The organism is Streptomyces sp. NPDC036984, assembly GCF_055607665.1.
On sequence record NZ_JBVJRL010000003.1, the window covers coordinates 1 to 115,343 of the forward strand.

At 72.7% G+C, this 115,343-nt stretch carries 82 protein-coding genes, 1 tRNA gene and 1 rRNA gene (1 of these 84 running past the window's edge); 50 read left to right on the forward strand and 34 right to left on the reverse strand.

From position 1 onward, the window contains the following. The 3 genes from rrf to ACZ7DL_RS06915 all read left to right on the forward strand — a co-directional run. A 5S ribosomal RNA gene (rrf, locus tag ACZ7DL_RS06905) occupies nucleotides 1-93 on the forward strand; the annotation flags it as partial. Nucleotides 94-207: 114 nt separating this feature from the next. After that, nucleotides 208-870, forward strand: a complete 663-nt coding sequence (locus ACZ7DL_RS06910; protein WP_470772772.1) for a DegT/DnrJ/EryC1/StrS family aminotransferase — start codon at nucleotides 208-210, stop codon at nucleotides 868-870. A gap of 84 nt (nucleotides 871-954) precedes the next feature. Continuing rightward, nucleotides 955-1,027, forward strand: a tRNA-Thr gene (locus ACZ7DL_RS06915). A 48-nt stretch (nucleotides 1,028-1,075) separates the two neighbouring features. On the opposite strand, the gene ACZ7DL_RS06920 is transcribed toward ACZ7DL_RS06915, so the two are convergent. Continuing rightward, nucleotides 1,076-3,835, reverse strand: a complete 2,760-nt coding sequence (locus tag ACZ7DL_RS06920; RefSeq protein ID WP_470772016.1) for a SpoIIE family protein phosphatase — start codon at nucleotides 3,833-3,835, stop codon at nucleotides 1,076-1,078. A gap of 410 nt (nucleotides 3,836-4,245) precedes the next feature. On the opposite strand from ACZ7DL_RS06920, the gene ACZ7DL_RS06925 reads away from it, so the two are divergent. The 9 genes from ACZ7DL_RS06925 (at nucleotide 4,246) to ACZ7DL_RS06965 (ending at nucleotide 18,746) form a co-directional block, all read left to right on the forward strand. After that, entirely contained in the window at nucleotides 4,246-9,705 is a 5,460-nt protein-coding gene (locus tag ACZ7DL_RS06925; protein ID WP_470772017.1) for a HAMP domain-containing protein, read from the forward strand. 292 nt (nucleotides 9,706-9,997) lie between these two features. Continuing rightward, nucleotides 9,998-10,675, forward strand: a complete 678-nt coding sequence (locus tag ACZ7DL_RS06930) for a response regulator (protein WP_470772019.1) — start codon at nucleotides 9,998-10,000, stop codon at nucleotides 10,673-10,675. A 147-nt stretch (nucleotides 10,676-10,822) separates the two neighbouring features. Beyond that, nucleotides 10,823-13,585, forward strand: a complete 2,763-nt coding sequence (locus ACZ7DL_RS06935; protein WP_470772020.1) for a DNA translocase FtsK — start codon at nucleotides 10,823-10,825, stop codon at nucleotides 13,583-13,585. A 281-nt stretch (nucleotides 13,586-13,866) separates the two neighbouring features. Further along, nucleotides 13,867-14,709 carry a helix-turn-helix domain-containing protein gene (locus ACZ7DL_RS06940; RefSeq protein ID WP_470772022.1) on the forward strand — a complete coding sequence of 281 codons (843 nt, stop codon included), beginning with the start codon at nucleotides 13,867-13,869 and terminating at the stop codon, nucleotides 14,707-14,709. A 106-nt stretch (nucleotides 14,710-14,815) separates the two neighbouring features. Next, nucleotides 14,816-16,288: a 30S ribosomal protein S12 methylthiotransferase RimO gene (gene rimO, locus ACZ7DL_RS06945; RefSeq protein WP_470772024.1), complete on the forward strand. Its 1,473-nt coding sequence runs from the start codon at nucleotides 14,816-14,818 to the stop codon at nucleotides 16,286-16,288. Beyond that, on the forward strand, nucleotides 16,285-17,055 hold the full coding sequence (pgsA, locus tag ACZ7DL_RS06950) for a CDP-diacylglycerol--glycerol-3-phosphate 3-phosphatidyltransferase (RefSeq protein ID WP_470772025.1): 771 nt from the start codon (nucleotides 16,285-16,287) through the stop codon (nucleotides 17,053-17,055). The genes rimO and pgsA overlap by 4 nt, the downstream gene beginning before the upstream one ends. Next, on the forward strand, nucleotides 17,052-17,597 hold the full coding sequence (locus ACZ7DL_RS06955) for a CinA family protein (protein WP_470772027.1): 546 nt from the start codon (nucleotides 17,052-17,054) through the stop codon (nucleotides 17,595-17,597). The genes pgsA and ACZ7DL_RS06955 overlap by 4 nt, the downstream gene beginning before the upstream one ends. A gap of 109 nt (nucleotides 17,598-17,706) precedes the next feature. Continuing rightward, nucleotides 17,707-18,081, forward strand: coding sequence for a helix-turn-helix domain-containing protein (locus tag ACZ7DL_RS06960; protein ID WP_470772029.1), 375 nt, complete (start codon nucleotides 17,707-17,709; stop codon nucleotides 18,079-18,081). Nucleotides 18,082-18,275: 194 nt separating this feature from the next. Then, on the forward strand, nucleotides 18,276-18,746 hold the full coding sequence (locus ACZ7DL_RS06965; RefSeq protein ID WP_470772031.1) for a Dps family protein: 471 nt from the start codon (nucleotides 18,276-18,278) through the stop codon (nucleotides 18,744-18,746). A 331-nt stretch (nucleotides 18,747-19,077) separates the two neighbouring features. Here the strand turns inward: ACZ7DL_RS06965 and ACZ7DL_RS06970 are convergent, their stop codons facing one another. The 3 genes from ACZ7DL_RS06970 to ACZ7DL_RS06980 form a co-directional block, all read right to left on the reverse strand. Next, entirely contained in the window at nucleotides 19,078-19,842 is a 765-nt protein-coding gene (locus ACZ7DL_RS06970) for an SDR family NAD(P)-dependent oxidoreductase (RefSeq protein WP_470772033.1), read from the reverse strand. Nucleotides 19,843-19,907: 65 nt separating this feature from the next. Then, nucleotides 19,908-20,753, reverse strand: a complete 846-nt coding sequence (locus tag ACZ7DL_RS06975) for an Fpg/Nei family DNA glycosylase (protein ID WP_470772035.1) — start codon at nucleotides 20,751-20,753, stop codon at nucleotides 19,908-19,910. Nucleotides 20,754-20,810: 57 nt separating this feature from the next. Further along, nucleotides 20,811-25,886, reverse strand: a complete 5,076-nt coding sequence (locus ACZ7DL_RS06980; RefSeq protein ID WP_470772037.1) for an ATP-dependent helicase — start codon at nucleotides 25,884-25,886, stop codon at nucleotides 20,811-20,813. 468 nt (nucleotides 25,887-26,354) lie between these two features. Here ACZ7DL_RS06980 and ACZ7DL_RS06985 point away from each other — a divergent pair, with 468 nt between their 5' ends. From ACZ7DL_RS06985 to ACZ7DL_RS06995, 3 genes are read left to right on the forward strand one after another with little or no spacing between them, the layout of a single operon-like run. Next, complete coding sequence (locus ACZ7DL_RS06985) at nucleotides 26,355-27,212, forward strand: AraC family transcriptional regulator (RefSeq protein WP_470772039.1); 858 nt, start codon at nucleotides 26,355-26,357, stop codon at nucleotides 27,210-27,212. Between the two features lie 35 nt (nucleotides 27,213-27,247). After that, nucleotides 27,248-28,036 carry an AzlC family ABC transporter permease gene (locus tag ACZ7DL_RS06990; RefSeq protein ID WP_470772774.1) on the forward strand — a complete coding sequence of 263 codons (789 nt, stop codon included), beginning with the start codon at nucleotides 27,248-27,250 and terminating at the stop codon, nucleotides 28,034-28,036. Next, the gene (locus tag ACZ7DL_RS06995) at nucleotides 28,033-28,341 is read left to right on the forward strand and encodes an AzlD domain-containing protein (protein WP_470772041.1); all 309 of its coding nucleotides are present in this window, start codon (nucleotides 28,033-28,035) and stop codon (nucleotides 28,339-28,341) included. The genes ACZ7DL_RS06990 and ACZ7DL_RS06995 overlap by 4 nt, the downstream gene beginning before the upstream one ends. Nucleotides 28,342-28,412: 71 nt before the next feature. Here the strand turns inward: ACZ7DL_RS06995 and ACZ7DL_RS07000 are convergent, their stop codons facing one another. Beyond that, complete coding sequence (locus ACZ7DL_RS07000) at nucleotides 28,413-29,357, reverse strand: hypothetical protein (RefSeq protein WP_470772043.1); 945 nt, start codon at nucleotides 29,355-29,357, stop codon at nucleotides 28,413-28,415. Nucleotides 29,358-29,436: 79 nt separating this feature from the next. Here ACZ7DL_RS07000 and ACZ7DL_RS07005 point away from each other — a divergent pair, with 79 nt between their 5' ends. Next, on the forward strand, nucleotides 29,437-29,631 hold the full coding sequence (locus ACZ7DL_RS07005) for a DUF3046 domain-containing protein (protein ID WP_470772045.1): 195 nt from the start codon (nucleotides 29,437-29,439) through the stop codon (nucleotides 29,629-29,631). A gap of 248 nt (nucleotides 29,632-29,879) precedes the next feature. After that, on the forward strand, nucleotides 29,880-31,016 hold the full coding sequence (locus ACZ7DL_RS07010; RefSeq protein WP_470772776.1) for an AI-2E family transporter: 1,137 nt from the start codon (nucleotides 29,880-29,882) through the stop codon (nucleotides 31,014-31,016). A gap of 96 nt (nucleotides 31,017-31,112) precedes the next feature. Here the strand turns inward: ACZ7DL_RS07010 and ACZ7DL_RS07015 are convergent, their stop codons facing one another. Then, on the reverse strand, nucleotides 31,113-31,859 hold the full coding sequence (locus ACZ7DL_RS07015; protein WP_470772047.1) for a hypothetical protein: 747 nt from the start codon (nucleotides 31,857-31,859) through the stop codon (nucleotides 31,113-31,115). Nucleotides 31,860-31,974: 115 nt separating this feature from the next. Beyond that, complete coding sequence (locus ACZ7DL_RS07020; protein ID WP_470772049.1) at nucleotides 31,975-32,472, reverse strand: hypothetical protein; 498 nt, start codon at nucleotides 32,470-32,472, stop codon at nucleotides 31,975-31,977. A 280-nt stretch (nucleotides 32,473-32,752) separates the two neighbouring features. On the opposite strand from ACZ7DL_RS07020, the gene recA reads away from it, so the two are divergent. The 3 genes from recA (at nucleotide 32,753) to ACZ7DL_RS07035 (ending at nucleotide 37,624) form a co-directional block, all read left to right on the forward strand. Next, entirely contained in the window at nucleotides 32,753-33,880 is a 1,128-nt protein-coding gene (gene recA / locus ACZ7DL_RS07025) for a recombinase RecA (protein ID WP_470772051.1), read from the forward strand. Nucleotides 33,881-33,883: 3 nt separating this feature from the next. Further along, nucleotides 33,884-34,795, forward strand: coding sequence for a recombination regulator RecX (recX, locus tag ACZ7DL_RS07030; RefSeq protein WP_470772052.1), 912 nt, complete (start codon nucleotides 33,884-33,886; stop codon nucleotides 34,793-34,795). Nucleotides 34,796-35,095: 300 nt separating this feature from the next. Beyond that, complete coding sequence (locus ACZ7DL_RS07035; protein ID WP_470772054.1) at nucleotides 35,096-37,624, forward strand: FtsX-like permease family protein; 2,529 nt, start codon at nucleotides 35,096-35,098, stop codon at nucleotides 37,622-37,624. Nucleotides 37,625-37,847: 223 nt separating this feature from the next. Here ACZ7DL_RS07035 and ACZ7DL_RS07040 read toward each other — a convergent pair whose 3' ends face one another. The 8 genes from ACZ7DL_RS07040 to ACZ7DL_RS07075 form a co-directional block, all read right to left on the reverse strand. Further along, nucleotides 37,848-38,294 (reverse strand): rhodanese-like domain-containing protein, encoded by a 447-nt coding sequence (locus ACZ7DL_RS07040; RefSeq protein ID WP_470772777.1) that lies wholly within the window; start codon nucleotides 38,292-38,294, stop codon nucleotides 37,848-37,850. After that, the gene (locus ACZ7DL_RS07045; RefSeq protein WP_470772056.1) at nucleotides 38,285-38,833 is read right to left on the reverse strand and encodes a cupin domain-containing protein; all 549 of its coding nucleotides are present in this window, start codon (nucleotides 38,831-38,833) and stop codon (nucleotides 38,285-38,287) included. The genes ACZ7DL_RS07040 and ACZ7DL_RS07045 overlap by 10 nt, the downstream gene beginning before the upstream one ends. A 68-nt stretch (nucleotides 38,834-38,901) precedes the next feature. After that, a complete protein-coding gene (locus ACZ7DL_RS07050) occupies nucleotides 38,902-39,297 on the reverse strand; it encodes a putative leader peptide (protein ID WP_470772057.1) in 396 nt (131 codons plus the stop codon). Between the two features lie 2 nt (nucleotides 39,298-39,299). Further along, complete coding sequence (locus ACZ7DL_RS07055) at nucleotides 39,300-40,913, reverse strand: FAD-dependent monooxygenase (protein ID WP_470772058.1); 1,614 nt, start codon at nucleotides 40,911-40,913, stop codon at nucleotides 39,300-39,302. A gap of 177 nt (nucleotides 40,914-41,090) precedes the next feature. After that, nucleotides 41,091-41,987: an amino acid ABC transporter permease gene (locus tag ACZ7DL_RS07060; protein ID WP_470772059.1), complete on the reverse strand. Its 897-nt coding sequence runs from the start codon at nucleotides 41,985-41,987 to the stop codon at nucleotides 41,091-41,093. After that, on the reverse strand, nucleotides 41,984-42,652 hold the full coding sequence (locus ACZ7DL_RS07065) for an amino acid ABC transporter permease (RefSeq protein WP_470772061.1): 669 nt from the start codon (nucleotides 42,650-42,652) through the stop codon (nucleotides 41,984-41,986). The genes ACZ7DL_RS07060 and ACZ7DL_RS07065 overlap by 4 nt, the downstream gene beginning before the upstream one ends. Before the next feature lie 74 nt (nucleotides 42,653-42,726). Then, nucleotides 42,727-43,560, reverse strand: a complete 834-nt coding sequence (locus ACZ7DL_RS07070; protein ID WP_470772062.1) for a glutamate ABC transporter substrate-binding protein — start codon at nucleotides 43,558-43,560, stop codon at nucleotides 42,727-42,729. A gap of 66 nt (nucleotides 43,561-43,626) precedes the next feature. Beyond that, nucleotides 43,627-44,403, reverse strand: coding sequence for an amino acid ABC transporter ATP-binding protein (locus ACZ7DL_RS07075; protein WP_470772064.1), 777 nt, complete (start codon nucleotides 44,401-44,403; stop codon nucleotides 43,627-43,629). Nucleotides 44,404-44,699: 296 nt separating this feature from the next. Here ACZ7DL_RS07075 and ACZ7DL_RS07080 point away from each other — a divergent pair, with 296 nt between their 5' ends. After that, on the forward strand, nucleotides 44,700-45,386 hold the full coding sequence (locus ACZ7DL_RS07080; protein WP_470772778.1) for a response regulator transcription factor: 687 nt from the start codon (nucleotides 44,700-44,702) through the stop codon (nucleotides 45,384-45,386). 9 nt (nucleotides 45,387-45,395) lie between these two features. Beyond that, nucleotides 45,396-46,826 carry a sensor histidine kinase gene (locus tag ACZ7DL_RS07085; protein ID WP_470772065.1) on the forward strand — a complete coding sequence of 477 codons (1,431 nt, stop codon included), beginning with the start codon at nucleotides 45,396-45,398 and terminating at the stop codon, nucleotides 46,824-46,826. A 30-nt stretch (nucleotides 46,827-46,856) separates the two neighbouring features. Here the strand turns inward: ACZ7DL_RS07085 and ACZ7DL_RS07090 are convergent, their stop codons facing one another. Continuing rightward, nucleotides 46,857-47,855 (reverse strand): TAXI family TRAP transporter solute-binding subunit, encoded by a 999-nt coding sequence (locus ACZ7DL_RS07090; RefSeq protein ID WP_470772067.1) that lies wholly within the window; start codon nucleotides 47,853-47,855, stop codon nucleotides 46,857-46,859. 107 nt (nucleotides 47,856-47,962) lie between these two features. Here ACZ7DL_RS07090 and ACZ7DL_RS07095 point away from each other — a divergent pair, with 107 nt between their 5' ends. Continuing rightward, complete coding sequence (locus ACZ7DL_RS07095) at nucleotides 47,963-48,370, forward strand: pyrophosphohydrolase domain-containing protein (RefSeq protein ID WP_470772069.1); 408 nt, start codon at nucleotides 47,963-47,965, stop codon at nucleotides 48,368-48,370. 15 nt (nucleotides 48,371-48,385) lie between these two features. Here the strand turns inward: ACZ7DL_RS07095 and ACZ7DL_RS07100 are convergent, their stop codons facing one another. Beyond that, entirely contained in the window at nucleotides 48,386-49,804 is a 1,419-nt protein-coding gene (locus tag ACZ7DL_RS07100; RefSeq protein ID WP_470772070.1) for a hypothetical protein, read from the reverse strand. 732 nt (nucleotides 49,805-50,536) lie between these two features. Between ACZ7DL_RS07100 and ACZ7DL_RS07105 the strand changes: the two genes are divergently transcribed. The 4 genes from ACZ7DL_RS07105 (at nucleotide 50,537) to ACZ7DL_RS07120 (ending at nucleotide 53,184) form a co-directional block, all read left to right on the forward strand. Beyond that, nucleotides 50,537-51,079, forward strand: a complete 543-nt coding sequence (locus ACZ7DL_RS07105) for a hypothetical protein (RefSeq protein ID WP_470772071.1) — start codon at nucleotides 50,537-50,539, stop codon at nucleotides 51,077-51,079. 164 nt (nucleotides 51,080-51,243) lie between these two features. Continuing rightward, nucleotides 51,244-51,927 (forward strand): hypothetical protein, encoded by a 684-nt coding sequence (locus ACZ7DL_RS07110; RefSeq protein ID WP_470772073.1) that lies wholly within the window; start codon nucleotides 51,244-51,246, stop codon nucleotides 51,925-51,927. Next, on the forward strand, nucleotides 51,927-52,598 hold the full coding sequence (locus ACZ7DL_RS07115; protein ID WP_470772075.1) for an RES family NAD+ phosphorylase: 672 nt from the start codon (nucleotides 51,927-51,929) through the stop codon (nucleotides 52,596-52,598). The genes ACZ7DL_RS07110 and ACZ7DL_RS07115 overlap by 1 nt, the downstream gene beginning before the upstream one ends. Nucleotides 52,599-52,638: 40 nt before the next feature. Beyond that, nucleotides 52,639-53,184, forward strand: a complete 546-nt coding sequence (locus ACZ7DL_RS07120; RefSeq protein ID WP_470772077.1) for a DUF1697 domain-containing protein — start codon at nucleotides 52,639-52,641, stop codon at nucleotides 53,182-53,184. 154 nt (nucleotides 53,185-53,338) lie between these two features. Here ACZ7DL_RS07120 and ACZ7DL_RS07125 read toward each other — a convergent pair whose 3' ends face one another. Next, nucleotides 53,339-54,421 carry a lytic polysaccharide monooxygenase auxiliary activity family 9 protein gene (locus tag ACZ7DL_RS07125; RefSeq protein WP_470772079.1) on the reverse strand — a complete coding sequence of 361 codons (1,083 nt, stop codon included), beginning with the start codon at nucleotides 54,419-54,421 and terminating at the stop codon, nucleotides 53,339-53,341. 332 nt (nucleotides 54,422-54,753) lie between these two features. On the opposite strand from ACZ7DL_RS07125, the gene ACZ7DL_RS07130 reads away from it, so the two are divergent. The 4 genes from ACZ7DL_RS07130 (at nucleotide 54,754) to ACZ7DL_RS07145 (ending at nucleotide 59,021) form a co-directional block, all read left to right on the forward strand. Continuing rightward, on the forward strand, nucleotides 54,754-55,587 hold the full coding sequence (locus tag ACZ7DL_RS07130; RefSeq protein WP_470772081.1) for an SDR family NAD(P)-dependent oxidoreductase: 834 nt from the start codon (nucleotides 54,754-54,756) through the stop codon (nucleotides 55,585-55,587). Between the two features lie 287 nt (nucleotides 55,588-55,874). Then, nucleotides 55,875-56,624, forward strand: a complete 750-nt coding sequence (locus tag ACZ7DL_RS07135; protein WP_470772083.1) for a PP2C family protein-serine/threonine phosphatase — start codon at nucleotides 55,875-55,877, stop codon at nucleotides 56,622-56,624. Nucleotides 56,625-56,750: 126 nt separating this feature from the next. Further along, nucleotides 56,751-58,277: a tRNA (N6-isopentenyl adenosine(37)-C2)-methylthiotransferase MiaB gene (gene miaB, locus ACZ7DL_RS07140; RefSeq protein WP_470772085.1), complete on the forward strand. Its 1,527-nt coding sequence runs from the start codon at nucleotides 56,751-56,753 to the stop codon at nucleotides 58,275-58,277. Between the two features lie 30 nt (nucleotides 58,278-58,307). Beyond that, the gene (locus tag ACZ7DL_RS07145) at nucleotides 58,308-59,021 is read left to right on the forward strand and encodes a class III extradiol dioxygenase subunit B-like domain-containing protein (RefSeq protein WP_470772086.1); all 714 of its coding nucleotides are present in this window, start codon (nucleotides 58,308-58,310) and stop codon (nucleotides 59,019-59,021) included. Nucleotides 59,022-59,100: 79 nt separating this feature from the next. Here the strand turns inward: ACZ7DL_RS07145 and ACZ7DL_RS07150 are convergent, their stop codons facing one another. Then, nucleotides 59,101-59,379 carry an antitoxin gene (locus ACZ7DL_RS07150; protein ID WP_470772087.1) on the reverse strand — a complete coding sequence of 93 codons (279 nt, stop codon included), beginning with the start codon at nucleotides 59,377-59,379 and terminating at the stop codon, nucleotides 59,101-59,103. A gap of 24 nt (nucleotides 59,380-59,403) precedes the next feature. After that, a complete protein-coding gene (locus tag ACZ7DL_RS07155; protein WP_470772089.1) occupies nucleotides 59,404-59,679 on the reverse strand; it encodes a hypothetical protein in 276 nt (91 codons plus the stop codon). Nucleotides 59,680-59,863: 184 nt separating this feature from the next. On the opposite strand from ACZ7DL_RS07155, the gene miaA reads away from it, so the two are divergent. From miaA to hflX, 6 genes are all read left to right on the forward strand, one after another. After that, a complete protein-coding gene (gene miaA / locus ACZ7DL_RS07160) occupies nucleotides 59,864-60,802 on the forward strand; it encodes a tRNA (adenosine(37)-N6)-dimethylallyltransferase MiaA (protein WP_470772090.1) in 939 nt (312 codons plus the stop codon). Nucleotides 60,803-60,909: 107 nt separating this feature from the next. Beyond that, the gene (locus tag ACZ7DL_RS07165; RefSeq protein ID WP_470772779.1) at nucleotides 60,910-61,473 is read left to right on the forward strand and encodes a hypothetical protein; all 564 of its coding nucleotides are present in this window, start codon (nucleotides 60,910-60,912) and stop codon (nucleotides 61,471-61,473) included. A gap of 97 nt (nucleotides 61,474-61,570) precedes the next feature. Further along, complete coding sequence (gene dapF / locus ACZ7DL_RS07170) at nucleotides 61,571-62,440, forward strand: diaminopimelate epimerase (protein WP_470772091.1); 870 nt, start codon at nucleotides 61,571-61,573, stop codon at nucleotides 62,438-62,440. A gap of 187 nt (nucleotides 62,441-62,627) precedes the next feature. Further along, entirely contained in the window at nucleotides 62,628-64,967 is a 2,340-nt protein-coding gene (locus tag ACZ7DL_RS07175) for a RelA/SpoT family protein (RefSeq protein WP_470772092.1), read from the forward strand. An 87-nt stretch (nucleotides 64,968-65,054) separates the two neighbouring features. Beyond that, complete coding sequence (locus ACZ7DL_RS07180) at nucleotides 65,055-66,542, forward strand: M1 family metallopeptidase (RefSeq protein ID WP_470772093.1); 1,488 nt, start codon at nucleotides 65,055-65,057, stop codon at nucleotides 66,540-66,542. Between the two features lie 159 nt (nucleotides 66,543-66,701). After that, nucleotides 66,702-68,195: a GTPase HflX gene (gene hflX / locus ACZ7DL_RS07185; RefSeq protein ID WP_470772094.1), complete on the forward strand. Its 1,494-nt coding sequence runs from the start codon at nucleotides 66,702-66,704 to the stop codon at nucleotides 68,193-68,195. Nucleotides 68,196-68,250: 55 nt separating this feature from the next. Here the strand turns inward: hflX and ACZ7DL_RS07190 are convergent, their stop codons facing one another. Continuing rightward, nucleotides 68,251-69,474, reverse strand: a complete 1,224-nt coding sequence (locus ACZ7DL_RS07190; RefSeq protein WP_470772095.1) for a trypsin-like serine peptidase — start codon at nucleotides 69,472-69,474, stop codon at nucleotides 68,251-68,253. A gap of 209 nt (nucleotides 69,475-69,683) precedes the next feature. Continuing rightward, nucleotides 69,684-70,511: a phytanoyl-CoA dioxygenase family protein gene (locus ACZ7DL_RS07195; RefSeq protein ID WP_470772096.1), complete on the reverse strand. Its 828-nt coding sequence runs from the start codon at nucleotides 70,509-70,511 to the stop codon at nucleotides 69,684-69,686. Between the two features lie 168 nt (nucleotides 70,512-70,679). Here ACZ7DL_RS07195 and ACZ7DL_RS07200 point away from each other — a divergent pair, with 168 nt between their 5' ends. Beyond that, entirely contained in the window at nucleotides 70,680-72,062 is a 1,383-nt protein-coding gene (locus ACZ7DL_RS07200; protein WP_470772097.1) for a polysialyltransferase family glycosyltransferase, read from the forward strand. A 23-nt stretch (nucleotides 72,063-72,085) separates the two neighbouring features. Here the strand turns inward: ACZ7DL_RS07200 and ACZ7DL_RS07205 are convergent, their stop codons facing one another. The 5 genes from ACZ7DL_RS07205 to ACZ7DL_RS07225 form a co-directional block, all read right to left on the reverse strand. Then, nucleotides 72,086-72,703: a dTDP-4-dehydrorhamnose 3,5-epimerase family protein gene (locus ACZ7DL_RS07205; RefSeq protein WP_470772099.1), complete on the reverse strand. Its 618-nt coding sequence runs from the start codon at nucleotides 72,701-72,703 to the stop codon at nucleotides 72,086-72,088. Between the two features lie 2 nt (nucleotides 72,704-72,705). Continuing rightward, nucleotides 72,706-73,905: a glycosyltransferase gene (locus ACZ7DL_RS07210; RefSeq protein ID WP_470772100.1), complete on the reverse strand. Its 1,200-nt coding sequence runs from the start codon at nucleotides 73,903-73,905 to the stop codon at nucleotides 72,706-72,708. 56 nt (nucleotides 73,906-73,961) lie between these two features. Further along, nucleotides 73,962-75,371, reverse strand: a complete 1,410-nt coding sequence (locus tag ACZ7DL_RS07215; protein ID WP_470772102.1) for an NDP-hexose 2,3-dehydratase family protein — start codon at nucleotides 75,369-75,371, stop codon at nucleotides 73,962-73,964. A gap of 3 nt (nucleotides 75,372-75,374) precedes the next feature. Further along, nucleotides 75,375-76,484 carry a DegT/DnrJ/EryC1/StrS family aminotransferase gene (locus ACZ7DL_RS07220; RefSeq protein WP_470772103.1) on the reverse strand — a complete coding sequence of 370 codons (1,110 nt, stop codon included), beginning with the start codon at nucleotides 76,482-76,484 and terminating at the stop codon, nucleotides 75,375-75,377. Between the two features lie 65 nt (nucleotides 76,485-76,549). Further along, nucleotides 76,550-77,080 (reverse strand): GNAT family N-acetyltransferase, encoded by a 531-nt coding sequence (locus tag ACZ7DL_RS07225; RefSeq protein ID WP_470772105.1) that lies wholly within the window; start codon nucleotides 77,078-77,080, stop codon nucleotides 76,550-76,552. Between the two features lie 237 nt (nucleotides 77,081-77,317). On the opposite strand from ACZ7DL_RS07225, the gene ACZ7DL_RS07230 reads away from it, so the two are divergent. The 6 genes from ACZ7DL_RS07230 to ACZ7DL_RS07255 are packed head-to-tail and all read left to right on the forward strand — an operon-like array spanning nucleotide 77,318 to nucleotide 98,666. Next, complete coding sequence (locus tag ACZ7DL_RS07230) at nucleotides 77,318-77,626, forward strand: hypothetical protein (RefSeq protein ID WP_470772106.1); 309 nt, start codon at nucleotides 77,318-77,320, stop codon at nucleotides 77,624-77,626. 5 nt (nucleotides 77,627-77,631) lie between these two features. After that, nucleotides 77,632-78,609 carry a 2,3-diaminopropionate biosynthesis protein SbnA gene (gene sbnA / locus ACZ7DL_RS07235; protein WP_470772107.1) on the forward strand — a complete coding sequence of 326 codons (978 nt, stop codon included), beginning with the start codon at nucleotides 77,632-77,634 and terminating at the stop codon, nucleotides 78,607-78,609. A gap of 33 nt (nucleotides 78,610-78,642) precedes the next feature. Then, nucleotides 78,643-78,846 (forward strand): MbtH family protein, encoded by a 204-nt coding sequence (locus ACZ7DL_RS07240; RefSeq protein ID WP_470772109.1) that lies wholly within the window; start codon nucleotides 78,643-78,645, stop codon nucleotides 78,844-78,846. 27 nt (nucleotides 78,847-78,873) lie between these two features. After that, complete coding sequence (locus tag ACZ7DL_RS07245) at nucleotides 78,874-91,851, forward strand: non-ribosomal peptide synthetase (RefSeq protein ID WP_470772110.1); 12,978 nt, start codon at nucleotides 78,874-78,876, stop codon at nucleotides 91,849-91,851. Next, on the forward strand, nucleotides 91,844-97,723 hold the full coding sequence (locus ACZ7DL_RS07250; protein ID WP_470772112.1) for a thioesterase domain-containing protein: 5,880 nt from the start codon (nucleotides 91,844-91,846) through the stop codon (nucleotides 97,721-97,723). Before ACZ7DL_RS07245 ends, ACZ7DL_RS07250 begins: the two co-directional genes overlap by 8 nt. Nucleotide 97,724: 1 nt before the next feature. Further along, nucleotides 97,725-98,666, forward strand: a complete 942-nt coding sequence (locus tag ACZ7DL_RS07255) for an ornithine carbamoyltransferase (RefSeq protein ID WP_470772114.1) — start codon at nucleotides 97,725-97,727, stop codon at nucleotides 98,664-98,666. Between the two features lie 58 nt (nucleotides 98,667-98,724). On the opposite strand, the gene ACZ7DL_RS07260 is transcribed toward ACZ7DL_RS07255, so the two are convergent. The 3 genes from ACZ7DL_RS07260 to ACZ7DL_RS07270 all read right to left on the reverse strand — a co-directional run bounded on the left by ACZ7DL_RS07260 (nucleotide 98,725) and on the right by ACZ7DL_RS07270 (nucleotide 101,376). Beyond that, complete coding sequence (locus tag ACZ7DL_RS07260) at nucleotides 98,725-99,423, reverse strand: response regulator (RefSeq protein WP_470772116.1); 699 nt, start codon at nucleotides 99,421-99,423, stop codon at nucleotides 98,725-98,727. Beyond that, entirely contained in the window at nucleotides 99,411-100,529 is a 1,119-nt protein-coding gene (locus tag ACZ7DL_RS07265) for a sensor histidine kinase (RefSeq protein ID WP_470772117.1), read from the reverse strand. Before ACZ7DL_RS07265 ends, ACZ7DL_RS07260 begins: the two co-directional genes overlap by 13 nt. A gap of 118 nt (nucleotides 100,530-100,647) precedes the next feature. Beyond that, nucleotides 100,648-101,376, reverse strand: coding sequence for a YqeB family protein (locus ACZ7DL_RS07270; RefSeq protein ID WP_470772118.1), 729 nt, complete (start codon nucleotides 101,374-101,376; stop codon nucleotides 100,648-100,650). A 301-nt stretch (nucleotides 101,377-101,677) separates the two neighbouring features. Between ACZ7DL_RS07270 and rfbB the strand changes: the two genes are divergently transcribed. The 6 genes from rfbB to ACZ7DL_RS07300 all read left to right on the forward strand — a co-directional run bounded on the left by rfbB (nucleotide 101,678) and on the right by ACZ7DL_RS07300 (nucleotide 110,755). Further along, nucleotides 101,678-102,685 (forward strand): dTDP-glucose 4,6-dehydratase, encoded by a 1,008-nt coding sequence (rfbB, locus tag ACZ7DL_RS07275; protein WP_470772120.1) that lies wholly within the window; start codon nucleotides 101,678-101,680, stop codon nucleotides 102,683-102,685. 34 nt (nucleotides 102,686-102,719) lie between these two features. Continuing rightward, complete coding sequence (locus ACZ7DL_RS07280; protein ID WP_470772122.1) at nucleotides 102,720-103,970, forward strand: flavin-dependent oxidoreductase; 1,251 nt, start codon at nucleotides 102,720-102,722, stop codon at nucleotides 103,968-103,970. 106 nt (nucleotides 103,971-104,076) lie between these two features. Further along, on the forward strand, nucleotides 104,077-105,096 hold the full coding sequence (locus tag ACZ7DL_RS07285) for an NAD-dependent epimerase/dehydratase family protein (RefSeq protein ID WP_470772124.1): 1,020 nt from the start codon (nucleotides 104,077-104,079) through the stop codon (nucleotides 105,094-105,096). 207 nt (nucleotides 105,097-105,303) lie between these two features. Continuing rightward, a complete protein-coding gene (locus tag ACZ7DL_RS07290) occupies nucleotides 105,304-106,095 on the forward strand; it encodes an ABC transporter ATP-binding protein (RefSeq protein WP_470772126.1) in 792 nt (263 codons plus the stop codon). Continuing rightward, nucleotides 106,092-108,617 carry an FtsX-like permease family protein gene (locus ACZ7DL_RS07295; RefSeq protein ID WP_470772127.1) on the forward strand — a complete coding sequence of 842 codons (2,526 nt, stop codon included), beginning with the start codon at nucleotides 106,092-106,094 and terminating at the stop codon, nucleotides 108,615-108,617. Before ACZ7DL_RS07290 ends, ACZ7DL_RS07295 begins: the two co-directional genes overlap by 4 nt. Nucleotides 108,618-108,907: 290 nt before the next feature. Then, the gene (locus ACZ7DL_RS07300; RefSeq protein WP_470772129.1) at nucleotides 108,908-110,755 is read left to right on the forward strand and encodes an AfsR/SARP family transcriptional regulator; all 1,848 of its coding nucleotides are present in this window, start codon (nucleotides 108,908-108,910) and stop codon (nucleotides 110,753-110,755) included. A 63-nt stretch (nucleotides 110,756-110,818) separates the two neighbouring features. Here ACZ7DL_RS07300 and ACZ7DL_RS07305 read toward each other — a convergent pair whose 3' ends face one another. The 4 genes in view from ACZ7DL_RS07305 to ACZ7DL_RS07320 are tightly spaced (at most 44 nt apart) and all read right to left on the reverse strand, a layout consistent with a single transcriptional unit that may run on beyond the window. Continuing rightward, nucleotides 110,819-112,096: an activator-dependent family glycosyltransferase gene (locus ACZ7DL_RS07305; protein ID WP_470772131.1), complete on the reverse strand. Its 1,278-nt coding sequence runs from the start codon at nucleotides 112,094-112,096 to the stop codon at nucleotides 110,819-110,821. A 5-nt stretch (nucleotides 112,097-112,101) separates the two neighbouring features. Then, nucleotides 112,102-113,388 (reverse strand): activator-dependent family glycosyltransferase, encoded by a 1,287-nt coding sequence (locus tag ACZ7DL_RS07310; RefSeq protein ID WP_470772133.1) that lies wholly within the window; start codon nucleotides 113,386-113,388, stop codon nucleotides 112,102-112,104. 44 nt (nucleotides 113,389-113,432) lie between these two features. Then, nucleotides 113,433-114,713, reverse strand: a complete 1,281-nt coding sequence (locus ACZ7DL_RS07315; protein ID WP_470772134.1) for an activator-dependent family glycosyltransferase — start codon at nucleotides 114,711-114,713, stop codon at nucleotides 113,433-113,435. A gap of 19 nt (nucleotides 114,714-114,732) precedes the next feature. Beyond that, nucleotides 114,733-115,343 carry the final stretch of an activator-dependent family glycosyltransferase gene (locus ACZ7DL_RS07320; RefSeq protein ID WP_470772136.1) on the reverse strand. It continues 664 nt past the right edge of the window, so the window shows 611 of its 1,275 coding nt (coding positions 665-1,275); its start codon lies beyond the right edge, outside the window — the gene reads right to left on this strand; its stop codon occupies nucleotides 114,733-114,735.

Below are 115,343 nucleotides of genomic sequence, written 5' to 3' on the forward strand. Positions count from 1 at the left end.
ACGCCCGGTTACATACCGAACCCGGAAGCTAAGCCTCACAGCGCCGATGGTACTGCAGGGGGGACCCTGTGGGAGAGTAGGACGCCGCCGAACAAATTTTGATAAAGGTCGGATCCTGAACTTCGGTTCAGGGTCCGGCCTTTTTCTGTTGTGCGTAACGTGTCGTTCACGTTGCGAGCACAGCATCCAGACATGGGAACTGCAGCAATGCTCAGGGCCGCCGGCGTCGGAGTCGGTGACGAGGTCGTCGTGCCGGCCTTCGGGAACGTCGAAGTCGCGCAGGCCGTGACCCTGGCCGGTGCGCTCCCGGTGTTCGCCGACATAGACCCGGTGACCTACTGCCTCGGTCCGGACGGGGTCGAGACGGCCATAACCTCCCGCACGGCCGCCGTTGTTGTCGTGCACCGCTTCGGACGGCGGGCCGACATCAGGCGGTTGCACGAGCTCGGGCAGCGGCACGGGGTGCTGGTGCTGGAGCAGGGCGAGTCCGAGGCGCCGTACGACGAGATAGCCCAGCGCAGGGAGCGGGCCGCTTATCTCGACGCCAAGTTGAAGGGCGTTCGGACGCCGGACGGCGGTGACGGGCACACCTACCAGCAGTACGTCGTGCGCGTGCCCGGGAACGGCCGGCCGGACCGGGACGCCTTCGCCCGCGCCTTGCGCGCCAAGGGAGTCGAGTGCCGGGTGCCGGTGAAAACGCCCGTGCACCGGCTGCCGGAGTTCCGGCGGTGCGTGCCGTTGCCGGAGACCGAGGCGGCCGCCGACGTAACGCTCGCCCTGCCCGTGGACGCCGCGCTGACCAAGCGGGAGATGCAGCGCATCGTGTCCGCCTGCAACGCCCTCGGCGGTCTGCTTCAGCCCGCCTTCTGACCGGGCACCGAACGAATTTGGGAACTGAGGCCTGCTCGGGGTACAGTTTCTTCGTCGCCGCGAGGGAAACCTCGAAAACGACAGGCCCCTATAGCTCAGTCGGCAGAGCGTCTCCATGGTAAGGAGAAGGTCAACGGTTCGATTCCGTTTGGGGGCTCCGGTAAAAAGGCCCCACCCTTTCGGGTGGGGCCTTTTTCGTGCTTCCTCACACCTGCTGGTGGATTCCCTGGACCCGCATCGCCAGAATCGCCATGTCGTCCGACGGGGCGTCCGAGGCGAAGCGCTCCACCGCGCGCATGATGCGTGCCGCGACCGCGCCCGCCGTCAGACCCGTGCACGTGGTGAGGACGTCGGCGAGGCCGTCGTCGCCCAGCATGCGCGAGCCCTCCCGGCGTTCGGTCACGCCGTCCGTGACGCAGAGCAGCACGTCACCGGGGTCGAGGGTGACCGTCTCCTCGTACAGCTCCAGGTCCTCGATGACGCCGAGCAGCGGCTGCGGTTCGGCCGCCGCCACCACCGTGCCGTCCTGGCGCAGGCGCAGCGGCAGCGGGTGGCCGGCGCAGACCACCTTCAGCTCGGCGCTGCCGTCCTCCTGGGTGCGCAGCTCGCCGTAGAGGAGGGTCAAGAAGCGGCTGCGGTCCCCTTCGTCGAGGATCGCGGAGTTCAGGCGCTCCAGCACGGCCGGGCCGGACAGGCCCTCGCGGGCCAGCAGGCGCAGGGCGTGCCGGGCCAGGCCGGTGACCGCCGCCGCGTTGGGGCCCGTACCGCAGACGTCGCCGATGGCGAAGCCGTAGGCGCCGTTGCCGATCGGAAAGACGTCGTAGAAGTCGCCGCCGACCTCGTTGCCTTCGCCGGCCGCGCGGTAGATGACCTCGACCTCGACGCCGTTGATCTGCGGCAGGCCGGGCGGGAGCAGGCTGCGCTGGAGGGACTGGCTGATGGCCGTGCGCTCCGAGTACAGACGGGCGTTGTCCAGGGCGAGGGCAGCCCGGCGGCTCAGGTCCTCGGCGAGTTCCAGGATCTCCTGGCGGAAGTGCTCGTCGGTGGGCTTGCCGAGGGTCAGCATGCCGATGACGCGGTTGCGGGCGACGAGTGGCAGGACGACCGTCTCCCCGCCGACCGCGGAGGCCGTGGCGAGCGTCGGGCCGATGCCGGAGGCGACCTGGCGGGTGGGGCCCCCGGTCAGGCCCAGGCTCCGCATGGAGCTGCGCAGGGCAGCCTGGTGGGCGACCTCGCCCGGGGCCGTCCAGACGCGGGCGCCGGGCGTCGGCACCGGGTCCGGCGCTGGAACCTTCGACAGCAACGACTTGATGCCGTCGATGAGTTCCTCGTCCTCGTGCAGCACGTACGACAGGTACGGCTCGGACGCCTGGTCGGCGATGGTGTACACCGCGCACCAGGTGGCCAGGGTCGGGACCGTCATCTGGGCCATCAGAGCCAGGGTCTGGTCCCGGTCCAGGGTGCCGGCCAGCAGGTCGGACGCCTCGACCAGGAAGCTGAGGGAGCCGCGGCGCAGCCGTTCCAGTTCGCCGAGGCGGGCCGACTCGACGGCCAGGGCGATGCGGTCGGCGGCGAACTGGAGGCGCAGCGCCTCCTCGTTGGTGTAGCGGCCGGGCGCCTCGGCCGCGACGCCGAGGGAGCCGGTGAGGCGGCCCTCCACCTTCAGCGGGACGGTGACGACCGAGCGCATGCCGGTGCCGGCGAGCAGCGGTACGGCGCCGGGGACGGCGGCGAGGTCGTCGTGGACGGCGGGCATGCGGGCGGAGCCGTAGCGTCCGGGGCCCGCCTCTACGGGCACCCGCGCGAAGCGCTGCCGAGCGGAGGGCAGGCCGGTGGAGGCGCGCACCTCCAGTTCCGTCTCGTCGTCGGTGGCGAGCAGCAAGAAGGCGGAGTCGCCGTCGAGCATGTCCCGGGCCCGCTCCACCGTGCGCTGGAGCAGGCCGTCGAGGTCGTCCGGGGCGGGGGAGCCGATGAACACCTCGAAGGGGTCGGCGCTCTGTCCGTCGGAGGACGGGGGCTGGTCGCCGGCCGGGACGCGGGGCGGTGTCTGGAGGACGGCGCGTTCGTGGTCGCGGACCAGGAGACAGACGGTGGAGGGCTCGCCTCCGGTGTCGCGGACCCTCAGGTGGGAGGCGTACACGTGGGCCACGCGGCCGTCGGCGCCGCGGATGCCGTAGGTGCCCTCCCAGCGGGAGAGCTGGAAGGCCTCGGCGATGCCGGTGCCGGTGCCCGGGGTGTGCGGCCAGGCGGCCAGGTCGGTGAGAGGCTTGCCGATGACGTCGTTCGCCGGGTAGCCGAACAGTTCCTCCGCGTCCTCGTTCCAGGCGCTGATGGTGCCCTTCCGGTCGACTTGGAGGACGGCGACGCGGACCCGGCCGTCGGCGAGCGGGAGCAGGTCGGCCGGCAGGGCCGGGCCGGCTGCGCGCGTGCCGACCGGGCGTTCGGGGAGGTTGAGCTGGAACCAGACGTTCTTGTGCGTGGGCGTGTAGTCCACGCCCCAGCGGGTGGCCAGGGCCGCGCAGAGCTGGAGTCCGCGGCCGCCCTCTCGGTCGGGGCTGCCCATGGCGGCGGGGGAGCTCTGGAGGGGCACCTCGCGCTCCGGGTAGCGGTCGGAGACCTCGATGCGCACGCCGTCCTCGGTGCGCAGGCACAGCACGTCCGCGTGCGTGCCCGCGTGGACGACCGCGTTGGTCACCAGTTCGCTGGTGAGAACGACCGCGTCGTCCACGATGTCGGCGAAGCCCCAGCCCTGGAGGGTGTCGCGGACGAAGGAGCGGGCGGTCGCGACCGATCGTCCGACGGGCTCGAAACTGGCGGCCGCGCGCGCGGTGATCACAGAACTCCTCGGCCGGTTGTCGACGTGCTGGGCTGCCCGGGCGGGCGGCTCGCGCCGCTGCTGCGGCATCAGCTCGCCCGTCGGCTGTGGCTCCGGGGGCTGTCCCCCGGGGATCAGTCCGGTGGTCATGTGTCCGGCCGCCCCTCCGATGCCCGCTCGTACTCGTGCCACCGCCCAGGCCGGTCGGACCGGTGCGGCTGGACAGCCGCATGCAAGGTTACTTACCTTCGCCGTCCGAGCGGATGCCGGTCGCCGGTGTTTACGCCCCCAGGGTGTGCGGAGGGTGTGCGAAGCTGCCGAACTGTTATGGCCTGGTTCGGCCGGGGTGAAACACTGGGCAAGCTTCTGATGAAGGTCGGGTCGGGCTGCGTGTGTTCCGTGCGCGGCGGGCAGCAGCCCCTGGTGTGGCCGGATCTCGTCTGGCAGAAATACGCAGAAGTAACCGGTACGCGGAAGTAACCGGTATGCCGATGACCGGCACACCGGGGCCGAAGCGGCCGAGCACAGCAGTAACGGTCTACCCCTCCGGGAGGGACACAGTGGAGTCTGGCGCGGCGACGCGAGGCAGGAAGACGCGCGCGAAAGGCGAACCGTCCCTCGGCAGGAGCGGTGGGACCACCGAGGTGGACACGGCTGCCCTGAACCGGCTGCTGGTGGCGCTCGTGGCGATGCGCGACGGCAACTTCCGCAAGCGGCTCACGGTGTCCGGGGACGGCGTGATGTCGGAGATCGCGGCCGTCTTCAACGAGGTCGCGGACCGGAATCTGCATCTGACCGGTGAGCTGTCGCGGGTGCGGCGCATGGTGGGGCGTGAGGGAAAGCTCACGGAACGGCTGGAGACGGGGGCCTGCGAGGGCTCCTGGGCGACGGCCATCGACAATTCCAACGCGCTCGTGGACGATCTCGTCCGGCCCGTCTCCGAGGTCGGCCGGGTACTGACGGCGGTCGCCGAGGGCGATCTGTCGCCGCGCATGGAGCTGCGCACGCAGGCGCCGGACGGCGGCACCGGGCACCCGCTGCGGGGTGAGTTCCTCAAGGTCGGCCGTACCGTCAACAACCTGGTCGACCAGCTGTCGACGTTCACGGACGAGGTCACGCGCGTGGCCAGCGAGGTCGGCACCGAGGGCAAGCTCGGCGGCCAGGCCCGAGTGCGCGGTATGTCCGGTTCGTGGAAGGACCTGACCGAGTCCGTCAACACCATGGCGGACCGGCTGACGGCCCAGGTGCGGGACATCGCGCTGGTGACCACGGCGGTCGCCAAGGGTGATCTGTCCCGCAAGGTGACCGTCCATGTCGCCGGCGAGATGCTGGAGCTGAAGAACACCGTCAACACGATGGTGGACCAGCTGTCGGCCTTCTCCTCCGAGGTCACGCGGGTGGCCCGGGAGGTGGGCACCGAGGGCATCCTGGGCGGTCGCGCGCAGGTGCCCGAGGTGGCCGGTGTGTGGAAGGAGCTGACCGACTCCGTCAACACGATGGCGGGCAACCTGACCGCCCAGGTGCGGGGGATCTCACAGGTCACCACCGCGGTCGCCAACGGTGATCTGTCCCAGAAGGTGACCGTTCCGGCGCGTGGCGAGGTGGCGCAGCTCGCCGAGACGATCAACCAGATGACGGAGACGCTGCGGATCTTCGCCGACGAGGTCACGCGCGTGGCGAACGAGGTCGGCGCGGAGGGACGGCTCGGCGGGCAGGCGAACGTGCCGGGCGCCGCGGGTACGTGGAAGGACCTGACGGACTCCGTCAACACGGTGTTCCGGAACCTGACCACGCAGGTGCGGGACATCGCCGCCGTGACGACCGCGGTGGCCAGCGGTGACCTGTCGCAGAAGGTCACGGTGGACGTGGCCGGCGAGATGCTGGAGCTGAAGAACACCGTCAACGGCATGGTGGACCAGCTGTCGGCGTTCGGTGCCGAGGTGACGCGGGTCGCGCGGGAGATCGGTGTCGAGGGTGAGCTGGGCGGTCAGGCGCAGGTGCCGGGGGCGGCCGGTACGTGGAAGGACTTGACGGACTCCGTCAACACCGCGTTCCGCAACCTCACCGGGCAGGTCCGCAACATCGCCCAGGTGACCACGGCGGTGGCCAACGGTGACCTGTCGCAGAAGGTCACCGTGGACGTGTCCGGTGAGATGCTCCAGCTGAAGAACACCGTGAACACGATGGTGGACCAGCTGTCGAGTTTCGCCGACCAGGTCACGCGGATGGCCCGGGACGTGGGCACCGAGGGCCGGCTGGGCGGTCAGGCCCGGGTGGACGGCGTCTCCGGTACGTGGAAGGAGTTGACGGACTCCGTCAACTTCATGGCCGGCAACCTGACCTCCCAGGTACGGCAGATCGCCCAGGTGACGACGGCGGTGGCGCGCGGTGACCTGTCGCAGAAGATCGACGTCGACGCGCGCGGCGAGATCCTCGAGCTGAAGAACACGATCAACACGATGGTCGATCAGCTGTCCGCCTTCGCCGACCAGGTGACCCGGGTGGCGCGCGATGTGGGGACGGAGGGCCGCCTCGGCGGGCAGGCCCAGGTGCCCGGCGTCGCCGGTGTGTGGCGGGACCTGACCGACTCCGTGAACGGCATGGCCGGCAACCTCACGGCTCAGGTCCGCAACATCGCGCAGGTCGCCACGGCCGTGGCGCGCGGTGACCTCTCCCAGAAGATCACCGTGGACGCGCGCGGGGAGATCCTGGAGCTGAAGAACACCCTGAACACGATGGTCGACCAGCTGTCGTCGTTCGCCCAGGAGGTCACGCGCGTGGCCCGCGAGGTGGGTACGGAGGGCATGCTCGGCGGTCAGGCCGAGGTGCAGGGGGTCTCCGGTACCTGGAAGGACCTCACGCAGTCCGTGAACTTCATGGCGAACAACCTGACCATCCAGGTGCGCAACATCGCCGAGGTCACGACCGCGGTCGCCAAGGGCGACCTGTCGAAGAAGATCACTGTTGACGCGAAGGGCGAGATCCTTGAACTCGTCACGACGGTCAACACCATGGTCGATCAGCTCTCGAGCTTCGCCGAGCAGGTGACCCGGGTGGCCCGTGAGGTGGGTACCGAGGGCATCCTGGGCGGCCAGGCGCACGTACCGGGCGTGACCGGTATCTGGAAGGACCTCAGCAACAACGTCAACCTGATGGCCAACAACCTGACCATGCAGGTGCGGAACATCTCGCAGGTGGCCGCGGCCGTCGCCAACGGTGACCTGACCCGGCAGGTGACGATCGAGGCGCGCGGTGAGGTCGCGCAGCTCGCCGACACCATCAACACCATGGTGAAGACGCTCAGTTCGTTCGCCGACCAGGTCACCAAGGTGGCCCGCGAGGTGGGTACGGACGGCATCCTGGGCGGCCAGGCGCACGTACCGGGTGTGGCCGGCACCTGGAAGGACCTCACCGAGTCGGTGAACCAGATGGCGTCCAACCTGACCGGTCAGGTGCGCAACATCGCCATGGTCACCACGGCCATCGCCAAGGGTGACCTGACGAAGAAGATCGACATTGACGCTCGCGGTGAGATCCTCGAGCTCAAGACGACGATCAACACGATGGTCGACCAGCTGTCCAGCTTCGCCGAGGAGGTCACGCGTGTGGCCCGCGAGGTGGGTACGGAAGGGCAGCTGGGCGGTCAGGCACGCGTGCGTGACGTCGACGGCACCTGGCGCGACCTGACCGAGTCCGTGAACGAGATGGCCGGGAACCTGACCCGGCAGGTGCGTGCCATCGCGCGCGTGGCGACCGCGGTGACCCGCGGTGACCTGAACCTGAAGATCGACGTCGACGCCTCCGGCGAGATCCAGGAACTCCAGGACTACATCAACAAGATGATCGCCAACCTGCGCGACACCACGATCGCCAACAAGGAGCAGGACTGGCTCAAGGGCAACCTGGCCCGCATCTCCGCGCTCATGCAGGGCCGCCGGGACCTGGAGGACGTGGCGTCGCTGATCATGAGCGAGCTGACGCCGGTGGTGTCCGCGCAGCACGGCGCGTTCTTCCTGGCGCTGCCGCTCGCGGACGGCAAGGACGTAGGTGGCGGCCAGGACGGCTACGAGCTGCGGATGCTGGGCTCGTACGGCTACTCGATGGGCTCCATGCCGACGTCGTTCCGGCCCGGTGAGGCGCTGATCGGCACGGCTGCCCAGGAGAAGCGCACGATCCTCGTGGACAACGCGCCCAGCGGCTATCTGAAGATCTCCTCCGGGCTCGGCGAGGCCCCGCCCGCGCAGGTGATCGTGTTGCCGGTGCTGTTCGAGGGCAAGGTGCTCGGCGTGATCGAGCTGGCGTCCTTCACGCCGTTCACGCAGATCCAGAGGGATTTCCTCAGCCAGATCGCCGAGATGATCGCGACGAGCGTCAACACCATCTCGGTCAACACCAAGACCGAACAGCTGCTCAAGCAGTCGCAGGAGCTGACCGAGCAGCTGCGGGAGCGGTCGGCGGAGCTGGAGAACCGGCAGAAGGCGCTCCAGGCCTCCAACGCCGAACTGGAGGAGAAGGCCGAGCTGCTGGCCCGGCAGAACCGGGACATCGAGGTGAAGAACACCGAGATCGAGGAGGCCCGGCAGGTCCTGGAGGAGCGTGCCGAGCAGCTCGCGGTGTCGATGCGCTACAAGAGCGAGTTCCTCGCCAACATGTCGCACGAGCTGCGCACGCCGCTCAACTCGCTGCTGATCCTGGCGAAGCTGCTCGCCGACAACGCCGAGGGCAACCTGTCGCCGAAGCAGGTGGAGTTCGCCGAGACCATCCACGGTGCCGGCTCCGACCTGCTCCAGCTGATCAACGACATCCTCGACCTGTCGAAGGTCGAGGCGGGCAAGATGGACGTCTCCCCGACGCGGATCGCGCTGGTCCAGCTCGTGGACTACGTGGAGGCCACTTTCCGGCCGCTGACCGCGGAGAAGGGCCTGGATCTGTCCGTACGGGTCTCTCCGGAGCTGCCGGCGACCCTGCACACCGACGAGCAGCGGCTGCTTCAGGTGCTGCGCAACCTGCTGTCCAACGCGGTGAAGTTCACCGACTCCGGGTCGGTGGAGCTGGTGATCCGGCCCGCCGGTGCGGATGCGCCGCAGTCCATCCGGGAGCAGCTGCTGGAGGCCGGTTCGCTGGCCGACCCGAACGGCGACCTGATCGCGTTCTCGGTGACCGACACCGGCATCGGCATCGCGGCCAGCAAGATGCGGGTGATCTTCGAGGCGTTCAAGCAGGCGGACGGCACCACCAGCCGCAAGTACGGCGGCACCGGCCTCGGCCTGTCGATCTCGCGGGAGATCGCGCAGCTGCTCGGCGGTGAGATCCACGCGCAGAGCGAACCGGGCCGCGGTTCGACGTTCACGCTCTACCTGCCGCTGTACCCGAGCGAACTGCCGCCGCAGGGTTACCAGCAGTCGGTGCCCGCGCTGGAGGCCGGCGATCTGGTCGCCTCCGAGGCGCACCGGTCCTTGGAGCTGTCCGCGGTGGAGATCGAGACGCCGGCCGAGGTGAAGTCGTACCAGGAGACGCAGAACGGTGCCGCCGCGCTCTTCAGGCGCCGCAGGCGGAGCCTGCCCGAGGAGGTGCGGCGGTCCGAGCAGTGGGTGGGGGTCGCCGAGCAGGAGAGCGTGCCGCAGCACGCCCGCGCGGTGCGGTTCGGCGGCGAGAAGGTGCTGATCGTCGACGACGACATCCGCAACGTGTTCGCGCTCACCAGCGTCCTGGAGCAGCACGGCCTGTCGGTGCTGTACGCCGAGAACGGCCGTGAGGGCATCGAGGTGCTGGAGCAGCACGAGGATGTGGCCGTCGTACTGATGGACATCATGATGCCCGAGATGGACGGGTACGCGACGACCACGGCGATCCGCCGCATGCCGCAGTTCGCGGGGCTGCCGATCATCGCGCTCACCGCGAAGGCGATGAAGGGCGACCGGGAGAAGGCGATCGAGTCGGGTGCCTCCGACTATGTCACCAAGCCGGTCGACCCGGACCATCTGCTGTCCGTGATGCGTCAGTGGATGACCGAGGAGTGATCGCGGGGCGCGCGGCGGCGGGCGTGGCCGGATCGGACGCGCACGGTGGGGGAACCTCTGGCGTGCGCGAGGAGTTGCTGCATGATGAAGGCTGGCACCGTGTGGGAATCCCGGATTCCGGGAACCTTCCGGTGTCCGGCCGCGTTTCCGCTGTGTGCACAGTGACATCACGGTGACAGGGTGTGGCGACAAGCGGGGTGCGGCTACGATGACCGGCACAAGGACGGGCGGCGAAAGGGAGTCGTCCCCTGGGGCGGCGCCCGGTGTACCGCCGGGGCGAGGAGGGCGGGCCATGGTGCAGAAGGCCAAGATCCTCCTGGTCGATGACCGGCCGGAGAATCTGCTGGCGCTGGAGGCCATCCTCTCTGCGCTCGATCAGACGCTGGTGCGGGCATCGAGCGGGGAGGAAGCGCTCAAAGCACTGCTCACGGACGACTTCGCGGTCATTCTGCTGGACGTCCAGATGCCGGGCATGGATGGGTTCGAGACCGCCGCGCACATCAAACGGCGTGAGCGGACCCGGGACATCCCGATCATTTTCCTCACGGCGATCAACCACGGCCCGCACCACACCTTCCGGGGCTACGCGGCGGGTGCGGTGGACTACATCTCCAAGCCGTTCGACCCGTGGGTGCTGCGCGCGAAGGTTTCGGTTTTCGTCGAGCTGTACATGAAGAACTGTCAGCTGCGCGAACAGGCGGCGCTGCTGCGGCTTCAGCTGGAGGGCGGCGGCAAGGGCGGGGTCCCCGGCAAGGAGTCGGCCGGGCTGCTCGCCGAGCTGTCCGCGCGGCTCGCGGCCGTCGAGGAGCAGGCGGAGGCGCTGTCCAAGCAGCTGGACGACGACTCGGCGGACGCGGCGGCGGTGGCCACGGCAGCTCATCTGGAGCGCAAACTCACCGGATTGCGCCGGGCGCTCGACGCCCTGGAACCGGGCACGGGCGGCAGCGCCTCGGTGCCCTCGCAGAACTGACGTGGGCCGGCTCCCCAGTTGCCGATGAGCGCGCGTCACTTCCGGGGATGAGCGTGCGTCAGTTCCGTGCCCGTGCAAGCACGACACGAACGGGTGAAGCCGTGGGCACGCGTGTCCACTGTCGTCTCCCCCGGTAACCTCACACCCATGGCCTCACGTCCCTCCGCAGCCAAGAAGCAGCCCGCCAAGAAGGCGGCGGCTCCCGCGAAGGCTCCGGCGAAGAAGGCCGTCGCGAAGAAAGCCCCGGCCAAGAAGGCGCCCGCCAAGAAGGTGGCGGCCAGGAAGTCCGCGCCCCCGAAGCCGGCACCCAGCCCCACCGGGGGCGTGTACCGGCTCGTGCGCGCCCTCTGGCTCGGCCTCGCGCACGCCGTCGGCGCCGTATTCCGCGGCATAGGGCAGGGCGCGAAGAACCTCGATCCGGCCCACCGCAAGGACGGCGTCGCGCTGCTGCTGTTCGGCATCGCGCTGATCGTCGCGGCCGGGACCTGGGCGGACCTGCGAGGTCCCGTCGGCGACCTGGTGGAGATCCTCGTCACCGGCGCCTTCGGCCGGCTCGACCTGCTGGTGCCGATACTGCTCGCGGTGATCGGCGTACGGTTCGTCCGGCACCCGGAGAAGCCGGAGGCCAACGGGCGGATCGTGATCGGCCTGTCCGCACTCGTCGTCGGCGTGCTCGGCCAGGTCCACATCGCCTGCGGCTCGCCCGCGCGCAGCGCCGGCATGCAGGGCATAAGGGACGCCGGCGGCCTGATCGGCTGGGCGGCGGCCACCCCGCTGACGTACACGATGACCGACGTGCTCGCCGTACCGCTGCTGGTACTGCTGACGATCTTCGGACTGCTCGTGGTGACCGCCACCCCGGTCAACGCCATCCCGCAGCGGCTGCGGACGCTCGGCGTGCACCTGGGCGTGCTGCCCGACCACGACGACGACCAGCTCATCGCGGACGACGAGCACTACGACGAGCAGTGGCGCGAGGCGACGCCCGCGCGCCCGCGCAGGCGCTCCAGCGCCCCGCCGGTGTTCGACCCCGGCAGCGCCGAGGAGGAGGCCCTCGCACAGCGCCGCGGGCGCCCCAGGCGCTCCGCGGTGCCCCAGCCGGATCCCCAGCGCCAGCTGGACGCCGTGGACGTCGCCGCGGCCGCCGCGGCCGCGCTCGACGGCGCCGTCCTGCACGGCATGCCGCCGTCGCCGCTCGTCGCCGACCTCACCCAGGGGGTCGCCGCGGGCGAGCGCGAGGACACCACCCCGGTGCCCACGCCGACACCCGCGGCGGCGTCCACGCCGACGCCCGTCACCGCGCCGGTCCCGGCACCGGCAGCCCGCCCGAAGCAGGAGAAGGTCACGACCGGGTCCGTCCCGGACCTGACCAAGAAGGCCCCCGACGTGCCCCGGGAGCTGCCCGCGCGCGCGGAGCAGCTCCAGCTGTCCGGTGACATCACCTACGCGCTGCCCTCCCTGGACCTGCTCCGGCGCGGCGGCCCCGGCAAGGCGCGCAGCGCGGCCAACGACGCGGTCGTCGCCTCGCTCACCCAGGTGTTCACGGAATTCAAGGTCGACGCGGCCGTGACCGGCTTCACCCGCGGCCCGACGGTCACCCGCTACGAGGTCGAGCTCGGCCCCGCCGTGAAGGTCGAGCGGATCACCGCGCTGACCAAGAACATCGCGTACGCGGTGGCCAGCCCGGACGTGCGGATCATCAGCCCGATCCCGGGCAAGTCCGCGGTCGGCATCGAGATCCCGAACACCGACCGGGAGATGGTCAACCTCGGCGACGTGCTGCGCCTCGCGGAGTCCGCGGAGGACGACGACCCGATGCTGGTCGCCTTCGGCAAGGACGTCGAGGGCGGCTACGTCATGCACTCGCTGGCGAAGATGCCGCACATGCTGGTCGCCGGCGCCACCGGCTCCGGCAAGTCGTCCTGCATCAACTGCCTGATCACCTCGGTCATGATGCGGGCGACCCCGGAGGACGTCCGGATGATCCTGGTCGACCCCAAGCGCGTCGAGCTGACCGCCTACGAGGGCGTCCCGCACCTGATCACGCCGATCATCACCAACCCGAAGCGAGCCGCCGAGGCACTGCAGTGGGTGGTCCGCGAGATGGACCTCAGGTATGACGACCTGGCCGCCTATGGGTACCGGCACATCGACGACTTCAACCGCGCGGTGCGCGAGGGCAAGGTCAAGCCGCCCGAGGGCAGCGAACGGGAGCTCCAGCCGTACCCCTACCTGCTGGTGATCGTGGACGAGCTGGCCGACCTGATGATGGTCGCCCCCCGTGACGTCGAGGACGCGATCGTGCGCATCACCCAGCTCGCGCGCGCGGCCGGCATCCACCTGGTGCTCGCCACCCAGCGCCCGTCGGTCGACGTGGTCACCGGCCTGATCAAGGCCAACGTGCCCTCCCGGCTGGCCTTCGCCACCTCCTCGCTGGCCGACTCCCGGGTCATCCTCGACCAGCCCGGCGCCGAGAAGCTCATCGGCAAGGGCGACGGGCTGTTCCTGCCGATGGGCGCGAACAAGCCGACCCGTATGCAGGGCGCGTTCGTCACCGAGGAGGAGGTCGCGGCCGTCGTCCAGCACTGCAAGGACCAGATGGCGCCCGTCTTCCGGGACGACGTCACCGTGGGCACCAAGCAGAAGAAGGAGATCGACGAGGACATCGGCGACGACCTGGACCTGCTGTGCCAGGCGGCCGAGTTGGTCGTCTCCACCCAGTTCGGCTCGACGTCCATGCTCCAGCGCAAGCTGCGCGTCGGCTTCGCCAAGGCCGGCCGGCTCATGGACCTCATGGAGTCGCGCAACATCGTGGGACCGAGTGAGGGCTCCAAGGCACGTGACGTTCTCGTGAAGCCTGACGAGCTGGACGGCGTGCTCGCGATGATTCGTGGGGAGTCAGAGGGGTGAGGGACGAAGGGCCGTTCGACGGAAGTCGGTTACGCCGGGTGGCGGCATCACCGTGATGCACCCGTTAGAGACGGGTGAGCAACCCTTTCCCTTTGTCATACGTCCAGTTGAGCGAGAGGACAGGTAGGCATCTCATCCTGGGGTACCTGCCTGTCGTGTCATCGGAATGTCGGGCCATTCCGATGGCGTACAAAGTCCTACCGCCCGGTTGCCCCACCCTTTCGTACCCCCCCTAGACTGAGCTTCCAGCACAGGTGGCTACACGCTCGAAAGGCGCCCCCGTGTCCATCGGCAACTCCCCTGAAGACGAGCGTCCATTCCGAGACGAGTCCCAGGAAGCCCGACCTTCCGTGGGCCGCGCCCTCCAGCAGGCGCGGATCGCGGCCGGGCTCACCGTGGACGATGTCAGCAGCGCCACTCGTGTCCGTATCGCCATCGTGCACGCCATCGAGGCGGACGACTTCGCCCCCTGCGGCGGCGACGTCTACGCCCGGGGGCACATCCGTACGCTGGCCAGGGCCGTCCACCTCGATCCCGAGCCGCTGATCGCCCAGTACGACGCCGAGCACGGCGGCCGTCCCGCACCCACCCCCGCCGCACCCCTGTTCGAGGCGGAGCGGATCCGGCCCGAGCGGCGCGGCCCGAACTGGACCGCGGCGATGGTCGCCGCGATCGTCGTCGTGATCGGGTTCGTCGGGTTCACCGCCTTCAAGGGCGGCGGCGACTCCGGCGACTCGAAGTCGCAGGTCGCCGAGGGCGGCACGCCCGCCGTGAGCACGTCCGCCTCGCCGAAGCCCAAGAAGGAGAAGCCCGCCGAGCCGACCGGCGAGCCCTCCGACAGCGCCATCGCCGCCGCCCCCCAGGACAAGGTGACCGTCCAGGTCAGCGCGCCCAACGGACGCAGCTGGATCTCGGCCAAGGACCACAACGGCCGGATGCTCTTCGACGGGCTGCTCAAGAAGGGCCAGTCCAAGACCTTCCAGGACAGCTCCAAGATCAACCTGATCCTCGGCGACGCGGGCGCGATCGAGCTGTACGTCAACGGCAAGAAGATCGAGGACACCTTCCGGCCCGGCGCGGTGGAGCGCCTCACCTACACGAAGGGCGACCCGGTGGCGGGCTGACCGGCCGTGCCCGGCGGATGCGGGTGCGGGGGATGTGACGGAGTCGGCCAAGATCGGCCAACCCCGTCGACGTGGGCTGTCAGTGAGACAAAGTAGTCTTGAGCCCATGCCTGAACGCCGTACCGTCGCACTCGTCACTCTCGGCTGCGCTCGTAACGAGGTGGATTCCGAGGAGCTCGCAGGCCGTTTGGAGGCGGACGGCTGGCAGCTCGTCGAGGATGCCGCGGACGCCGACGTCGCCGTGGTCAACACCTGTGGCTTCGTGGAGGCCGCCAAGAAGGACTCCGTCGACGCCCTGCTGGAGGCCAACGATCTCAAGGGCCATGGGAGAACCCAGGCCGTCGTGGCGGTGGGCTGCATGGCCGAGCGGTACGGCAAGGAACTGGCCGAGGCGCTGCCCGAGGCCGACGGTGTCCTCGGCTTCGACGACTACACGAACATCTCCGACCGCCTCCAGACCATCCTGTCCGGCGGCGTCCACGCCTCGCACACCCCGCGCGACCGGCGCAAGCTGCTGCCGATCAGCCCGGCCGAGCGCCAGGAGTCGGCCGCGTCGGTGGCGCTGCCCGGCCACGGCCCGGCCGACCTCCCGGAGGGCGTCGCCCCCGCCTCCGGCCCGCGCGCGCCGCTGCGCCGCCGCCTGGACGGCTCCGCGGTCGCCTCGGTCAAGCTCGCCTCGGGCTGCGACCGGCGCTGCTCCTTCTGCGCCATCCCGTCCTTCCGCGGCTCCTTCATCTCCCGCCGCCCCAGCGACGTCCTCAACGAGACCCGCTGGCTGGCCGAGCAGGGCGTGAAGGAGATCATGCTGGTCTCCGAGAACAACACCTCCTACGGCAAGGACCTGGGCGACATCCGCCTGCTGGAGTCCCTGCTGCCGGAGCTGGCCGAGGTCGACGGCATCGAGCGGGTGCGGGTGAGCTACCTCCAGCCGGCCGAGATGCGCCCGGGCCTGATCGACGTCCTGACCTCGACGCCGAAGGTCGCCCCGTACTTCGACCTGTCCTTCCAGCACTCCGCGCCGGACGTGCTGCGCGCCATGCGCCGTTTCGGCGACACGGACCGCTTCCTGGAGCTGCTCGACACCATCCGGAACAAGGCGCCCGAGGCCGGCGTGCGCTCCAACTTCATCGTCGGCTTCCCCGGCGAGTCGGAGGCGGACCTGGCCGAGCTGGAGCGCTTCCTGAACGGCGCCCGGCTGGACGCCATCGGTGTCTTCGGCTACTCCGACGAGGAGGGCACGGAGGCGGCGACGTACGACAACAAGCTGGACGAGGACGTCGTCGCCGAGCGGCTGGCGCACATCTCCCGGCTCGCCGAGGAACTCGTCTCGCAGCGCGCCGAGGAGCGTGTCGGCGAGACCCTGCGGGTCCTGGTGGAGTCCGTGGACGAGGAGGAGGGCGTCTACGGCCGTGCCGCGCACCAGGCGCCGGAGACCGACGGCCAGGTGCTGCTCACGAGCGGCGCGGGCCTGAGCGTCGGACGTATGGTCGAGGCGAAGGTGGTCGGTACGGAAGGTGTCGACCTGGTGGCCGAGCCGCTGACCGGCTCGCTCGCGTGTAGTGAGGAGGCGGGCAGATGACCGGAGTCCCGGCATCCGCCGCGGGCGGCTCCTCCGGCGCGCACGGTGCCAGGGGTTCCGCCGCCGCTGCCGACGGTGCCCGGTCCGAGGACTCCGGTTCTGCTTCGGGTCCGGCCACGGCCCCCGAGGGCGGCGGCAAGTCCGCGCGCGGCGGGAAGATCGCGGCCGCTGCCGTCAACCAGGCCAGCGTCTGGAACGTCGCCAATCTGCTGACGATGCTCCGGCTGCTCCTCGTGCCCGGCTTCGTGGCGCTGATGCTGGCGGGCGGCGGCTACGACCCGGCCTGGCGCTCGCTGGCCTGGGCCGCCTTCGCCGTCGCGATGATCACCGATCTGTTCGACGGGCATCTGGCGCGCACCTACAACCTGGTCACGGACTTCGGGAAGATCGCCGACCCCATCGCCGACAAGGCGATCATGGGGGCGGCGCTCATCTGTCTGTCCGCCCTGGGCGATCTGCCGTGGTGGGTGACGGCCGTGATCCTGGGCCGTGAACTCGGCATCACGCTGCTGCGTTTTCTGGTCATTCGCTACGGCGTGATCCCCGCCAGCCGGGGCGGCAAGCTGAAGACGCTCACCCAGGGCGTGGCCGTCGGGATGTACGTCCTGGCGCTGACGGGGTGGCTGGCCACGATGCGGTTCTGGGTGATGGCCGTGGCGGTCGTCCTGACCGTCGTCACCGGCCTCGACTACGTAAGACAGGCCATTGTGCTGCGCCGTCGGGGAATCGCCGAGCGCGCGGCGGCGTTGGAGGAGAAGGAAGCGTGAGTTCCGGGGCCACCGAACTGGTGCGACTACTGACCGTGAGGGGCGAGACCCTTGCCGTCGCGGAGTCGTTGACCGGTGGCCTGGTAGCGGCGGAGATCACCGGCGTACCCGGAGCGTCCAAGGTGTTCCGGGGCTCGGTCACCGCCTACGCCACCGAGCTGAAGCACGAGCTGCTGGGTGTCGACGCCACCCTGCTGGCCCAGCGCGGAGCGGTGGATCCGCAGGTCGCGGGCCAGATGGCGGCCGGAGTCCGGAAGGCCCTGGGGGCCGACTGGGGCATCGCGACCACCGGGGTCGCCGGCCCCGATCCGCAGGACGGCAAGCCCGTCGGGACGGTCTTCGTGGCCGTCGACGGCCCCCTCACCGCCGGGATCGGTTCTGCCGGTGGCGGAAAAGTCGAGGCTCTGCGGTTGAACGGCAGCCGTGCGGAAATTCGTATGGAGAGTGTACGGAGCGTGCTCGCAGTGCTCCTGGAGCAGCTTGCGGGCGAACAGACTGGGAATGAGCGGGCACAGGATACGGAACGGAACGGGGGGTTTTGATGTTTGCAGCCCTGAGTGAACACGACATCGCTCCCCGCACGGCCGCGGCGCAAGGCGGTACGGTGGGGCGAGAAGGATGCGGCTACGCGGTCCGAGGAGGGAGCCACCGATGATTCTGCTCCGTCGCCTGCTGGGTGACGTGCTGCGTCGGCAGCGCCAACGCCAGGGCCGTACTCTGCGCGAAGTCTCCTCGTCCGCCCGAGTCTCACTCGGCTATCTCTCCGAGGTGGAGCGGGGGCAGAAGGAGGCTTCCTCCGAGCTGCTCGCCGCCATCTGCGACGCGCTGGACGTACGGATGTCGGAACTCATGCGAGAAGTGAGCGACGAGCTGGCTCTCGCCGAGCTGGCCCAGTCCGCCGCGGCCACCGAGCCCGTGCCCACGCCGGTCCGGCCGATGCTGGGTTCCGTGTCGGTGACCGGTGTGCCACCGGAACGGGTGACCATCAAGGCACCCGCGGAGGCGGTGGGCGTGGTCGCCGCGTGAGGTTCGCGCGCGTGGCCTGACAACCCGATACGAGTGAGGCCCCGGCCGGCTTTCCAGGGAGACCTGGATGAGCCCGGCCGGGGCTTCTTCCTTGCCGACGGCGCCCAGTGCCCGGTATGCGCCCGTTTGCCGGTGTCGGGCGGTGCGGTCATGGTGAGAGGGATGTGACGGCGCCGAACCACCGGAGGAAGCGGATGTACGTCGTGAAGAGCCCGTTGGCCGACGCCCACCTGAAGATCGTGTCCGAGGCGCTCCAGGGCGCCCTGGTCGACCTGGTGGACCTCTCCCTGGTCGCCAAGCAGATCCACTGGAACATCGTCGGCCCCCGTTTCCGCTCCATCCATCTCCAGCTGGACGAGGTCGTCGCCTCCGCCCGCACCCACTCCGACACGGTGGCCGAACGGGCCTCGGCGCTGGGTGTGCCGCCGGACGGGCGCGCCGCCACGGTTGCCTCCGGCAGCGGCATCAAGGCCGTGCCGGCCGGGTGGATCAGGGACGTGGACGCGGTCGGGGCGATGGTGGACGCGCTCGGCGCGGTGATCACCCGGATGCGGGAGCGCGTGGCCGCGACCGGGGAGCCGGAACCGGTGTCCCAGGACATCTTCATCGGGATCACCGCGGACCTGGAGAAGCATCACTGGATGTTCCAGGCGGAGAACGCGTAGCGGGCGCGGCGGGGGACTGGTTCGGCGGTGCATCGGTGAGCCCGCGGTGCGCCTCCCGTGCGGGACAGGCGACGGTCTAGCGTCCGGCTGGAGGTGATGGCGGGCATGGTGGGGCGGATAGTGCGCCGGGGGGTCGCGCTCGGGCTGGGCGCGGTGTGGTGGTGGGCCGTGCTGCGGCTGGTCGCGGGGGAGGACCCGGGCGTGGTGGAGGGAGCCGTCGTGGCAGGTGGCTGGGGGCTGAGCCTGCTGCCCGTGCACTGCGTACCCCAGGGGCGCGCGACCGGGGCCGTGCCGGCGGGGCGCTGGGTGGCCGCCTGGCGGGTGGGTGACGCTACCAGGGCATCGCCACACCCCCGTTCGGGCGAAGTATCTGGCCCGTCGTGAACGCCGACGCGTCCGACGCCAGATACAGCACGGCATGTGCGACGTCGTCCGGCTCGCCGACCCGGCCCAGTGGTGTCATCCGGGTCATCACCGCCTCGGTGTGCGCCTGTGCCTCGCGGTCGTGCCGGACGGTCATGGGGGTGCGGATCCAGCCCGGCGCGATCGCGTTGACCCGGATGCCGTGCGGGCCGATCTCGGTGGCCAGCGTCCTGGTCAGCTGCACCACGGCCGCCTTGGCCGCGCCGTAGCAGAGCAGCCCGGCCCCGCCGGTGTCCACCGCGCCGGAGGCCATGGTGACGATGCTGCCGCGGGTATCGCGGGCGATCATCAGCCGGGCCGCCTCCTGGCAGGCGTGGAGCACACCCTTGAAATTGACGTTCAGCACCCGGTCGAGATCCTCGTCCCGGGTCTCCAGGACCGGGCTGCTGTGCATGATCCCCGCGATCGCCGCCATCACGTCCAGCCGCTCGCAGGACCGGACCGCCTCACCGAGCCGGGCCCGGTCGGTGACGTCGAGGACGTGGACATGGGCCGCGCCGCCACGGTCCTTGATCAGCGCGGCCGTGCCGTCCAGGCCGGCCGCGTCCCGGTCGGCGCAGTGCACCGTCGCGCCCGCCTCGGCGAGCAGCACGGCGGAGGCCCGGCCGATACCGCCGGCGGCTCCGGTGACGAAGGCGGTGCGTCCGGCGAGGTCGTACGCGGTGAGACCCATGCAGCGACGGTACGAACGTTTCTGACGAGTCGTCAATCAGTGGGGCGGGCTTGAGGCGTGAATGGTCAGCCGGTGCGGCGGGGATAGCGGTCGCGCCACCGTTGCGCTGCGCCTGCCGCGGGCGCGGGACCCGTCTGGCAGGTGGGGCACCAGTACGTGGGACGCTCCTGGAAACCGTCGCCCTGGTCGGCCACCCGGACGGGGGTGTGGCAGCGCAGGCACGGGCGGGGTGCGCGGCCGTAGACGAACAGGTCGTACCGGTGCAGGCCGGTGGTCTGCCGGACCGGGCGGTCGCGGTTCGCCTCCAGGAGCCGCTTGGCCACGCCGGGCAGCTTCTCGGCGCGGTCCGCGGGGAGCGCGCCGGCCGGCAGCCAGGGCGTCACACCGAGCAGGAAGCACAGCTCGCTCTTGTAGACATTCCCGACCCCGGCCAGATTGCGCTGGTCGAGCAGGGCCTCGCCGAGCGGGCGGGCGGGGTCCGCGAGGACGTTGGCCAGGGCGCGCTCCGGATCCCAGTCGGGACCGAGAAGATCGGGGCCGAGATGGCCGACGATCCCCTCTTCCTCGGTCGTGCGCAGCAGCTCCAGCACCTGGAGGCGGTAGCCGACGGCCGCACGGTCGTCGGTGGCGAGGACCACCCGGATCTGGTGCGCCGGTCCGCCCCGCCAGCGCTCGCCCGTGCCGTACACCTTCCAGGTGCCCTCCATGCGCAGATGGGTGTGCAGGGTCAGACCGCCCTCGAAGCGGGTGAGCAGATGCTTGCCGCGCGGGATCGTGTTCAGCACCCTGCGGCCGGTCAGGTCGACCGTCGCGTACTTCGGTACGCGGAAGTCGCTCCGGGTCAGCGCCTTGCCCGCGAGAGCCTCGTGCAGCCGCCGCGCGGCCTGCCAGACCGTGTCACCTTCGGGCATGGGTCAAGGGTGCCACGGGGGGTGAGGCGGGTGCGGGGGTCCAGGGCCGGGCGCCGGTCACGCTCTCAGGCGGAGGCCGCGTGGTGTCGCCACGAAGCCCGCCGCCTCCAGGAGGGTGCCTATGGGGGAGGTCAGGGCCTGCGTGCCGTTGATCCGCTCGACCGTGACCGTGCCGAGCGAGCCCGCGCGGGCCGCCGCGGCCAGCGCCTCGGCGGCCGTACGCAGGCGGGAGTCGTCCGTCGCGGCGGTGTCCGGGGCGCTGGGCCAGGCCAGCAGTGTCTTGCCGCCGCGCTCCATGTACAGCGCCAGCTCGCCCTCCACCAGCACGACCAGCGAGCCCGCCTTGCGGCCCGGCTTGTGCCCGGCGCCGGTCGGCGGCTCCGGCCACGGGAGGGCGGAGCCGTAGGCGTTCGCGGGGTCGGCCGCGGCCAGGACCACGGCACGGGGGTCGGGGGCGGGGGAGCCCGTGCGGCCGTTGCCGTAGCCGCGGTGCCGGGCCGGGCCGTACGAGGCGCCCGAACCGTACGTGGCGCCCGAACCGTAGGCGGCGCCCGAACCGTAGGAGGCGGTGCCGCCTCCCCGGGGGCCGCCGTAGCCGGGGGAGGCGAACGGGCCGGCGAGGTCGCGGGGTGAGCCGCGGTCGCCGCCGGTGGCGGGGTGGTCCTCCGGCGGCCAGGTGAAGTCGCCGTCCAGGCCGGGGTGGGCGAAACCGCCGTCCGCCCCGTCGAACGCGTCCGGAGCGGTGTGGCCGTGCGGGGCGCCGTCGGAGCCGTCGAACGGGTTCGCGAACCCCTGCTCGGCGAAGCCGTCGGCGACACCGGCGCCGAATCCGTTCCCGGGACGCGCGGCGGCGAAGCCGTGCTGAACGGCCGAAGCCGGCAGGCCCTCGGTACGCTCGCGGGCGTTCGCCACCGCGCGAAGGCGGTCCACCGCGCCGTCCATCGCGAACTGGGCCGCACCCAGACCCTCGACCACATAACCGCGGCGGGCCTGACCGCTCTCCTCGAAGACCGACAGCACCCGGTACACCGCCGAGAAGCCGCCCTCGACGCCCTCCGCCGCGACCGCGCCACGGGTGACCACGCCGTGCCGGTCAAGGAGCGTGCGGGCCAGCGCGTGCGCGCGCACGGTGGTGTCCGGCTCGGCCGCGGGCAGCAGTGACCAGCGGCCGGCCACGGTCGGCGGGCCGGTGCGCGAAGCGGTGCGCGCGGCGGCCGTCAGCGAGCCGTAGCGCCCGCGCGGGACGGCACGCTTGGCGCGGTGGGCGGTCGATCCCGCCGTACGACCCGAGCCCAGCAGGGCGCGCATCGGCGCGAGCGTGTCGTTGGTGAGCCGGCCCGACCACGCCAGGTCCCACAGGGCGTCGGCCAGTTGGGACTCGGTGACGTCGGGGTGTGTGGTGGCGCGGATCTGGTCGGCGATCTGCCGGAAGAACAGGCCGTAGCCGCCGGAGAGGGCATCGAGGACGGACTGGTGGAGCGCGGTCAGCTCCAGCGGGTGCGGTGCCGGGAGCAGCACCGGGGCCGCGTCCGCCAGATAGAGCGATACCCAGCCGTCCTTGCCGGGCAGGGCGCCCGCGCCGGCCCACACCACCTCGCCCGCGGCGGTCAGTTCGTCGAGCATCGACGGCGTGTAGTTCGCCACGCGGGACGGCAGGACCAGCTTCTCCAGCGCCGACGCCGGCACCGAGGCACCTTGCAACTGCTCGACGGCACGCACCAGTCCGTCGACGGCCCGCAGTCCGTGGCCCTTGCCGATGTGCTGCCACTGCGGCAGGAACTGCGCGAGCGCGGCGGGCGGCACCGGCTCCAGCTCGTGCCGCAGGGCCGCCAGGGAGCGGCGGCGCAGCCGGCGCAGTACGGCAGCGTCACACCACTCCTGGCCGATGCCCGCCGGGTGGAACTCGCCCTGGACGACCCGGCCGGCCGCGGCCAGCCGCTGGAGGGCGCCCTCGGTGACCGCCACACCCAGGCCGAAGCGGGCCGCCGCGGTGGCCGAGGTGAACGGGCCGTGCGTACGGGCGTGCCGCGCGAGGAGGTCGCCCAGCGGGTCCTTGACCGGCTCCGTGAACGCCTCGGGGACGCCGACCGGCAGCGCAGTGCCGAGCGCGTCGCGCAGCCGGCCCGCGTCCTCGACGGCCGCCCAGTGGTCGGCGCCCGCGATCCGGACCCTGATGGCGCGGCGGGCCCCGGCCAGCGTCGGCGCCCACTGGGGGTCCGCGCCCCGCGCGACCAGCTCGGCGTCGGTCAGCGGGCCGAGCAGCCGGAGCACATCGGCAACGCCCTCCACGTCCTTGACCCGGCGGTCCTCGGTGAGCCACTGGAGTTCGCGCTCCAGCTCGGTCAGCACCTCTGCGTCGAGCAGTTCGCGCAGCTCCGCCTGGCCCAGCAGTTCGGCCAGCAGCCGTGAGTCCAGGGACAGCGCGGCGGCCCGGCGCTCGGCCAGCGGGGAGTCGCCCTCGTACAGGAACTGGGCGACGTACCCGAAGAGCAGGGAACGGGCGAACGGGGACGGCTCCGGGGTGGTGACCTCGACCAGGCGTACCTTGCGGGACTCGATGTCGCCCATCAGCTCGGTCAGCCCGGGGACGTCGAAGACGTCCTGGAGGCATTCGCGGACCGCCTCCAGGACGATCGGGAACGAGCCGAACTCGCTTGCCACCTGGAGCAGCTGGGCCGCCCGTTGCCGCTGCTGCCACAGTGGCGTGCGCTTGCCCGGGTTGCGGCGCGGCAGCAGCAGCGCGCGGGCGGCGCACTCGCGGAACCGGGAGGCGAACAGCGCCGAGCCGCCGACCTGGTCGGTGACGATCTGGTCCACCTCGCCCTTGTCGAACGCGACGTCCGCCGCGCCGACCGGGGCCTGCTCGCTGTCGTACGCCGTGCCCGCCTTCGTCGGCTCCTGGTCGAGCAGGTCCAGGCCCATCAGATCGGCGTCGGGCAGGCGCAGCACGATGCCGTCGTCGGCGTGCATGACCTGGGCGTCCATGCCGTACCGCTCGGACAGCCGGGCGCCGAGGGCGAGCGCCCAGGGGGCGTGGACCTGGGCGCCGAAGGGGGAGTGGACGACGACCCGCCAGTCGCCCAGCTCGTCACGGAAGCGCTCGACGACGATCGTGCGGTCGTCCGGGATGTGGCCGCACGCCTCGCGCTGCTCGTCCAGATACGACAGCACGTTGTCCGCCGCCCACGCGTCCAGGCCCGCCGCCAGCAGGCGCAGCCGGGCGTCGTCCCTGGGCAGTGAACCGACCTCGCGCAGGAACGCGCCCACCGCGCGGCCCAGCTCCAGCGGGCGGCCCAGCTGGTCGCCCTTCCAGAACGGCAGCCGGCCCGGCACGCCGGGGGCGGGGGAGACCAGGACGCGGTCGCGGGTGATGTCCTCGATGCGCCAGGAGCTCGTGCCCAGGGTGAAGACGTCGCCCACCCGGGACTCGTACACCATCTCCTCGTCCAGCTCGCCGACCCGGCCGCCGCCCTTCTTGGGGTCGGAACCGGCGAGAAAGACGCCGAACAGGCCGCGGTCCGGGATCGTGCCGCCGGAGGTGACAGCGAGCCGCTGGGCGCCCGGGCGGCCGGTGACGGTGCCGGCCACGCGGTCCCACACCACGCGCGGGCGCAGCTCCGCGAACGCGTCCGACGGATAGCGGCCCGCCAGCATGTCCAGGACCGCCGTGAACGCCGACTCGGGCAGCGAGGCGAACGGGGCCGCGCGGCGGACCACGGTCAGCAGGTCGTCGAACTGCCAGGTGTCCAGCGCCGTCATGGCGACCAGCTGCTGGGCGAGCACGTCCAGCGGGTTCGCGGGCACCTTCAGGGACTCGATCGAGCCCGAGCGCATCCGCTCGGTGACCACGGCCGCCTGGACCAGGTCGCCTCGGTACTTCGGGAAGACGACACCGGTGGAGACGGCGCCCACCTGGTGTCCCGCGCGGCCCACGCGCTGGAGACCGGAGGCGACCGAGGGCGGGGACTCGACCTGGACGACGAGATCCACGGCCCCCATGTCGATGCCCAGCTCCAGGCTGGAGGTGGCCACCACCGCGGGCAGCCGGCCGGCCTTCAGGTCCTCCTCCACCAGGGCGCGCTGCTCCTTGGAGACCGACCCGTGGTGCGCGCGGGCGATCACCGGGGGCGCGCCCTGGGCCGCGCCGGAGCCGCCCATCAGCTGGGCCGGGGAATGGTGCTGGTCCAGGGTCTCGCCGGTCGCCCGCTCGTACGCGATCTCGTTGAGCCGGTTGCACAGCCGCTCCGCCAGGCGGCGGGAGTTGGCGAACACGATCGTGGACCGGTGGGACTGCACCAGGTCCGCGATCCGCTCCTCCACATGCGGCCAGATGGACGGCCGCTCTGCGCCCTCGGCGGCGTCGGCGGCCGGGGAGCCGCCCAGCTCGCCCATGTCCTCGACCGGGACGACCACGGAGAGGTCGAACTCCTTGCCGGACTCCGGCTGGACGATCTCCACCTTGCGGCGCGGGGACAGATACCGGGCCACCTCGTCCACCGGGCGCACGGTCGCCGAAAGCCCGATCCGGCGGGCCGGCTTCGGCAGCAGCTCGTCCAGCCGCTCCAGGGACAGCGCGAGGTGCGCCCCGCGCTTGGTGCCCGCGACCGCGTGCACCTCGTCCAGGATCACCGTCTCCACGCCGGTGAGCGCGTCGCGCGTGGCCGACGTCAGCATCAGGAACAGCGACTCGGGGGTGGTGATCAGGATGTCCGGCGGCCGCGTGGACAGGGCGCGGCGCTCGGCGGCCGGGGTGTCGCCGGAGCGGATGCCGACCCTGACCTCGGGCTCGGGCAGGCCGAGACGCACGGACTCCTGGCGGATACCGGTCAGCGGGCTGCGCAGATTGCGCTCGACGTCGACCGCCAGGGCCTTCAGCGGGGACACGTACAGCACCCGGCAGCGCTTCTTCGGGTCGGCCGGGGGCGGAGTCGCGGCCAGCTGGTCCAGGGCGGCGAGGAACGCGGCGAGCGTCTTGCCCGAGCCGGTCGGGGCGACCACCAGCACGTCCGAGCCCTCCCCGATGGCCCTCCAGGCGCCCGCCTGGGCCGCGGTGGGCGCGGAGAACGCCCCCGTGAACCAGCCGCGGGTCGCGGGGGAGAAGCCGTCGAGGGCTCGATGTGCGGAGCTGACCATGCGTCCATCCTGCACCCGCCCACTGACAATCAGCCTGACCTGCGCGAACAGGGGGGCGTGCGGGCCCAGCGCCGGGGTGGGTCGGGGCGGGGGCGGTGACTGTGGCGGGATCTGTGGTGGGCCGGGACCGCGGCGGCGCCCGGCGGTGGGTGGCGGGGATCGCGGTGGTGTCTGGGCGGTGGGTGGCATGGCGGCGCCTGGCGGTGGGTGGCGGGGATCGCGGTGGTGTCTGGGCGGTGGGTGGCACGGCGGCGCCTGGCGGTGGGTGGCGGGGATCGCGGTGGTGTCTGGGCGGTGGGTGGCACGGCGGCGCCCGGCGGCGGGGGCAGGGATCGCGGCGGCGCCCGGGCGGGGGTGGCGGGGACCGCGGTGGTGTGGGTGGTGGATGCGCAGTGGCGGGTGGCGGTGTCCGCCCGGGTCGGGGTCTGCGGAGCCTTGGGCGTGGCGGGCAGGGCGGACAATGGGCGTATGGCGGGTTCTGGGGAGCGGGCGCGGCACTGGCGGTACGCGGAGCTGCCCGGCGTCGATCTGCTGCGGGCCCGGTACATCCGCAAGACCTTCGTCCGGCACACCCACGAGAACTTCGTCATCGCGGCCATCGCCGACGGCGTCGAGGTCTTCCACCATCGCGGCACGGACGTCTCCGCCGGCGCCGGAGCGCTCGCCCTGGTCAACCCGGACACCCCGCACACCGGCCGGGCCGGCGTGCCCGAGGGCTGGCGGTACGGCGCGGTCTACCCGTCGCCCGACGTGGTCGCCGCGATCGCCGCCGAGACCACCACCCTGCGGGGCACGCCCGGCTTCGTCAGCCCCGTCCTCGACGACCTCTACACGGTCCGCCTGGTCCACCAGGTGCTGCGCGCCGCCGACGAGGGCAACGCGCTGGCCGCCGACACGCTCCTGCGGGTCGCGGTGACCCGGCTGCTGCGGCTGAACGGCGGCCCGCTGCCCCAGCGGCGGACCCGGACGGCCGGCGCGCGGATCGCCGCACGCGCGCGTGCGGTGCTGGAGGAGCGGATGGCCGGGCCGCCGACCCTGGAACGGCTGGCAACGGACCTCGGGACCAGCCCGTTCGCCCTGCTGCGGGCGTTCCGCGACGCCTACGGCATGCCGCCGCACACCTGGCTGACCGACGCCCGCGTACGGCACGCGCGGCTGCTGCTGGACGCGGGCACGCCCCCCGCCGAGGCGGCCGTCGCCGTCGGCTTCACCGACCAGCCCCACCTCACCCGGCACTTCGCCCGGATCATCGGCGTACCCCCGGGCGCGTACCAGCGCGAGCGCAGGGGCCTGCCGGAGCGCAAGAACGTACAAGACCCGGGCTGACGGCCGCCCGTACCGTCCGTGGCGTGGCACAGTACATGACACTCACGGATCAGACCGCCGAAGAAGCGGACAAGCCGGACGCGGCTGTCGTACGGGACGCCCTCGGGGTCGGCGTCGCCGTGGGCCTGTCCGGGTTCGCCTTCGGGGTGACCTCGGCCGGCAGCGGACTCGGACTGCTCCAGACCTGCACGCTCAGCCTCCTGGTGTTCACCGGCGCCTCCCAGTTCGCCCTGGTCGGGGCGCTCGCCGCCGGAGGCAACCCGTTCACGGCCGCCGCCGGCGCCTTCTTCCTGGGCGTGCGCAACGCCTTCTACGGGCTGCGGCTGTCACAGCTGCTCGCCCTCCCGCGCGCGGTACGGCCGTTCGCCGCCCAGTGGGTGATCGACGAGACCACCGCGGTGACCCTGGCGCAGCCGACCCGGCGGGCCGCGCGGATCGGCTTCACCGTCACCGGGCTCAGCCTGTACGTGCTGTGGAACCTCACCACGCTGCTCGGCGCGCTGGGTGCCCGGGCGATCGGCGACACGCGCGCGTGGGGCCTGGACGCGGCGGGACCCGCGGTGTTCCTGGCCCTGCTCGCCCCCATGCTGAAGACGGCCACCGAGCGCGCGGTCGCGGGCCTCGCGATCCTGCTGGGCCTCGGTCTGCTGCCCGTCCTGCCGGCCGGCGTGCCGGTCCTTGCGGCGGCACTGGCGGCCCCGCTCGCCCTCTTCGTGGAGGGCCGGCGCGGGGGCCGGACCGGACGGCAGGCACCGGACGGGCCGGCGGGACCGGATCGCCGGAGCACGCCGGACGGGGCGAACGGGACGGAGGAGGACCGGTGAGCACCTGGATCGCGATCGGCGTGACCGTCCTCGGCTGTTACGCCGTCAAGCTCGCCGGTCTGCTCGTACCGGCGCACACCGTCGAGCGGCCGTACGTGCGGCGGCTCGCCGCCCTGCTGCCCGTCGCCCTCCTGGCCGCGCTCACCGCCCAGCAGACGTTCGCCGACGGGCACACGCTCGTGCTGGACGCCCGGGCGGCGGGGCTCGGCGCAGCGGCCGTGGCCCTGGTGCTGCGTGCGCCGTTTCTACTGGTCGTCGCGGCGGCCGTGGTGGTGACAGCGGGTCTAAGGGCCCTCGGATGGTGAGACGGGCCGGCCCGCCCGGTCCAGGGGAGAGGCTCGGGCCGGGGGCGGGCCCGGCCCCGTACGGCATGCGCTCAGCCGACGAAGCGGCCGTAGGCCCTCAGGGTGCGCAGCGCCTGGATCGTCACCACGGGGCGCGCCTCCAGCGCGGGCGCCGGTGCCCACTGGCGCCAGTTGACGGGCCAGCCGCCGTCCTCCTGCTGTCCGGCGGCCAGGTGGTCCAGTGAGCGTGCCATCTCGTCGTCCGTGAACCACGCGCGCGCGAGTGAGTCCGGACTCCTGGCGAAGTCGTACGGGAAGTGGTGCTCGCCCGGGGCGTAGCCGGGAGCGACCGGACAGGCGTCGAGGCGCTCCGGGTCCAGCGCCACGAGCCGCTGCTCGCGCACCAGGCGGCCCAGCCGGTCGGCGGTGGCCTCCGCGCGCGGGCGGTCGGGAACGGAGTCCAGAAACGTCACGGCGGCCTCCACCTCGTAGGGGTGGGACTTCTCCAGGGACTCCACGGCCTGCCAGCAGAAGTCGGTGGCCCGGAAGAGCCAGGCGTGCCACACCTCGTTGCGGTGCAGCAGCCCGACCACCGGCCCGGTCGCCAGCAGCGCGCTGGGCGGGTCGTCGACGACCGGGACGAACGGCGCCGTCGGATACCCGCGCTGACTGGGGTGGATCGCCGGCAGCGCGCCGTCCGCGGTGGAGACGGAGGTCAGATAGCGGCACACGCGCTCCACCCGCTGCCCGCCGCAGCGCCCGATGGCGTCCAGCACGCGCAGGGCGTGCGCGGTGTGCAGGGGCTGGCTGACCGGTCCGCGCAGATCGGGCTCCAGCGCGTGCCCGTATCCGCCGTCCTCGTTGCGGTAGGCGTCCAGCGCCGCTTCCACCGCCTCCGGGCTGCCGTGCAGGAAGTCGTACGCGAACAGACGCTGCTCCAGTACGCGCGCGGTGAGCCAGACGAACTGTTCGGCGCGGAAGAGCGGGGAGCGCGCCGGGGGCGTGCAGGGGAGTGGGGAAGCTCCTGTTTCGGCCATGCGTCAGACCGTAGGGCGGAAAGCGGTCTCGGCAGGCGCTCCCGGCGGGGCCCACCCCCGGGGGCGGGATACTGGAGGCATGCGGTTGACGGTCTTCTGGCAGCGGATGGCGGAACACTTCGGTCCGGGGTGCGCCGACACCTTCGCGCGCGATCACGTCATGTCGGAACTGGGCGGACGTACGGTGAACGAGGCGCTGGACGCCGGCTGGGCGGCCAAGGACGTGTGGCGGGTGGTCTGCGCGGTCATGAACGTGCCGGGCGAGAGGCGCTGAGGCACAGGTGAAATGCCGGGCTTGCCCGTGAACACAGCGGCCGTACGCCACTGATCTGTCACGAAGATCGCCGGCGGGCGCCGGTTGTCGGTGGCGTGGGCGAGACTGGGCGCGTGGCACCCACTGACGAGCATCCCCTGGCATCCACGGCCGAGGACGGCGAGCCGTCCGACCGGCCGGCAGCACCGGCCGCTACGACACCGCCCGGCCGGCCCCCGGTCTCCGGCGCCGCCGTGCCGGACGGCCGGATGCCGCGCTGGCTGCCGCGGGCCATGGTTCTCGCGCTCGCGCTGATCGCCGCGTTCCAGCTGGGCAGCTGGGCCTTCCACCAGCTGACCGCACTGTTGATCAACATATTGATCGCGTTCTTCCTGGCCCTCGCGATAGAGCCCGCGGTGAGCCGGATGGCGGCCCGCGGCATGCGCCGGGGGCTCGCCACCTTCCTGGTCTTCCTCGGCCTGACCGTCATCGCCGCCGGGTTCGTCACCCTCCTCGGGTCGATGCTGGCCGGACAGATCATCAAGATGATCGAGGGCTTCCCGGCCTACCTCGACGCGCTCATCCACTGGATCAACAAGACCTTCCACACGGAGCTGAGGCGGGTGGACATCCAGGAGGGCGTGCTCCACTCCGACTGGCTTCGCAAGTACGTGCAGAACAGCGCGGCGGGTGTCCTCGACGTGTCCGCGCAGGTGCTCGGGGGGCTCTTCCGGCTGCTCACGGTCGCCCTGTTCTCGTTCTACTTCGCCGCGGACGGCCCCAGGCTGCGCCGCGCCCTGTGCTCCGTCCTGCCGCCCGCGCGCCAGGCCGAGGTGCTGCGCGCCTGGGAGATCGCCGTCGACAAGACGGGCGGCTATCTGTACTCGCGCGGCCTCATGGCGCTCATCTCCGGGATCGCGCACTACATCCTGCTCGAGGCCATGGGGGTGCCGTACGCGCCCGTGCTCGGCGTCTGGGTGGGCCTGGTCTCGCAGTTCATCCCCACCATCGGGACGTACCTCGCGGGCGCGCTGCCGATGCTGATCGCGTTCACCGTCAACCCCTGGTACGCGGTGTGGGTGCTGGTCTTCGTCGTGATCTACCAGCAGTTCGAGAACTACATGCTCCAGCCGAAGCTGACCGCCAAGACGGTCGACATCCATCCGGCCGTCGCCTTCGGCTCGGTCGTCGCGGGCACGGCACTGCTCGGCGCGGTGGGCGCGCTGATCGCCATCCCCGCGGTGGCCACCCTGCAGGCGTTCCTGGGGGCGTACGTGAAGCGGTACGCCGTCACGGACGATCCCCGGGTGCACGGGCACCGGAGCAGAGGCTCGGGCGGTCCCGGGATGCGCACGCGCGCCAGGCGGCTGTGGGTCGGCCGCCCCGGCAGGCAGGAACGCCCCTAGAGCCACCGCAGGCCCCTCAGGGTGCGCCTTCGGCATGCCGGGGAGTGCTACCTGAGCGGGAGATCGGCACCGCTTCCCGAGCAGGTCGGTCCCGCTTCACCACGACAGCACCGCCCACCCGGCGGTCACGGCGACGGCCGCCGCGTAGCCGCCCGCGGCCGTGGCCACGATCCGCCGGCGTGCCCGGTCGCTCCACGGCGTGCGGGACAGCAGCCGGGCCAGCAGGGGCAGGACGAGCACGGCGTGCAGGCTGACGCCGTGCAGCGGCTTGAGCGGGGCCGTCGAGTGGTACGCGGCCTCCTGGTGGCCGGTGCGGGTCAGGACGACGCCGCGCGCGATCATCGCCGCACCGGAGGCCAGCGCCACCAGCAGGAGGGCGAAGCCGGAGCGCACGGCGAGGGGCATGCCGGCGGGGCCCGTCGGCCGGTGCCGGAAGGACGCGACGGCGAACAGGGTGAGCAGGACGACCAGGAGACCGCCGCCCACCGCGAGCGTCATGGACACCGCCGTGTCGAAGGGTGTCTCCATGTTCAGGTGGGAGGGCGCCCCGCGCCATGCCTGGAGGGTGATGCCGCCCACCTCCACCACGCAGTCCGCGGCGAACCCGAGCAGCAGCGCCGAGCGCAGCCGGTCACCGGTCCGCAGGTACGACGTGACCCAGGTGATCGCGATCAGTGTCACTCCGAACGAGAGGCCGAACGTGACGGCCTTGCGCCAGGAGACGGGACCTTTCCAGGGGCCGCCGTCCACCGCGAACACCAGCAGGTGGACGAGACCGGACAGGACGAGGATCAGGCCCGTCGTGTGACAGACGCGGTCGACGGCGGCTCGCGGATTCTTCATGGGCCCAAGGCTTCCGGGAGCGGCCCGCGTGGTCGTCGTCCGGCCGGAGACACCCGCGGTACGCCACCGGGAGCAGACGGCCGGCAGGTGACCGATGGTCACCGGCTCTCGGAGTTCACAGGTAGTCGAAGAATCGGGTCCACCAGCTCGTGTCCGCCTCGCCGGCGAGCCAGGTCACACCGTCGTAGGGCCGGTGGAGCAGCCGTAGGGGGACCAGCCGGTGGCCGAGGTCGGACAGGGCGCTCGTGATGCGGCCGCGGTCCGCCTCCGACAGCGCCCCGTAGCGCACGGCGTGGTCCAGGTCCTCGTGGCTGTCGGGCCGGGGAGTCGTGACCGCGGCCAGGCCGCCGTAGTTGCTCAGCCGTACGGCGAGAGGTGCTCCGGCCCCCGTCGCCTCGGCCGCGAGGTGGAGGGAGAAGTAGAAGCTCGCGTCCTGGTTGCCCTCGTCGAGCTGCCAGGGCCGTCCGAATTCCTCGGTCAGCCGGTCCCGCAGCCTGATCGCCCGGAGCCGGGCCCCGGTGTAGTCGAAGCCGTCGGGGTACTCCAGGTGGTGCGGCCCGGGCAGCCGGTCCAGGGCGTGGAACAGGGCCCGCAGCCGCTCGTCGTCGTGCATACCGCTCACCCTAGGGAAGCCCCGGACCCAAGCTTGGGCCCGGGCGGCGGGTGCGGGCTGCCCCCCAGCCGGCGTGCCGCGTGGTGCGCTTGACACCAAAATCGAACATCCATTCTTATGGGGGCTCAGGCGAGGCTTTCGGTTGGGGATTTCGCCCCAATTCGCGGGGAGATGTACCCCGGTTATCCACAGGCTGGGCCTGCGTCGGGGCGCATTGTCAGTGGCAGGCGTTAGCGTCTTTGACGTGAAGCGATCGACTCAAGCAAACCGGGTGGAACCCATGGCAGGAACCGACCGCGAGAAGGCGCTCGACGCCGCGCTCGCGCAGATTGAACGGCAATTCGGCAAGGGCGCGGTCATGCGCATGGGCGAGCGCTCGAAGGAGCCCATCGAGGTCATCCCGACCGGGTCGACCGCCCTCGACGTCGCCCTCGGCGTCGGCGGCCTGCCGCGCGGCCGTGTCGTGGAGATCTACGGACCGGAGTCCTCCGGTAAGACGACCCTGACCCTGCACGCCGTGGCGAACGCGCAGAAGGCCGGCGGCCAGGTCGCGTTCGTGGACGCCGAGCACGCCCTCGACCCCGAGTACGCGCGCAAGCTGGGCGTCGACATCGACAACCTCATCCTCTCCCAGCCCGACAACGGCGAGCAGGCCCTGGAGATCGTGGACATGCTGGTCCGCTCCGGCGCCCTCGATCTGATCGTCATCGACTCTGTCGCCGCGCTCGTCCCGCGCGCGGAGATCGAGGGCGAGATGGGCGACAGCCACGTGGGTCTGCAGGCCCGTCTGATGAGCCAGGCCCTGCGGAAGATCACCAGCGCGCTCAACCAGTCCAAGACCACCGCGATCTTCATCAACCAGCTCCGCGAGAAGATCGGCGTGATGTTCGGTTCCCCGGAGACCACGACCGGTGGCCGTGCCCTGAAGTTCTACGCCTCGGTGCGTATCGACATCCGCCGCATCGAGACCCTGAAGGACGGCACGGAGGCGGTCGGCAACCGCACCCGGTGCAAGGTCGTCAAGAACAAGGTCGCGCCGCCCTTCAAGCAGGCCGAGTTCGACATCCTCTACGGCCAGGGCATCAGCCGCGAGGGCGGTCTGATCGACATGGGCGTGGAGCACGGCTTCGTGCGCAAGGCCGGCGCCTGGTACACGTACGAGGGCGACCAGCTCGGCCAGGGCAAGGAGAACGCCCGCAACTTCCTCAAGGACAACCCCGACCTGGCCAACGAGATCGAGAAGAAGATCAAGGAGAAGCTGGGCGTGGGTGTCCGGCCGGAGGAGCCCGCCGCCGAGCCGGGTGCCGACGCGGCCGTCACCGGGGCGTCTGAGGACCCCGCCAAGTCGGTGCCCGCCCCGGCAGCCGCCAAGGCCACCAAGCCCAAGGCCGCCGCAGCCAAGAGCTGACCCGTGACACGACGAACCGACTGGGCCGAGTACGAGTACGCCACCCCCGGTGCCCCACGGGGGAGGGGCACCGGGGGCCACCCGGACTCCGCCCCGGACGGCGCCGGCGGATACCGGGACGACGGGCACGGCGAGCACAGCGGGCGTGACGTGTACGGCAGTCGTGACGAGTACGGCGGACACGACCCGTACCGCGGAAGCGAGGGCTACGAGGGCGGCGGCGGCGCGGAGCAGGGCCGCGCGGACGGTGACCCGTACGGCGACCCGTACGGGGACGGTTCGTCCGGCGGACGCGGCTCCGGGAAGCCAGGCGGCGCGCGGGGGCGCGGCCGGCGGCGGCGCGGCTTCGGGGACGCGCCCGGTGAGGACGAAGGCGCCCCTTCCTCGGCGAGGGACGAGCGGGGGGAGTCTTCAGGGGACCCGGCTGAGCGGGCCCGGGCGATCTGCCTGCGCCTGCTCACCGGGACCCCGCGCACGCGCAAGCAACTCGCGGACGCCCTGCGCAAGCGGGAGATCCCCGAGGAGGTGGCCGAGGAGGTGCTGTCGCGGTTCGAGGATGTGGGGCTGATCGACGACGGTGCCTTCGCGGACGCCTGGGTGGAGTCCCGGCACCACGGGCGGGGACTCGCCCGCCGCGCACTCGCCCGCGAACTGCGCACCAAGGGGGTCGACTCGGCACTGATCGAGGACGCCGTCGGGCAGCTCGACCCCGAGCAGGAGGAGGCGACCGCCCGCGAACTCGTCGCCCGCAAGCTGCGTGCCACCCGCGGCCTCGACCGCGACAAGCGGCTCCGCCGGCTCGCCGGCATGCTCGCCCGCAAGGGTTACCCCGAGGGCATGGCCCTCCGCGTGGTGCGCCAGGCCCTGGAGGAAGAGGGCGAGGACACGGAGTTCCTCGGGGACGGGGACTTCTGACGGCCGGGCGAGGCCGAGCCGCCCGGGCCGACGCCCATGCCGACGCCCAGGGCCACGCCGGCCGGGCGAGCACCACTCGATGTCATGGGTATGGGCATGGCCATGAAAGGTGAGGGGTGGGGTTAACCCGCCGGACACGGGTGGGACGCCCCCACCGCGAGACGCCAGACCACCGCAGTGCTCTCCCCTGTCCGCACGGGCGAGTCTGTACGCACGCCCGGCTCCACGGCACACCAGCCGAGGCCGGCCATCGCGTACGACAACCCGTGCACACAACAGAACAGAAGAGAGCCCGCCCCCATGATGCTGCGTTACGCCCTGAAGACGGTCCGCGCCCGTACGGCGGGATTTCTCGGAGCCTTCCTCGCCCTGATGTGCGCGGCGGCTCTGATCACCGCCTGCGGCACGCTCCTCGACACCGGCCTGCGCGGCACCATCCGTACCGAGCGCTACGCCGCCGCCCCGGTCGTGGTCTCCGCCGACCAGTACGTGCACCGGACCACCGTCAAGCACAAGAAGGGCAAGACCAAGGTCAAGCACAAGGCGAAACCCATCGCCGAGCGCGCCTGGCTTCCCGAGCGCATGCGCAGCACCCTCGCCCGCACCCCGGGCGTGGCCCGGGTGGTCCCGGAACTCACCTTTCCCGCCCAGCCGCTGACCCCGGCCGGCACCGGCGGCCGTACCGCCTACGGCCATGCCTGGGACTCCGCCGCGCTGACGCCGTACCGACTGACCGCGGGCCGTGCCCCCAAGGACGCCGTTGACCTCGTCATCGACGCCGACCTCGCCGCTCGGGCCCGGCTGCGGCCCGGCGATCGGCTCACCGTGCAGTCCACGCGGGCCCCGCGCGACTACCGGATCACCGGTATCGCCACCCCGGACACCACCGTGCGCCACCAGACGTCTCTGTTCTTCTCCGCCGCCGAGGCCCGCCGGCTGGCGGCGCACCCCGGGCAGGTCACCGCGTTCGGTGTGCTGCCGGCCAAGGGGGCGGACCCCGAGCGGGTGCGCCAAGCCGTGGCGCGGGCGCTGCACGGCACCACGGCCCAGGTCAGCACGGGCGATGCCCGGGGGCCCGTCGAGTTCCTGGACGCGGCGGCCGCCCGCACCCGGCTGGTCAGCATGGGCGGCGCCATGGGGGGCACCGCGCTGCTGGTTGCGGTGCTCGTGGTCGTCGGCACCTTCGCGCTCACCGTCCAGCAACGCCACCGCGAACTCGCCCTGCTCCGCGCCATCGCCGCCACACCCGGGCAGATCCGCAAGCTGCTCGGCCGGGAGGCGCTGATCGTCGGTGCGGCGGCGGGCACGGCCGGCGCGCTGCTCGGGCTGCCGCTGGGCAGTTGGCTGCACTCCCGGTTCGTCGCCCTCGGCGCCGTACCCGACACCCTGGAACACACCGCCGGTGTCTTCCCGCCGTTGGCCGCTCTCACCGCCACGCTGCTCGGCGCCTGGGCGGCGGCCCGGATCGCCTCCCGCAGGATCGCCCGCATCCGACCCGCCGAGGCCCTGGCCGAAGCCAGAGCCGAACGCACCCGGCCGGCCTGGGGCCGGATCGCCGCCGGGCTGCTGCTGCTGGCCGGCGGTGTCGTCCTCGTCGTCGTCCTCACCTCCCTGCGCACCGAAGCCGCCTCGACGCCCGTGACCTTCCTTGCCGTCGTCGTCCTGTCCACCTCCGTCGCCCTGCTCGGCCCCCTCCTCGTCAAGGCCGCCGCGCTGCTGCTCGCCGGCCCGCTCCGGCTCACCGGCCACGGCGGCAGGCTCGCCACCGCCAACCTGCGCGGCAACGCCGCCCGCATGGCCTCCGTGGTCACCCCTCTCGTCCTGCTCATCGGCATGACCTGCACCGTCCTGTTCGTCCAGACCACTCTCGGTGACGCCGCCCGCACCGAGGTCCGCGAGGGCGTCACGGCCGACTGGGTGGTCACCGCGCAGGGGCCGGGCGTCCCCGGCGGAGCCGCCGAGCGGCTGCGCACCGGGCACGACACCGTCACCGAGGTGGTCCGCACGACCGTCCGCGTGGGCCTCGACAAGTACCCGGCGCAGGGCGTCACTCCGCAAGGCCTGACCCGCACCTGGGACCCGGAGGTCACCGCCGGCTCCCTGGACCGGCTCGGCCCCGGCACCGTCGCCGTCAGTGAACTGGCCGCCGACCAGCAGCATCTGAGGCCGGGAAACACACTGAAACTCACCCTCGGCGACGGCACGCCCGCCACGCTCACCGTCGCCGCCGTCTACGCCCGGGGTCTCGGCTTCGGCGACCTCACCTTCGCCCACGACCTCGTGGCCCGCCACGTCGACAATCCGCTCGCCTCCTCCGTCCTCCTCGGCACCACCCGTACACAGAAACAACTCGCGACTACGCTCCGTGAGTTCCCGGGCATACGGATTCTTTCGCCGGCCGCTGCCGACGCCCTCCAGGCCGACCGTCAGCAGACGAACGCCGAGGTCAACTACCTGGCCATGGGGCTCGTCCTGGCCTTCACAGCGATCGCCGTCGTCAACACGGTCGCCATGTCGGTCGCCGAGCGTGTCCGGGAGTTCGCGCTGCTCCGCCTCGCCGGCGCGACCCGCCGGCAGGTGCTGCGGATGCTGCGCACCGAGGCGCTGTCCGTCCTCCTCCTCGCCACCGCGCTCGGCAGTGGTATCGCCCTCGCCGTGCTCACCGCGCTCAGCGTCGGCATGACCGGCCGGGCCACCCCGACGGTCATCCCGCTGCTCTACGTCGGCGTCGTCGCCGTCGCCGGCATCCTCGTGCTCGGGGCCGGCACCGTGCCGGGGCGCGCCGCGCTCCGGGTGAGGGCGGTGACGGTCGCCACGGCGAAGGAGTAGCGCGGGCGGGGGAGTGACACTCGTGGGGGGCGGCACGGTCGGGGCAGTGGCGTCGGCTGCCGGTGCCGGTGCCGGAGCCGGTGCCGGTGCCGGAGCCGCTGTCGGTGCCGGGGCGGGGGCGGGCGCACGCCGGCGCAGCAGCGCCTTTCGCGGGTGCTGTGACCGGGCCGCCGTCGACCCCCTGCTCGCCGCCGGGGGTCGACGGCTTTCCGGCAGGTGCCGCTCAGGCCGTCGTCGGCTCCACCGGCAGACCCTCCGCCCGCCACGCCTGGAAGCCGCCCACCAGGTCCGTCGCGCGGCGCAGGCCCAGTTGGTGGAGGGAGGCGGCGGCGAGGCTGGAGGCGTAGCCCTCGTTGCAGATCACCACGACACGCAGGTCGTGTCCGGTGGCCTCGGGAAGGCGGTGGCTGCCCTGGGGGTCGAGGCGCCACTCCAGTTCGTTGCGCTCGACCACGACGGCGCCGGGGATGAGTCCGTCCCGCTCGCGCAGGGCCGCGTACCGGATGTCGACCAGCAGCGCCTCACCGGACCGGGCCACCTCGTGCGCCTCCCGCGCCTCGACGCGTCGGTAGCCCGCCCGGACCCGCTCCAGCAACTCGTCGATGCCGAGCGGCCCTTCGCCCGGCGTCCCCGGCACCGCCGCCTGTTCGTTGCTGCCGCTCACTGCCAGTCCTCCGGGCGTTCGACGTGCTCCAGGCGCAGCACCTGGCCCGTGCGACTGTAGCGGCGGATCCGGGGCAGCGGCGGGTAGTAGGCGTGGACGGAGATCGCGTGCCGGTCGCGGGACTCGTTGAGCACCTCGTGCACATGGTGGTGGCCGAAGGCGCGGCCCCGGCCGGCGGGCAGCCGGCGTACGCGGTCCACGCCCTCGGCGAGTTCCAGTGTCCGCCAGCCGTCGGTGGGCAGCCGGGCGGCGAGGGAGTGCTCGGTGAGGTCGCCCGCGGCGGTGACGAAGGCGCCCACCGAGTCGGCGTGGTCGTGCCAGCCGGTGCCGGTGCCGGGCGGCCAGCCGATCAGCCAGGCCTCGCTGCCGCCGGGCCCCGCCAGCCGCACCCAGGTACGGCCCTCGGGATCGAGCGGCAGGGAGGCGATCAGTTCGGTGTCGGCCGCCGTACGCCGGACGAAGTCGAGGAGGTCCGCCTGGGTGGGCGCCGACCCGGCGGCGGGCACGGAAGAGGACAGGGAAGGGGAGGGGGGAGGGACAGACACGTGCACCGTCCTGAGGAGCGTTCGCGAAACGGGCGCGCGGCGGCGCCCGGAAAGGGAAGGAAGCGAATTCAGCAGGACGGGCGACACACGCAGCCCGCGTAGCGGACGAGGTCCATATGGACCCTCCGCCACAGGCGCACACAGGTGTCGGTCACGATCCGGAGTACAGCATGCAGCCGCACACCGGTCAACCGAGGGTCACCCCGTGGACGGAGAGCGAGGGGGCACACGGCCGGCGCGCGCCGTAGCAAGCCTGCCGGGCATACGGCCAAGGTCGGAGCGGACCTACCCGGCACACCGTCCGCGCCGGAGCGGATCCCCACTGCGCACGGTCGGCGCGCGCAGAACCGAGAGCGTCGCCGGCACCCGGCCAACGCCGATGCGAGCCTCCCCGGCACACGGCCGGCGCCCCAGGAGCGGCCCCCGGCACCCGGCCCGCGCCGGCGCGAGCCCCCGCTCCCCATCCTCAACGTGCGCCGGACCCCGCCTCCGCCGTCTGTTCCTCCCTCACCGCGCCGCCGCCCAGCGTGGCCTCCGCCGCCGCGTACAGGTCGGCCGGGCGGACGCCGCTCAGTGCGGTGACCAGGTGGCCGTCGGGGCGTACGAGCAGGACGCTGTGCGCCGGCGCACCCGGGTAGCTTTCGGCGACCAGCAGCTCGGCGGGGTGCGGCAGCGCGGTCACGGCTGCGGCGAGCCGGGGCATCACCCCGGCGGACACCCAGTGCTTGCGGTCCCAGACCCCGGTACCGGGCGCGATCAGGACCACCAGCAGCGCGCCGCGGCCGAGCCGGTCGCGCAGCTGGACGAAGGAGCCGTCCTCCGCCGTGACCCGGACGTCGGTCACCGGTGCGCCGGGCGGGGTGTCGACCGGGATCTCCCCCTCCAGATGCGGGGGCGCCAGGGGCGAGTCGGCGTACGTCCCGGGCGCGCCCAGCGGTCCGCGGCCCAGGTGACCGTCCGTCAGCAGTGCGTCATGGCCCCGGGCCGCGCCGGGGACGATGTGGCGCAGCCCGCCCCCGCCGCGCAGCACCGGCAGCACCTGGTCGGCGGCGCGCAGCCGGGCGGCGACCACCGCGCGCCGCTCGGTCTGGTAGCTGTCCAGCAAGGCGTCGTGCGAGCCGTGGTGCCAGGCCGTGGCCAGCTTCCAGGCGAGGTTGTCGGCGTCCCGGAGGCCCTCGTCGAGCCCCTGGGCGCCGAGCGCGCCCAGCAGATGGGCCGCGTCCCCGGCGAGGAAGACCCGGCCCGCGCGCCACCGGCGGGCCAGCCGGTGGTGCACGGTGTGGACACCGGTGTCGAGCAGCTCGTACACCGGTGTGGTGCTGTCCGTCCAGCCTGCGAGGGTCTCGCGGATCCGGGCCACCAGGATGTCGGGCGTGACCAGGTCCTTGCCCGGCGGCAGCAGCCAGTCCAGGCGCCACACGCCGTCCGGGAGGGGGCGGGCGGTCACCTCCCCGGTCGAGGGCCCGGACTGCCGCCACGGCGGGGTCCGATGGAGCAACGCGTGAGCCTCCCAGGGAAGTTCCGCGCGCAGCGCGGCGACCGCGTGCCGTTCCACCGCCGTACGGCCCGGGAAGCGGATGTCCTGGAGTTTGCGCACGGTCGAGCGGGGGCCGTCGCAGCCGACCAGGTAACTGCCCCGCCACCAGGTGCCCTTGGGGCCGCGGGTGTGTGCGCTGACGCCGGAACGCTCCTGCTCGATCGAGTCCAGGCGGCTGTCGACGGCCAGCCGCACCAGCGGCTCGTCGGTGAGGGCCGCACGCAGGGCGTTCGTCAGGACGTGCTGGGCGAGGTGAAGTGGGGCGGCGGGATCGTCCTCGTCGAAGGCGATCTCGCTCATCACCTGCCTGCGGCGCAGGGACCGCCATCCGGCCCAGCGCACGCCGTGCTCCGCGAGCGCGACCCCGGTCAGCCGCTCCAGCAGCGCGGCCGTGTCCTCGCGCAGGACGACCGTGCGCGCCGGGCGGGGTTCGTCCTTGCCGGGTCCCTCGTCCAGGACGACGGTCGGCACCTCCTGCCGGGCCAGGGCCAGCGCGAGCGTGAGTCCGACGGGCCCCGCTCCGACGATGATCACCGGGTCCATGGCGCGGCGCCCCCTGCCCGTGACGATGCCCTGACGGAGACAAGTGAACAGGAAGGTGGAGCGGGGTGCACGATCACACAACGTATGCAACCCATTGGCAGAGTTTGCGTCAAGCGACCGGAGGCAGTGGCGATCATGCCACTGCCTCCGGGGGGTGCATTCGGGTCTGACCTGGCGTCAGGCCGCGGTTCCCGTTCCCGCGTGGCCCGGGATGTCCACGGTCTCGTCGACACCGAGCACCGCGCCGGTCGACTTCTTGCGCCGCCGCAGCCGGCCCTCCAGCCAGCTCGCGAACGAGGTCAGCGAGAAGTTGATGACCACGTAGATCGCGGCCACCACCGTGAAGGACGCGATGGTGTTGGCGCCGTAGTAGCCGCTCATGGTGCTCGCCGAGGCGAGCAGTTCGGGGAAGGTGAGGACGGCGCCGCCGAGCGCGGTGTCCTTCACGATGACCACCAGCTGGCTGACGATCGCCGGGAGCATCGCGGTGACCGCCTGCGGCAGCAGGATGAGCCGCATCACCTGACCCTTGCGCAGACCGATCGCCATGGCCGCCTCGGCCTGGCCCCGCGGCAGGGCGAGGATGCCCGCGCGGACGATCTCGGCGAGCACCGACGCGTTGTACAGCACCAGACCGGTGACGACCGCGTAGAGCGGACGGTCGTCCGAGCCGACGTCGGTGTACTGGGCGTACAGCGCCAGCCCGAAGATCATCAGCACCAGCACCGGGATCGCGCGGAAGAACTCCACGACGACCGCAGCCGGTACCCGCACCCACACGTGGTCCGAGAGCCGGGCGATGCCGAGGACGGCACCCAGCGGCAGCGCGATGACCATCGACAGGGCCGCCGCCTTGAGGGTGTTCTCCAGGCCCGGCCATATGTACGTCGTGTACGCCTCGGTGCCGCCGCCGAGGTACGGCTTCCACAGCGCCCATTCCAGCTGGTTCTTCTCGTCCAGGGCCGTGTACACCCACCAGCCGACGGCCGCGAACGCAATGACGAAGAGCACCGTGTAGAGGATGTTGCGCTGTTTGGCGCGCGGCCCCTGGGCGTCGTACAGGACCGAGTTCATCGCTTCACCGCCACCTTCTTGCCCACCCAGCCGAGGATCAGGCCGGTCGGCAGGGTCAGGCAGCAGAAGCCGAACGCGATGATCGCGGAGATCAGCAGCAGCTGCGCTTCTTTCTCGACCATGTCCTTCATCAGCAGGGCCGCCTCGGCGACGCCGATCGCGGCCGCCACCGTCGTGTTCTTCGTCAACGCGATCAGGACGTTGGTCAGCGGGCCGACGGCAGCACGGAAGGCCTGCGGCAGGACGACCAGGAACAGCACCTGCGGGAAGCTCAGGCCGATCGCGCGAGCGGCCTCCGCCTGGCCCACGGGCACGGTGTTGATGCCGGCTCGGATCGCCTCGCACACGAAGGACGACGTGTAGACGATCAGCCCGAGCACCGCCAGCCGGAAGTTGGCCGTTTCGATGTTGTCGCTGGCACCCAGACTGATGCTCAGCGTGTCGTGCAGGCCGAGCGAGGCGAACAGGATGATCACCGTGAGCGGGATGTTCCGCACGATGTTCACGTAGGCGGTGCCGAAGCCGCGCATCAGCGGCACCGGACCCACCCGCATGGCGGCCAGCAGAGTGCCCCAGATCAGGGAGCCCACGGCGGACAGCAGTGTCAGCTGCACTGTCGTCCAGAAGGCGCCCAGTACGTCGTAACCGTCAAGAAAGTCGAACACGATCTCCCGCGCTTCCGCGTGTAGGGATGCCCGGATGTGCCGCCCTCACGGACGGCGCATCCCCGGGCGTTGCCTCAGCTCTTGATGTCGCCGATCTTCGGAGCGCGCTCGTTCTTGTAGCCGGCCGGACCGAAGTTCTTGTCCACGGCCTTCTGCCAGGAACCGTCGGACACCATCTCCTCGAGGGCCTTGTTGATCTTGGCCTTGAGGTCGCTGCCCTTCTTGACGCCGATGCCGTAGTTCTCGTTGGTCATCTTCAGGCCGCCCAGCTTGAACTTGCCCTTGAACTGGGCCTGGGAGGCGTAACCGGCGAGGATCGAGTCGTCCGTGGTGAGGGCGTCGATCGCCTTGTTCTGGAGACCGGTCAGGCACGCGGAGTACGTCGGGTACTTCTGGAGCTGCGCCTTGGGGGCCAGCTTGTCCTTGACGTTCTGCGCCGAGGTGGAGCCGGTGACGGAACACAGCTTCACCTTGTTCAGGTCCGCCGCGGTCTTGATGGAGTTGTCGTCCGCGCGGACCAGCACGTCCTGGTGGGCGAGCAGGTACGGGCCGGCGAAGTCGACGAGCTTCTGGCGCTCCGGCGTGATCGAGTAGGACGCGGCGATGAAGTCGACGTCACCGCGCTTGAGCATGGTCTCGCGGTCGGCGCTCTTCGACTCCTTCCACTCGATCTGGTCGGTGTTGTAACCGAGCTTCTTGGCGACATAGGTGGCGACGTCGACGTCGAAGCCCGCGTAGCCCTGCGGGGTCTTCTGGCCGATGCCCGGCTGGTCGAACTTGATGCCGATGGTGATCGTCTTGCCATCACCGGAGCCGCCTTCGTCCTTCTTGTCGCCGCCGCACGCGGTGGCGGTCACGGAGAGGGCGAGGAGGACGGCCGAGGCGGCGGTGACCTTGCGGAGCTTCATGGTGAACATCCTTTGAGTGGTGAGGAACGAGGTCCTGAGACGCGTGACGCGACCGGGGCCGTGCCGTCAGTGGTGCAGGATCTTGGACAGGAAATCCTTGGCGCGGTCGCTGCGCGGGTTGCTGAAGAACTGGTCGGGCGCGGCCTGTTCGACGATCCGGCCGTCCGCCATGAAGACCACGCGGTTTGCAGCCGATCGTGCGAAGCCCATCTCGTGCGTGACGACGATCATCGTCATGCCCTCACGGGCGAGCTGCTGCATGACCTCGAGGACCTCGTTGATCATCTCGGGGTCGAGGGCGGAGGTCGGCTCGTCGAAGAGCATGACCTTCGGGTCCATCGCCAGCGCCCGCGCGATCGCGACGCGCTGCTGCTGGCCGCCGGACAGCTGGGCGGGGTACTTGTCCGCCTGGGTGCCCACGCCGACCCGGTCCAGCAGGGCCCGCGCCTTCTCCTCCGCCTGCCTCTTGTCCGCTTTGCGGACCTTGAGCTGGCCCAGCATCACGTTCTCGAGCACGGTCTTGTGCGCGAACAGGTTGAACGACTGGAACACCATGCCGACGTCCGCCCGCAGCCGGGCCAGCTCGCGGCCCTCGTGCGGCAGGGGCTTGCCGTCGATCGTGATCGTGCCCGAGTCGATGGTCTCCAGGCGGTTGATGGTGCGGCACAGGGTCGACTTTCCGGACCCGGAGGGCCCGATGACCACGACGACCTCCCCGCGGGTGATCGTCAGGTCGATGTCCTGGAGCACGTGCAACGCGCCGAAGTGCTTGTTGACGCTCTTCAGGACGACCAGTTCGTCGGAGGTGGCCACATCTTCCTTGGCCACCGATACTTTGGTCATCGCTCTCGGGCTCCGTCCTCCTCGGTTTCCGAGGACAGTAGTGAGGGGCTGTGACCTGCGTCATCACATCTGAGGGAGATCTGAGCATCACGATCCGATAGCTATCGGACACGTGTCGTAGCACGTGCCCGCCTGTGTGCGTATCGGCCGGGTAACGGAAGCGCCGGGGAACCCCAGCCCTCTTGACGTCGTCCTAATCCATCGGCGTCACTGCCATGGTGCACGCGCGCGTGCGTGTGACCTACAAGTGCGACGGAAACCGAGACCGCATGACTGCTGAACCGGAGGGGGCCGGGATGAGGCTGCTCCTCGTCGAGGACGACAACCATGTCGCCGCGGCCCTGTCCGCCGTGCTCGCGCGGCACGGATTCCGTGTCACCCACGCGCGCAGCGGCGAGGAGGCTCTCCAGGCGCTCGTGCCCGAGGGAGCCGGTTTCGGTGTCGTCCTGCTCGACCTCGGCCTGCCCGGCCAGGACGGCTACGAGGTGTGCAGCAAGATCCGCAAACGCACCAACACCCCCGTGATCATGGTCACCGCGCGCTCCGACGTCCGTTCCCGCATCCACGGGCTCAACCTGGGGGCCGACGACTACGTGGTGAAGCCGTACGACACCGGAGAGCTGCTCGCCCGGATCCACGCGGTCAGCCGGCGCACCGCCCAGGAGGGCGCCGCGACCGGCGGCGAGAGCGCCCTGCTGCTCGGCCCCGTCCGCATCGAACTGCCCACCCGCCAGGTCAGCGTGGACGGCACGGTGGTCCAGCTGACCCGCAAGGAGTTCGATCTGCTCGCGCTGCTCGCCCAGCGGCCGGGCGTGGTGTTCCGGCGGGAGCAGATCATCAGCGAGGTCTGGCGCACCAGCTGGGAGGGCACCGGCCGCACCCTGGAGGTGCACGTCGCCTCCCTGCGGGCCAAGCTGCGCATGCCCGCGCTGATCGAGACCGTACGCGGCGTCGGCTACCGGCTCGTCGCCCCGGCCGCCTAGCGGGGACGGGTGCGCACACGCCTCCTGCCGCTGCTCATCGTCCTGCTGGCGGCCGTTCTGCTCGCGCTCGGCGTGCCGCTCGCCGTCAGCCTGGCCGCCGCCCGGCAGCAGCAGGTCGTCGTCGACCGGATCGACGACACGGCACGCTTCGCGGCGCTCGCCCAGTTCGTCACCGACGGGCCCAGCGGATCGCGCCGCACCACCACGGACGAGCGCGGGCAGGCCCTGCGCAACGAGCTGGAGAGCTACTACGGCGTCTACGGCATCCGCGCGGGTGTCTTCTACCGCAACGGCTCGGCGATGGCCGAAGCGCCCGGCGACTGGTTCGTACCGCGCACGGGGGAGGTGCGGGGGGCGTTCGACGAGGCGCTGCTCAGCCGGCGCAGCCACGATCCACCGCAGGTGTGGCCCTGGCAGCGCAGCCGGCTCGTCGTCGCCTCACCGGTGATCCGGGACGGGGACGTCGTCGCGGTCGTGGTCACCGACTCGCCCACGGGGCAGCTGCGGTCGCGGATTCTGCGCGGCTGGCTGTTCATCGGCGCCGGCGAGATCGCGGCGATGCTGCTCGCCGTCGGCGCGGCGCTGCGGCTGACCGGCTGGGTGCTCAGGCCGGTGCGGATCCTGGACGCCACCACCCACGACATCGCCACCGGGCGCCTGAAGTCCCGGGTCGCGGCCGCCGGCGGGCCGCCGGAACTCAGACGGCTGGCCCGCTCGTTCAACGAGATGGCGGACAACGTCGAGGCCGTGCTGGAGCAGCAGCGCGCCTTCGTCGCCGACGCCTCGCACCAGCTGCGCAACCCGCTCGCGGCGCTGCTGCTGCGCATCGAACTGCTCGCCCTGGAACTGCCTGAGGACAACGAGGAGATCGCCTCGGTCCGCACCGAGGGCAAGCGCCTCGCGCAGGTCCTGGACGATCTGCTCGACCTGGCGCTGGCCGAGCACGTCGAGGCCGACCTCCGGCTGACCGACATCGGCGCGCTGGCCGAGGAGCGGGTGGCCGCCTGGGCACCGGCCGCCCGGACCAAGGGCGTCCGGCTGACCGGCGACTGCCCGCCGACCACCGCCTGGGCCGACCCGATCGCCCTGTCCAGCGCCCTGGACGCGGTGATCGACAATGCCGTGAAGTTCACCCCCGAGGGCGGCACGGTGGAGGTGACCGTCTCCGCCGACGGCGACACCACCAGCGTCGTCGTCACGGACACCGGTCCCGGCCTCACCGACGAGGAACTCGCGCGCGTGGGCGACCGTTTCTGGCGCAGCGGCCGGCATCAGAACGTGAAGGGCTCGGGCCTCGGCCTGTCCATCACGCGTGCCCTGCTCGCGGCGGGCGGCGGCTCGATCGACTACGCCCATCACCAGCCGCGGGGGCTGCGGGTGACGGTCAGGGTGCCGCGGCACGCGTCGGAGACCGGCGAGGACTCCTCGGCCGCCTCCTGAGGCACCGGGGCCGCCGGATTTCCCGGTGGTCTACGGCTTCACCGAACGGTAGTAGCGCCGGGCGCCCTCCTGCAGGGGCAGCGGGTCGGTGTAGATCGCGGTGCGCAGATCGACGAGCTGGGCCGAGTGGACGTGGGCGCCGATGCCGTCCCGGCTCTTGATCACCGTACGGGTGACCCACTCCGTCAGCCGGGGGTCCACGTCCGTACGGGTGATCAGCACGTTGGACACGGCGATCGTCGGCACCTGCGAGCCCTGCTGCACGTTCGGGTAGGCCGACTCGGGGATGTTGGTGGCCCGGTAGTAGCGCGTGCCCTCGCCCTCGCTGTGCAGCCGGGTGATCAGCGCCTGGTCGATCGGGACGAACCGGAAGGCGCCCTTCTTCGCCAGCGTGAGCAGCCCCTTGGTGGGCAGGCCACCGGACCAGAAGAAGGCGTCGATCTTGCCCTGCCGGAGCCGGTCGGGCCCGGTGTCTATGCCGTCCGCCACCGGCGTGATGTCCTTCCGCGGGTCGATACCGGCGGCCCGCAGCACCCGGTCGGCGATCAGCCGCACCCCGGAATTGGGCAGTCCGGTCGCCACCCGCTTGTGCCGGAGGTCCGCCACGCTCCTGATGCCCGAGCCACGGGGCACGATGAGGTGCACATAGTCGTCGTAGAGCCGTGCCACACCGCGCAGCCGCCCGGCGCCGCTGCCCTGCCGCAGCTCGTACGTCGCCACCGCGTCGGCCGCCGCGATGGTGAAGTCGGCCTTCCCGGTCGCCACCCGCTCGACGTTCTCCTGGGAACCCGCGCTGTTGAGCAATTTCACCTCCAGGCCCGGCATGTCCTTGCCCAGCTCGGTGCGCAGCCGCTCGCCGTACTCCTGGTAGACGCCGCGGGGCGTCCCGGTGCTGAACACGATCGTCCCGGTGGGCGGCGTCTCGCCCAGGGGCAGCAGCCACCACAGCAGCAGCCCGAGGGCCACGACACCGACGGCCGCGCCCTGCCACGCTCGGCTTCTGCTGATCCGGGGGAACACCTTGGACATGCGGCGATCCTGCCAGGCGACGCACGACGCTGACCAGGGCCGGGGTCGTTCCGGTGGGCCGGCCTCGGGCGGACGGCGCTGTCAGTGGTGGCCGTTAGAGTCGCCGTATGCGCACTTCGCCCGCCGACCTCGTCCGTGAGTTCCACCGTGCCTTCGGCCTCGACGCCCGCAGTACGCCGACGGAGGTGGGCCCCGAACTCGCCGCCCACCGCGGAGAACTGCTCGCCGAGGAGGCCGCGGAGGTGGCCGAGGTCGCCGTGGAGGGACCGCTGGACCGGCTCGCGCACGAACTGGCCGACGTGGTGTACGTGGCCTACGGCACGGCTCTCGTGCACGGCATCGACCTGGACGAGGTGATCGCCGAGATCCACCGCGCCAACATGAGCAAGATCGGCCCGGACGGGCAGGTCGCCCGCCGGGCCGACGGCAAGGTCCTCAAGGGGGACCACTACCGGGCGCCGGACGTGTCCGCCGTACTGCGCCGCCAGGGCTGGATACCGGGCGGCGCGGCCTGACGCCGACGCCGGTGCCTACGACTTCAGGGAGCCGCCCGCCAGTTTCCACTCCCGGTGCAGGGCGCCCAGCGGGATGCTCCGCTGGATGACCGGCGTACCGAAGATGGACAGCTGGAGCCGCAGGGTGCCGGAGAGGTCCACGCCGCCGTAGACGCCCCAGGTGCCCTCCGCCTTCGGCTTGCTGCCGTCGGAGGCGGAGGTGATCGTGCCGGCGGCCTCGCCGCGCAGATAGGGGGCGAGGTCGGCGGTGACACCGACGGTGCCGTAGAGGCCGACGGTGGCCTCGGCGCCGAGTGCGGTGCGCACGGAGCCGGCGGTGGTGACGGAGGCCCGCACCGGGGTGCTGGTCATGTCGGAGGAGCTGACCGGAGTCCATCCCCGGGTGGGGCCGAAGGTGCCGCCCGCCTTGAAGTCGCCCTTGAGGCTCTGCTCGACGTCGACGGTGACCTGGCCGTCCGCGCTGATCTGGAAGTAGCAGGTCAGATCGAGGTTGACGACGACGGGGACCGGGCCGACCTGGAGGACCGGGTCGGCGTGCAGCTTGGCGAACGGGATCCGCAGCGGGGTGCCGGTGGCCGCCGCGGCCCGCCCCTTGACCGCCCAGCCGGAGGTCCAGTCGCCGGACACGCCGAGGTAGGCCGAGCCGGGCGGCGCGTCGGTTCCGGTGCCGCCGTAGGCGAAGTCGACCTGCGGGGCGACCTGCACGAAGCCGTGGACGGAGGCGGAGGCCGACACGGGGGCGTCCTTGGCGGTGGGTACCTCCGCGCTGACGTCGAGCCGGAGGCTGCCGAGCGGCACCGTCGCGCCCTTGGGGCCGGCGTGTACGTCACCGGTCTTCGCCCAGGACACCTTCACATCGGGCAGCAGCTTGTCGACGGCGAAGGACGACGGGTCGACCGGCACGTCACCCTTCGCCGTGTCGTCGCCCAGCAGCGCGTTGAGCGCGGCCGGTTCGGTCTGGACCTCCGTGCCGCCGTCCGTCTCGCCGATCACCTTGGTGACCTTGGCGAGCAGCCCGTGCGGTGCTCCCGGCGCGGGCGCGCTGGCGATCACGTCGCCCACGGCGGCCTTGTGCGCGGGGGCCGGTGCGGCCGGGGAGGAGGGCGAGCCGCTCGGAGTCCCCTTGTCCTTCGGCTTGTCGGTGATGACGGCCCGCCGGTTGTGGCTGTCGTACGAGCTGACGGCGAGCGTGGTTTTGTGGGCCCGCCGGTCCGGGCCGGCCGGACTCGCCGCGGCGGTCGCGGTGGCGGTCGGGGCGGCGGCGACGGTGAGCGAGTGGTCCGGGCCGTCGGCGGGCCGGTCGGCGGCCCGGGTCTGCCCGCCGTGTCCGGCGGCCGGCGGCTGCTCGGCCCCGGGCGCGGGCGAGGAGCAGGCGGCGGCGAGGAACAGCGTGGTCACGGCGAAGGCGGGCAGCAGGGCACGCCTGTGCCTCATGCGTCTGCGCAAGGTCGGTCCTGTGGGAAGTGGGGGGTGGCAGAGAGGAACCGGCACCGGTTCTCCTCATGGGCAGTACCGGTCGGTAACTCGTTGACGAGCCATGAGCATGCCACCCCTCGCGCACAGGTCGCGCACGATCCGGCCACAGATCAACGTGACCTGCACCACGCGCACTTGAGGCCCGGACGGCGTCAGCCCCCGACAGGCCGGTACCGCCGAGGCGGGTCAGCAGCTCCGCGAGGCGGGCGATGTCCGCCGGGGGCCACGCCGGGCCGGAGAACAGCTCGGCGGCGGTCTCCTCCGCCGTGGCACCGCATCTCCGCCAGCCGCCGCCGGCCCGTCCCGGTCACTGCCGCGTACGCCACACGGAACCGGGCTTCACCAACCGAGCGGCCCGCGGGCGCCACCGGCCGGGCGGTCTGCGGGCGTCGAGCCGGGCGCCACCGGCCGGGTGGCCGTGGGTGTCTCGCGGGGCGGCCCACGATCGAAGGGAGGGGTGCCCTCGATCGATGGGAAGGGCGCCCACGATCGACGGGAAGGGGTGGAAGGCGGCCGGTGTCGCGCCCGGGATCCGCCCGGCTGCCGCCCGCCGGGCCGGCCCGGCGGGCGGGTGCGGTCGCCTGCGGGCCGAACCCCGGGCGACGTCCGGGCCGGGTGTTCACCCGGCCCCGGGACGGCTGCTTCCCTGGCGGGAAGGACGGAACGACGGGGGACGGGGAGGGGGGCGGGGTGGACGTCGGGGGAGCGACCGCGCCGGTGGTCGCGGTCGTCGGAGTCGTCGGGACGCTGCTGTCCGCGCTGCTGACCCAGCGCGCGGCCGACCGCAGCCGCCGGCGCGAGCAGGAGCGCGCCGAGCAGGTACGGGAGCGGCGCCGGCAGGCCGACGAACTGCGCGCGTGCTACGTCGCCCTGAACACCTCCGCCCGGCACTATCTGGCCGCGCTCACCGACCAGGTGCACGCGCTGGGCCGCGACGAGGAACTGCGCACCGTACGGCAGCGGCTCACCGAGGCGCGCGACCAGTACCGGGACGTGTACGCCGAGGCCCAGCTGCGCATGCCGGAGCGGGTGCTCGACCTCGCGGGCGGCCTCACGCACGACCTCGGAGCGGTCTACGGCATGGTCCGGCGCCTGGACGACGGAGTCGCGCGCTCCGGGGACTCGCCGGACGCCGTGCGGGCGAGCATCGACGAACTGTGGGAGCGGCTGCGCCGGATGCGGCGCGAGATGCGCACCGAACCGGGTGCGTTCCGGGCGGATTCCGGGCGGTGAGGAGGCCGAGGGCGGCATCGTGTCGCCGGGCGCACCAGGGGTCGGCATAGTGGCAGGGGCCCCGGGGTCGCGCCGGTGCGGGCGTACGGCGCTCGTCGGCGAACTCGGCTGTCGGGGAAGGAAGTCCGGCACAGGCTTGCGCGGTACGCGGGAGGGAGGACGGCGTGAACGAGGAGGGTGCCGGGCCGGCGGAGCGGCTGCTCGCGCTGATCGGCGAGCACCGGGACAGCATCCGCCAGGCGCTGGACGACGAACGGTACGCGCAGCTGCTGACCAGGCTGACGGAACTCGCCGGCGCGCCACCGGACGACGGCAGGGCGGTCCGCAAGGCACTTCAGGGCGTCAAACTGGCCCTGCTCTCGCTGCCGTTCGGCCATCCGGTGCGCCGGGAACTGGACTCCACGCGGGGCGCCGTGATGCTGCCCGGGCCGGGGGCCGTGGCGGGTGCACAGGAGCTGACGGCCTGGTTCCGGCTGCCGTCCCCGACGCGCGAACCGGCGTACGGCAAGGACCCCGAGCAGGACCGGCTGCTGCGGGAACCGGCCCTTACGGCCGCCGAGGCGCGGAACCGCTGCGGCGGGGCGCCGCCCCCGGAACTGATCAGACTGCGCGATCCCCGAGACGGCGACCGCTACCCGGAGTTCCAGTTCGCCCCGGCCGGCGGCACCCCGCGCGACGTCGTCCTCGAGGTCAACCGGCTGCTGCTCGCGGACATCGACCCGTGGGGCGCCGCGGCCTGGTGGCTCAGCGGCAACACCTGGCTGGGCGGCACCCCCGCCGCGCTGCTCGGCCGGCTCCCCGACCACCGGCTGGTCGGCGCGGCCCTCGAACTGGCGGAGGGGGAGTGATGGGCGTCTTCTTCCCGATGATCGACCTGAAACTGCGCCCGAACCGCCGGGTGATCCCGGCGGGCACGGTGCTGTGGCGGGTCCATCAGTCCCGGTACGCGCCGGACGAGTTCAACCCGAGGCTCGCGGACATCCACTTCGAGGGCGGCCGTTTCGACGGCACCGTGCTGGACACGTACCACAGCCTGTACCTGGCGGACAGCGCGCTGACGGCGCTGGCGGAGAGCGTGCTGCGCTCCCGGCCCTTCGAGCCGCCCTTCGGTGAGCGCACGATCCCCTACCGCACGGTCTGGCAGCGGTCGCTGAGCTGTCTGCGCACCCGCTACGACTTGACCCTGGTCTCTTTGATCAGCGGCGCGGACCTGGCCGCCGTCTGCCAGGACGCCACGCTCCTGGAGGACGAGAGCAACTACGCCCGGGCCCGGCGCTGGTCGAGCGAGATCCGGGCGCAGGCGGCCGATGCCATGGGGCTGATCTGGGAGTCCCGGCGCAACCGGTCCGAGCACGCCCTGGTCCTCTTCCACGACCGCTGCACGGGCCCGGACGGCAGGCCGCTGGAGGTCCTGGCGGACCGCGGCATCGCCGACCTCGGCTCCGAGGAGGGCTGGGAGCGGGCCAACGCACTGCTCGCACCGCTGCGGGCGCAGATCGCGAAGCCCGAGTGGCCGTGACCGAGGTCGCGCGCGGCCGGCCGTGTGAGAGGTTGGTGCCATGACGAAGCACGTCGCTCTGCTGCGCGGGATCAACGTCGGCGGCCAGGCGAAGATCGCCATGAAGGATCTGCGCGACCTGTTCGCCGCCATGGGGTTCGACGCCGTCCGGACCTATCTCCAGAGCGGGAACGTGGTCTTCTCCGCCCCCGGCACACAGACCCCCGCGGAACTCGCCGCGAGGATCGAGAAGCGGATCGCCGACGATCTCGGGGTGTCCTCGAAGGTGCTGCTGCGCAGCGCCGACTCGCTGGCCCGCACCCTCGCCCGGAACCCGTACGCCGGGCAGGAGGACGACCCGGCCAAGCTGCACGTCACCTTCCTCGCCCAGGAGCCGACCGCAGAGCAGGCCGCCCGCCTGGCGGTGCCGGCCGGCGAGGCCGCCGCGTTCACCCTGGCCGGCGACGAGATCCACCTGCACGTGCCCGACGGGTACGGCAGGACCAAGCTCAACAACGCCTTCATCGAGCGCCGCCTCGGCATGCCGGCCACCACCCGCAACTGGAGGACGGTCAACGCCCTGTACGAGCTGGCCGGCCAGGACTGAGCCGCTGCGAGGACCGAACCGCTGAGAGGACTGAGCCGCTGGGGGGACCGAACCGCTGCGGGGACCGAGCCGCGGCCGGCCGGTGAGCACGATCGGCCTCGCCGTCTCCCCCGGGCGGGCCGGGGGAGACGGCGAGGGGCACGGGCCACGGTCCTCAGGAGGCGCCCTGCGCCGTGACGCAGCCGACCGAGCCGACCGGGACGTTGTTGCCGGTCGAGGTGGCGGTGAAGCCGAAGGTGACGCTGCCGTCGGCGGGCACGACCCGGTTGTGGTCCACGTTGCGGACCGTGACCTTGCCGCCGGTGCCGGTGGACTGCGTACCGTTCCAGATGCTGCTGATCTTCGTTCCGGTGCCGGGCTGCCAGCTCACGGCCCAGCCGTCGAGCGGGGCCGTGCCGTGATTCATGACCTCGACGGATGCCTGGAAGCCGCCGTTCCAGGAGTTCACCACGGAGTACGTGGCCATGCAGGAGCCGGAGGGCGGATCCGTGGGCGTCGGCGTCGGTGTCGGGGTCGTGCCGGAGTCGCCGATGCCCGTGACCTCGCCGTGGCCGCCGTCGAAGACGATGTCGGAGCAGGAGAAGAAGTTCTCCTGACTGTCCGAGCGGACCCACTGGATGAACAGCAGGGCATCACCGGAGCGCCCGGAGGGCAGCGGCAGATCCCAGTGGTAGTGGCCGCCTTCGGTACCCGGTGAGCCCGTCTGCGGCGGATTCGTGACCGTCTGGATCAGATCGAGGTCGGCCCAGCGCAGGGGCGAGGTGGGCGACCAGCCGGGCTTGGTGAGATAGACCCGGAAGTCACCCGGGTGCGCAGCCCAGTTGCTGTACTGCGCCTGGATCGTCGCCCCGCTGGTCAGATGGGTCCGCGGCCAGTCCGAGCGGGCCGCGTTGTAGGCGGAGAAGTCGTACGGCGACCGGTCGCCGGCGCTGCACAGGGTGCCGTCGGGGACGTAGCCCGCGCCGCGTCCGCCGGCGTTCGAGTCGAGTACGGCGAACCAGTTGTACAGCGCCGTCGCACCGCTCTCGGCCAGCGCGTTCCGGCAGGCCGGGTTGGTCGGGTCCAGCGCGCCGGTCGCCGTCCGGGCGTCCAGGTAACACAGGTAGGTACGGGATCCGGGCAGCATCGCCACCCCGTGCGCGTGTGCTCTGCCCTGCCCCAGGAGGGCCAGACCGAGCGCCGTCAGCAGGGTCGACAAGGCCGCCGCCACCGACAGCAGTCTGCCGCGTCGAGTCACGTTTCTCTCCTTCCGTCGGATCGGACGGGCGGTACGCCCCCGGAGGGCGCCGTACCGAGGTACGCGGGGACCACCGGGGCGTCGGTGCGGATGTGTGGTGGCACGAGAGGGTGATGCACCGCCCCAAGGGGTCTTCGGGACGGTGGCCTATGGGAGCGCTCCCACTCGCTCTGTCGGGGAGGAATGTAGGGAGACTTCATGCCCTTGACAAGGTGGTGCGCGCGGACCGTGACCCGGGCCTCGGCGAGCGGTGGCCGGAAGTCGCCATCGGCGGATCAGCGGGTTCTAAGCTCGGTGGCCGTTGATGATCTCGGCGAAGGGCCTGAACTGCGATGGAGGACAAGCGCGTTGTCGTCGTGACGGGCGGAGGGTCGGGCATCGGGGAGGCCACGGCCCGGCTGCTGCGCGAGAAGGGGCACCACGTGGTGGTCTCCGGCCGGCGGGCCGAGCCCCTGGAGCGCCTCGCGAAGGAGACGGGGGTGCTGGCGCACCCGTCCGATGCCGGGGACCCCGACGCGGTCGAGGGCCTCGTCCGCGCGGCCCTGGACGCACACGGACGGCTCGACGGGCTGGTGCTGAACGCGGGCATCGGACGCGGTGGCGCCGTGGGTGACATGTCGTTGCGGGACTGGGACGAGGTGATGCGCACCAACCTCACCGGCCCGCTCCTCCTGCTGCGCGCGGCGATTCCGCACCTGCTGGAGTCCAGGGGATCGGTGGTCGCCGTCGCCTCCGTCTCCGCCCTGCGCAACGGTACGAGCAACGCCCCGTACGCCACCTCCAAGGCGGCCCTGCTCCAGCTGTGCCGTTCCGTCGCCGTCGATTACGGCCGTCAGGGGGTGCGCGCCAACATCGTCTGCCCCGGCTGGGTCCGGACCGAGATGGCCGACCGGCGCATGGCGCGCTTCGCCGAGGAGGCCGGGCTGCCCGGTGGCGGGACCGAGGCCGCCTACGAGGCGGTGACGAGCCTGCTGCCCCAGGGCCGCCCGGGCGAGCCGCGCGAGGTCGCGGAGGCGATCGACTGGCTGCTCTCCCCGGCGGCGTCGTACGTCAACGGAGCGGTCCTCACCGTCGACGGCGGAACGACGGCCCTCGACCCCGGCACGCTCGCCTTCGACCACCACATCGCACCGCGGGAGGGCGTGGGCTTCACGGCCGGCCGGTGAGCCCGGAGGTGTCTGTGGGGCGCGGGCCGCACCGGCCGGTGGGCCACGGGTAGGTGACGTGACCGGCCTGTGTGTCCGCCCCTGGTCTCCGTGCGCTCCGGCCGTGGTCCATCTCGCGTCGGTCCGAGCCTCCGTAGGCGAAGAGCGGCAGCGCCCGGTCCGGACGCGCCGCCGTCGAAGCCGCGGAGCGCAGGGTGCTGCGCCGGGCACGGGAGGCGAGCGGCTGAGGACCCGGACGGCGTTGCCGGGGGCCCTTACCCTGAAAGCAGGGAAGGCGGTGGCGTTCCATGCGGTACGTGGCGGTGAGCGCGCTGAGTCACCCGGGGCTGCTCCGCGAACGCAACGAGGACAGTCTCGTGATCGGGCCGTGGACCCTGTGCGCCACGGTGACCGAGAGTCCGCAGGTCCTGGCCTTCCCGATCGGGACGCCGCTCGTCGTCGCCGTCGCCGACGGGCTCGGCGGGCATCCGGGCGGTGAAGTGGCCAGCGCCTTGGTCGTGCGCCGGCTCGCGTCGATCGGACCCGCCCTGAGCAGCGAGGACGCCGTCCGCGACGCTCTGGACGGATGCAATCGCGCCGTGTACGAGGCCGCCGGCGGCGACGCGGGAGGCGAGTTGGCGGCGATGGGGACGACGGTCGCCGGTGTCATCGTGCGGCCCGGCTCGCTGCTGGTGTTCAACGTGGGCGACAGCCGGGTCTTCGCGGCCTCCCGCGACGGGCTGCGCCAGATGAGCGTGGACGACAGCCCTCCGCTCGAGCCCGGGCGGCGCACCACGTCCCTCGTCACCCAGTGCCTGGGCGGCACCCGCATGTACCGGGCCGTCCGTCCGCACGTGACGGAGGAGCCCCTGGTGCCCGGTGGCCGCTACCTCATCTGCTCGGACGGTCTGACCGATCCGCTGCCGACGGAGGTGCTGGACCAGGTGATGCGGGAGCACGACGACGGCCGGGCGGCCTTCGCGCTGTGGGAAGCGGCCATCGCGGCGGGCGGCCCCGACAACATCACGGTGGCGGTCGTACGGGTCGCGGACGCGTAGGGGAAAGCACAGGCGGGAGATCAGGGATGGCCGGTGCCCGCTCGGGCGGGAGGGTGTGACCGGCCGGCCGCCCCTTTCGACGAGCGCCGGGTCGGGGTCTTCCGGGAAGCGCCTACCCTTGAAGCCATGACCAGCAGCAGCGACCGGAGCCCGGCAGTGGACGTTCCCGCCCCCAAGAGTTACGAGATCCGCACCTACGGGTGCCAGATGAACGTCCACGACTCCGAGCGATTGTCCGGGCTGCTCGAGGAGGCCGGGTATGTGCGGGCTCCCGAGGGGTCGGACGGGGACGCGGACGTCGTCGTCTTCAACACCTGCGCGGTCCGGGAGAACGCCGACAACCGGCTCTACGGCAACCTCGGCCGGCTCGCGCCGAGGAAGGCCGCGCGCCCCGGGATGCAGATCGCGGTGGGCGGCTGTCTCGCGCAGAAGGACCGCGACACCATCGTGAAGAAGGCGCCCTGGGTGGACGTCGTCTTCGGTACGCACAACATCGGCAAGCTGCCCGTCCTGCTGGAGCGCGCCCGCGTCCAGGAGGAGGCGCAGGTCGAGATCGCCGAGTCCCTGGAGGCATTCCCCTCCACGCTGCCGACCCGCCGCGAGAGCGCGTACGCGGCCTGGGTGTCGATCTCCGTCGGCTGCAACAACACCTGCACCTTCTGTATCGTCCCGGCCCTGCGCGGCAAGGAGAAGGACCGCCGGACCGGCGACATCCTCGCCGAGATCGAGGCCCTGGTCGCCGAGGGCGTCTCCGAGATCACGCTGCTCGGGCAGAACGTGAACGCGTACGGCTCCGACATCGGCGACCGTGAGGCCTTCAGCAAGCTGCTGCGCGCCTGCGGGACGATCGAGGGCCTGGAGCGTGTCCGCTTCACCTCCCCGCACCCGCGCGACTTCACCGACGACGTGATCGCCGCGATGGCCGAGACGCCGAACGTCATGCCGCAGCTGCACATGCCGCTCCAGTCCGGCTCGGACACGGTCCTCAAGGCGATGCGCCGCTCCTACCGCCAGGAGCGCTACCTGGGGATCATCGAGAAGGTCCGCGCCGCCATCCCGCACGCCGCGATCACCACCGACATCATCGTGGGCTTCCCCGGCGAGACCGAGGAGGACTTCGAGCAGACCCTGCACGTGGTCCGCGAGGCCCGCTTCGCGCAGGCCTTCACCTTCCAGTACTCCAAGCGCCCGGGCACCCCGGCCGCCACCATGGAGAACCAGATCCCCAAGGAGGTCGTCCAGGCGCGCTACGAGCGTCTCGTCGCCCTCCAGGAGGAGATCTCCTGGGAGGAGAACAAGAAGCAGGTCGGCCGCACGCTGGAGCTGATGGTCGCCGAGGGCGAGGGCCGCAAGGACGGCGCCACCCACCGCCTCTCCGGCCGCGCCCCCGACAACCGCCTCGTCCACTTCACCAAGCCGGACCAGGAAGTGCGCCCCGGCGACGTCGTCACCGTCGAGATCACGTACGCCGCCCCGCACCACCTCCTCGCCGAGGGTCCGGTCCTCGCCGTGCGCCGCACGCGCGCGGGAGACGCCTGGGAGAAGCGCAACGCCGCGGCGGCCGCCAAGCCGGCAGGCGTCATGCTCGGCCTGCCGAAGATCGGCGCCCCGGCCCCGCTGCCGGCGACCCCGACGGCCTGCGGCTGCGACTGACCACCCACCGGTGGCGTTACCCTGCCGATCATGCTTGTCGCCGCCGCTGTCTGTCCCTGCCCTCCACTGCTCGTGCCCGAGGTGGCCGCGGGTGCCGCACCCGAACTGGATGCCGCGCGCGCGGCCTGTGCCGACGCGCTCGGCGTGCTCGCCGCCGCCCGCCCCGACCTGCTGGTGGTCGTCGGCACCGCCGAGGAGGGCGGGCGCGGCTCCTTCCCGCAGGGCACCCCGGGCACTTTCCGCGGCTTCGGGGTCGGCGTGGACGTACGCCTGGGACCCGCCGCCCACCCGGTCCCGGAGCGGCCGCTGCCGACCTCGCTGGCCGTCGGCGCCTGGCTCCTGGAGAGAACCCGCTGGGCAGATGCCCCGATCGAGGGACTCGGCGTCGCGGAGACGCTGGCGCCGGAGCGGTGTGCCGAGACCGGGCGGGAGCTGGCCGGCCGGGCCGACCGGGTGGCGCTTCTCGTGATGGGCGACGGCAGTGCCTGCCGCACGCTCAAGGCACCGGGCTACCTGGACGAGCGCGCGGCTCCCTTCGACGCGGAGGCCGCGCGGGCGCTCGGCGCCGCCGATCTGGCGGCCCTGCAGGCCCTGGATCCGGAGCTCGCCCGCGAACTGAAGGCCGCCGGCCGCGCCCCCTGGCAGATCCTGGCCGGCGCGGCCGAGAGCACGAACCTCACCGGCACCCTGCTGTACGAGGACGCCCCGTACGGCGTGGGCTACCTGGTCGCGGCCTGGTCCTGACCGGCGACGGCAGGGCGGGGGTGCCCCGCACCCGGCGGGACACCCCCGCATGCCGTGGACGGCAGGACGCGCCGTCGGCTCAGGAAGCCGGTGGTGGGCCCTCCGGGCGGGTGGGGGTCATCGGGTCGGGAGCCGTCGCCTCCGGGCCGCTCTTGTGCGCGAGGCGGTCCATCGCGTTCTTGGCCTTGCCCGTGCCCGCCTGGATCTTGTCGCTGTACTTGTGCTTGGTCCGCTCGTCGACCGCCTTCGCGGCCCTGTCGATCCCGTGCTGCACCTTGTCCCCGTGCTGCCGCGCGAGGTCCGACACCTTGTCCTTGGCCGGACCGAGCTTGTGCTTCACGTTGTCCATCAGACCCATGGTCCACCTTCCCTCACGGGGCGGTTACCTGCGGGCGCCCTCGCCGGCCTCGTTGTCGGCGGACTCTTCCGCGGACTGCTGCTTCGGGATCCCGGTGCCGGCGTCCGAGTGCGCGGTCACGTCCGTGCACCCGTCCCCGGCCCCGTCCCCGGCCGCGTCCTTCGCCTCCGCCGGCCCCGCTCCCCCCGGCTCCGCCGCCTCCGCCTCCGCGGCCTCCGGCTCCACGTCGGCGGATGCCGCCGCGGCCGGCGCCTCCGGAGTCGCCTTCGACCTGCTGAGAAGCCGTGCAAACACGCCCATATCCACTCCATACGGTACTCGTGCGGGCGAAATCCCGCGTCGCCCGGTGCGTACGCTTGCGCCGGGCGCAGGCGCCGCCTCCGGTAGCTCGGCGGGCGGCACCTTGCCCCGGGCAACGACCCGGGATCCGCACCGTCACGTAACTCGTTCGAGACCTCGCCAGGAGGTTTGCGAGACTGGTGCCGTGAGCAGTGCACCCCCCGCCCCCCGCGTCATCGCCGTCGTCGGACCGACCGCGGCCGGAAAGTCCGATCTAGGAGTCTTTCTGGCCCGGCAGCTCGGCGGCGAGATCGTCAACGCCGACTCCATGCAGCTGTACCGAGGGATGGACATCGGTACCGCCAAGCTGACGCCCGAGGAGCGCGGCGGCATCCCGCACCACCTGCTGGACGTCTGGGACGTCACGGTCACCGCCTCGGTCGCCGAGTACCAGAAACTCGCCCGCGCGCGGATCGACGCATTGCTCGCCGAGGGCCGCTGGCCGATCCTGGTCGGCGGCTCCGGCCTGTACGTCCGCGGTGCCGTCGACAACCTGGAGTTCCCCGGCACCGACCCGGTGGTCCGGGCCCGCCTGGAGGAGGAGCTGGCGCTGCGCGGTCCGGGCGCGCTGCACGCCCGGCTGGCCGCCGCCGACCCCGACGCCGCCCGCGCGATCCTGCCGAGCAACGGCCGCCGAATCGTCCGGGCCCTGGAAGTGATCGAGATCACCGGCCAGCCCTTCACCGCCAACCTGCCCGGCCACGACTCCGTCTACGACACCGTCCAGATCGGCGTCGACGTGGCTCGTCCGGAACTGGACGACCGCATCGCGCAGCGCGTCGACCGCATGTGGGACGCGGGCCTGGTGGACGAGGTGCGCGCACTGGAGGCGCAGGGCCTGCGCGAGGGGCGCACGGCGTCACGCGCGCTCGGCTACCAGCAGGTGCTCGCGGCGCTCGCCGGGGAGTGCACCGAAGCGGAAGCCCGGGCGGAGACCGTGCGTGCCACCAAGCGCTTCGCGCGCCGTCAGGATTCATGGTTCAGGCGCGATCCCCGGGTGCACTGGTTGAGTGGGGCCGCCGCGGACCGCCGGGAACTTCCGCACCAGGCCCTGGCGTTGGTCGTACGACCGGTTACAGCCTGATCACGTCATGGCATCGGGATGCGCCGCCGGTCATCGATGTCTTCGGCGCCGTGCCATCATCGAGCTTCGATCGACCAAGTGGAGCCTAGTTGGGAGGGCGCGTGGCGATGGAGGCCGGCCCTCGCGACACCGCACAAAGTGCCGAGCCCCTCACGACCGAGGGTGACGAAAACGGTCCGCACGGCGACGGTCCGTATGCGGACGACGTGCCCGGGAACGGCCTGCCCGAGAGCGGCCTGGGCGAGGACCGGCTGGCCGAGGACGGGCCGGACGACATCGTCGGCGGTGTCACCGACGACGGACCGGAGCCCGAGGAGCTGTACCCGGGCGGGCCGGAGGTCGAGGTCGAGCTGCGCCCGCAGCGCCGGCTGCGCATCTGGCAGCTCGCGCCCATCGTGGGTCTCGCCGCCGTCGGCTCCCTGATGTTCGCCTTCCCGCTCGCCTTCGACTTCGGCGACAGCGGCGCGGTCATCGCCATGCTGGGCCTGCTGATCTGCTCCTGCGCGGCGGGCTGGGGCATGATGGCCGCCCTCCGGGTGGGCTACACCTGGCCGGGCCTGCCCCCGCGCGGCTCCGGCCGCCGTCCGGACTGGCGGGTCGTGCTCGCCTACGTCCTGCTGGTGGCCGTGGCGGTCGTCCTCGCGGTGTGGCGCGTGGCCCGGCTGCGCTAGGGCCTCTCTCCCGGATCTCGCCGGGGGCCAGGGCGGGGGAAAGACCCTGGACCCCGCCGGGACGGGCGCTGTCGTAGGTACCCCGTACGATCGAGGAATGAGCACACGGATCGCCTTCCTCAAGGGTCACGGCACCGAGAACGACTTCGTGATCGTCCCGGACCCCGAGAACGCCCTGGAGCTGTCCCCGGCCGCCGTCGCCGCCCTGTGCGACCGCCGGGCGGGTATCGGCGGCGACGGGGTGCTGCACGTCGTGCGGTCCGCGGCACATCCGGAGGCCGGGCAGATGGCAGCCGAGGCCGAGTGGTTCATGGACTACCGCAACGGCGACGGCTCGGTCGCGGAGATGTGCGGCAACGGCGTCCGTGTGTTCGCCCGCTATCTCCAGCACGCCGGACATGTGGCCGAGGGCGACCTCGCGATCGCCACGCGCGCGGGCGTGAAGACCGTCCACATCGCCAAGGACGGTGACATCACCGTCGGCATGGGCCGCGCCCGCCTCCCCGAGGGGGACGTCACCGTGGCCGTCGGCGAGCGCAGCTGGCCCGCGCGCAACGTGAACATGGGCAACCCGCACGCGGTGGCCTTCGTGGCCGATCTGGCGCACGCCGGCGACCTGTTCACGGCGCCGCCGGTGAGCCCGGCGGCCGCCTACCCGGACGGTGTGAACGTCGAGTTCGTCGTCGACCGCGGCCCCCGGCACGTCGCCATGCGCGTGCACGAGCGCGGCTCCGGCGAGACCCGCTCGTGCGGCACGGGCGCGTGTGCCGTCGCCGTGGCCACCGCCCGGCGGGACGGCGCCGACCCGGCCGTCACCGGCACCCCGGCGACGTACACCGTCGACGTGCCCGGCGGGCGCCTGGTCATCACCGAGCGGCCCGACGGCGAGATCGAGATGACCGGACCCGCCGTCATCGTCGCCGAGGGTGAGATCGACGCCGACTGGCTCGCTCACGCGCTCGGCTGACCCGAAACTCAAACCTCGTTTCCATCGCTCGAATGGGTGATCCGTTTCACGCTCTGCGAGAGGCGGTCGGTCACGCGTGGTGGGCTCGATAGCATCAAGCACCGGCACGGACGGGGGAACGTAGCCATCCCCGAGCCGCGTGTGCCCTGGGGGCTCCCGTCCGCCGGTTCACGAGCCGGAGGTGCCCATGAGTGCGGAGGCCACGAACCCTGCGACCGCTGGCCCGGTAGCGCCCGCGGCGCCACCAGCGCTCACCGCCCCACCAGCGCTCACCGCGGCCGTGGCGCCCGCCGGGTCCGTCGCGCCCGCCGCCACGCGCAGGAAGTCCCGGCCCCGGATCGACCTGCGCCGGCTCGGCCGGGCCGCGCTGCTCGGCTCCGCCGTCCGTGACAAACTGCCCGACGCGATCAGTCATGTCGTCGAGGCCCACCGCGCCCACCACCCCGACGCCGACCTCGAAATCCTGCGCCGCGCCTACCTCTTGGCGGAGTCCTCGCACCGCGGCCAGATGCGCAAGAGCGGCGAGCCGTACATCACGCACCCGCTCGCCGTGACCCTGATCCTCGCCGAACTCGGCGCCGAGACCACGACGTTGACGGCCTCTTTGCTGCACGACACGGTCGAGGACACCGAGGTGACGCTGGATCAGGTGAGGGAGCAGTTCGGCGAGGAGGTGCGTTATCTGGTCGACGGCGTCACGAAACTGGAGAAGGTCGACTACGGAGCCGCCGCCGAGCCGGAGACCTTCCGCAAGATGCTCGTCGCCACCGGCAACGACGTGCGCGTGATGTCGATCAAACTCGCCGACCGTCTGCACAACATGCGCACCCTCGGCGTGATGCGCCCCGAGAAACAGGCGCGGATCGCCAAGGTCACCCGTGACGTGCTCATCCCGCTCGCCGAACGCCTCGGCGTGCAGGCCCTGAAGACCGAGCTGGAGGACCTGGTCTTCGCCATCCTCCACCCCGAGGAGTACGAGCAGACCCGCCGGCTCATCGCCCAGAACGCGGCCCGGACCGACGACCCCCTCGCCGAGGTCGCCGACGAGGTGCGCGGGGTGCTGCGCGAGGCCGACATCCCGGCCGAAGTCCTCATCCGGCCGCGGCACTTCGTCTCCGTGCACCGCGTGGGCCGCAAGCGCGGACAGCTGCGCGGCACCGACTTCGGCCGCCTGCTGGTCCTGGTGAACGAGGACGCCGACTGCTACGGCGTCCTCGGTGAACTGCACACGTGCCTGACGCCGGTCGTCTCGGAGTTCAAGGACTTCATCGCCGTACCGAAGTTCAACCTCTACCAGTCCCTGCACACCGCCGTCGCCCGTCCGGACGGCCAGGTCGTCGAAGTCCTCATCCGCACCCATCAGATGCACAAGGTCGCCGAGGCCGGAGTCGTGGCCCTCGGCAACCCGTACGCGCCCGCCTCCGACGCCTCGGCCGCCGATGCCGCCACGCCCGAGACCCCCGCCGACGGCGAGCGCGCCGACCCCACCCGTCCCGGCTGGCTCTCCCGCCTCCTCGACTGGCAGGAGGCCGCCCCCGACCCCGACACCTTCTGGTCCACCCTGCGCGAGGACCTGGCCCAGGACCGGGAGATCACCGTCTTCCGGCCCGACGGCGGCACCCTCGGCCTGCCCGAGGGCGCCACCTGCGTGGACGCCGCCTACGCGCAGTACGGCGAGGACGCGCACGCCTGCATCGGCGCCCGCGTCAACGGCCGGCTGGCCACCCTCAGCACGGTCCTGCGCGACGGCGACACGGTCCAGCTGCTGATGGGCCAGGACCCGGCCTCCGAGCCCTCCCGCGAGTGGCTGGACCACGCCCACACGCCGGCCGCCCGCATCGCCATCCAGCGCTGGCTGGCCACGCATCCCGGCGGCGGCACCGACACGGCGGAGCCGAGCGGCACCCGCGCCGAACCCGCCGCGGCCGCCCCCGCGGACCACACCGCCGAAACCGCCTCCCCGTCCCCCGCCCAGGCCGCGCGGGGCACCGCCCCGAACCGCCCCGCAGCCGCTCAGGCCGCCGGCACCTCCTCCGCGCGTCCCGCCACCGGCGGCCCCGCCCCGCGCCCCCGGCGTGCCGACGTCCTCGTGGACCGGCCGGCCGCCGCCGTCCGGCTCGCCGGGTGCTGTACGCCCGTACCGCCGGACGGGATCACCGGGTTCGCGGTGCGCGGGGGAGTGGTGACCGTGCACCGCGTGGAGTGCGCGGTGGTGGCGCACATGAAGAGCAGAGGGCGCGCGGAGATCGGGGTGCGCTGGGGGGACACCGCCGAGTGCCGGGTCACGCTGGTCGCTGAATCGTTCGGCCGTCCGCATCTGCTGGCCGACCTCACCGAGGCGATCGCCTTGGCGGGCGCCGAGATCGTCTCCGCCACCGTGGAACCGCCCAGCCAGCAGCGGGTGCGCCACACCTACACCCTCCAGCTCCCCGACGCCGCGCATCTGCCGGCCCTGATGCGGGCCATGCGGGACGTGCCGGGGGTGTACGACGTGAGCCGGGCGCAGCACCAGGCGCCGACCTCCTGAAGACGGCGCTCCCGGAGCTACCCCCGTTCGAGTGGGGCGGGTGCGTGTCGCCGCCGTGGTGCGGGCACGCGCTGGTAGCGGTGGTGCATGTCGCTCACCCCGCGCCTCCAGCCCAGACTCAAGATCTCCCGGCACCGGAAGGCGGCCCTGCTCGCGTCCGCGGTATCCGTCTGCCTGCTCGCCGCCGCGGCCCCGGCCGAGCCGCTCGGCGTCGGCGACCGGCTCTACCCGCACCTGGGTAACCCCGGCTACGACGTCGCCTCGTACGACCTGTCCCTCAGCTATGCCGGCGGCAACGACAAGCCGCTCCAGGCCGTGACCACCATCGACGCCCGGACCACCGCCGACCTGGAGCGGCTCAACCTCGACTTCGCACACGGCACCGTGCGGTCGGTGGAGGTCGACGGGCGGCCCGCGGACTTCACCGGCGCGGGCGAGGACCTGGTCGTCACCCCCGCGCGGCCGCTGGCCGAGGGCAGCTGGACCCGGATCACCGTGCGGCACACCAGCGACCCCGTCTCCGGCGGGGACCAGCAGGGCGGCTGGGTGCGCACCTCGGACGGCCTCGTCATGGCGAACCAGGCCGACGCCGCCCACCTGGTCTTCCCGTGCAACGACCACCCGTCCGACAAGGCGATGTTCACCTTCCGGATCACCGCGCCGAACGATTACACCGTGGTCGCCAACGGCCTGCCCGCCGGGGCGGAGCGGGTCGGCCGCACCACCACCTGGACCTATCGCACCCAGCACCCCATGGCCACCGAACTCGCCCAGGTGTCCATCGGCCGCTCCGCCGTGGTGCACCGCGCGGGACCGCGCGGGCTGCGCCTGCGCGACGTCGTGCCCGCCGGCGACCGCAAGGCCCTCGAACCGTGGCTCGCGAAGACGCCCGACCAGATCGCCTGGATGGAGAGCAAGGTAGGCCGGTTCCCGTTCGAGACCTACGGCGTGCTCATGGCGCAGGCCGCCACCGGCTTCGAGCTGGAGACGCAGACCCTCTCGCTCTTCGAGGAACGGCTGTTCACCGAGCCCGCCAACCCGAAGTGGTACATCGAGTCGATCATGGTGCACGAGCTGTCCCACCAGTGGTTCGGGGACAGCGTCACCCCGCGCAGCTGGTCCGACGTGTGGCTGAACGAGGGGCACGCCACCTGGTACGAGGAGCTGTACGCCGAGGAGACGGCGAAGCGGCCGATGGAGCACCGGATGAAGGCCGCCTACGGCGCCTCCGACCGCTGGCGGGAGGCCGGCGGCCCGCCCGCCCGGCCCAAGCCGCCCGCTCCGGGCCAGAAGATCGGCATCTTCCGGCCCAACATCTACGACGGCGCCGCCCTCGTGCTCTACGCCCTGCGGCAGGAGATCGGCCGGCCGGCCTTCGAGCGGCTGGAGCGGGAATGGGTCCAGGAACACCGCGACGCCACCGCCACCACCTCGGACTTCGTCCGGCTGGCCGGGGCCGTGGCCGGCCGCGACCTGAGCGACTTCTTCCGGGCCTGGCTCTACGGCGAGAAGACCCCGCCGATGCCCGGCCACCCGGACTGGAAGCCGATGGCCCAGCCACGCATCGCGCGATAACCCGATGACGAGACGTGCCGTTCCGTGCGACCATCTAGAGGTCGGCGCGCACAGGGGACACGGGAATCTCCCGGGGTACTCGTGCGTTGGACAAGTACGAGCGGTCAGGTGACCGCCGTACCGACGCCGTAACGGCACTCTCATCGACGTAAGGATCCAATGACCTCCTCTTCTTCCCCTTCCCAGGACACCAAGCGCCTCGCGCACGCCTATCCCGAGGGTCTTCGGGCCGATGCCCTGATGGAAGAGGACGTCGCCTGGAGCCACGAGATCGACGGCGAGCGGGACGGCGAGCAGTTCGACCGCTCCGAGCGCGCGGCCCTTCGCCGTGTCGCCGGCCTCTCCACCGAGCTGGAGGACGTCACCGAGGTCGAGTACCGCCAGCTCCGCCTGGAGCGGGTCGTGCTCGTCGGTGTGTGGACCTCCGGGACCCTGCAGGATGCGGAGAACTCCCTCGCGGAGCTCGCCGCGCTGGCCGAGACGGCCGGTGCCCTCGTCCTCGACGGTGTCTACCAGCGCCGCGACAAGCCCGATCCGGCCACCTTCATCGGTTCCGGCAAGGCCCTGGAGCTGCGCGACATGGTCGTCGAGTCCGGCGCGGACACCGTCATCTGTGACGGTGAGCTCAGCCCCGGCCAGCTCATCGCCCTCGAAGACGTCGTCAAGGTCAAGGTCATCGACCGTACGGCCCTGATCCTCGACATCTTCGCCCAGCACGCCAAGTCCCGAGAGGGTAAGGCGCAGGTCGCGCTCGCGCAGATGCAGTACATGCTGCCGAGGCTGCGAGGCTGGGGTCAGTCGCTGTCCCGGCAGATGGGCGGCGGCAAGGGCGGCGGCCTCGCCACCCGTGGTCCCGGTGAGACCAAGATCGAGACGGACCGGCGTCGGATCCGCGAGAAGATGGCGAAGATGCGCCGGGAGATCGCGGAGATGAAGACCGGCCGTGAGATCAAGCGGCAGGAGCGCAAGCGCCACAAGGTGCCGTCCGTGGCCATCGCGGGCTACACCAACGCCGGCAAGTCCTCGCTGCTCAACCGCCTCACGGGCGCGGGGGTCCTGGTCGAGAACGCGCTGTTCGCGACCCTGGACCCGACCGTCCGCCGGGCCGAGACCCCGAGCGGCCGGCTCTACACACTGGCCGACACCGTCGGTTTCGTCCGGCATCTGCCCCACCACCTGGTCGAGGCGTTCCGCTCCACCATGGAGGAGGTCGGCGAGTCCGACCTGATCCTGCACGTGGTGGACGGCTCGCACCCGGTCCCGGAGGAGCAGCTCGCGGCCGTGCGTGAGGTGATCAGGGACGTCGGCGCCACCGACGTACCCGAGATCGTCGTGATCAACAAGGCCGACGCGGCCGACCCGCTGACGCTGCAGCGGCTGATGCGGATCGAGAAGCGCTCCATCGCCGTCTCGGCCCGCACCGGCCAGGGCATCGCCGAGTTGCTCGCGCTGATCGACGCCGAGCTGCCGCGGCCCGCGGTCGAGGTCGAGGCGCTGGTGCCGTACACCCACGGCAAGCTGGTCGCCCGCGCCCACACCGAGGGCGAGGTGATCTCCGAGGAGCACACCGCGGAGGGCACCCTGCTCAAGGTCCGGGTGCACGAGGAACTGGCGGCGGACCTGGCGCCGTACGCGCCGGTCTCCACGGCCTGACCCACGGCAGGGCGAAGGCCCGCCACCCGGCTCGGGTGGCGGGCCTTCGCCGCGCTCACTGCCCGGCGAACTGCTTGCTCACCGACTCGTACACGCTCTTGGCGACGTCACCCAGCCGGGGACCGGCCAGCCAGCCCGCGCTCACCGGGCCGATGGACGTGTTGGACACCAGCGCCGGCTTGCCGTCGGCGCCGGTCTCCACCCAGCCGCCGCCGGAGGAGCCACCGGTCATCGTGCAGCCGATCCGGTACATCGTCGGGTCGGACTGCTCGATGGAGAGCCGGCCCGGCTTGTCCTGGCACTGGTACAGCAGCTGGCCGTCGTACGGAGCCGCCGCCGGGTAGCCGGAAGCCGTGATGCTCCGGACGTTCGCCACCGCAGGAGCGTCGAAGTTCACCGGCAGCGCCCCGCCGACCGTCTCCTCCAGGGACTGGCCGCTGCTGCCCTGCTCCGGCGTCACATGGATGACGGCGAAGTCGTACGAGGCGCCGTCACCGCCCGTCTCCCCGCCCTTGCTGATCCACTGCTGCGAGGTCTTCGCCGCGTCGGCCCACCACACGCCGTACGGAGCCATTTCCGACCGGCTGGCGTTCTTCAGCTCGGCCGCCGACTTGCCCTGGTTGTTGTACGACGGGACGAAGGCGATGTTGCGGTACCAGCCGCCCTTCTTGCCGGCGTGCACACAGTGACCCGCCGTCCAGACCAGGTTGGACTTGCCCGGGTGCGCCGGGTCCTGCACGACCGTCGCCGAGCAGACCATGGTGCCGTCGGGGGCGTCGAAGAGCAGCTTGCCCGAGGTGGCCGCGCTGGTGTGGTACGGCGGCGTGACCGACTGCGCCTTCACCGGCTGCGGCGTCGGGTCCGTCACGCCCTGGTCACCGGAGATGTCGTTGTCGTCGACGCCCTGGTCCGGGTCGTCGGCGTCACGCATCCGGTCCGGGTCCCACAGGCCCTTGATGACCGGGTTGATGAAGTCGTTGGCCTCGCGCAGCCAGTCTTCCTTGTTCCAGTTCTTCCAGGCGCCTTTCTTCCACTTGTCGATGTCGATCCCGTGCTCCTTGAGCCTCTGCTTGAGGTCGTCCGGGATCGTGATCTTTCCGTCGCCGGTGCCGCCCGCGCCGGCGGCCGGCGTACCGCCGGCGTTGTCGTCACCGTCGTCGTTGCACGCGGTGGCGGTCATCGCCAGCGCCGAGACGAGGGCGACCGCCGTCAGCGCGCGGGAGGCGCGGCGCGCGCCCCTCCCTCGCCGAACGGTGAACGACGGCCGTATGGATCGCATGCTCTTGACTCCCCCTGCTGTGAAGGAACTCGGCGCTTCGGCTGTGTCACCGGCCCGGGTCTCCCGGGGAGTTCAGGCCGGTCCCACAACCTTCTGGAACGGCAACACACACTATGCGCTCGCTGTGGGGGAGTTCCGATGGAACGGCAACGGTTCGGCTACAAGGTGCCTGACCTGGTCGTCGTCGGGGAGACATGCGCTCCGCGCGGTCAGTTCAGCCCCAGCCCCATCCTGACCGCGCGTTCCACCGGGCTGTACTGCCCGTCGGCGCGCTCGGTCCGCAGCAACTCGCGCGGCTCGACCGCCGCCTGGGCCATGAACCGGGGCCGGCCATTCCGGTTCGCCTGGGAGGCGTGCACCACGAAGGGATGCACGAGGAACGCGTCACCGGCCTCCCCGGTGGCCAGCACCTCCGGGCGGTGTTCCGTCGCCTTGTCGATGACGTCGTCACGGAACAGGCCACGACCCTTTTCGCCGTACGGGGCGAGCATGGGCGGAACATCCAGATGAGAACCGACGCGAATGCGGGTCGGCGCGTCGTTCGGGCCGACATCCGAATACAGCAGCAGAATCAGCAGTGCACGGCCGCGCGATTCGATGTTGACGCGGAAACCGAGCGGATCGACTTTACCCAGATCCCCGCCGTCCTCCAGCGCCTCGAACCACTGCTCGTCGACATGCCAGCCGGCGTCGATGTGCCAGGCCGTGTCCCCGGGCCGGCCGGGATGCGGGAACCGCACCGGGAAAGTCCCCGGCCAGTCCGGCTCGATCCAGCGGCCGGCGCCGTACAGCTGCTCGTAGGCCCGGTGGAGCCGAGGGGTGTTGCAGGACTCCAGGAACGGCGGATCGTTGATCGGCGGTATCCGCACCACCGGCTCCGTCCATGTCCTCGGATCGTCCGGATCCTTCCCGGTCTCCCGCCACAGCCGCTCACGGCACACGTCGGCCGTTTCCTTCGGGAATGCCCCGGGGATTTTCACGAAGCCCTGCTGGACGAAGCTTTCCACCTCGTCGTCGGTGAGGCTGATCGCATTCACTGGAACCTCCGATTCATCGCCTCCGACGCAGCAACTCCGGGAAGTCTAGGAATTTCTGAAACCACGTCAACCCGAAGGAAATTCCGGCCCCGGAAAATCGGGGCTCCGGCTGTCCCGCCGGGCGGGACGGCCCGGGCGTCGCGCACCGGCCGGGGGTACGGTCCCCGCATGGTCACAACCGCCGCCCCCACCACCCAGCTCTTCCTCGCCTGTACGCAGTACGCCGCCGCCACGGTGACCGCGGCGATCCGCGCGGGACTCTTCGGGCCCCGGTCGCGGCACCGGCGCGTCCTGGTCGTCACCGATCCGTCCGCGGTACCCGAGGTGGGCACTCCCCTCGACCGCATGCGCGGATTCGCCGCGCTGCGCCCGGAGTTCGACGAGGTCCGGTCCTGGAACGACTTCATCCGGCCCTTCCATCCCATGGACTGGATGCCCCGGGAACAGGACGCGGTGCTGTGGCAGCGGGCGTTACGCCGGACCTGGCACCTGGGCGACGGGGAGGTCGAGATCGTGTGCGAGTCGATCCAGGGCGGCCCGTCCCGCGCCCTGGCGCGGATCTTCGACGACAGCACCCTCCATGTCTATGCCGACGGGCTGATGAGCTACGGGCCGACGCGGGGCGCGCTGGACCCGCGGGTGGGCGCCCGGATCCGGCGGCTGCTCCATGTGGACCTCGTTCCCGGGCTCCGGCCGCTGCTGCTGCGGGAGTTCGGCGTCGAGCCGCAGCCCGTGCCGACCGAGACCTTCACCCGGGTGCTGCACGAACTCGGCGAGCACGCCACGGACGTGTGGCCGGCAACGGACACCCGGCCGGTGCTGCTGCTCGGTCAGTATCTGTCCGCGATCGACATCCTCTCCGCCGAGGAGGAGCAGCAGCTGCACCTGCGGATGCTCCGCGGCGCCGCCCGGCTCGGCCACCGGCACATCGTGTTCAAGCCCCACCCCTCGGCGCCGCCCGGCTGGGCCGGCGCCCTGGAGGAGGAAGCGGCGCGCCTCGGGGTCGGGTTCGGGGTGCTCGGCGAGACCGTCCTCGCCGAGGTGGTCTACCAGCAGCTGCGGCCGGCGCTGGTGGTGGGCTGTTTCTCCACGGCACTGCTCACGGCGGCGTCCCTCTTCGGCCTGCCGGCGGCCCGGACCGGCACGGAGCTGCTGCTCGAAAGGCTGCGGCCCTACCAGAACAGCAACCGTGTGCCCGTGACGATCGTGGACGCACTCCTGCCCGACCTGGCCGACGCGCCGGCCGTGACCGCGTGGTCGTTCCACCAGGGCGCCCGGACCGCGTCCGAGGAGCTGGCCCGCCTGGTCGAGACCGTCGGCTACACCATGCAGCCGGACAGCCACCCCGCACTCCGGCCGACGGCCGAGCACTATCTCTCCCGCCGGCTGGACGACCGTACCCGGCGTTACTTCACGCAGGGACGGCTGACCCGGCTCGGGCTGCCCGGCGGCAGACCGGTGATGGCGGCCTTCGTGCCGCGCACGCCGACGGTCCGGCGCGTGGCGCGCGGGGTGCGCTCTTTGGGCCGGGCGGTGTCCCGCCGCGGCTGACCCGGTCCGTACCCGGCGGGGCGTCACCCCGAGGACGCCCCGAGGGCCGCGTAGTGCGCGAGGCACTCCTCGTAGCCCGGCAGCAGCCCGGAATCCGCGGCCTCCCGCAGCCCGACGGCGCCCGCGTCCTTCTCGGACATCACCGGCGGGCCCTTGAGTTCCCAGGGGATCGCGATGTCCGGGTCCAGCGGGTTGATCTCGATCATCGTGCCGGGGACGTACACCTCGGAGCACAGGTAGTTCATGCACGCGTCGTCGGTCAGGGCGAGGAAGGCGTGGCCCAGGCCGTCGGAGAGGTAGACGGCGATGCCCGACTCCTCGTCCTGGTAGGTGATGTCGTACCGGCCGAAGGTGGGGGAGCCGACCCGCAGGTCGACCACGACGTCCATGACGGCACCGCGGACGCACGTCACCAGCTTCCCCTGGCCCGGTGGCAGGGCCGTGCCGTGGATACCGCGCAGGGTGCCGGCCCGGCTGCGCGAGAAGTTCGCCTGCCGCACCACGAACGGATAACCGATCAGCTCACCGAGCTCCTCGGCACGGAACGCCTCGTAGAAGTAGCCCCGCCGGTCCAGATGCCGGGTCGGGGTGATCCGGTAGGCGTTGGGCACGGCCATCTCGGTGGCCTTCACCGCGGACATGGTCACATCACACTCCGGTGGTCGCTCGGACGCTGGCGGTGCCCGGCCCCGGCCGCCGCGCGGCGCGGGCCCGCCCACCGCGTCAGCGCGTCCACGGTCCGGGACAGGGGCGGCTGCCGTCTGATCTCCTCGGCGATCCGGGCCGCCCGCGCCGTGCACCCGGAGTCCGCGAGGAGGAACTCGACCTGGTCCACGACGACCTCGGGCGTGAGCCGGTCCGGTGTCACGCACCGTCCGGCGCCGGCCTGCCGCACCATGTCGGCGTTGTCGAACTGGTCGTCGAACTGGGGCAGCAGCAGCTGCGGGCACCCGGCGCCGAGCGCGGCCAGCACCGTGCCCTGCCCGCCGTGGCTGACCAGGAGGTCGCAGCCGGGCACCACCTGGGCCATCGGGATGCGGCCGACGCGGTGGGCGTAGCGGGCCAGCTCGGGCCAGCCGGCCGCCGTCTCCTCGTCGGTGGCGACGAGCAGTTCGTGGTCCTGCTCGGCGAGGCGGCGCAGCACCGGGGTCATCGTGGCGCGCAGTGGCAGGTCGCGCAGCCGGGGCAGGAGGGTGCCGAAGGTGATGCACACCCGCGGCCGGTGCGGCGCGGTGAGGGCCCAGGACGGGATCTCGGCGTCGCCGTTGTAGTCGATGCTGCGCAGGGTCCGGTGCCGGGCGGCGTACGGGCGGCGCAGCGAGGGCGGCCAGGGGTTGAGGATCTCCCAGGGCACGGGCAGGTCGCGGTCCAGGCGGGCGGCGGCGCCCTCCCGGTACTCGGGCAGTTCGGCGGCGCCCCAGTGGAACTCCACGTGCGGGATGCCCCGGGCGGCGGCGGCCAGCGGTCCGGCCGACTCGGCGCGCTCGCTCACGACGAGGTCCGGGCGCCAGGTGTCGAGCAGGGCGTGGGCGCCGGGCAGGCACGCCTCGGCGAGGCGTCCGAAGGCCCGGCCGTGGGCGAGCCGCCGCTGGGCGGAGCCGTGCCGTCCCGGTTCCCCGGCGGCCGCCGGGGAACCGCCGTGGGCCTCTGCGTGGGTCAGCGCGGCCATGTCGGTGGCGGGTCCCCAGGACACGGCGGGCAGCCCCGAGCGGGCCACGGTCGTGGTGAAGTCGCCGGTGGTGGCGACCAGCACCTCGTGGCCGGCGGACCGGGCGGCCCAGGCCAGCGGCACCAGAGGGTGGAAATGGCCGCGCAGCGGCGCGGTCGTGAACAGTAGCCGCACTCCTCGATTCCCTCCTCGACCTGACCCGCCCCGGCGTCGTCCCGCTGAGCCGTGTGTCAGCACAGGCTGTGCAGTCCGGCCAGCAGACTGCGGGCCTCGATGTTCAGGTAGTGCCCGTGGCGCAGCAGATCGACGAGCTGGCGCACCGTCACCCACAGGTGGCCGGGTGGTGCCGTGTCCGGGAAGTCCGGGCCGGTCTCGATGATCTGATAGCGCGTGAGCGCGTGGTGGAAGCGGCCGCCCTCCTCGGACTGCACGGTGTCGTAGCGGACCGTGTGGCCCTGGCCCGCCGGATCGCGCACCGCCTCGCGCACCCGCGGGTCTGCGATCCCGGCGAGGGCGTCGCCCGGCAACAGATGCACGGTCGGCGCCATCTCCACCATGTCCATCAGCCCGTACTCCGGCCGGGCCTGCACCAGCAGGTGCAGCAGGCCGTCCAGGACCCGCGCCAGGAACACGGCGCGCCCGCGGCCACGCGGCGCCAGCAGCGGCTGGGTCCACCGTCGCACCTCACGGTCACCGGCCTCCACCGAGACCCCGATGACCCGGAACTGCCGCCCCTCCTCGTCACTGAGTTCCCGCCCGTCCTGCGACCAGCCCGCCACCTCGCCCAGCGGCACCAGCCGGGCCGACCACTCACAGCGGGCCTTGGCCTCGATGAACCAGCTCAGGATCTCCCCGGCACTGTGCCGGGGACGCGCGCCGGGCTCGCCCGCCTGGTACTGGTACGACCGGATGAGCGCGTCCCGGAAGGCGTCCCGGCCGTCGGCCTCCGCCTCCTGCGGGAAGGCGAAGGGCATACAGGAGAGCACGGTGCGCGCGTCCATGTTGACGAGGTTGTCAACCCGGGTCAGCGCACGCAGCTGCGCAAGGCTCAGCCAGCAGTAGTTCTCGTGCACGGGGACGTCCCCGGTCACCAGGACGACCATGTTCCGGTTGCGTTTCCGCCAGAACCAGGCGCCCTGCTCCGACTGGAGCACGTCCACCAGCACCTCGCCGCGTCCCGGCCCCGTGAAGTACTCCAGATACGGGGTCCGATTGCCGCGGTGGACCTGGGTGTAGTTGCTGCGCGTGGCCTGCACCGTGGGCGACAGCTGGAGGACGTTGCAGTTGCCCGGCTCCATCTTGGCCTGCATCAGACAGTGCAGAACGCCGTCGAACGCCTTGACGACGATGCCGAGGATGCCGATCTCGGGCTGGTTGATGACCGGCTGCTGCCAGGTCGCCGTGCTGCCCTCGCGGACCTCCAGTCCCTCGACGGAGAAGAAACGGCCGCTCGCATGGCCGAGGTTGCCGGTGCGCGGGTCGAACGCCCAGTCCCGCAGCTCGGCGAGAGCGACCTGCTCGACCCGGTACCGGCCCGTCCGGTGCCGCTCGGCCCACCAGGCGTGGAAGCCGGCCGCGGAGGTCAGCGGGCCGTCGCCGAGCAGCGGCGCGTCGATGTTCGCGTGCAGAGTGGGGGTCACGAGTCAGACCTGCGCGAGGACGCGGTGCACGAGGTCGATGACGCGCTCCTGGTCGGCGGGTGCGAGCGAGGGGTACATCGGCAGGGAGAAGATCTCCCGCGCGGCGGCCTCGGTCACCGGCAGCGACCCCGCGCCGTAGCCCAGGTGGGCGAAGCCCTTCTGGGTGTGCACCGGCCACGGGTAGCTGATGTTGAGGTGGACGCCGTGCTCCTTGAGCGCCTCGATGATCGCGTCCCGGCGCGGGTGGCGGACCACGTAGACGTAGTAGACATGCGTGTTGCCGGGGGCGGTCACCGGGGTGATCAGATCGGTGCCGGCGAAGGCCTGTGCGTACCGCTCGGCGATCGCCTGCCGCCGGGCGACGTAGTCGTCCAGCCGTCCCAGCTTGCGGCGCAGGATCTCCGCCTGCACCTCGTCCAGCCGGGCGTTGTGGCCGGGCAGTTCGACGACGTGGTACGTGGTCTCCATGCCGTAGTAGCGCAGTCGGCGCAGGTTGGCGTCGACCTGGGCGTTCGCGGTCAGCGTCGCGCCGCCGTCGCCGTAGGCGCCGAGGACCTTGGTCGGATAGAAGGAGAACGCCGCCGCGTCGCCCATGGTGCCGGCCAGCCGGCCGTGGTGCCGGGCCCCGTGGGCCTGCGCGCAGTCCTCCAGGAGGGCCAGACCGTGCCGTGCGGCCAGGTCCCTGAGCGGCGCCATGTCGACGCACTGGCCGTAGAGGTGCACCGGCAGCAGGCACCGGGTGCGCTCGGTGACGGCCGCCGCCACCTGGTCGACGTCCATGAGATACGTGTCGGGATGGACGTCCACGAAGACCGGCTTCGCGCCCACGGCGTCGATGGCGACGACGGTCGGTGCCGCCGTGTTGGACACCGTGATGACCTCGTCACCGGGGCCGATGCCGAGTGCCCTCAGGCCCAGCACCAGGGCGTTGGTGCCGTTGTCGACGCCGACACAGTGGGGGAGCCCGTGGTAGTCGGAGAACTCCTGCTCGAACCCCCGCACACTCGCGCCGAGCACGAGCTGACCGGAGCGGAACACCGTGTCCACGGCGTCGAGAATGTCGGACCGCTCCTTCTCGTATTCCGTCAGATAGCCCCAGACATACGTCGTCACCGCAGTGACACCTCCGCGCTCGACTGATTTGGTATTCGACCGGAAACGGGCGGGCCTGCGCCCTGTCAGACCACCTGCTGGAGAAAGTCCAGGCCGTGGACCTGCCAGTCGTCCCGTCCGTAGGAGATGACGTGCAGGTCCTGGAGTTTTCCGTGCAGGAACACGTGGTCGGGAAGGACCGCCTCGGCGCGCATGGCCTTCGTGTGGTGCCCGAATCCGATGCGCGCCAGCGTCGGGTCCGTCACCTCGAAGTACACCTTGCGGGTCCGCCACATGGAAAAGGCGAAATTCACGGTGAGGGCGTTCGCCTCGGAGCGCAGGTCCTCACGGGTGCCCAGCCGGAGATTGACCTCGGCTCGGAGATGACCGGCGGGCTTGAGGTCGGACAGCGTGCTGAAGCCCAGCAGGTCGTCCGTTTCCGCGGCATGGATCATAAAACACGCGGAGAGTCCCTTGTGGAAATCGGCCGCGTAGCTGTCGAGCAGCGGGAGCGGGCCGTTGCCGCTGCGGAAGAGAATGTCGTAGGCGGCGGGCGCGTCCGCCGCACCGGCCGGGCGGAGCTTTATTCGCTTGGTCGCGGTGTGTGGGTACAGCACGGCTGTCGTCCCCCGGTTCCGTGAATGCTGGAATGCTGGAAAAACGCCACGAGCGCTTCGTGCAATGCGCAGGTCACGGAACCAACCATGGGGCAACCCCGGTGTCAAGCGCGGGTGGTGGGGCTTCGTCCCGCCAGCGGGACATCGTGTTGACCGGTCACTGGACGGCTGTCTAGTGTCGGCCCGGCTTTCCTGAAGTCATGACCGGTTGAATTAACCGAAGGGTGCTGACAGCACATGGTGAATGACGAACTCGGGCCGAAGTCCGACGCCTTGGAGAACCCGAACCCGAAGGTGGTCGACGCGCTCGAGAAAACGGTGCGGGAGACCGCGATCAAGATCTGCGCGGAACAGCCCGACGTCCCCGAGCCGGCGAGCCTGGCCGACCTGGACTCGTTCTCCATGGTTCAGGTCCTGCTGGAACTGGAGAACATCCTCGACTGCAAACTCCTGGAACGCCTGGAGGGATTCGAGGGCAAGTCGTTCCGGGACCTCGCCGGATACATAGCCCGCCTCCAGGCGGAAGACGCGGCCGCGAACGGGTAACCGGCGTGCACATCGGCAACGGGATTCTCTCCACGGTCGGGGAGACTCCGCTCGTACGGCTGGAGCGGCTCTTCCCGCAATCGCGTGCCCGATTCCACGCCAAGCTGGAGGGAATGAACCCCGGAGGCAGCATGAAGGATCGTGCGGCCATCGGCATGGTGGCCGGCGCGATCGAGAGCGGCCGCCTGGTGCCCGGGAAGTCGACCGTCGTCGAATCCAGCTCCGGCAACCTCGGTATCGGCCTGGCGCAGGTCTGCCGCTGGTTCGGCCTGCGGTTCGTCTGTGTGGTGGACCCGAGGACCACCGCGCAGAACCTGGCCGTGCTGGAGGCGTACGGTGCGGAGCTGGAGCGGGTCACCCAACCGGACGCCGCGACGGGCGACTTCCTCGCTGCCAGGGTCCGGCGCGCCCGGCAGCTCGCCGAGGAGATTCCGGGCGCGTTCTGGCCCGACCAGTACGCGAACGTCCTCAACGCGCGAGCGCAGGAACAGCTGATGCGGGAGATCGCGCGGGACCTGGACGGCCGGGTCGACGTGCTGTTCGTCGCCACCGGTTCCTGCGGGACGATCCACGGCTGCGCCCGGTACATCGCCGAGCACGGCATGGACACGCACATCGTCGCGGTGGACGCCGTGGGCAGCGCCATCTTCGGGGAGCCGGGCTGCCGCCGGCTGGTCCCCGGGCACGGCGCGGCCCGGCGGCCCGCCCTGCACTACGACGGCATGGCCGACTCCGTGGAACGGATGACCGACCAGGACTGCGTGGTCGGCTGCCGTCGACTCGTGGGCGCCGAGGTGATCCTCGCCGGCGGCTCGTCGGGGGCCGTGGTCAGCGCGGCCGCACGGCGGGCCGGCGGGCTCCCGGAGGGCGCCAACTGCGTGCTGGTGCTGCCCGACCGGGGCGAGCGCTACGTGGACACCATCTACTCCGACGCGTGGGTCGAGCGGCACTTCGGTGACATCCGCCATCTGTGGAAGGGCTGACTCCGCTTACCCGCCGACATCTCAGGGAGAGCAATGACTGCCGACGACACCTACCTCGTTGTGGTCAACGACGAGGAGCAGTACTCCGTCTGGGCCGCCGACCAGCCCCTGCCGGCCGGCTGGCGTGCGGTGAGCGTGGAAGGGTCCCGGGACGAGTGCCTGGACCACATTGAGCAGGTCTGGACCGATATGCGCCCGCTGAGTCTGCGTCGGCGTATGGCCGAACAGGGCCACTGAACCAACCGGAGCGCAGCCGAGGTGACGATGAACCGCCCCCATCCGACGAGCGTGGCGTCCGACGCGGTGTACGGCGTGGTGTCCGATGCGGTCTCCGACGCGATGTCCGGCCCCACCGGACCGGTGTCCACCGGACCCGCGGCTGCCGGCCCGGTCGCTGCCGGCCCGGTCTCCGCCGGCCCGGCCGCCGCGGTGCCGGGTCTGCTCCGGCAGCACCTGTGGGATCTGGAGCAACTGGCTCCGGAGCAGGGTTACTTCACCGCGCAGGCGGTCCGGCTGCGCGGTGCCGCCGACGTGCGGGCGCTGGCCGCCGCCGCGGCGGAACTCCTCGTGCGGCACCCGGAGTTGCGCGTGCGCTGCCTCGACCGGGACGGCCGCCCCGAGCTGGTCGCGGCCGAACCCGCCGTACCTCTCCACCGGGAGGAGGCGGCGCCCGGCGCCACGCCCGGCCAGGTCTGCGCCCACCTGCTCGACGTCCTCGCCGGCCCCACGGCCCGGCACTCCTTCGCGGCGGCCCTGACCTCCCTCGCCCCCGACGACCACATCCTGCTGCTGACGGTGCACCAGGCGGCGGGGGACCTGGCCACGCTGTCCGAGCTGACGTGTGAACTCGGCGAGTTGTACGGCCGGTTCACGGACGACGGCACGGGCAGGCGGCAGCACGCCTTGGCAGTCGACCCCTCGCCGTCCGGTGCCTACGGCACCATGGCGCCGGCCGGGGAGTCCGGTGCCCAGTCGTCGGCCGGGGAACCCGGCGCCCGGCCGCCTGCCGCTCCCCTGGACGGCGTCCCGCTCGAAGCCCCCGCCGACCGGGCCCGGCCCGCCGTCTGGCAGCCGGCCGCCGCGGCCGTTCCGTTCGCGCCGCCCGCCGGTTTCGGGGGCGGGCGCCCCGGGGCCGCGCTCGCGGTGATCGTCCACACGCTGCTGGCCCGGCACAGCGGCCGGTGGCACGGGGCACTCGGATACCGCAGCGGAGGAGCCGTCCGCCCGCTGTCGCTCGCGCTCACCCCGGCACTGAGCTTCGCCACGGCCGTGGAGCGCGCGGCAGCCGCGATGGCGGGGAGGGTCGGTGTCGATGCGGCCGGACCCGCGGCCGTGGAGCGCGCGGCAGCCGTCACGGCGGGGGCGGCCGGTGTCGACGCGGCCGGACGGACGCGGCGACCGGGTCCGTCCGCCGACACCTCCCGTGACCCCCTCTGCCCGGTGCTCGTCGACGTCGTCGACCGGCACCGCCCCCGCTTCGGCACCCTGACCGCCGAATGGCTCCCCGTACCGCCCCGGGCCACCCGGCACGACCTCGTCGTACGCCTGCTGCGCGACCGGGACGGAACACTGCACGGCGAACTGGTGTACGCCACCGCGCTGTTCACGGCCGAGTCCGCGGCCCGGCTCGCCGAGCGGTTGACCACGCTGTGCGCAGCCGCCCCCGAACGTCCCCTCGGCCGGCTGGACATGCTGCCCGCCGCGGAACGCCGCACGGTGCTCCCGCCGCCCGTCGGCCCCGCCGAACCGGTGCCGCAGCGGCCGGTGGCCGACCTGGTCCTGGAGCAGGCCCGGGCCACACCGGACGCCGTGGCGGTGGAGTGCGGCCCGCACCGGCTGACGTACCGCGAACTGGCGGACCGCAGCGCGGCGTTCGCCGGACAGCTGCGCGCGGCGGGCGTACGCCGTGGCGATCTCGTCGGCGTACTGCTGCCCCGCGGCACGGATCTGCCGGCCTGCCTCCTCGGCGTGCACCGCGCCGGAGCCGCCTATCTGCCGCTCGACCCCGGGCATCCCCGCGAACGGCTGGCCCAGGTGCTGGCCGACGCGGGCGTACGGATCCTCGTCACCGACGGTGCCACCCACCCGGCGGGGCTCGGCGGCCCCGGCCTGCGGATCGTGGACGTCGCCGCCGCCCCCGCGACCCTCCCCGACCCGGTGCCGGACACCGCGCCGGTCCGCCTGGACGATCCCGCGTACGTCATCTACACCTCCGGCTCCACGGGGCGCCCCAAGGGCGTCATGGTCACCCACCGCTCTCTGCTCACCTTCCTGTGGTCGATGCGTGAGCGCCCCGGCCTGCGGCCCGGCAGCGTCGTCCCCGCCGTCACGACGGTGGCGTTCGACATCGCCGCGCTGGAACTCTTCCTGCCGCTGCTGACCGGCTGCCGGATCGTGGTCGGGGAACGCGCCGAGACACAGGACCCCGAGCGGCTGGCCGCTCTGCTCGCCCGGGTGTCCGCCCGGGTGCTCCAGGCGACCCCGACGACCTGGCGGCTGCTGCTCGACTCGGGCTGGACCCCGCCCCACGGCTTCGTCGCGCTCAGCGGCGGCGAGCGGCTGCCCGCCGTACTCGCCCGCAGACTGTGCGCGACCGGAGCCGAGGTGTGGGACCTGTACGGCCCCACCGAGACGACCGTCTGGTCCTCGGCCGCCCGGCTGGACGGCGGGGAGGTGCGCGACTTCCGGGCGGTGGCCGGCACCACCCTGTACGTCCTCGACGACCGGCTCGAACCCATGCCGCTGGACAGTGTGGGGGAGCTGTACATCGGCGGTGCGGGTGTCGCCGTCGGCTACCTGGGCCGCGCCTCGCTCACCGCCGACCGCTTCCTGCCCGACCCGTACGCCGGTACGCCCGGCTCCCGGCTGTACCGCACCGGTGACCTCGCCCGCCGACGCGCCGACGGCCGGATCGAGATCCTCGGCCGGGCCGATCACCAGGTCAAGATCCGCGGAGTACGGGTCGAGCCGGGGGAGACCGAGGCCGTGCTCGCCGCCCACCCGGGCGTGCGGGCCGCCGTGGTGCGCGCCCTCCCGGACGCCGGCGGCGACCCGAGGCTGGTGGGATACGTGACCCCGGCGGACCCGGACGACCCGCCGGCGGCGCCGGTGCTGCGGGCGCGCTGTGCCCGGCTGCTCCCGGACGTCATGGTGCCCGCCCGGTTCGTCGTACTGGACGCGTTCCCGGTCACGCCCAACGGCAAGCTCGACGTCGCGGCACTGCCCGCGCCCGCCGCCGCGGCGGCGGACGAGCCGGGCGGCCGGGCCCCGGCCACCGCGGAGGAACGCCTGGTCGCCGAGGCGTTCGCCGAGGTGCTGGAGTGCGACGGGCTCGGCGCGGACGACGACTTCTTCCGCCGGGGCGGCGACTCCGTGCTCGCCGTCCGGGCCGTCGGCCGGCTGCGCGCCCGGACCGGCCGCGCCCTGCCCCTGGCGACCCTGTTCGAGGCGCGTACCGTCGCCGAACTCGCCCGGCGGCTCGCCCTGCCCGGCGACACCGCGCCGCCGCCCGCCGCCGGCGAGCGCACCGGACCCGTTCCGGTGTCCTTCGCCCAGCAGCGGCTGTGGTTCCTCCAGCAACTCGACCCGGACGACGTCTCCTACCTGGAATCCCTCGTGATCCCGGTGCCGGAGCCGTTCGACCTGGAACGCCTGTACGCGGCCCTCGGCCTGCTCTTCGAGCGGCACGACGTGCTGCGCACCCGGTACGCGGCCGCCGACGACGGCCCACCGCTCCAGGTCGTCGAGGAGCCCCGACCGGTACGCCCCGCACCGGAACACGGTGATCCGCGCGCGGTCCTCGCCGCCGAACTGGCGCGTCCCTTCGACCTGTCCGCGGCCCCGCCGGTCCGGGTCCGGCTGGTGCGCGACGACGACGGCACGCACACGGTCGTCCTCGTCCTGCACCACATCGCCACCGACGACCGGGCGAACGACATCCTCGCGACCGAGCTGACGGGCCTGTACGCCGGAGACGAACCGCCCCCGCCGCCGCTGCGGTACGCGGACTACGCCCAGTGGCAGCGCGACCGCATGGAGGGCGCCGGACGGGAGAGCGCCCTGCGGTTCTGGCGCGCGGAGCTGGCCGGGCTGGAGCGCACCGAGCCGCTGACCGACCGGCCCCGCCCCGCCGTGCGGGACACCCACGGGGCCACCGTCCACTTCCACATCCCCGAGGATCTGGCGGCCGGGCTGCGGGACCTGGGCGAGCAGCACGGCGCCACCCCGTTCATGACCCTGCTCGCCGGGTTCTTCGCCTGGCTCGGCCGCTGCACCGGCCGCGACGACCTGGCCGTCGGCGTCCCCGTCTCCGGGCGGGAGCACCCCGAGACCGAGCGGCTGGTCGGGCTCTTCGTCAACACGGTGCTGCTGCGTGTCACGGCCGCTCCCACGGCCGGCTTCCGCGACCTGCTGCTGCGCACGAGGGACCGGGCCGTCGCCGCCCGCCGCCACGCCGAGCTGCCCTTCGACCTGCTGGTGGCGGAGCTGGCGGAGCGCCGCGACCCGTCCCGCACCCCCCTCGCCGGCGTGCTGTTCACCTTTCACGACACGCCCCCGCCCGGCCTCGGGCAGCTGCCCCGGGCCGCCGGGGCCAAGGCCGATCTGTCCTGGCACCTGACCCGCAGGGCGGACGGTGCGCTGGACGGTTCGGTCACCTACGCGACCGCCCTGTTCGACCCGGCGACCGTCTCCGGGTTCGCCGACCAGTACGTGCGGCTGCTGCGCGCGGCCGTCGCCGCGCCGGACACCCCCGTGGCCCGGCTGCCGCTGCCCGACGCGCGGGAACTGTCCGCGGCCCGCGGGCGGCCGGCACCTCTCGCCACGGACGGCGCGCACACCGTGCCCGAACTGATCGCGGCGCACGCGACGGGTGTGGCCGTCATGGACGGCACCCGGACGCTCACCTACCCCGAACTCGACCGGGCCGCCAACCAGTTGGCGCAGCGGCTGCGCGCCCTCGGTATCCGCAGGGGCGACCGGGTCGCGGTCCGGCTGCCCCGCGGCGCCGACCTGGTGATCACCCTGCTCGCCGTCCTGAAGGCGGGCGCCGCCTACGTCCCCCTCGACCCGGCCCATCCCGTGCGGCGGGCCGCGGGGGCGGTGGCCGACTCCGGTGCCGTACTGCTGATCACCACCCGGTCCGCAACGGCACCGGCCGGGGTCCGCCGGCTCGACCTGGACGATCCCGCCGAGACGGCGCTGACCGGCGCCTGCCCGGCGACCGCGCCCGATGTCCCGCTCACCGGCGACGACCTGGCCTACGTCGTCTACACCTCCGGCTCGACCGGACGCCCCAAGGGCGTCGAGGTGACCCACGGCGGCCTGCTCCACTACACCCGCTGGGCCCGCGACACCCTGCCCTATCGCGCCGAGCGGGCGACGGCGGGCTCGGTGCTGCACACCTCCCTCGCCCACGACCTGGCCCTGACCGCGTTCTACCCGACGCTGGCCGCCGGAGCCCCGCTGCGCCTGACACCGGAGGAGTCCGCCGGCGTCCAGCACCTCGCCGACGCCCTCGCCGAAGGGCCGTACGGCGTCCTCAAACTGACCCCGACCCACCTCGGGCTGCTCACCCGGGCGCAGGACCCGGTCGCGCCGGCGAAGACCGCCGACTGCCTCGTCATCGGCGGTGAGGAGCTGCGCGGCGAGCAGCTGGCCGCCTGGACCCGGGAGGCGCCGGACACCCTGGTCGTCAACAGTTACGGCCCGAGCGAGGTCACCGTGGCCTGCTGCACCCACACGGTCCCGGCCGGCCGGCTCGCACCCGGTCCGGTCCCCATCGGCCGCCCGCTGCCCGGGGTGACCGTCCTGCTGCTGGACGACCGGCTGCGGCCGGTGCCCGTCGGGGCGCCCGGCGAGATCCATGTGGGCGGTCCCGGTGTCGCCCGCGGCTACGCCGGGGACCCCAGGCCGACGGCGGACCGCTTCGTGCCCGACCCGTACGCGGCGGACCCCGGGGCCCGGCTGTACCGGACCGGGGACCTGGCCCGCCGGCAGCCCGACGGAACCCTCGTCTTCCTCGGCCGGCGCGACCAGCAGCTCAAGATCGACGGATTCCGGGTGGAGCCCGGCGAGGCCGAGAGCGTCCTCGCCGCGCATCCCGCCGTCCGCGCGGCCGCGGTGGTCGCCGACCTCTCCGACCCGGCCGGACCCCGGCTGGCGGCGCATGTCGTACCGCGGGCCGGGCAGCTGGGCGAGGCCGGGCTGGCCGAGCTGCGCGCCCACCTCGCGGCCCGGCTGCCCCGGCAGTTCGTGCCGACGCTGTGGAGCGTGCTGGACGCGCTGCCGCTGCTGGCCAACGGCAAACTGGACCGGCGGTCGCTGCCCCGGCCCCGGCCGCTGCGCACCACCGGCCGGGAGTACGCCGCACCGGGCACCCCCGCCGAGCAGGCCATCGCCGAGGTGTGGACCGAGGTGCTCGGCGTCGAGCGGATCGGCCGCCACGACCCGTTCTTCGAACTCGGCGGCCGCTCCCTGGACGCCACCCGGGTCGCCACCCGCCTCGGCGAACGCTTCGCCGTCCCGGTCTCCGTACGCGACGTCTTCACGGCACAGACCGTGGCGGCACTCGCCCGCCTGCTCGCCGCTCGCACGATGGAGCGGTTCAGTGCGGTGTTCGGCACGGACACGGGTACGGCGACGGAGCCGGCCGGGGTGGTGACCGCGGGCCCGGCGACGGATCCCGCCGGTACGGCGACGAGCCCCGGCGGTACGGCGACCGCGCCCGCTCCCGAGGTCACGGCCCCCGCCGGGCCGGCGGCGCTCGTACCCGTACCCCGGGACGGGGCGCTGCGGCTCTCCTTCGCGCAGCAACGGCTGTGGTTCCACGAGCAGCTGAACCCGGGCGGCGTCGACTATCTCGTGCTGACCGCGCTCCGGCTGCGCGGTCCGCTGGACCACGAGCGGCTCGCCCGCGCGCTGTCCGCGACGGTGGCCCGTCACGAGGTGCTGCGCACGCACTACACGACCGATGCCGCGGGCGACCCGGTCCAGGTGATCGACGAGCCGTCACCGGTCCCGCTGCCCGTCGCCGACGTCAGCGACTCGGACGTGGAGAAGGCGCTGGACCACGAACTCGGCGAGCCCCTGCGGCTGGACGCCGCCCCCGCCCTGCGGGCCCGGCTGCTGCGGATCACCCCGGACGAGCCGGATGGGCCGGATCGGCCGGACGGGCCCGCCGAGCACGTCCTGGTGCTGGTCGCCCATCACATCGCCGTCGACGCCTGGTCCAACGACGTACTCCTCGCCGACCTCGCGGCCGCCTACCGAGGCGAGACGCTCCCGCCGCCGCGCGTGCAGTACGCGGACTTCGCCGCCTGGCAGCGCGGCCGGCTTGACGGACCGCTGCGCGACGCCCAGCTGGCCTACTGGCGGGCACGGCTGGCCGGACTCCAGCCCACCGAACTGCCCACCGACCGGGCCCGCCCGGCACAGCGCGATGCGCGCGGCGCGGTCCACCGCTTCACGGTGCCGGCCGCCACGGCCGTACGGCTGGAGGAGCTGGCGCGCCAGGAGGGGGCCACCCTCTTCATGGCCTCCCTGGCCGGCTACTACGCCCTGCTGGCCCGCTACACCCGGCGCACCGACCTCGCGGTGGGCGTACCGGTCGCGGGCCGCGAACACAGCGCGCTGGACGATGCCGTCGGCTGCTTCGTGAACACCGTGGTGCTGCGCGTCGACGCGGCCGGCGACCCCTCCTTCGCCGCTCTCCTGCGCACGGTCCGGGAGGCGACCCAGGACGCTCTCGCCCACGCGGAACTGCCCTTCGAGGAGGTGGTGCGGGAACTCGCGCCCCCGCGCGACCCGTCCCGCCATCCGCTGTTCCAGCTGCTGTTCGCGTTCCGCGAGCCGAGCGCGGGCGGTCAGGAACTGCCCGGGATCGAGACGGCCCGGGAGCCGGTGCCCGTGCGCACCGCCAAGTTCGACCTCACCCTGGAGCTGAGCCGGCGCCCGGACGGTGCCCTGGACGGCGTGATCGAGTACGCGCGCGGGCTGTTCGACGCCGCCACCGTGCGGCAGTTCGCCCGGCACTACCGGCGGATCCTCGACCAGGCCGGCGCGGCACCGCACGGCCGGATCGGCCGCCTGGAGACGCTGACCGCGGCCGAGCACGCCGCGGCACTGCGGGACGGCCGCGGACCCTTGGCCGAGCGCCCGGCCGAGGGGCTGCCGGAACTGGTCGCGCGGCAGGCCGCCCGCACCCCGTCCGCACCCGCCGTGGTGGCGGGCGACGAGGTGCTCGGCTACCGGGAGCTGGACCAGCGGGCCAACCGGCTCGCCCACCGGCTGCGCGCCCTCGGCGTGCGCCCGGGAGACCCGGTCGGCGTCCGGCTGCCCCGCCGTTCCGATCTGGTCGTCGCGCTCCTCGGCGTGCTGCGCGCCGGAGCCGTCTACCTGCCGCTCGACCCGGCGGGCCGGGCCGCGGAACGGACCCGGGCGATGCTCACGGACGCCGGTGCCGTCCTGGTCCTCACCGACGCCGACGGCGCCCGGGACGCGGCCCTGGCCGACGGCGGCCGCCGGGTCCTGGACCTCGCGGCGGACCGGGCCGCGACCGACGCACAGCCCGGCGACCGGGCCCCGCTGGCCACCGACCCGGACGCGCTGGCGTACGTCATCCACACCTCCGGGTCCACCGGGCGCCCCAAGGGCGTCGGCGTCCCGCACCGCGGCATCCGCAACCGGGTCCTGTGGGCGGTGGAGCGGTTCGGGCTCGGCCCGCGCGACCGCTTCCTCCAGAAGACCACGCCGACCTTCGACGCCTCGGTGTGGGAGTTCCTCGCCCCGCTGGTCTCGGGCGGCACCGTCGTCCTCGCTCCCGACGGCGCCGAACGCGATCCCGCCGAGCTGGTGCGCACACTGGTCCGGCACGACGTCACCGTGCTCCAGGGGGTGCCTTCGTTCTACCGGCTCCTGGTGGACGAGCCGGGCCTGGACCGCTGCCGCACGCTCCGGCTGCTGTTCTCCGCCGGCGAGGCGCTGCCCGAGGCGCTGGCCGCCGGGCTCCAGGCCCGCGTGCCCACCGCCACGCTGGTCAACACCTATGGCCCGACGGAGAGTTCCATCGACGCCACCTCGTGGACCGTGCCACCGGCGACGGACGGCCGGCGCGCGGAGGGCACCGTCCCGATCGGGCTGCCGCTGGACAACTGCCGGGCCCTGGTCCGCACCCCGGACGGCGCGCCGGCACCGATCGGCGTGCCCGGGGAGCTGTACCTTGCCGGGGAGGGGCTGGCCCGCGGCTATGTGGGACGGCCCGCGCTGACGGCGGCGAGCTTCCTGCCCGACCCGTACGGCCCGCCCGGCTCCCGCGCCTACCGCACGGGCGACCTGGTACGGCGCCGGGCGGACGGGGTGCTGGAGTTCCTCGGCCGTGTCGACCACCAGCTGAAGATCCGCGGGGTGCGGATCGAACCCGGCGAGGTCGAGACCGCCCTGGCCCGGCACCCGGCCGTCGCCGCGGCGGCCGTGGTCGCGCGGCCCGGGCCCGACGGCCGGCCGTGGCTGGTCGCCTTCGTGCAGTACCGGCCGCCGGCGGCCGGCAGCGAGGACGGCGCGGAGCTGCGCGACTTCCTGCTCGCCCGGCTGCCCGAGACGCACGTGCCCTCGCTCTTCGTCCGCCTCGACGCGCTGCCCCTGACCGCCAGCGGCAAGGTCGACCGCGGCGCGCTGCCGGACACTCCGGCCGGGCCGCCGCCCGGCTCGGGCGTCGCCGCCGCACCGCGCACCCGCGCCGAGCGGCTGGTCGCCGAAGCCATGGCCGAGGTCGTCGGCCGGGACACCGTGGGCCGGGACGAGGACTTCTTCCGGCTGGGCGGCCACTCGCTGCTGGCCATGCGGCTCGCCGGCCGGCTGCGCTCCCTGTTCGGCGGCGACGTACCGGTGCGCACCGTCTTCGAGCACCGCACCCCGGCCGCCCTGGCCCGGCAGCTGACCGGCCCGGACGCCGCGGACGACACGGCCGTACCCGCGCTCGGCCCGGCCGAACGGGACCGGCCGCAACCGCTGTCCCCCGGCCAGTGGCGGCTCTGGCTGCTCAACCGCGTCGACCCGGACGCCTACCTCGTCACCTGGGCACTGCGGCTGACAGGCCGGCTCGACCGGGCCGCCCTGGAGGGCGCGCTGACCGAACTCCTCGCCCGGCACGCGCTCCTGCGCACCCGCTACCCGGTCGGTCCCGACGGCGTGCCGCAGCAGGTGACCGCAGCCCCGGGGCCGGTCGTCCTGCCCGTCACCGAGGTGACCGGCGCCCCGGACGCCCGCGACCCGGAGCGGGCCGCGTGGCTGCGGGAGGCGGTGCGCCGGCACGCGGTGCGCCCCTTCGACCTGACGCAGACGGCGCCGGTCGCACCCCGGCTGCTGCGCCTCGGACCGGACGAGCACGTCTTCGTCCTGGCCCTGCACCACATCGTCTCGGACGGCGTGTCCGAGGAGATCATCGGGCGTGAGCTGGCCGAGCTGTACGCCGCCCGGGTCGCCGGCCGCACCGCCGTGCTGGAGTCCCCGCGCCTCCAGTACCGCGACTACGCCGTCTGGCAGCGATCCCGGCTCGCCGGCGCCGAGGCCGAACGCGGCCTCACCCACTGGCGGGAGCGGCTGGCCGGGCTGCGGCCGCCGGAGCTGCCCGCCGACCGGCCGCACGGCACGGCACGCGACGGCGCCGGCGCCCGGGTCGCGGCGACACTGCCCGCCGACCTCGTCGAGCCGCTCCTCGCGCACGGCCGCGCACACGGTGCCACCCCGTACGTCACCTTCCTCGGGCTTCTCGCCGCCCTGCTGAGCCGGTTCGGCGCGGGCACCGACATCGCCGTCGGCATCCCGGTCAGCGGGCGCACCCGGCCCGAACTGGAGGACATGGTCGGCTTCTTCGTCAACACCGTGGTGGCCCGGGTCGACCTCTCCGGCGACCCGCGGTGGACGGCCCTGCTGGAACGGGTCCGCAGCGACGTCCTCGACGCCTTCGACCACGCAGAGGTGCCCTTCGACCGCGTGGTGGAGGAACTCGCCCCGCACCGGGACGCCGGCCGCGCCCCGCTGGTCGACGTGATGCTGGACGTCACCGGGACACCCCCGGCGGTGCCGGCGCTGCCCGGCCTGCGGACCGAGCGGATCCGACTCGCCCCGACCCGGGCCAAGTTCGGCCTGACGGCCTTCCTCACCGCCCGCCCCGACGGCGGCTACGACCTGGAACTCGAGTACGCCACCGCCCTGTTCTCCGCCGACCGCGCCCAGCAGCTCGCCGAGCACTTCGTCACCCTGGCCCGCGCGGCCGCCCGGCGGCCGGACCACCGGATCGGCAGGCTCGGCCTGCTGGAGTCCGGGCAGCGGCAGCAACTGCTGAAGTGGAGCACGGGCAGCCCTGCCCCCGCCGTCACCGCAGGGCTTCCCGAGGCGTTCGCCGCCCAGGCGGCCCGTACGCCCGGCGCGCCCGCGGTGCTGGCCGCCGACGGCACGACACTCGACTACGCCGAGGTGGAGCGGCGCTCGGCCGCGCTGGCCGTGCGTCTGGTCCATGCCGGGGTACGGCCGGAGGACCCGGTCGCGGTCTGCCTCGACCGCTCCGCGGACACCGTGGTCGCCATGCTCGCCGTGCTGCGCTCCGGCGGCGTCTACGTGCCGCTGGGAGCCGAGCAGCCCGCCGTCCGCCGCGCGGCCATGCTCGCCGACCTGCGCCCGAAGGCCGTCGTCAGCGAACCGCGGCTGCTGGCCGGGCTGGACGCCGGCCCGGCGGCGGTCCTCACCGTCACCGACGACGACACAAGGGACCCGGGCCCGCAGGCGCGTCGCCTGCTGCCGCCGAGCGACCCCGACCGGCTCGCCTACATGATCTACACCTCGGGCTCCACCGGCCGGCCGAAGGCCGTCATGGTCCCGCACGGTGCCTACCTCCACCACTGCCGGGTCGCCACCGGCGTGAACGGCCTCGGGGCGGGCGACCGCGGCGTGCTGCTGTCCGCGCCGACCTTCGACCTCGCCATGGAGCAGCTGGGTCTGCCGCTGATCACCGGCGGCACGGTGGTGATCAGCGACGTACGGTTCTGGACCCCGGCCGAGGTGCCCGACCGCTTCGCCGCGGCCCGGGTGCGCCAGGTCCTGTTCACCCCCGCCTACTACCGCGAGGTGATGGACCGGATCGCTCCCGGCGATCGCCGCCTGGACTCCCTGGGCGCGGTCTTCGTGGGCGGAGAGACCGTCACCTACCGGGACGCGGCGCGGTGGTACGAGGCCGGGCTGCCGGGGCGGTTCGTGTGTGCCTACGGGCCGACCGAGACCACGATCGTCTGCATGACGCACCCCGTCTCCCGGGCGGAGCTGCGCGCGGCAGCCCCGGACCGGCCCGTGCCGATCGGCCGGCCGGTGCCCGGCACCCGGACCTATGTGCTGGACGAGAGCGGTGACCTCGCCCCGGTCGGGACAACGGGCGAGCTGTGCGTGGCCGGCCCCCGGCTGAGCCGGGGCTATCTGGGCCGGCCCGGGCTGACCGCCGACCGTTTCGTGCCCGACCCGTACGGGCCGCCCGGGTCGCGCATGTACCGCACCGGGGACTACGCCCGGTACCGGGCCGACGGCGTCATCGAGTTCGTCGGCCGCATCGACACCCAGGTCAAGCTGCGCGGCTTCCGCATCGAACTCGGCGAGATCGAGGCGGCCCTCGCCACCCACCCGCGGGTGCGGGCCGCGGCGGTCGTCGCGCACACCTCCGAGCGGGGCGAGAAGCAGCTGGTCTGCTACGTGGTGCCGGGCGCCGGGGACGCTCCGCGGCCGGCGGAGCTGCGGGCGCACCTGCGGGACCGGGTGCCCGACTACATGGTTCCGGCCCTGTTTCTGACCCTCGACGCGCTGCCGCTCAACAGCAACAAGAAGGTGGACCGGCAGCGCCTGCCCGCCCCCACGGCCGAGGCGGTCCTCGCGGCCACCGCCGAGGCCGCAGCCGAATCCACCCGCGCCGGCTTCGACGGTGAGGTGGAGGAGGCCATCGCCGAGGCGTGGACCGAGGTGCTGGGGGTCGCCCCGCCCTCCAGGGAGACCGGGTTCTTCGAACTGGGCGGCCACTCGCTCGCGCTCACCCGGCTCCTGACCCGCCTCGAGGACCTGTTCGACATGACGATTCCGCTCCGGGTGCTGTTCGACGCCACCACGGTCGCCGCCCAGGCCGCGGCGCTGGAGGAGTGCGCCGCGCACCTCGCCGAGGGCGCCACGGCCACCGGAGACCACCTGACCGACGGGGGATTCGATGAGTGAGACGACTCCGACGCGTATCGCGGGCGCGAGCCCGGAACGCACGCCGGGTGCCGGCCTGTTGCGGGACCGGCTGCGCGGGCGAGGCTCCCGCGCTGCCGCTGACCGGTCCGTGATCCCCGCCGTGCCGCGCGACACGGCGCTGCCGCTCTCCTTCACCCAGCGGCGGCTGTGGCTGATGGACCGGCTGCGTCCGGGCGGCACGGACTACCTGGTGCCGGTGGTGCTGCGGCTGCGCGGCGAGCTGTCCGCGGCCGACGTCCAGGCGGGCCTGACCGCCCTGGTGCGCCGCCACGAGATCCTGCGCACGCGGTACGGCACGGACGAGGACGGCACACCCGTGCAGCTCCTCGACCCGCCCGGCGAGGTGCCGCTGCCGTACGACGACCTGACCGGCGCGGACCAGGGCGCGGTGGACGCGCTGCTGGCGGCGGAGACCACCCGGCCCTTCGACCTCGCCACAGGTCCCGTGCTGCGCGCCCGCCTGGTCCGGCTCGGCGCCGCCGAACACCTGCTGGTGCTGGTCATGCACCACATCGCCGTGGACGGCTGGTCGTGCGCCCTGCTCGTGGAGGAACTGGCCGCGCTCTGCGCCGGGCGGACCCTGCCGCCGCCCTCCCTCCAGTACGCCGACTTCGCCGCCTGGCAGCGCGCCCACCTCACCGGGGAGCGCCTCGAACGCGGCCTCTCCCACTGGCGGGAGCGGCTGCGCGAGCTGCCCGCCCTCAAGCTGCCCCTGGACCGGCCCCGGCCCGCCGTGTGGGCGGCCGAGGCGCGGACGGTGCCCTTCGACATCCCCGCGGCCACCGCCGCCCGGCTCGGCGCGCTCGCGCGGGAGCACCGGGCCACGCCGTTCATGGTGCTGCTCGCCGGGTTCTCGGCCCTGCTCGGCCGCTACACCGGGCAGGACGACTTCGCCGTCGGCACCCCCATCGCCGGGCGCACCCACCCGCAGACCCACACCCTGCTCGGCGCCCTCATCAACCTGCTGGCGCTCCGCGTCGATCTGGGCGGCGACCCGTCCTTCACGGAGCTGCTCGCCCGGGTCCGGGCCACGGCGCTGGACGCCTTCGACCACCAGGACGTGCCCTTCGACGCCGTCGTGGACGCGCTCGCCCCGGGCCGGGACACGTCCGTCCATCCACTCGTCAACGTCAACTTCGTTCTCCAGAACAACGATCCGGCCGTCTTCCGGGCCGGCGACGTCACCGGGGAGCCGGTGCCGGTGCTGTCGGACCGCGCCAAGTTCGACCTCTCGTGGACGCTGGAGGAACGCCCGGACGGCTCGATCGGCGGGGAGGCGACCGTCGCCACCGCGCTGTTCGACCCCGCGACGGCCGAGCGGATGGCCCGCCACTACGTCCGGCTGCTGGAGGCGGTGGCCGCCGACCCCGCGACCCGGGTCAGCCGGCTGCCGCTGCTCGCGGACGCCGAGCGGACCCGGCTGACCGACGCCCCGGCCCGGGCCGTGGCCCACGGCCCCTGCCTGCACGAGCGCTTCGCCGAGCAGGCCGCCCGGCGCCCCCAGGCCCCGGCGCTGACCTTCGGCGACCAGCACCTGTCGTACGCCGAACTCGACGCCCGGGCCAACCGGCTGGCGCACCGGCTGCGCGGGCTCGGCGCCGGGCGGGACCGGCTGGTCGCGATCCGGCTGCCCCGCGGGATCGAGATGATCGTCGCGGTGCTCGGCGTCCTCAAGGCCGGCGCGGCCTACCTGCCGCTCGACCCCGACCAGCCCGCCGAGCGCATCGCCTACATCCTCCAGGACGCGGGCGCCGGGATCCTGCTCACCCGCGCCGATCTGGCCGCCGACGGGACGGTTCCCCGAGGCGGACCCGTCGAGGCGACGGTGCTGCTCGACGACCCGCGGGAGGCTGCCCGCCTCGCCGCGCTGCCCGCGCACGCGCCGGCCGTGGCGGCCGACCCGGACGACCTGGCCTACGTCATCTACACCTCCGGATCCACCGGGCGCCCGAAGGGCGTCCAGATCCACCACGCCCATGTGGTGCGGCTGCTCAACTCGGCGCAGGAGCACTACCGGTTCGGCCCCGACGACGTGTGGCCGCTGTTCCACTCGTACGGCTTCGACGTCTCCGTCTGGGAGATGTGGGGCGCCTTCTGCCACGGCGGCCGCCTGGTGGTGGTCCCGTACGACGTCACCCGCTCCCCGTGGGACCTGATGGACCTGCTCGCCGCCGAGCGCGTCACCGTGCTCAACCAGACCCCGTCGGCGTTCCGCTCCCTGGTGGAGCTGGCCGAGCGAGGCGAGGGACCGCTGGACCGGCTCACCCTGCGCTGGGTCGTGCTGGCCGGCGAGGCGCTCGACATCGAGATGCTACGGCCCTGGTGGGACCGGTTCGGCGACCGCGAGCCGTGCGTCGTCAACATGTACGGCATCACGGAGACCACCGTCCACGCCAGCTTCCGGGCGCTGTCCCGGGCTGATCTCGGCGGCCACCGCAGCCCCGTCGGCCACCCGCTGTGCGATCTGCGGCTGTACGTGCTGGACGACCGGATGCAGCCCGTGCCCGTCGGCGTCGTCGGCGAGATCCACGTGGGCGGCCCCGGCGTCGCCCGTGGCTATCTCGGCCGGCCGCGGCTGACCGCCGACCGCTTCGTGCCCGACCCGTTCGGCGCGCCCGGGGCGCGGCTGTACCGCTCGGGCGATCTCGCCCGCCGCCTGCCCGACGGGGAACTGGGCTTCGTCGGACGCCGGGACGACCAGGTCAAGATCCGCGGCTTCCGTATCGAACTCGGCGAGGTCGAGGCCTGCCTGGCCGCCCATCCGCTGCTGGACTCGGCCGTCGTCGTCGCCCTCGGACCGGACGGCGGCGAACGGGAACTCGTCTGCTACGCCGTCCCCAAGGAGGACACCGAGGTCGGCCCGGCGGACGTCCGCGCCTACGCGGCCGGCGCGCTGCCCGGCTACATGGTGCCCTCGCTGGTGATGATCCTGCCCCGGCTGCCGCTCACCCCGAACGGCAAGGTGGACCGCCGCGCCCTGCCCGCCCCCGAGCGGGGCCGGCAGGTGCGGGCGGCGGACCGGTCCGGACCCGTCGCGCCGCGCACCCCGGCCGAGCGGGCCGTCGCCCGCGTCTGGCAGCGCGTCCTGGGCCTCGATCACATCGGGGTGCACGACGGCTTCTTCTCCCTCGGCGGCGACTCCATCCGGGCCGTACGGCTGGTGGGCATGCTGCGCGCCCAGGGCTTCGACTACTCGGTCCAGGACGTCTTCCGCCACCAGACCGTCGCCGAGCTGGTGGCCGGCGGCGCGGGCGGCTCCACGGCCGTCGAGCGGGCCGGCACCCGGCCCTTCGAACTGATCACCGCCGAGGACCGGGCGAAGCTGCCGGACGGGCTGGTGGACGCCTACCCGATGGCCCGGGTGCAGAGCGGCATGCTGCACGAGATGTTCGCGGACCCCGAACACCGGCCCTACCACAACGTCACCAGCTACCTCATCCGCGACGACGGACCGCTCGACACCGCGGCGCTGACCACCGCGATCCGCGAACTGATCGCCGCCCACGAGGTGTTGCGGACGTCCTTCGACCCGGCCGGTTACCGCGAACCCCTCCAGCTGGTGCACGCCGCGGCCGAACCGGAGATCGGCTGCCACGACCTGCGGGAGCTGCCCGAGGAACGGCGCCAGGAACGGCTCGCCCGCTTCCGGGCGCGCGAACGGGAGCGGCTGTTCGACCTCGGGACCACGCCGCGCATCCGCTTCCACGCGCACCGGCGCACCGACGACGAGTGGTACCTGACGCTCACCGAGTGCCACACCATCCTGGACGGCTGGAGCCACAACTCGCTCGTGACGGAACTGCTCGACCGCTACCGCGCCCACCGCGCCGGCGCCCCGACCGCGCCCCGCGGGCCCGGCGAGGTGCGGTACGCCGACTTCGTCGCCCAGGAGCTTCGGTCCCTGGCGGAGGGCACCGACCGTGCCTTCTGGGCGGACCGGCTGGCCGGGGCGCACCGGGTGGCCCTGCCCGAGTCCTGGGCCGATCCCGACGGCCCGCCCACCTACCACGTCGTGGTGCCCTTCCGGGACCTGGAACCGGGCTTGCGGGAACTGGCGGACCGGGCCGGTGCCTCGCTCAAGAGCGTGCTGCTGGCCGCACACCTGGCGGTCTGGCGTACGGTCGCGGGCCGGGAGCCGTACTACATGGGGCTGGTGTGCAACGGCCGTACCGAGGTGGCGGGCGGCGACCGGGTCGCGGGCATGTTCCTCAACCCCGTGCCCTTCGTCGCCCCGGCCGGGGCCGCCACCTGGCGGGAGCTGGTCCGCGGGGTGTTCGCGGAGGAGCTGGCGCTGTGGCCGCACCGCCGCTATCCGCTGCCCGAGCTCCAGCGCGAGTTCGGCGACGGCCGCCGGCTGCTGGAGGTCGACTTCAACTACCTCGACTTCCACGTCCTGGACCGCACCCGGGTGGACACCGACGGCAGTACAGACATCAGCCCCAACGAGTTCCCGCTGGAAGTCGCCACGCGCAGCGACGGGCTGCTGCTGGCCGGGCAGTCCCGGCGGATCGGCCGCCGGTACACCGAACTCCTGGCCCGGATGTACCGCACGGCGCTGGAGCGGATGGCCGCCGACGCCGACGGCGACGCACAGGCGCCGCTGCTGCCGGAGCCCGCACTGGCCGAGCTGCTGCCCGGCGGCCGGCCCGCCCCGCACCCGCGGGCCGGCGCACGGCCGCCGCACCCCGCCGGCCCGGCGGCGGTGGCCCCGGCACCGGCCGGCGCGGCGGCCGGCACGGTCGAACGGGCCATCGCCGAGGTCTGGGCCGAGGAGCTCGGGGCGGACCGGGTCGCCCCCGACGACGACTTCTTCACGCTCGGCGGCCACTCGCTGCTCACCGTGCGCATCATCGTGCGCCTGCGGCAGCGGCACGGCATCGACCTGACGTTCCGCGACTTCCAGCGGCACCGCACCGTACGCGCCCTCGCCGCCGCCGTGGCCGCGGGCCGGCCGGCGCCCCGGCACCGGACCCTCCAGTGGTTCGGCCGCGCCGGCTCACTGCCGCCGCTGTTCTGCGTGCACCCCAGCGGCGGCAGCGCCCACTGGTTCCGCGAACTGGCCGACCGGTTCGCCGGCCACCGGCCGCTGGCCGCGCTGGAGTGGCCCGGCCTGCACGGCGGCCCGGTACCCGAGCCGACCGTGCCGTCCGTGGCCGCGGCCTACCTCGCACAGCTGCGCGAGGCCCGCCCGAGCGGCCCGTACCACCTGCTGGGCTACTCCGGATCCAGCGGTATCGCCTGGGAGCTGGCCCGCATGCTCACCCGCGCGGGAGAGGACGTACGCCTGCTGCTCCTGGACCCGGTCTGTGACGCGCGGGGCGCGGACCCCGGGGAGCTGCGCGCCACGGTGGCCCGCCTGCGCCGAGCCGAGGACCTCCTGCGGGACCTGCGGGAGCGGCCGGACGCACCGGAGGCCGGCCGGCGGCGGGCCGAGCTGGTGGACCTCGTCCGCGGCCTCGTCGGCGCGGACGGGGCCTTCGGCGAGCAGGACACCGAGGGCGGCATCGGCGAGGCATGGCTGCCGCGGCTGACGTCCTGGCGCGTCCTGCTGGAGATGCAGCTGGACTACGTCTTCCCCGCCTGGCCGGGCCGCCTGGACGTGCTGCTCTCCGACGACCTCGCCGCCGGGCGCCCGCCGGCCGGCCAGGGCACCGACCCCTTCACCGAGCGCTGGCGGGAGCTGGCCGCGGGCGGCCTGAGCGTGCGGCGCGTGCCCGGCGGCCACGAGAGCTGTCTGCGCGCCCCGCACGTCCGGGTGCTCGCCGACGAGCTGAACCGCCTCCTCGATCCGAACGGCGCGGACCCGGACCCCGGTGCCGCCGCCCCCACCGCCCGCGGCGAAAGGAACTGACATGGCTGTCACCAGTGGTGTGGACACACGACGGGTGATCTCGCTGAGCGACCTCACCGACGACGACCTCGCCCGGCTCGTGCGGCGCGGCACGGAGTTCGCGGCCGACCTCACCGCGCACACGCACCCGCTGAAGGGCCGGGTCGTGGGCGTGTACTTCAGCAAGACCTCGACCCGCACCCGCACGGCGTTCACCACCGGGGCGCTGCGGCTCGGCGCCCAGGTCATCGCGTTCGGCCCCGAAGACCTCCAGCTCAACACCGGTGAGACGCCCGCGGACACGGCGCGCGTCCTGGGCGGCATGCTGGACGGGCTGGTGATCAGGACCGCCGGCGATCCGGCGGAGATGCGGCTGTACGCCGACGCGGGACTGCCCGTGGTGAACGCCATGTCCCGCGACGAGCACCCCACCCAGGCGCTGGCCGACCTGTCCACGCTCACGGCCCGGTTCGGCGCGCCCGACAACCTGCGGGTGCTGTACGTGGGGGAGGGCAACAACACCGCCACCGCACTCGCCCTCGGACTGTCCCGCTTCCCCGGCACCCGGGTCGAGTTCCGCACCCCGGCGGGGTACGGGCTGCCCGCCGGGACGTACGCCGAGGCGGTCCGCCTGGCCGGGGAGCACGGCAGCCGGATCACCGAGCGGCACGACATGGCCGACCTGCCCGCGCACGTCGACGCCGTCTACACCACGCGCTGGCAGACCACCGGAACCAGCAAGCCCGACCCCGGCTGGCGGCGGGACTTCGAGCCGTTCCGCGTCGACGGCGCGCTGATGCGACGCTACCCGGACGCCTTCTTCCTGCACGACCTGCCGGCCCACCGGGGCGAGGAGGTCACCGCCGAGGTGCTGGACGGACCGGCGAGCATCGCCTTCGAACAGGCCCGCTTCAAGCTGTACAGCGCGATGGCGGTGCTGGAGTGGGCACTGACGGACCGCTGACCACACCAGGCCGTCCGGAGCGCCCGGCGCACCGGACGGCCGCGGCCGTGACGCCCTGTCACCGTCGTTCGGTGAAGCCCCGGCCCGGTACGTCGCGGGCCTCGTGGACGAGGATGGCGACCTGGGTGCGGTTCGCGCACTCCAGCTTGGCGAGGATCCGCGTCACGTTGGCCTTCACCGTGGCGACGCTCATGTAGAGCGACGCGGCGATGTCCATGTTCGACCGCCCCTCGCTGATGGCGACCGCCACCTCCCGCTCGCGCTCGGTGAGCCGGTCCAGCGCCGCACGCGCCTGCACGGCCCGGTTCTCGACCAGGTCCTGGTCCTCCAGCCGGACCACGTGGTCGATCAGCCGGGTGAGGGCGGCGGGGGCGAGAATCGACTCCCCGGCGGCCGCACGCCGTACCGAGGTCAGGATGTCGTCGGGCGGGGTGTCCTTGAGCAGGAAGCCGTTGGCGCCGGCCCGCAGCGCCCGGAGCAGATGCCGGTCGGTGTCGAACGCGGTCAGCACGATGACGGCCGGGCCGTCCGCCCGGGACCGCAGCTCGGCCGTCGCCGTCAGGCCGTCCATGCCGTTCATGCGGATGTCCATGAGCACGACGTCCGGCCGCAGCCGCTGCGCCAGCTCGATCGCCTCGGCCCCGTCGGCGGCCTCGCCGACCACCTCGATGCCGTCGCCCGCGCCCAGGACCATGGTCAGCCCCATGCGGACGAAAGGATCGTCGTCCACGACGACAGTGCGGATCACCTCGGCCATGGCACCCACGCTTCCAGATGGAACGCGACTTTCCCAACTCCGTCCCGCCGTACGCCGTGTTCCAGCCACCCGCCGACGATATCCAGCCGCTCGCCCAGCGCGACCAGGCCGTACTGGGAGCCCGGCAGCAGCGGCCCGCCCGAGCCGCGGGCCAGCGGATTGCGCAGCCGGACGTGGAGCAGACCGTCGTCGGTCCGCTCCAGCAGGAGGTCCACGGCCGCGCCGGGCGCGTGCTTGCGGCAGTTGGTCAGGCCCTCCTGGACGACGTGGTACACGGTACGGCCCACGTTCGGCGGCGCCGCCGCGTCCGGCAGCCGGTCGTCCACCGTGACGTCCATGCCGGCCTCGCGGCACTCGGCGACGAGCCGGGGCAGGTCGGTCAGGCCGGGCTGGGGCCGCAGCCCCTGGCCGTCGCTGCCGTAGCGCAACAGGCCGAGGATCGCCCGGAGTTCCTCCATCGCCTGGTGGGCGCTGTCGTGGATGGTCTCGGCGGCCCGCGCCACCTCCTCCGGGGACAGGTCCTTGCGGATCTTCAACACCCCGGCGTGCAGGCTGACCAGCGAGATCCGGTGGGCCAGCACGTCGTGCATCTCCCTGGCGATGCGTTCCCGCTCCATCGCGCGGACCCGGTCGGTGCGCGCCCGCGCGGCCGCCTCGGCGGCCCGGGCCTGGGCCTGGAGCGAGACGACCAGGTCGCGCCGGGCGCCCAGGAACCGGCCGAGCCAGACCGCCAGCGCCAGCGCCGCGCAGTTGAACACGTTGGCGGCCAGCAGGGACGCCGTCCCGTGCAGGTGCCACACCGAGAACGGCACGTACGCCGCCGCACAGGCCACCGCCACCGCGTCGGCCACCTTGCGGGCGCGGTACGCGGCGACGGTGCCCACGGCGAAGAGCACCGCGACGAACACGAAGTCGGTGACCACGTAACAGCACGCCAGGATCACCGCCACCCGCACCGGGTGCGTGCGGCGCCACCACAGCAGCCCGCTGCCCGCAAGGCCCAGCGACATCAGCCAGAACAGCAGGTCGCCGGTGACCTCACCGCTCTCGTAGGCCGCCACGGTCCAGGCCAGGGCGGCCATCGCGGAGGCCGAGGCGCACAGCACGTCCAACAGCCTGGCCCGCCCCGGACGCCGCGGGGCCGCCAGGCGCATGCGCGCCCGGCGGTCCCCGGTGGAGCGGTCTGCTGCGAAGTGGCCCGCGGCGCGGGGGGCCCGGGTACGGCTAGGACCGGACAAGGGGGCGCCAGAACTGCTCGGTTCCCTGGTCCCGGACGGTGTAGCCCAGGTTCTCGACGCTGCGCGTCAGCTCCTGCACACCGCTGCCCGACTTCCGGCGCAGCGCCTCGCGGCGGGCCTTGAGCAGCGCGTTGACCTCTGCGGGCAGTTCGTGCGAGTCGGGCACCCAGACCAGGAACAGGTCGGCGTAGGGGTCGCTGTCCGACCAGGGGTAACCGTGCGCCCGGAACGCGTCGGCGAGCCGCTCCGCGGGGGCCTGGTGGGTGCCCCGGACCAGCTGACGGGACGTGTGGTCCAGCACGACCAGGGACTTGCCGTCCATGAAGACCGCCGCGACGTCACCGCGGTCGATGGTCTCCTTGTGGTCCTCGCGCTCGACCTCCAGCCGGGTGTCGGCGACGGTGACCTTCAGCGACTCGGACAGCGCGACGAAGGCGAAGACGATGCCGAGCACGAGGCCGCCGCCCATGAACGCGGCCACCTTCCACGGCTCGTCCGCCGAGGCCAGGAACTCGAACACCATGCGCAGGGGCAGCTTGGGCAGGTCGGTCGCCCAGCGGGCCAGCACCGGCAGCAGAAAGCCGAGAGCGATGCCGAGCAGGGGCATGCCGACGAGGATCACCGTCATGTCCGAGCGCGGGTAGCCCAGCACCGTTGCCGTGCCGGTCGTCTGGCCTGGGTGCCCGTTGCTCTTGCCGGGCTGCTCGTTGGTCATGGCTGTGCAGCTCTCCGTTCCCCGCCGACGACCTCTCGGTCCTGAGCCGGCTCATGAGTTGCTTCGACAGTCACCGATGCTACGGAGTCCCGTGCGGGCCCGGACAGTAGCCGAAAGTCGATCGTCCGCTAGCGACTTACGTCGGGCCGGCCGGGCCGGCGGGCTCGTGGAAGAAGCCGGCCCGGCCGCTCCGCCGGGAATACCGGAAACGGTATTCTCCGGCCGGCCCATGGTTATCGTGAGTCGTCTTTCATTTCAAGCGTTGGAATGTGATGACGGGGCGGTAGTAGCGTCCCCCGGCATGAGTTCAATTCTGGTGACCGGCGCTGCCGGTTTCATTGGTTCCCATTTCGTCCGGCACTGGGCCCGCAGTTATCCCGGGGATTCCGTGGTGGCCCTGGACGCGCTCACCTATGCCGGAGTCGAGGAGAATCTCGCCGACGTACGCGACCGGGTGACCTTCGTGCACGGCGACATCGGCGACTCCGCCCTGGTCGACCGGGTGCTGGCCGAGCACGGTGTCCAGACCGTGGTGAACTTCGCCGCCGAGTCGCACAACAGCCTCGCCGTCCTCGATCCCCGGCGCTTCTTCCGGACCAACACCATGGGCACCCAGGCCCTGCTCGACTCCTGCCACCGGGCGGGCGTCACCCGCTTCCACCACATCTCCACCTGTGAGGTCTACGGAGATCTGGCACTCGACGACGACCGGGCCTTCACCGAGGAGAGCCCGTACCGGCCGCGCACGCCCTACAACGCCAGCAAGGCCGCGGCCGACCACGCGGTGCGGGCCTGGCACGAGACATTCGGACTTCCGGTCACCATCACCAACTGTGCCAACAACTACGGTTCGCACCAGTTCCCGGAGAAGGTGCTCCCGCTGTTCATCACCCGCTCCCTGGACGGGGAGCGAATACCGGTCTACGCCTCCAAGGACAACCGCCGCGAATGGATTCATGTCCTGGACCACTGCCGGGCCATCGAGGCCGTGCTCAAGGACGGCCGGGTCGGCGAGACGTACCACGTCGGTACGGGCGTCGAGGTGAGCGTGGACGAGCTGGCCGATCTGGTCCTCGCGGAACTCGGCCTGCCCCGGCAGCGCAAGATGACTGTCCCCGACCGCCCCGGACACGACCGGCGTTACCTGCTGGACTCCGGCAAGATCCGCACCGAGCTGGGCTGGAGCCCCCTGGTCGACTTCGGCACCGGCCTCACGGAGACCATCCGCTGGTACGCCGACCACCGCGCCTGGTGGGAGCCGCTGCGCGGCCGCAGCCCGGTGGCCGAGGAAGCGTGGGCCCGCGCATGACGGCCGCGCACCGGCTCACGGCGGGGGGCGGGACGTGAGGGTGGTCGTCGCGGGCGGCGGCATCGGAGGTCTCGCCACGGCACTGAGCCTGCACGCGGCCGGTTGCCGCGACGTCCTGGTCGCCGAGGCCGCGCCGCGGATCCGCCCGCTCGGCGTCGGCATCAACCTGCTGCCGCACGCCGTACGGGAACTGACCGAACTCGGCCTCGCCGAGCGGCTGGCGGAGATCTCCGTCGCCACCGCCGAACTCGCCTATCACAGCCGGCACGGCCGGCTCATCTGGTCCGAGCCGCGCGGCCGGGCGGCCGGATACCGCTGGCCGCAGTACTCGGTGCACCGCGGCCGGCTCCAGATGCTGCTGCTGGACGCCGTACGGGAACGGCTCGGTCCCGGCGCCGTGCGCACGGGCGCCGAGCTGACCGGCTTCACCCAGGACGAGCGGGGCGTGGTCGCCGAGTTCGGGGCCGAGCGCGTCCGCTGCGACGTGCTGATCGGCGCGGACGGCATCCACTCGGCGGTCCGCCGCCTGCTGTGTCCGCGGGAGGGGGGACCGCGGTGGAACGGCCTGGTGCTCTGGCGGGGGGTGACCCGTGCCGAGCCCTTCCGCACCGGCCGCTCGATGATCATGGCGGGTGACGGCACCGAGAAGTTCGTCGCCTACCCCATCTCCGCTCCCGGCGCCGACGGCCGGGTGCAGGTCAACTGGATCGCCGAGCGGCCCCTGCCCCAGGTCCGCACCGCCCGGGGCGACTGGCGCGGCCGGGCCGAACCGGGCGCGGTGCGCGAGCACTTCGCCGGCTGGCGGTTCGACTGGCTGGACGTCCCCGCGGTCATCGGCGGCGCCGGTGAGGTCTACGAGTACCCGATGGTCGACCGCGACCCGCTGCCGCGCTGGAGCCACGGCCGCGTCACGCTGCTCGGCGACGCCGCGCACCCGATGTACCCGATCGGCTCCAACGGCGCCTCCCAGGCCGTCCTCGACGCCAGGGTCCTCGCCTGGGAACTGGCCCGGCAGCCCGACCCCGAACGGGCGCTGCGGGCGTACGAGGAAGCCCGCCGGCCGCCGACCGCGGCGGTTCAGCTGGCCAACCGGCGCCAGGGACCGGAGGTGGTCATGAAGCTCGTCCACGAACGGTCACCGGGGCCCTTCACCGACCTGGAGACCGTGCTGCCGCGCGCGGAGCGGGAGGAGATCGCCCGGCGGTACAAGCGCCTGGCCGGCTTCGATCCGGCCGCGCTCAACGAACGGGCGAGCTACGACGTCCCGGCACCGGGCCGCGACTGACCGTACGCCGCCCCGTCCGGCCGGACGCGTGCGCGCGTCCCGCCGGCGAGACGCGCGCACGTGTCGCACCGGTGGAATCAGCAGACCGTGCCGAGGGAGGCCCCTTGTGGCGAACAAGCCGACCGACGACAACCCGCTCGGCAGCGGGCATCAACCAGGCGAGACACCGCTGGTCGCCGTGCTCGGCGCCTCCGGCTTCATCGGCTCGGCGGTCACCGCCGCGCTCGCCGCCCGGGGAACCCGGGTCCGGGCGGTGGCCCGGCGCCGCGCACCGCTGCCCGGGCGCAACGCCCACCTGGTCGAGGTGCGGACCGCCGACCTGACCCGGGGCGCGGACCTCGCCGAGGCCGTCGACGGAGCGACCTCGATCGTCAACCTCGTGCTGGGCAGCGGTGGCTGGCGGGCCGCCGACAGCGCCGAGGGCCGCCGCGTCAACGTGGGGGTGATGCGTGACCTCCTCGGCGTGCTGGGGGAGCGGCGGGGCGGGGGAGCCCCGCCCGTGGTGGTGCAGGCGGGGGCGGTCCCGCAGGCCGGTGTCCGGCCCTCGGACGGCACCGGGCCCGGGGGACCGGTCAACGTCTACGAACAGCAGAAACGCCAGGCGGAGCAAGCGCTTGCCGAGGCCACTCGGGCGGGCGCCGTGCGCGGTGTCGCCCTGCACCTGCCCACCGTGTTCGGGGACGCGCACCCGGACGTCCACGACCGCGGTGTGGTGGCCGCCATGATCCGGCGGGCGCTCGCCGGCGAGCCCCTCACCATGTGGCACGACGGGACCGTGCTCCGCGACCTGGTCTACGTGCACGACGTGGCCCGTGCCGTGCCGGCCGCGCTGGGTCACGCGGACCGACTCGCCGGTGGCACCTGGGCGGTGGGCACGGGCCGGAGCCTGCCGCTGGGCGAGGCATTCCGCGCCATCGCCGACACGGTCGCCGCACACCTCGGCAGACCGCCCGTCCCCGTGGTCTCCGTTCCACCGCCCGCGCACGCGCCGGTCACCGACTTCCGCGACGTCGTGGTGGACATCTCCGCCTTCCACGCGGCCACCGGCTGGCTGCCGCGGGTCCCGTTCCGTACGGCCCTGCGCACCACCGTGGCGGCACTGGCCGGGCGCGCCGCCGCGCACTGAGCGCCCCGGGGCCGGCGGCGTGCGCCGGACGGCGGAAGAAGGTGGGCAGACCGCTCGCCACCATCGGCCAGCATCCTGCCGACTTTGGTCTATCCCTCGAAGAAACGCTGGTCGGCGGGTTGTCGGCGGTTGAAGGATGACGGAGGTCCGGCTGCTGGACGGACGGCAGCGAGACGAGTTCCAGGCAACGAACGCGGGGAGTCAGCGATGGCACGGAGTGTCGACAACCGGTCGAACGACACAGGAGCGGGCGCGCCCGCGGCCCGGGCGGTGGGGATCTCCAAGACCTACGCCTCCGGCGCGACCGAGGTGCGGGCCCTGCGCGATGTGTCGCTGCACGTGCCCCGGGGGCGGTTCATGAGCGTCATGGGCCCCTCCGGCTCGGGCAAGTCGACGCTGATGCACTGCCTCGCCGGGCTCGACTCCGTCGACAGCGGACAGGTCTTCATCGGCGAGCAGGAGGTGACCGGACTGAGCGACAAGAAGCTCACCCGGCTGCGCCTGGAGCGCGTCGGCTTCATCTTCCAGTCGTTCAACCTCATTCCCACGCTGAGCGCGCTGGAGAACATCACCCTGCCGCTGGGCATCGCGGGCCGGAAGCCGGACCCGGACTGGCTCGACGCCGTCATCCGGACCACCGGCCTGTCCGGCCGTCTGCACCACCGCCCCACGGAGCTGTCGGGCGGCCAGCAGCAGCGGGTGGCGTGCGCCAGGGCGCTGGTGGGCAAGCCCGAGGTGATCTTCGCCGACGAGCCCACCGGAAACCTGGACTCCCGCTCGGGCGCCGAAGTGCTGGGCTTCCTGCGGGACTCGGTCCGGGAGATGGGCCAGTCGATCGTCATGGTGACCCACGACCCGACCGCGGCCGGTTACACCGACGAGGTCGTCTTCCTCGCCGACGGAGCCCTGGTGGACCGGATGTCCCGGCCCACCGCCGCCGACGTACTGGAGTTCATGAAGGGCTTCGACCCCGTGAGCACGGGAGCGTCCGGCCGATGATGACGAAACTGACGCTGCGCAACCTCGCGGCGCACCGGCTGCGGCTGCTGTTCACGCTGGTCTCGGTCGCGCTCGGCGTCGCGTTCGTGGCCGGCACCATGATCTTCACGGACACCACGACCCGTGCCCTGTCCGGGCAGTTCTCGTCCATCGCGAGCCGGGACGAGGTCATGGTGCGGCCCGGGGACTCGTTCTCCAGCGAGGGCGCCCCGGCCCGCCTCGTCCCGCAAGCCGTCCTCACGGACCTGGAGAAGAACGTCCCCGAGGCCCGGTCCTTCGTCGGCGTGGTGGAGGGCTACGCCGCGATCGTGCAGGACGGCGGCAAGGTGGTCCGCGGTGACGGCCTGGCCCAGGTGGGCCGGTCCTATGTGGAACGCCCCGACTCCCACATGCGCATCAGCTCGGGCCGGCGTCCCGGGACGGCCGCCGAAGTGGTGGTCGAGGACCACACCGCCGAGGACGGCGGTATCACCGTCGGGGACACGGTGACCGTGGTCACCGAGCGCACCACCCGCAGCATGCGCGTGGTCGGGCTGTTCAGCCTGGGCGACGACACCACCGAGGACGTCTCCTTCGTCGGCTTCGCCCCGGACGCGGCCCGCGACCTGCTCGGTTCCGGCCGCTCCTACACCGCCCTGTGGGCCGCTCCCGCGAAGGGCGTCTCCTCCGAGCGCCTGGAGAAGGCGATCGGCGCCGCGCTGCCGGACGGCTTCGAGGCCAGGACGGCGCGCGAGGTCGCCGAGGAGAACACCGACCGGATCCAGTCCCTGTTCGGCATGCTCAACTGGTTCCTGCTGGCCTTCGCCGGCATCGCCGTCCTGGTCGGCTCCTTCATCATCGTCAACACCTTCAGCATGCTCATGACGCAACGGGTGCGGACGCTCGCCCTGCTGCGGGCCGTGGGCGCCCACCGCGGCCAGGTGACCCGCACGGTCCTGGCCGAGGCGGCCTGCGTCGGCTTCCTCGGCGCACTGCTCGGCCTGGGCGCCGGCGCGGGCCTCTCCTACCTCCTGCGCGCCGTGTTCGCCCGCCTCGGCACGCCACTGCCGCTCGCCACCCCGGTGATCGAGGCGGACACGGTCGCCTGGTCCCTGGCGGTCGGCGTCGTCGTCACCGTGGTGGCCGCCTATCTGCCCGCCCGCCGCGCCGCGAAGGTGCCGCCGGTCGCCGCGCTGCGCGACGACGCCGGCCTGCCCGCGCGGGGCATGCGGGTCCGCTCGGTCCTCTCCGTACTCCTGCTGCTCGCCGGGGCGTTCGGGGTCACCGCGGGACTCCAGGACGGCGGGGACGAGGGGGCGACCCTGGTCGCACTGAGCGCCCTGTTCGTGTTCGTGGGCGTCGTCCTGCTCAGCCCCGTGCTGATCCGCCCGGTGCTGAGGCTGCTCGGCTGGCCGGTCGCCCGCTTCGCCGGCACGGTCGGCCGGCTCAGCCGGGAGAACGCCCGCCGGGCCCCACGGCGCTCGGCCGCCACCGCCTCGGCACTGACGGTGGGACTCGCCCTCATCACCATGTCCACCGTCCTCGCGGCCTCGATGAACACCTCCGCCGACCACAGGATCGACAAGCAGTTCCGCGCCGACTTCTTCCTGGAGGCCCGCGGCACCAAGGGGTTCACCTCCGAGGCCGTCGAACGGGTCGCCGGGGTGCCGGGAGTACGGCAGACCGTGCCGCTGCGGCAGGGCGTCGTCAAGGTGAAGTCCGACGAACAGAGCGTGGCCCTGGCCGATCCGGCGGCGCTGGCCGACGTCACCTCGCTGGAGGTGTCCAGCGGCAGCGCGTCGCTGGGCAAGGACGAGGTACTGGTACTGCGGACCCTCGCCGAGCAGAACGAGTGGAAGGCCGGCAGCGCGGTCGCCGGCGAGTACCCCGACGGCCGCCGCACGACCTTCCGGGTCAAGGGCCTGTACGAGGCGAACGAACTCGTCGGCGAGTCCTTCGTGATGAACACCGCGAGCTACCGCGCCCACTCCTCCGGCGGCCTGGTGCGCCAAGCGTTCCTCACCCTCGACGACCCCGCCTCGCCCGGCACCCGCAAGGCGCTCGCCTCGGCGCTGCGCTCCTTCCCCAACGTGCAGCTGAAGGACGGTGAGGACGCCAAGGCGAACGCGCGCGCGGACGTGGACCGGCTGCTCAACATCGTCGCGGTCCTGCTCGTCCTGTCGGTCGTCGTTGCGGCCGTGGGCCTGGTCAACACCCTCGGCCTGTCGGTGATGGAGCGCACCCGGGAGATCGGTCTGCTGCGGGCGGTCGGGATGAGCGGCGGCCAGGTGCGCGCCATGATCTCGCTGGAGTCGGTGATGATCGCCGTGTTCGGCGTGATCGTCGGCCTCGGCCTCGGCGTGGGCACGGGCTGGCTGCTCCAGAAGGCGATGGCCGACAGCGGCGTCGAGTACCTGACGGTTCCGCTGCTGCCGCTCGGGCTGTACCTGCTGGGCGGGATCGCGCTCGGTGTGCTGGCCGCACTCTGGCCGGCCCGACGCGCGGCCAGGATGCACGTCCTGCGGGCGATCCAGCAGCAGTGAGGCACCGGCCCGCGCCCCGGCCGGGCCCCTGATCGTGCGGCCGACGGAATCCCCCGCCGTCGGCCGCACCCCCTTGATCGCCACCGGGGCGGATAGCCGAGTGCACTGCTGATACCGATGAGTTACGGTTGCGGTCAAGGTTCTGCAAAGACGGCAGTGAATGGGGGCTAGTCGTCGGTGGTACGCGGTGCGCCTGACCAGCCACCGCGTGACGTCTGTGCAGTCGCTCGGAGCCGTACCCACCGCCTTCGGCCCCCGGGACATGGGGGTTGCCGATGCTGCCAGCCAGCATGATCGATACGTTGAGCGCACGGCTGCTCGGCCCAGTGGGAATGTGGGCCGGCGGACGGCAGATCGACCTGGGCTCACCGAAACAGCAGGCCGTGTTCGCCGTACTGGCGTCACGGACGCAGCAGGTGGTGAGCCGCGCGGAACTCGTCCACGCGGTCTGGGGATGGGAGGCGCCGCCCGCCGCGATCAACAGTGTTTATACCTATGTGACGCGGCTGAGAAACGCCTTCGACCCCGGCCGCACCGGACGAGGCGATTCCGAGCTGCTGGTTTCCGGGCGCAACGGCTACATGCTGACGCTGCCGCCGGAACAGGTGGACCAGTTGAGGTTCGAGTCTCTGCTGAAGACGGCGTGGCAGCAGCGCGCCGTGGGAGCTGTGGAGCGTGCCGTGGCGACCCTGGAGGACGCCCTCGGCCTGTGGCGGGGCATCGCCTACGGGGTCGCGCCCGGCCCGCATGCCGAGGACGAGCGCGTCCGCCTGACGGAGCTGCGGCTGACCGCCGTCGAGGAGCGGGCCGAACTCCTCGTGCAGCGGGGCCTCTACCACGAGGTGCTGAGCGAACTGATGTCGCTGGCCCAGGAGAACCCGTTGCGCGAGCGGCTGTGCCGGCTGCTGATGATCTGCTGCGTCGCGCTCGGCCGGCAGGCCGACGCCCTCAACGCCTATCACCGGCTGCGCATCGGCCTGGCCGAACAGATGGGCATCGAGCCGGGCCGGCAGATACAGGATCTGTACGGCAGCATCATCCGGCAGGAGGGCCCCGCGCTGGCACCGCCGTACGGCGCCGGCGTGACGGCGCCGTCCGCCCGGCCGTGGCCGCAGCAGGACGCGGTGCCCTTCGTGGGCCGGGCGACCGAGCTGGAGATGCTCAAGCGCTGGGCGGGCGGGGCACCGGAGCCGGACGAGGCACCCGTCACCGTCCTGAGCGGCCTGCCGGGCGTGGGCAAGACCTCGCTCACGGCGCGGCTGTCCCAGGATCTGGCGATCCGCTCCGCGCGCCGGCAGATCCGCGTCGACCTGGGCGCGTTCGGCCGGGCCGGCCGGCCGCTCGGACCGGGCGAGGCGCTGGACCAACTGCTCGCCGCGCTCGGGATCGCGGTGCCGGAGTACACCAGCACCGAGTACAAGAGCGCCGTGTACTGTGCGGCCGCCGAGCGCCGCCGGCTGTTCGTCGTGCTGGACGACGCGGCGTCCGCGGAGCAGGTACGGCCGTTGCTGCCCGACTCCACGGCCTGCCGCACGGTGATCACCAGCCGGTACCGGCTGACCGGGCTGGCCGCGCCGTTCGGCATCCGGCGCATGTCGCTGGGCGAACTCTCCGCCGAGGAGAGCCTCGCGCTGTTCCGGGCGGCCGCCGGGTGCCGGACGCCCGGCCTCGGCGGCGAGACGGCCCTGCGGGAGGTCGTCGACGTCTGCGGCGGGCTGCCGCTCGCGGTACGGCACCTCGCGGCCCGGTGGCGCGGCGAGGGCCCGGCCGATCCCGCCGCGCGGCTGCGGTCCCGCAGCGCGCTCGTCGCGTACGTCCTGGACCGGGAGGGCGGCGCACCGCAGTCGCCCGCGGCGGAGTTCCACCGCTCCTACCTGGCGCTGCCCGAGCACGCGGCCCATGTGTTCGCCGCGCTCGGCCGGCACGGCGGTGCCACCGTCTCGCTGAGCACCGCGGCGGCGCTGGCCGGGGTCAACCAGATGTCGGCACTGCCCAGCCTGCGCACACTCGTCGAGGCCGGGCTGCTCCGGAATCTGCCCTTCGACCACTTCCGTATGCACCCGCTGCTGCTGGCCTACGCGGGAACCCTGGATCCGGTCGGGGAGGAACTCCCCCGCTGGGGCCTGCTGACGGCCTGACGGCGGGAGACACACAGCACCGGGTGCCGTCGGCCTCGACGGCACCCGATGCTGCCGTGCTCCCTAGACGGTCCTGCGGTGAGCCTCCGTCAGTTCGACCAGTCGGCCGACCAGTTCAGCGGGCCCGGGCATGGCCACCAGCTCCCGGCGCACCACCTCGGCGCGGTGCGCGAACGAGCGCTCGGTGAGCAGCCGTCGTACCCGCTCCCGGAGCGCGTCCGCGGTGACCTCCGTGGCGTGCAGGGCCAGCGCGCCGCCGCGGGCCGCCAGGCGCTCGGCGAGCACCGGCTCGTCGCAGTCGTAGGGCAGGATCAGCTGCGGCACGCCCTGCAGGGCCGCGGTGCACAGACTGCCGAAGCCGCCGTGGTGGACGATCGCGGAGCAGGTGGCCAGCAGGGGCTGCATCGGCACGAACTCCACCAGGCGCACCCCGTCGGGCACCGGTCCCAGCTCCTCCCGCGCGGCCGCGGATACCGTCGCCACCACCTCGACGTCCAGGCCCGCCAGCGCGTCCAGGACATCCCGCGCGCGCACCCCGTGCTCGGTGTCGTACGCGGCGGAACTCAGCCCGGTGGTCAGCGCCACGCGCGGGCGCGCGGGCGGATCCCGCAGCCAGTCCGGCACGACGGCGGCGCCGCCGTAGGGCGTGTAGCGCACCGGCACATACGTGAGCGCGGCCTCGGTCTGGAGGAAGCGCGGCATCAGGTCGACCGAGAACTGGCCGGTGATCAGGTCCTCGCCGAACTCCGTGCCGTACATGCGGGCGCAGGCGCCCAGCCACTCGGCCAGCGGGTCGGATCCGCGCTCCGCGGGACGCTCGGCGCGCAGCCGCAGGAAGCGCTCGCGGGTGACACCGAAGACGTCGACGCCGAAGAGCACCCGGCCGTGGGCGGCTCCGCACGCCTTCGCGGCCACGGCGGCCGCATACGTGGACGGCTCCCACAGCACCAGGTCGGGCCGCCAGGACCGGGCGAACGCCACCAGGTCGGCCATCAGCGGCACGTTGGTCATCTTGTGCCAGCGGGCCACCTGGACGGCATAGCCGTCGTGCAGCCGCTCCCAGGTGACCGCCGCCATGTCGGTCTCGTCGGCGGCCCGGTACGGCTCCGGCCATCCGGGGACGCCGTTGTCGAGCCAGTCCGGGTCGCGGGTCATGACCTGCCACAGGTCCCGGTCGCTGCCGACCGCGACGGCCGTCAGGCCCGCCCGGGTGATCTCCGGGACGAACTTGGGCTGGCTGACGACGCACACCTCGTGGCCCGCCGTGCGCAGCGCCCAGGCCAGCGGGGCCATGGCCAGGAAGTGGGTCTTCTCGGGATAGCAGGCGAACAGTACGCGCATGGGGATCAGGCCGCCCGTCCGGTGCGCTCGCGGTACCGCTCGGTGAGCGCCTCCAGCAGCGGCACCGCCTCGTCGGGGCTGGGCAGGGCGTTGATCTCGTCGGTGAGGCGGGTGGCCGCCTGCTGGAAGTGGGCTTCGGTGAGGAGGCGTTGGACGGCGTCGCGGACGTTGGGTCCGGTGGCCTTGCTGGTGTGGATCTCCAGGCCGGCGCCGGTGGCGGCGAGTTTGCGGCCGAGGATGGGCTGGTCGAAGTGGTAGTGGAGGGCGAGTTGGGGGACGGGGGTGAGGCTGGTGGTGGCGAGGGTGGCGGCGCCGGCGTGGTGGATGACGGCGGAGCAGGTGGGCACGAGGGCGTGCCAGGGCACGTACGGCACCAGGCGGGCGTTGCCGGGGACCCGGTCCAGCTTCCTCCGCTCCGACTCGGTCACGGTGGCGACGACCTCGATGTCCAGCTCGGCCAGCGCGGTGAGGACGTCCTGGAGGGAGATGGTGTAGCCGTCGTAGATCTCGGTGGCGCTCAGGCCCATGGTGAGGGCCACGCGGGGGCGCTTGGGCGGCTCGCGCAGCCAGTCCGGGACGACGGCGCGGCCGCCGTAGGGGACGTAGCGCATGCGGAGGTAGTCCAGGCCGGGGGCCTCGGTCTGGAGGCTCGCCGGGAACTGGTCGATGGTGAAGTGGCCGGTGAGCATGTCCTCGCTGAACTCGAAGCCGTATTTGCGGCCGTATCCGGCGAGCCAGTCGGCCAGCGGGTCGGCCTGGTCGGCGGGCGGCTGGGCGCTTTTGAGCTCGACGTAGCGCTGCCGGACGCCGCCGAAGACGTCGATGCCGAACAGCAGCCGGGCGTGCGCGGCGCCCACCGCCTTCGCCGCGATCGGCGCCGCGTAGACGGTGGGCTCCCAGACGACCAGGTCGGGCTTCCAGGACCGGGCGAACTCGACCAGGTCGGCCACGATGGGGAAGTTCTCCATCATGTGCCAGTCCCGCACAGCCGTGCGGAGTCCCGCACGGAGGTACTCCCAGGACGCCCGGTGCGGGAACTCCAGCACGTCGTACGGTTCCGGCAGCCCGGCCCGCTGGGCCTCCAGTTGGTCCGGCGCCATGCGTGCGATCCGCATCTGGTTCCGGTCGGACCCGACCGGCACGGCGGTCAGCCCGGCCGCGGTGACGACGTCCGCGAACCCGGGCTGGGCCGCGAACCGTACCTCGTGCCCCGCCGTACGGAGCGCCCAGGCGGGCGCCACCAGATAGCGGAAGATCGTCTTCTCCGGGTTGGTGACGAACAGGACGCGCATGGCGCGGTCTCCTTGCCCTTTCTCCTCGGCCTTCCGACGACGGATCAGCGGCCGGCCGCGCGGTACTTCTCGGTCAGCTGCTCCAGCCGCGGGACCAGCTCGTTCGGGCTCGGCAGCGCGCGGATCTCGTCCCGCAGCGCGCGGGCACGCTCGCCGAAGACGGGGTCCTCCAGCAGCCGCAGCACGTGCTCGCGCACCAGCGGTCCGGTGGCCCGGTCGGCGAGGATCGTCGTGGCCGAGCCCTGCGCCGCCAGCCGCCGGGCGAGTTCCGGCTCGTCGAAGTCCCAGGGCAGACACACCTGGGGGACCGCCCCCAGCGCCGTGGTCAGCAGCGTTCCCGGCCCGGCGTGGTGGATGACGGCGGAGCAGGTGGGCACGAGCGCGTGCAGCGGGACGTAGGAGACGACGCGGGCGTTGTCCGGGACGGTGCCGAGCTTGTGCTGTTCGGACTCGGCGATGGTGGCGACGACCTCGATGTCCAGGTCGGCCAGCGACTCCAGGATGTCCCGCACCCCGACGACGTACCCGCTGAAACGGTTCGTCGCGGTGATGCCGAGGGTGAGCGCCACCCGTGGCCGCTCCGGCTCCGTCCACAGCCAGCGCGGTACGACGGCCGCACCGCCGTACGGCACGTACTGCACGGGCAGGTACTCCAGCGACCCGGCCTCCATGCGCAGCGAGTCCGGCAGCTGGTCGACGGTGAACTGGCCGGTGACCAGGTCCTCGCCGAAGTCGAAGCCGTACTTGCGGGCGTACGACTCCAGCCACTCGCCCAGCGGGTCGGCGCGCTCACCGTCCGGGCGCCGCCCGTCGAGCCGCAGATACCGCTCGCGGGTCACCCCGAACACGTCGATGCTCCACAGCAGCCGGCCGTGGGCCGCACCGCACGCCCGCGCGGCGATCGGCCCGGCGTAGGTGGTGGGCTCCCACAGGATCAGATCGGGCTTCCATGACCGGGCGTACTCCACCAGGTCCGCGATCATGGGGAAGTTGTCGAACCGGTGCCAGTGCTCGACGTGGTGCTGGTATCCGTCGCGCATCGCCTCCCAGTCCGGCTCGTCCGGGCCGAGAACGGCCGCGTTGTAGGGGTCGGGCAGGCCCTCCCGTTCGGCCTCGCGGGACTCGGGGTCGAGTTCGGCGACGCGCCAGATGCCCCGGTTGCGGCCGACGGACACCGCGGTCAGCCCGGCCTGCGTGATGGTGTCGATCAGCTCGGGCTGGCTGGCGACCCGGACGTCGTGGCCCGCGGTGCGCAGCGCCCAGGCCAGCGGCACCATCGCCTGAAGGAAGCTCTTCTCCGGGTAGGTCGTCAACAGGACGCGCATGATGTCCTTCCGGTCGCGGTCAGCGGGTGTGGGCGTGGGTCCGGACGAGGCGCTCGATGTCCGGAACGAGGTCGTTGGGGCTGGGCAGGGCGTTGATCTCGTCGGTGAGGCGGGTGGCCGCCTGCTGGAAGTGGGCTTCGGTGAGGAGGCGTTGGACGGCGTCGCGGACGTTGGGTCCGGTGGCCTTGCTGGTGTGGATCTCCAGGCCGGCGCCGGTGGCGGCGAGTTTGCGGCCGAGGATGGGCTGGTCGAAGTGGTAGTGGAGGGCGAGTTGGGGGACGGGGGTGAGGCTGGTGGTGGCGAGGGTGGCGGCGCCGGCGTGGTGGATGACGGCGGAGCAGGTGGGCACGAGGGCGTGCCAGGGCACGTACGACACCAGGCGGGCGTTGTCCGGTACGTGGGTGAGACGCCGGCGTTCGCCGTCGGCGACGGTGGCCACGACCTCGATGTCCAGCTCGGCCAGCGCGGTGAGGACGTCCTGGAGGGAGATGGTGTAGCCGTCGAAGATCTCGGTGGCGCTCAGGCCCATGGTGAGGGCCACGCGGGGGCGCTTGGGCGGCTCGCGCAGCCAGTCCGGGACGACGGCGCGGCCGCCGTAGGGGACGTAGCGCATGCGGAGGTAGTCCAGGC

What these genes read in the sequence shown, in the direction of transcription:
- ACZ7DL_RS06910 (WP_470772772.1), top strand. Translation starts at nt 208, where the DNA reads ATGCTCAGGGCCGCCGGCGTCGGAGTCGGTGACGAGGTCGTCGTGCCG.
- ACZ7DL_RS06920 (WP_470772016.1), bottom strand. Translation starts at nt 3,835, where the DNA reads ATGACCACCGGACTGATCCCCGGGGGACAGCCCCCGGAGCCACAGCCG.
- ACZ7DL_RS06930 (WP_470772019.1), top strand. Translation starts at nt 9,998, where the DNA reads ATGGTGCAGAAGGCCAAGATCCTCCTGGTCGATGACCGGCCGGAGAAT.
- ACZ7DL_RS06935 (WP_470772020.1), top strand. Translation starts at nt 10,823, where the DNA reads ATGGCCTCACGTCCCTCCGCAGCCAAGAAGCAGCCCGCCAAGAAGGCG.
- rimO (WP_470772024.1), top strand. Translation starts at nt 14,816, where the DNA reads ATGCCTGAACGCCGTACCGTCGCACTCGTCACTCTCGGCTGCGCTCGT.
- pgsA (WP_470772025.1), top strand. Translation starts at nt 16,285, where the DNA reads ATGACCGGAGTCCCGGCATCCGCCGCGGGCGGCTCCTCCGGCGCGCAC.
- ACZ7DL_RS06960 (WP_470772029.1), top strand. Translation starts at nt 17,707, where the DNA reads ATGATTCTGCTCCGTCGCCTGCTGGGTGACGTGCTGCGTCGGCAGCGC.
- ACZ7DL_RS06965 (WP_470772031.1), top strand. Translation starts at nt 18,276, where the DNA reads ATGTACGTCGTGAAGAGCCCGTTGGCCGACGCCCACCTGAAGATCGTG.
- ACZ7DL_RS06970 (WP_470772033.1), bottom strand. Translation starts at nt 19,842, where the DNA reads ATGGGTCTCACCGCGTACGACCTCGCCGGACGCACCGCCTTCGTCACC.
- ACZ7DL_RS06975 (WP_470772035.1), bottom strand. Translation starts at nt 20,753, where the DNA reads ATGCCCGAAGGTGACACGGTCTGGCAGGCCGCGCGGCGGCTGCACGAG.
- ACZ7DL_RS06980 (WP_470772037.1), bottom strand. Translation starts at nt 25,886, where the DNA reads ATGGTCAGCTCCGCACATCGAGCCCTCGACGGCTTCTCCCCCGCGACC.
- ACZ7DL_RS06985 (WP_470772039.1), top strand. Translation starts at nt 26,355, where the DNA reads ATGGCGGGTTCTGGGGAGCGGGCGCGGCACTGGCGGTACGCGGAGCTG.
- ACZ7DL_RS06990 (WP_470772774.1), top strand. Translation starts at nt 27,248, where the DNA reads ATGACACTCACGGATCAGACCGCCGAAGAAGCGGACAAGCCGGACGCG.
- ACZ7DL_RS07000 (WP_470772043.1), bottom strand. Translation starts at nt 29,357, where the DNA reads ATGGCCGAAACAGGAGCTTCCCCACTCCCCTGCACGCCCCCGGCGCGC.
- ACZ7DL_RS07005 (WP_470772045.1), top strand. Translation starts at nt 29,437, where the DNA reads ATGCGGTTGACGGTCTTCTGGCAGCGGATGGCGGAACACTTCGGTCCG.
- ACZ7DL_RS07010 (WP_470772776.1), top strand. Translation starts at nt 29,880, where the DNA reads ATGCCGCGCTGGCTGCCGCGGGCCATGGTTCTCGCGCTCGCGCTGATC.
- ACZ7DL_RS07015 (WP_470772047.1), bottom strand. Translation starts at nt 31,859, where the DNA reads ATGAAGAATCCGCGAGCCGCCGTCGACCGCGTCTGTCACACGACGGGC.
- ACZ7DL_RS07020 (WP_470772049.1), bottom strand. Translation starts at nt 32,472, where the DNA reads ATGCACGACGACGAGCGGCTGCGGGCCCTGTTCCACGCCCTGGACCGG.
- recA (WP_470772051.1), top strand. Translation starts at nt 32,753, where the DNA reads ATGGCAGGAACCGACCGCGAGAAGGCGCTCGACGCCGCGCTCGCGCAG.
- ACZ7DL_RS07035 (WP_470772054.1), top strand. Translation starts at nt 35,096, where the DNA reads ATGATGCTGCGTTACGCCCTGAAGACGGTCCGCGCCCGTACGGCGGGA.
- ACZ7DL_RS07050 (WP_470772057.1), bottom strand. Translation starts at nt 39,297, where the DNA reads ATGGGGAGCGGGGGCTCGCGCCGGCGCGGGCCGGGTGCCGGGGGCCGC.
- ACZ7DL_RS07055 (WP_470772058.1), bottom strand. Translation starts at nt 40,913, where the DNA reads ATGGACCCGGTGATCATCGTCGGAGCGGGGCCCGTCGGACTCACGCTC.
- ACZ7DL_RS07060 (WP_470772059.1), bottom strand. Translation starts at nt 41,987, where the DNA reads ATGAACTCGGTCCTGTACGACGCCCAGGGGCCGCGCGCCAAACAGCGC.
- ACZ7DL_RS07070 (WP_470772062.1), bottom strand. Translation starts at nt 43,560, where the DNA reads ATGAAGCTCCGCAAGGTCACCGCCGCCTCGGCCGTCCTCCTCGCCCTC.
- ACZ7DL_RS07075 (WP_470772064.1), bottom strand. Translation starts at nt 44,403, where the DNA reads ATGACCAAAGTATCGGTGGCCAAGGAAGATGTGGCCACCTCCGACGAA.
- ACZ7DL_RS07080 (WP_470772778.1), top strand. Translation starts at nt 44,700, where the DNA reads ATGAGGCTGCTCCTCGTCGAGGACGACAACCATGTCGCCGCGGCCCTG.
- ACZ7DL_RS07090 (WP_470772067.1), bottom strand. Translation starts at nt 47,855, where the DNA reads ATGTCCAAGGTGTTCCCCCGGATCAGCAGAAGCCGAGCGTGGCAGGGC.
- ACZ7DL_RS07095 (WP_470772069.1), top strand. Translation starts at nt 47,963, where the DNA reads ATGCGCACTTCGCCCGCCGACCTCGTCCGTGAGTTCCACCGTGCCTTC.
- ACZ7DL_RS07100 (WP_470772070.1), bottom strand. Translation starts at nt 49,804, where the DNA reads ATGAGGCACAGGCGTGCCCTGCTGCCCGCCTTCGCCGTGACCACGCTG.
- ACZ7DL_RS07115 (WP_470772075.1), top strand. Translation starts at nt 51,927, where the DNA reads ATGGGCGTCTTCTTCCCGATGATCGACCTGAAACTGCGCCCGAACCGC.
- ACZ7DL_RS07120 (WP_470772077.1), top strand. Translation starts at nt 52,639, where the DNA reads ATGACGAAGCACGTCGCTCTGCTGCGCGGGATCAACGTCGGCGGCCAG.
- ACZ7DL_RS07130 (WP_470772081.1), top strand. Translation starts at nt 54,754, where the DNA reads ATGGAGGACAAGCGCGTTGTCGTCGTGACGGGCGGAGGGTCGGGCATC.
- ACZ7DL_RS07135 (WP_470772083.1), top strand. Translation starts at nt 55,875, where the DNA reads ATGCGGTACGTGGCGGTGAGCGCGCTGAGTCACCCGGGGCTGCTCCGC.
- miaB (WP_470772085.1), top strand. Translation starts at nt 56,751, where the DNA reads ATGACCAGCAGCAGCGACCGGAGCCCGGCAGTGGACGTTCCCGCCCCC.
- ACZ7DL_RS07145 (WP_470772086.1), top strand. Translation starts at nt 58,308, where the DNA reads ATGCTTGTCGCCGCCGCTGTCTGTCCCTGCCCTCCACTGCTCGTGCCC.
- ACZ7DL_RS07150 (WP_470772087.1), bottom strand. Translation starts at nt 59,379, where the DNA reads ATGGGTCTGATGGACAACGTGAAGCACAAGCTCGGTCCGGCCAAGGAC.
- ACZ7DL_RS07155 (WP_470772089.1), bottom strand. Translation starts at nt 59,679, where the DNA reads ATGGGCGTGTTTGCACGGCTTCTCAGCAGGTCGAAGGCGACTCCGGAG.
- ACZ7DL_RS07165 (WP_470772779.1), top strand. Translation starts at nt 60,910, where the DNA reads ATGGAGGCCGGCCCTCGCGACACCGCACAAAGTGCCGAGCCCCTCACG.
- dapF (WP_470772091.1), top strand. Translation starts at nt 61,571, where the DNA reads ATGAGCACACGGATCGCCTTCCTCAAGGGTCACGGCACCGAGAACGAC.
- ACZ7DL_RS07175 (WP_470772092.1), top strand. Translation starts at nt 62,628, where the DNA reads ATGAGTGCGGAGGCCACGAACCCTGCGACCGCTGGCCCGGTAGCGCCC.
- ACZ7DL_RS07180 (WP_470772093.1), top strand. Translation starts at nt 65,055, where the DNA reads ATGTCGCTCACCCCGCGCCTCCAGCCCAGACTCAAGATCTCCCGGCAC.
- hflX (WP_470772094.1), top strand. Translation starts at nt 66,702, where the DNA reads ATGACCTCCTCTTCTTCCCCTTCCCAGGACACCAAGCGCCTCGCGCAC.
- ACZ7DL_RS07190 (WP_470772095.1), bottom strand. Translation starts at nt 69,474, where the DNA reads ATGCGATCCATACGGCCGTCGTTCACCGTTCGGCGAGGGAGGGGCGCG.
- ACZ7DL_RS07200 (WP_470772097.1), top strand. Translation starts at nt 70,680, where the DNA reads ATGGTCACAACCGCCGCCCCCACCACCCAGCTCTTCCTCGCCTGTACG.
- ACZ7DL_RS07205 (WP_470772099.1), bottom strand. Translation starts at nt 72,703, where the DNA reads ATGTCCGCGGTGAAGGCCACCGAGATGGCCGTGCCCAACGCCTACCGG.
- ACZ7DL_RS07230 (WP_470772106.1), top strand. Translation starts at nt 77,318, where the DNA reads ATGGTGAATGACGAACTCGGGCCGAAGTCCGACGCCTTGGAGAACCCG.
- ACZ7DL_RS07240 (WP_470772109.1), top strand. Translation starts at nt 78,643, where the DNA reads ATGACTGCCGACGACACCTACCTCGTTGTGGTCAACGACGAGGAGCAG.
- ACZ7DL_RS07245 (WP_470772110.1), top strand. Translation starts at nt 78,874, where the DNA reads ATGAACCGCCCCCATCCGACGAGCGTGGCGTCCGACGCGGTGTACGGC.
- ACZ7DL_RS07250 (WP_470772112.1), top strand. Translation starts at nt 91,844, where the DNA reads ATGAGTGAGACGACTCCGACGCGTATCGCGGGCGCGAGCCCGGAACGC.
- ACZ7DL_RS07255 (WP_470772114.1), top strand. Translation starts at nt 97,725, where the DNA reads ATGGCTGTCACCAGTGGTGTGGACACACGACGGGTGATCTCGCTGAGC.
- ACZ7DL_RS07260 (WP_470772116.1), bottom strand. Translation starts at nt 99,423, where the DNA reads ATGGCCGAGGTGATCCGCACTGTCGTCGTGGACGACGATCCTTTCGTC.
- ACZ7DL_RS07270 (WP_470772118.1), bottom strand. Translation starts at nt 101,376, where the DNA reads ATGACCAACGAGCAGCCCGGCAAGAGCAACGGGCACCCAGGCCAGACG.
- rfbB (WP_470772120.1), top strand. Translation starts at nt 101,678, where the DNA reads ATGAGTTCAATTCTGGTGACCGGCGCTGCCGGTTTCATTGGTTCCCAT.
- ACZ7DL_RS07290 (WP_470772126.1), top strand. Translation starts at nt 105,304, where the DNA reads ATGGCACGGAGTGTCGACAACCGGTCGAACGACACAGGAGCGGGCGCG.
- ACZ7DL_RS07295 (WP_470772127.1), top strand. Translation starts at nt 106,092, where the DNA reads ATGATGACGAAACTGACGCTGCGCAACCTCGCGGCGCACCGGCTGCGG.
- ACZ7DL_RS07300 (WP_470772129.1), top strand. Translation starts at nt 108,908, where the DNA reads ATGATCGATACGTTGAGCGCACGGCTGCTCGGCCCAGTGGGAATGTGG.
- ACZ7DL_RS07305 (WP_470772131.1), bottom strand. Translation starts at nt 112,096, where the DNA reads ATGCGCGTACTGTTCGCCTGCTATCCCGAGAAGACCCACTTCCTGGCC.
- ACZ7DL_RS07310 (WP_470772133.1), bottom strand. Translation starts at nt 113,388, where the DNA reads ATGCGCGTCCTGTTCGTCACCAACCCGGAGAAGACGATCTTCCGCTAT.
- ACZ7DL_RS07315 (WP_470772134.1), bottom strand. Translation starts at nt 114,713, where the DNA reads ATGCGCGTCCTGTTGACGACCTACCCGGAGAAGAGCTTCCTTCAGGCG.